This window comes from Rhodopseudomonas palustris, from assembly GCF_007005445.1.
In the GTDB taxonomy this organism is placed as follows: Bacteria; Pseudomonadota; Alphaproteobacteria; order Rhizobiales; family Xanthobacteraceae; genus Rhodopseudomonas; species Rhodopseudomonas palustris_G.
In genome coordinates this window covers 112,986-227,123 of the sequence record NZ_CP041387.1, presented here as the reverse complement: position 1 = coordinate 227,123, position 114,138 = coordinate 112,986, and the positions used below count along the sequence as shown (strand labels likewise).

102 protein-coding genes, 2 tRNA genes and 2 pseudogenes (2 of these 106 running past the window's edge) are annotated in these 114,138 nt (G+C 65.8%); 57 read left to right on the top strand and 49 right to left on the bottom strand.

From position 1 onward, the window contains the following. The 6 genes and pseudogenes from FLL57_RS01060 to FLL57_RS01035 form a co-directional block, all read right to left on the bottom strand. Positions 1-128, bottom strand: a pseudogene (locus tag FLL57_RS01060) (alginate export family protein); its annotated part reaches 902 nt to the left of the window's first position; the annotation flags it as partial. Further along, entirely contained in the window at positions 98-271 is a 174-nt protein-coding gene (locus FLL57_RS01055; protein ID WP_235677187.1) for a hypothetical protein, read from the bottom strand. The pseudogene FLL57_RS01060 and the gene FLL57_RS01055, both read right to left, overlap by 31 nt. Positions 272-290: 19 nt before the next feature. Continuing rightward, the gene (locus tag FLL57_RS01050) at positions 291-716 is read right to left on the bottom strand and encodes a DoxX family protein (RefSeq protein ID WP_142881904.1); all 426 of its coding nucleotides are present in this window, start codon (positions 714-716) and stop codon (positions 291-293) included. 1 nt (position 717) lies between these two features. After that, a complete protein-coding gene (locus tag FLL57_RS01045; RefSeq protein ID WP_142881903.1) occupies positions 718-2,598 on the bottom strand; it encodes an amidohydrolase in 1,881 nt (626 codons plus the stop codon). Next, the gene (locus FLL57_RS01040) at positions 2,595-2,888 is read right to left on the bottom strand and encodes a XapX domain-containing protein (protein WP_142881902.1); all 294 of its coding nucleotides are present in this window, start codon (positions 2,886-2,888) and stop codon (positions 2,595-2,597) included. The genes FLL57_RS01045 and FLL57_RS01040 overlap by 4 nt, the downstream gene beginning before the upstream one ends. Before the next feature lie 21 nt (positions 2,889-2,909). Beyond that, complete coding sequence (locus tag FLL57_RS01035; protein WP_047307436.1) at positions 2,910-3,560, bottom strand: hydrolase; 651 nt, start codon at positions 3,558-3,560, stop codon at positions 2,910-2,912. A 342-nt stretch (positions 3,561-3,902) separates the two neighbouring features. Here FLL57_RS01035 and FLL57_RS01030 point away from each other — a divergent pair, with 342 nt between their 5' ends. Beyond that, positions 3,903-5,519 (top strand): MFS transporter, encoded by a 1,617-nt coding sequence (locus tag FLL57_RS01030; protein ID WP_047307437.1) that lies wholly within the window; start codon positions 3,903-3,905, stop codon positions 5,517-5,519. Between the two features lie 834 nt (positions 5,520-6,353). Here the strand turns inward: FLL57_RS01030 and FLL57_RS01025 are convergent. After that, positions 6,354-6,428: transfer RNA gene (locus tag FLL57_RS01025), tRNA-Gln, on the bottom strand. A gap of 245 nt (positions 6,429-6,673) precedes the next feature. Between FLL57_RS01025 and FLL57_RS01020 the strand changes: the two genes are divergently transcribed. Next, positions 6,674-8,455 carry an acyl-CoA dehydrogenase gene (locus tag FLL57_RS01020; protein WP_142881901.1) on the top strand — a complete coding sequence of 594 codons (1,782 nt, stop codon included), beginning with the start codon at positions 6,674-6,676 and terminating at the stop codon, positions 8,453-8,455. A 63-nt stretch (positions 8,456-8,518) separates the two neighbouring features. After that, the gene (locus FLL57_RS01015) at positions 8,519-9,280 is read left to right on the top strand and encodes a crotonase/enoyl-CoA hydratase family protein (RefSeq protein WP_142881900.1); all 762 of its coding nucleotides are present in this window, start codon (positions 8,519-8,521) and stop codon (positions 9,278-9,280) included. Between the two features lie 130 nt (positions 9,281-9,410). Here the strand turns inward: FLL57_RS01015 and FLL57_RS01010 are convergent, their stop codons facing one another. From FLL57_RS01010 to FLL57_RS00980, 7 genes are all read right to left on the bottom strand, one after another. Further along, the gene (locus tag FLL57_RS01010) at positions 9,411-10,115 is read right to left on the bottom strand and encodes a response regulator (RefSeq protein WP_013500905.1); all 705 of its coding nucleotides are present in this window, start codon (positions 10,113-10,115) and stop codon (positions 9,411-9,413) included. Next, positions 10,112-12,802 carry a sensor histidine kinase gene (locus tag FLL57_RS01005; protein ID WP_142881899.1) on the bottom strand — a complete coding sequence of 897 codons (2,691 nt, stop codon included), beginning with the start codon at positions 12,800-12,802 and terminating at the stop codon, positions 10,112-10,114. The genes FLL57_RS01010 and FLL57_RS01005 overlap by 4 nt, the downstream gene beginning before the upstream one ends. Before the next feature lie 15 nt (positions 12,803-12,817). Further along, positions 12,818-13,420: a K(+)-transporting ATPase subunit C gene (locus tag FLL57_RS01000; RefSeq protein WP_013500903.1), complete on the bottom strand. Its 603-nt coding sequence runs from the start codon at positions 13,418-13,420 to the stop codon at positions 12,818-12,820. 13 nt (positions 13,421-13,433) lie between these two features. Continuing rightward, the gene (kdpB, locus tag FLL57_RS00995; RefSeq protein WP_142881898.1) at positions 13,434-15,506 is read right to left on the bottom strand and encodes a potassium-transporting ATPase subunit KdpB; all 2,073 of its coding nucleotides are present in this window, start codon (positions 15,504-15,506) and stop codon (positions 13,434-13,436) included. 10 nt (positions 15,507-15,516) lie between these two features. Beyond that, positions 15,517-17,220: a potassium-transporting ATPase subunit KdpA gene (gene kdpA / locus FLL57_RS00990; protein WP_142881897.1), complete on the bottom strand. Its 1,704-nt coding sequence runs from the start codon at positions 17,218-17,220 to the stop codon at positions 15,517-15,519. 10 nt (positions 17,221-17,230) lie between these two features. Beyond that, positions 17,231-17,320, bottom strand: coding sequence for a K(+)-transporting ATPase subunit F (locus FLL57_RS00985; RefSeq protein ID WP_080964129.1), 90 nt, complete (start codon positions 17,318-17,320; stop codon positions 17,231-17,233). Positions 17,321-17,733: 413 nt separating this feature from the next. Continuing rightward, complete coding sequence (locus FLL57_RS00980) at positions 17,734-18,210, bottom strand: hypothetical protein (protein WP_142881896.1); 477 nt, start codon at positions 18,208-18,210, stop codon at positions 17,734-17,736. Between the two features lie 224 nt (positions 18,211-18,434). On the opposite strand from FLL57_RS00980, the gene FLL57_RS00975 reads away from it, so the two are divergent. From FLL57_RS00975 to FLL57_RS00940, 8 genes are all read left to right on the top strand, one after another. Then, positions 18,435-20,117, top strand: coding sequence for a bifunctional metallophosphatase/5'-nucleotidase (locus FLL57_RS00975; protein WP_142881895.1), 1,683 nt, complete (start codon positions 18,435-18,437; stop codon positions 20,115-20,117). A 108-nt stretch (positions 20,118-20,225) separates the two neighbouring features. Continuing rightward, on the top strand, positions 20,226-21,155 hold the full coding sequence (locus FLL57_RS00970; RefSeq protein WP_047307442.1) for a histone deacetylase family protein: 930 nt from the start codon (positions 20,226-20,228) through the stop codon (positions 21,153-21,155). A gap of 81 nt (positions 21,156-21,236) precedes the next feature. After that, positions 21,237-21,488 (top strand): exodeoxyribonuclease VII small subunit, encoded by a 252-nt coding sequence (locus FLL57_RS00965; protein WP_013500897.1) that lies wholly within the window; start codon positions 21,237-21,239, stop codon positions 21,486-21,488. Positions 21,489-21,901: 413 nt separating this feature from the next. Continuing rightward, positions 21,902-23,827, top strand: coding sequence for a 1-deoxy-D-xylulose-5-phosphate synthase (gene dxs / locus FLL57_RS00960; RefSeq protein ID WP_142881894.1), 1,926 nt, complete (start codon positions 21,902-21,904; stop codon positions 23,825-23,827). Between the two features lie 178 nt (positions 23,828-24,005). Next, positions 24,006-24,575, top strand: coding sequence for a nucleoside 2-deoxyribosyltransferase (locus FLL57_RS00955; protein WP_142881893.1), 570 nt, complete (start codon positions 24,006-24,008; stop codon positions 24,573-24,575). A gap of 3 nt (positions 24,576-24,578) precedes the next feature. Continuing rightward, entirely contained in the window at positions 24,579-25,319 is a 741-nt protein-coding gene (locus tag FLL57_RS00950; protein ID WP_142881892.1) for a TlyA family RNA methyltransferase, read from the top strand. Positions 25,320-25,374: 55 nt separating this feature from the next. Beyond that, positions 25,375-26,799: an MATE family efflux transporter gene (locus tag FLL57_RS00945; RefSeq protein WP_142881891.1), complete on the top strand. Its 1,425-nt coding sequence runs from the start codon at positions 25,375-25,377 to the stop codon at positions 26,797-26,799. 46 nt (positions 26,800-26,845) lie between these two features. Further along, positions 26,846-28,087 carry a class I SAM-dependent RNA methyltransferase gene (locus FLL57_RS00940; RefSeq protein ID WP_142881890.1) on the top strand — a complete coding sequence of 414 codons (1,242 nt, stop codon included), beginning with the start codon at positions 26,846-26,848 and terminating at the stop codon, positions 28,085-28,087. 354 nt (positions 28,088-28,441) lie between these two features. Here FLL57_RS00940 and FLL57_RS00930 read toward each other — a convergent pair whose 3' ends face one another. Next, positions 28,442-28,852, bottom strand: a complete 411-nt coding sequence (locus FLL57_RS00930; protein WP_013500891.1) for a cell division protein ZapA — start codon at positions 28,850-28,852, stop codon at positions 28,442-28,444. Continuing rightward, positions 28,849-29,193 carry a DUF4164 domain-containing protein gene (locus FLL57_RS00925; protein ID WP_013500890.1) on the bottom strand — a complete coding sequence of 115 codons (345 nt, stop codon included), beginning with the start codon at positions 29,191-29,193 and terminating at the stop codon, positions 28,849-28,851. The genes FLL57_RS00930 and FLL57_RS00925 overlap by 4 nt, the downstream gene beginning before the upstream one ends. Before the next feature lie 324 nt (positions 29,194-29,517). Between FLL57_RS00925 and tkt the strand changes: the two genes are divergently transcribed. The 8 genes from tkt (at position 29,518) to FLL57_RS00880 (ending at position 38,418) form a co-directional block, all read left to right on the top strand. After that, positions 29,518-31,503, top strand: coding sequence for a transketolase (gene tkt / locus FLL57_RS00920; RefSeq protein ID WP_142881889.1), 1,986 nt, complete (start codon positions 29,518-29,520; stop codon positions 31,501-31,503). A 214-nt stretch (positions 31,504-31,717) separates the two neighbouring features. Beyond that, on the top strand, positions 31,718-32,725 hold the full coding sequence (gene gap, locus FLL57_RS00915; protein WP_013500888.1) for a type I glyceraldehyde-3-phosphate dehydrogenase: 1,008 nt from the start codon (positions 31,718-31,720) through the stop codon (positions 32,723-32,725). A 172-nt stretch (positions 32,726-32,897) separates the two neighbouring features. Continuing rightward, a complete protein-coding gene (locus tag FLL57_RS00910) occupies positions 32,898-34,094 on the top strand; it encodes a phosphoglycerate kinase (RefSeq protein WP_142881888.1) in 1,197 nt (398 codons plus the stop codon). Positions 34,095-34,215: 121 nt separating this feature from the next. Then, positions 34,216-34,461, top strand: a complete 246-nt coding sequence (locus tag FLL57_RS00905; RefSeq protein ID WP_142881887.1) for an antitoxin MazE-like protein — start codon at positions 34,216-34,218, stop codon at positions 34,459-34,461. A gap of 254 nt (positions 34,462-34,715) precedes the next feature. Further along, positions 34,716-35,750 (top strand): class I fructose-bisphosphate aldolase, encoded by a 1,035-nt coding sequence (locus FLL57_RS00895; RefSeq protein ID WP_142881886.1) that lies wholly within the window; start codon positions 34,716-34,718, stop codon positions 35,748-35,750. A gap of 5 nt (positions 35,751-35,755) precedes the next feature. Further along, positions 35,756-36,415 (top strand): thiamine phosphate synthase, encoded by a 660-nt coding sequence (locus FLL57_RS00890; RefSeq protein ID WP_013500885.1) that lies wholly within the window; start codon positions 35,756-35,758, stop codon positions 36,413-36,415. A gap of 16 nt (positions 36,416-36,431) precedes the next feature. Next, a complete protein-coding gene (locus tag FLL57_RS00885; RefSeq protein ID WP_142881885.1) occupies positions 36,432-37,526 on the top strand; it encodes a tetratricopeptide repeat protein in 1,095 nt (364 codons plus the stop codon). Between the two features lie 103 nt (positions 37,527-37,629). Beyond that, entirely contained in the window at positions 37,630-38,418 is a 789-nt protein-coding gene (locus tag FLL57_RS00880; RefSeq protein WP_013500883.1) for an inositol monophosphatase family protein, read from the top strand. Positions 38,419-38,782: 364 nt separating this feature from the next. Here the strand turns inward: FLL57_RS00880 and FLL57_RS00875 are convergent, their stop codons facing one another. From FLL57_RS00875 to ubiT, 3 genes are all read right to left on the bottom strand, one after another. Then, positions 38,783-39,703, bottom strand: coding sequence for a U32 family peptidase (locus tag FLL57_RS00875; protein WP_013500882.1), 921 nt, complete (start codon positions 39,701-39,703; stop codon positions 38,783-38,785). Positions 39,704-39,771: 68 nt separating this feature from the next. After that, complete coding sequence (gene ubiU / locus FLL57_RS00870) at positions 39,772-40,749, bottom strand: ubiquinone anaerobic biosynthesis protein UbiU (protein ID WP_013500881.1); 978 nt, start codon at positions 40,747-40,749, stop codon at positions 39,772-39,774. Positions 40,750-40,752: 3 nt separating this feature from the next. Further along, a complete protein-coding gene (gene ubiT, locus FLL57_RS00865) occupies positions 40,753-41,298 on the bottom strand; it encodes a ubiquinone anaerobic biosynthesis accessory factor UbiT (protein WP_041807083.1) in 546 nt (181 codons plus the stop codon). A gap of 115 nt (positions 41,299-41,413) precedes the next feature. Between ubiT and FLL57_RS00860 the strand changes: the two genes are divergently transcribed. Together FLL57_RS00860 and FLL57_RS00855 are read left to right on the top strand one after the other, a co-directional pair. Continuing rightward, the gene (locus tag FLL57_RS00860) at positions 41,414-42,952 is read left to right on the top strand and encodes a UbiD family decarboxylase (protein WP_013500879.1); all 1,539 of its coding nucleotides are present in this window, start codon (positions 41,414-41,416) and stop codon (positions 42,950-42,952) included. After that, entirely contained in the window at positions 42,949-43,551 is a 603-nt protein-coding gene (locus FLL57_RS00855; protein WP_013500878.1) for a UbiX family flavin prenyltransferase, read from the top strand. The genes FLL57_RS00860 and FLL57_RS00855 overlap by 4 nt, the downstream gene beginning before the upstream one ends. A 218-nt stretch (positions 43,552-43,769) precedes the next feature. On the opposite strand, the gene FLL57_RS00850 is transcribed toward FLL57_RS00855, so the two are convergent. Next, a complete protein-coding gene (locus FLL57_RS00850) occupies positions 43,770-44,348 on the bottom strand; it encodes a hypothetical protein (RefSeq protein ID WP_013500877.1) in 579 nt (192 codons plus the stop codon). Positions 44,349-44,426: 78 nt separating this feature from the next. Between FLL57_RS00850 and FLL57_RS00845 the strand changes: the two genes are divergently transcribed. Next, the gene (locus tag FLL57_RS00845; RefSeq protein WP_142881883.1) at positions 44,427-45,005 is read left to right on the top strand and encodes a DUF2975 domain-containing protein; all 579 of its coding nucleotides are present in this window, start codon (positions 44,427-44,429) and stop codon (positions 45,003-45,005) included. A gap of 3 nt (positions 45,006-45,008) precedes the next feature. Further along, positions 45,009-45,218, top strand: a complete 210-nt coding sequence (locus tag FLL57_RS00840; protein ID WP_013500875.1) for a helix-turn-helix domain-containing protein — start codon at positions 45,009-45,011, stop codon at positions 45,216-45,218. An 86-nt stretch (positions 45,219-45,304) separates the two neighbouring features. Here FLL57_RS00840 and FLL57_RS00835 read toward each other — a convergent pair whose 3' ends face one another. The 3 genes from FLL57_RS00835 to FLL57_RS00820 form a co-directional block, all read right to left on the bottom strand. After that, positions 45,305-45,505, bottom strand: a complete 201-nt coding sequence (locus FLL57_RS00835; protein WP_013500874.1) for a hypothetical protein — start codon at positions 45,503-45,505, stop codon at positions 45,305-45,307. Between the two features lie 559 nt (positions 45,506-46,064). Continuing rightward, a complete protein-coding gene (locus FLL57_RS00825) occupies positions 46,065-47,090 on the bottom strand; it encodes an SAM-dependent methyltransferase (protein WP_142881882.1) in 1,026 nt (341 codons plus the stop codon). After that, entirely contained in the window at positions 47,087-47,914 is an 828-nt protein-coding gene (locus FLL57_RS00820; RefSeq protein ID WP_433962606.1) for a DUF1295 domain-containing protein, read from the bottom strand. Before FLL57_RS00820 ends, FLL57_RS00825 begins: the two co-directional genes overlap by 4 nt. 181 nt (positions 47,915-48,095) lie before the next feature. On the opposite strand from FLL57_RS00820, the gene FLL57_RS00815 reads away from it, so the two are divergent. The 5 genes from FLL57_RS00815 (at position 48,096) to FLL57_RS00795 (ending at position 51,266) form a co-directional block, all read left to right on the top strand. Continuing rightward, complete coding sequence (locus tag FLL57_RS00815; protein ID WP_142881881.1) at positions 48,096-49,094, top strand: flagellar motor protein MotA; 999 nt, start codon at positions 48,096-48,098, stop codon at positions 49,092-49,094. Next, a complete protein-coding gene (locus tag FLL57_RS00810; RefSeq protein ID WP_142881880.1) occupies positions 49,094-50,119 on the top strand; it encodes a peptidoglycan -binding protein in 1,026 nt (341 codons plus the stop codon). The genes FLL57_RS00815 and FLL57_RS00810 overlap by 1 nt, the downstream gene beginning before the upstream one ends. A gap of 148 nt (positions 50,120-50,267) precedes the next feature. Next, positions 50,268-50,711: a GNAT family N-acetyltransferase gene (locus FLL57_RS00805; RefSeq protein WP_142881879.1), complete on the top strand. Its 444-nt coding sequence runs from the start codon at positions 50,268-50,270 to the stop codon at positions 50,709-50,711. Positions 50,712-50,748: 37 nt separating this feature from the next. Beyond that, positions 50,749-50,976: a hypothetical protein gene (locus tag FLL57_RS00800; protein WP_013500867.1), complete on the top strand. Its 228-nt coding sequence runs from the start codon at positions 50,749-50,751 to the stop codon at positions 50,974-50,976. Further along, the gene (locus tag FLL57_RS00795; protein ID WP_013500866.1) at positions 50,973-51,266 is read left to right on the top strand and encodes a type II toxin-antitoxin system RelE/ParE family toxin; all 294 of its coding nucleotides are present in this window, start codon (positions 50,973-50,975) and stop codon (positions 51,264-51,266) included. Before FLL57_RS00800 ends, FLL57_RS00795 begins: the two co-directional genes overlap by 4 nt. An 8-nt stretch (positions 51,267-51,274) precedes the next feature. Here FLL57_RS00795 and FLL57_RS00790 read toward each other — a convergent pair whose 3' ends face one another. Then, positions 51,275-53,179 (bottom strand): ABC transporter transmembrane domain-containing protein, encoded by a 1,905-nt coding sequence (locus FLL57_RS00790; protein ID WP_013500865.1) that lies wholly within the window; start codon positions 53,177-53,179, stop codon positions 51,275-51,277. A gap of 198 nt (positions 53,180-53,377) precedes the next feature. Between FLL57_RS00790 and rpmE the strand changes: the two genes are divergently transcribed. Continuing rightward, on the top strand, positions 53,378-53,605 hold the full coding sequence (rpmE, locus tag FLL57_RS00785) for a 50S ribosomal protein L31 (RefSeq protein WP_011156453.1): 228 nt from the start codon (positions 53,378-53,380) through the stop codon (positions 53,603-53,605). A 202-nt stretch (positions 53,606-53,807) separates the two neighbouring features. Here the strand turns inward: rpmE and FLL57_RS00780 are convergent, their stop codons facing one another. Both FLL57_RS00780 and FLL57_RS00775 read right to left on the bottom strand, forming a co-directional pair. Next, complete coding sequence (locus tag FLL57_RS00780; RefSeq protein ID WP_013500864.1) at positions 53,808-54,317, bottom strand: DUF1465 family protein; 510 nt, start codon at positions 54,315-54,317, stop codon at positions 53,808-53,810. 418 nt (positions 54,318-54,735) lie between these two features. Further along, the gene (locus FLL57_RS00775) at positions 54,736-54,927 is read right to left on the bottom strand and encodes a DUF1192 domain-containing protein (protein WP_013500863.1); all 192 of its coding nucleotides are present in this window, start codon (positions 54,925-54,927) and stop codon (positions 54,736-54,738) included. A 112-nt stretch (positions 54,928-55,039) separates the two neighbouring features. Here FLL57_RS00775 and FLL57_RS00770 point away from each other — a divergent pair, with 112 nt between their 5' ends. Both FLL57_RS00770 and FLL57_RS00765 read left to right on the top strand, forming a co-directional pair. After that, the gene (locus FLL57_RS00770) at positions 55,040-56,038 is read left to right on the top strand and encodes an NAD(P)H-quinone oxidoreductase (protein WP_013500862.1); all 999 of its coding nucleotides are present in this window, start codon (positions 55,040-55,042) and stop codon (positions 56,036-56,038) included. A gap of 121 nt (positions 56,039-56,159) precedes the next feature. Further along, the gene (locus FLL57_RS00765) at positions 56,160-59,039 is read left to right on the top strand and encodes an EAL domain-containing protein (RefSeq protein ID WP_164632517.1); all 2,880 of its coding nucleotides are present in this window, start codon (positions 56,160-56,162) and stop codon (positions 59,037-59,039) included. A gap of 189 nt (positions 59,040-59,228) precedes the next feature. On the opposite strand, the gene FLL57_RS00760 is transcribed toward FLL57_RS00765, so the two are convergent. After that, positions 59,229-59,882 (bottom strand): YqgE/AlgH family protein, encoded by a 654-nt coding sequence (locus tag FLL57_RS00760; protein WP_013500860.1) that lies wholly within the window; start codon positions 59,880-59,882, stop codon positions 59,229-59,231. 135 nt (positions 59,883-60,017) lie between these two features. On the opposite strand from FLL57_RS00760, the gene FLL57_RS00755 reads away from it, so the two are divergent. Continuing rightward, positions 60,018-60,851 (top strand): protein-disulfide reductase DsbD domain-containing protein, encoded by an 834-nt coding sequence (locus FLL57_RS00755; RefSeq protein WP_013500859.1) that lies wholly within the window; start codon positions 60,018-60,020, stop codon positions 60,849-60,851. Positions 60,852-60,865: 14 nt separating this feature from the next. Here FLL57_RS00755 and FLL57_RS00750 read toward each other — a convergent pair whose 3' ends face one another. Next, positions 60,866-61,789 carry a LysR family transcriptional regulator gene (locus tag FLL57_RS00750; RefSeq protein WP_013500858.1) on the bottom strand — a complete coding sequence of 308 codons (924 nt, stop codon included), beginning with the start codon at positions 61,787-61,789 and terminating at the stop codon, positions 60,866-60,868. 131 nt (positions 61,790-61,920) lie between these two features. Between FLL57_RS00750 and FLL57_RS00745 the strand changes: the two genes are divergently transcribed. The 3 genes from FLL57_RS00745 (at position 61,921) to FLL57_RS23225 (ending at position 63,683) form a co-directional block, all read left to right on the top strand. Beyond that, positions 61,921-62,619: a pirin family protein gene (locus FLL57_RS00745; protein ID WP_013500857.1), complete on the top strand. Its 699-nt coding sequence runs from the start codon at positions 61,921-61,923 to the stop codon at positions 62,617-62,619. A gap of 165 nt (positions 62,620-62,784) precedes the next feature. After that, positions 62,785-63,384, top strand: coding sequence for an NAD(P)H:quinone oxidoreductase (gene wrbA / locus FLL57_RS00740; protein WP_012494572.1), 600 nt, complete (start codon positions 62,785-62,787; stop codon positions 63,382-63,384). 149 nt (positions 63,385-63,533) lie between these two features. Beyond that, complete coding sequence (locus tag FLL57_RS23225) at positions 63,534-63,683, top strand: hypothetical protein (protein WP_013500856.1); 150 nt, start codon at positions 63,534-63,536, stop codon at positions 63,681-63,683. A 142-nt stretch (positions 63,684-63,825) separates the two neighbouring features. On the opposite strand, the gene FLL57_RS00735 is transcribed toward FLL57_RS23225, so the two are convergent. Genes FLL57_RS00735 through FLL57_RS00725 form a run of 3 tightly spaced genes read right to left on the bottom strand, consistent with a single transcriptional unit; the run spans position 63,826 to position 67,675 of the window. Continuing rightward, entirely contained in the window at positions 63,826-66,105 is a 2,280-nt protein-coding gene (locus tag FLL57_RS00735; protein ID WP_235677287.1) for a xanthine dehydrogenase family protein molybdopterin-binding subunit, read from the bottom strand. A gap of 50 nt (positions 66,106-66,155) precedes the next feature. Beyond that, a complete protein-coding gene (locus FLL57_RS00730; RefSeq protein WP_142881877.1) occupies positions 66,156-67,142 on the bottom strand; it encodes an FAD binding domain-containing protein in 987 nt (328 codons plus the stop codon). Then, the gene (locus FLL57_RS00725) at positions 67,139-67,675 is read right to left on the bottom strand and encodes a (2Fe-2S)-binding protein (RefSeq protein WP_013500853.1); all 537 of its coding nucleotides are present in this window, start codon (positions 67,673-67,675) and stop codon (positions 67,139-67,141) included. Before FLL57_RS00725 ends, FLL57_RS00730 begins: the two co-directional genes overlap by 4 nt. Before the next feature lie 228 nt (positions 67,676-67,903). Here FLL57_RS00725 and FLL57_RS00720 point away from each other — a divergent pair, with 228 nt between their 5' ends. Further along, positions 67,904-68,527, top strand: coding sequence for a TetR/AcrR family transcriptional regulator (locus FLL57_RS00720; protein WP_013500852.1), 624 nt, complete (start codon positions 67,904-67,906; stop codon positions 68,525-68,527). A 98-nt stretch (positions 68,528-68,625) separates the two neighbouring features. Here FLL57_RS00720 and FLL57_RS00715 read toward each other — a convergent pair. Both FLL57_RS00715 and cpdR read right to left on the bottom strand, forming a co-directional pair. After that, positions 68,626-68,700: transfer RNA gene (locus tag FLL57_RS00715), tRNA-Val, on the bottom strand. Between the two features lie 84 nt (positions 68,701-68,784). After that, positions 68,785-69,144: a cell cycle two-component system response regulator CpdR gene (gene cpdR / locus FLL57_RS00710; protein WP_011156442.1), complete on the bottom strand. Its 360-nt coding sequence runs from the start codon at positions 69,142-69,144 to the stop codon at positions 68,785-68,787. Between the two features lie 308 nt (positions 69,145-69,452). Here cpdR and FLL57_RS00705 point away from each other — a divergent pair, with 308 nt between their 5' ends. Further along, complete coding sequence (locus tag FLL57_RS00705) at positions 69,453-70,340, top strand: N-formylglutamate amidohydrolase (protein ID WP_013500851.1); 888 nt, start codon at positions 69,453-69,455, stop codon at positions 70,338-70,340. A gap of 571 nt (positions 70,341-70,911) precedes the next feature. After that, positions 70,912-71,694 carry a histidinol-phosphatase gene (hisN, locus tag FLL57_RS00700; protein WP_013500849.1) on the top strand — a complete coding sequence of 261 codons (783 nt, stop codon included), beginning with the start codon at positions 70,912-70,914 and terminating at the stop codon, positions 71,692-71,694. Between the two features lie 15 nt (positions 71,695-71,709). On the opposite strand, the gene FLL57_RS00695 is transcribed toward hisN, so the two are convergent. Next, positions 71,710-72,294: a TetR/AcrR family transcriptional regulator gene (locus tag FLL57_RS00695; RefSeq protein WP_142881876.1), complete on the bottom strand. Its 585-nt coding sequence runs from the start codon at positions 72,292-72,294 to the stop codon at positions 71,710-71,712. A 61-nt stretch (positions 72,295-72,355) separates the two neighbouring features. Here FLL57_RS00695 and FLL57_RS00690 point away from each other — a divergent pair, with 61 nt between their 5' ends. Together FLL57_RS00690 and FLL57_RS00685 are read left to right on the top strand one after the other, a co-directional pair. Further along, complete coding sequence (locus FLL57_RS00690; protein ID WP_142881875.1) at positions 72,356-72,787, top strand: VOC family protein; 432 nt, start codon at positions 72,356-72,358, stop codon at positions 72,785-72,787. Positions 72,788-72,819: 32 nt separating this feature from the next. Beyond that, positions 72,820-73,587: a sulfite exporter TauE/SafE family protein gene (locus FLL57_RS00685; protein ID WP_013500846.1), complete on the top strand. Its 768-nt coding sequence runs from the start codon at positions 72,820-72,822 to the stop codon at positions 73,585-73,587. Positions 73,588-73,603: 16 nt separating this feature from the next. Here the strand turns inward: FLL57_RS00685 and FLL57_RS00680 are convergent. After that, positions 73,604-74,234, bottom strand: a pseudogene (locus tag FLL57_RS00680) (LysE family translocator). A 188-nt stretch (positions 74,235-74,422) separates the two neighbouring features. On the opposite strand from FLL57_RS00680, the gene FLL57_RS00675 reads away from it, so the two are divergent. Further along, positions 74,423-75,844: a lytic murein transglycosylase gene (locus FLL57_RS00675; RefSeq protein WP_013500844.1), complete on the top strand. Its 1,422-nt coding sequence runs from the start codon at positions 74,423-74,425 to the stop codon at positions 75,842-75,844. Positions 75,845-75,899: 55 nt separating this feature from the next. Here FLL57_RS00675 and FLL57_RS00670 read toward each other — a convergent pair whose 3' ends face one another. Continuing rightward, complete coding sequence (locus FLL57_RS00670) at positions 75,900-76,118, bottom strand: hypothetical protein (RefSeq protein WP_142881874.1); 219 nt, start codon at positions 76,116-76,118, stop codon at positions 75,900-75,902. Here FLL57_RS00670 and dapA point away from each other — a divergent pair. Both dapA and FLL57_RS00660 read left to right on the top strand, forming a co-directional pair. Next, on the top strand, positions 76,111-77,034 hold the full coding sequence (gene dapA / locus FLL57_RS00665) for a 4-hydroxy-tetrahydrodipicolinate synthase (RefSeq protein WP_142881873.1): 924 nt from the start codon (positions 76,111-76,113) through the stop codon (positions 77,032-77,034). The two genes, FLL57_RS00670 and dapA, sit on opposite strands and share 8 nt — an antisense overlap. Before the next feature lie 143 nt (positions 77,035-77,177). After that, positions 77,178-78,788 carry an SGNH/GDSL hydrolase family protein gene (locus FLL57_RS00660; RefSeq protein WP_142881872.1) on the top strand — a complete coding sequence of 537 codons (1,611 nt, stop codon included), beginning with the start codon at positions 77,178-77,180 and terminating at the stop codon, positions 78,786-78,788. 19 nt (positions 78,789-78,807) lie between these two features. On the opposite strand, the gene FLL57_RS00655 is transcribed toward FLL57_RS00660, so the two are convergent. Then, a complete protein-coding gene (locus FLL57_RS00655) occupies positions 78,808-79,542 on the bottom strand; it encodes an SDR family NAD(P)-dependent oxidoreductase (protein WP_142881871.1) in 735 nt (244 codons plus the stop codon). A gap of 140 nt (positions 79,543-79,682) precedes the next feature. Here FLL57_RS00655 and FLL57_RS00650 point away from each other — a divergent pair, with 140 nt between their 5' ends. Next, complete coding sequence (locus FLL57_RS00650; protein WP_142881870.1) at positions 79,683-80,459, top strand: SDR family NAD(P)-dependent oxidoreductase; 777 nt, start codon at positions 79,683-79,685, stop codon at positions 80,457-80,459. 2,562 nt (positions 80,460-83,021) lie between these two features. Here FLL57_RS00650 and FLL57_RS00645 read toward each other — a convergent pair. Next, on the bottom strand, positions 83,022-84,476 hold the full coding sequence (locus tag FLL57_RS00645; protein WP_142881869.1) for a glutamate synthase subunit beta: 1,455 nt from the start codon (positions 84,474-84,476) through the stop codon (positions 83,022-83,024). A 197-nt stretch (positions 84,477-84,673) separates the two neighbouring features. After that, positions 84,674-89,413: a glutamate synthase large subunit gene (gene gltB / locus FLL57_RS00640; protein ID WP_013500838.1), complete on the bottom strand. Its 4,740-nt coding sequence runs from the start codon at positions 89,411-89,413 to the stop codon at positions 84,674-84,676. Positions 89,414-89,827: 414 nt separating this feature from the next. Between gltB and FLL57_RS00635 the strand changes: the two genes are divergently transcribed. Together FLL57_RS00635 and FLL57_RS00630 are read left to right on the top strand one after the other, a co-directional pair. Continuing rightward, positions 89,828-90,598: a hypothetical protein gene (locus FLL57_RS00635; protein ID WP_142881868.1), complete on the top strand. Its 771-nt coding sequence runs from the start codon at positions 89,828-89,830 to the stop codon at positions 90,596-90,598. A 100-nt stretch (positions 90,599-90,698) separates the two neighbouring features. Beyond that, complete coding sequence (locus FLL57_RS00630; RefSeq protein ID WP_142881867.1) at positions 90,699-92,069, top strand: IS1182 family transposase; 1,371 nt, start codon at positions 90,699-90,701, stop codon at positions 92,067-92,069. Between the two features lie 149 nt (positions 92,070-92,218). Here FLL57_RS00630 and FLL57_RS00625 read toward each other — a convergent pair whose 3' ends face one another. Next, positions 92,219-92,695, bottom strand: a complete 477-nt coding sequence (locus tag FLL57_RS00625) for an Hsp20 family protein (RefSeq protein ID WP_013500836.1) — start codon at positions 92,693-92,695, stop codon at positions 92,219-92,221. 216 nt (positions 92,696-92,911) lie between these two features. Here FLL57_RS00625 and FLL57_RS00620 point away from each other — a divergent pair, with 216 nt between their 5' ends. After that, positions 92,912-93,856 (top strand): alpha/beta hydrolase, encoded by a 945-nt coding sequence (locus tag FLL57_RS00620; RefSeq protein WP_013500835.1) that lies wholly within the window; start codon positions 92,912-92,914, stop codon positions 93,854-93,856. Positions 93,857-93,979: 123 nt separating this feature from the next. Further along, the gene (galU, locus tag FLL57_RS00615; RefSeq protein ID WP_013500834.1) at positions 93,980-94,855 is read left to right on the top strand and encodes a UTP--glucose-1-phosphate uridylyltransferase GalU; all 876 of its coding nucleotides are present in this window, start codon (positions 93,980-93,982) and stop codon (positions 94,853-94,855) included. 27 nt (positions 94,856-94,882) lie between these two features. Here the strand turns inward: galU and FLL57_RS00610 are convergent, their stop codons facing one another. Then, positions 94,883-96,391 (bottom strand): sensor domain-containing diguanylate cyclase, encoded by a 1,509-nt coding sequence (locus FLL57_RS00610; protein ID WP_013500833.1) that lies wholly within the window; start codon positions 96,389-96,391, stop codon positions 94,883-94,885. A 173-nt stretch (positions 96,392-96,564) separates the two neighbouring features. Here FLL57_RS00610 and FLL57_RS00605 point away from each other — a divergent pair, with 173 nt between their 5' ends. Beyond that, positions 96,565-96,837, top strand: coding sequence for a DUF7662 domain-containing protein (locus FLL57_RS00605; protein WP_013500832.1), 273 nt, complete (start codon positions 96,565-96,567; stop codon positions 96,835-96,837). 74 nt (positions 96,838-96,911) lie between these two features. Here FLL57_RS00605 and FLL57_RS00600 read toward each other — a convergent pair whose 3' ends face one another. After that, positions 96,912-98,624, bottom strand: coding sequence for an outer membrane beta-barrel protein (locus FLL57_RS00600; RefSeq protein WP_013500831.1), 1,713 nt, complete (start codon positions 98,622-98,624; stop codon positions 96,912-96,914). 205 nt (positions 98,625-98,829) lie between these two features. On the opposite strand from FLL57_RS00600, the gene FLL57_RS00595 reads away from it, so the two are divergent. Continuing rightward, on the top strand, positions 98,830-99,843 hold the full coding sequence (locus FLL57_RS00595; protein WP_013500830.1) for a KpsF/GutQ family sugar-phosphate isomerase: 1,014 nt from the start codon (positions 98,830-98,832) through the stop codon (positions 99,841-99,843). 156 nt (positions 99,844-99,999) lie between these two features. Here the strand turns inward: FLL57_RS00595 and FLL57_RS00590 are convergent, their stop codons facing one another. After that, positions 100,000-100,953 carry an IS481 family transposase gene (locus FLL57_RS00590; RefSeq protein ID WP_013503409.1) on the bottom strand — a complete coding sequence of 318 codons (954 nt, stop codon included), beginning with the start codon at positions 100,951-100,953 and terminating at the stop codon, positions 100,000-100,002. An 11-nt stretch (positions 100,954-100,964) separates the two neighbouring features. Here FLL57_RS00590 and FLL57_RS00585 point away from each other — a divergent pair, with 11 nt between their 5' ends. Then, a complete protein-coding gene (locus tag FLL57_RS00585) occupies positions 100,965-101,771 on the top strand; it encodes a DUF3800 domain-containing protein (RefSeq protein WP_142881866.1) in 807 nt (268 codons plus the stop codon). A gap of 126 nt (positions 101,772-101,897) precedes the next feature. Here the strand turns inward: FLL57_RS00585 and FLL57_RS00580 are convergent, their stop codons facing one another. The 6 genes from FLL57_RS00580 to FLL57_RS00555 form a co-directional block, all read right to left on the bottom strand. Next, the gene (locus tag FLL57_RS00580; RefSeq protein ID WP_142881865.1) at positions 101,898-102,347 is read right to left on the bottom strand and encodes an NfeD family protein; all 450 of its coding nucleotides are present in this window, start codon (positions 102,345-102,347) and stop codon (positions 101,898-101,900) included. A 16-nt stretch (positions 102,348-102,363) separates the two neighbouring features. Beyond that, complete coding sequence (locus tag FLL57_RS00575; RefSeq protein WP_142881864.1) at positions 102,364-103,365, bottom strand: SPFH domain-containing protein; 1,002 nt, start codon at positions 103,363-103,365, stop codon at positions 102,364-102,366. 207 nt (positions 103,366-103,572) lie between these two features. After that, positions 103,573-104,610 carry a ferrochelatase gene (hemH, locus tag FLL57_RS00570; RefSeq protein ID WP_142881863.1) on the bottom strand — a complete coding sequence of 346 codons (1,038 nt, stop codon included), beginning with the start codon at positions 104,608-104,610 and terminating at the stop codon, positions 103,573-103,575. A gap of 174 nt (positions 104,611-104,784) precedes the next feature. Next, a complete protein-coding gene (locus FLL57_RS00565) occupies positions 104,785-105,951 on the bottom strand; it encodes a nickel/cobalt transporter (RefSeq protein ID WP_142881862.1) in 1,167 nt (388 codons plus the stop codon). Beyond that, positions 105,948-106,601 carry a DUF1007 family protein gene (locus tag FLL57_RS00560; RefSeq protein WP_142881861.1) on the bottom strand — a complete coding sequence of 218 codons (654 nt, stop codon included), beginning with the start codon at positions 106,599-106,601 and terminating at the stop codon, positions 105,948-105,950. The genes FLL57_RS00565 and FLL57_RS00560 overlap by 4 nt, the downstream gene beginning before the upstream one ends. Before the next feature lie 4 nt (positions 106,602-106,605). After that, positions 106,606-108,696 carry a M3 family metallopeptidase gene (locus FLL57_RS00555; protein WP_142881860.1) on the bottom strand — a complete coding sequence of 697 codons (2,091 nt, stop codon included), beginning with the start codon at positions 108,694-108,696 and terminating at the stop codon, positions 106,606-106,608. 206 nt (positions 108,697-108,902) lie between these two features. Between FLL57_RS00555 and FLL57_RS00550 the strand changes: the two genes are divergently transcribed. The 6 genes from FLL57_RS00550 to FLL57_RS00520 all read left to right on the top strand — a co-directional run. Then, entirely contained in the window at positions 108,903-109,163 is a 261-nt protein-coding gene (locus FLL57_RS00550) for a hypothetical protein (protein WP_013500822.1), read from the top strand. Between the two features lie 665 nt (positions 109,164-109,828). Then, complete coding sequence (locus tag FLL57_RS00540) at positions 109,829-110,971, top strand: type III PLP-dependent enzyme (protein WP_013500821.1); 1,143 nt, start codon at positions 109,829-109,831, stop codon at positions 110,969-110,971. Between the two features lie 212 nt (positions 110,972-111,183). Next, on the top strand, positions 111,184-111,771 hold the full coding sequence (locus FLL57_RS00535; RefSeq protein ID WP_013500820.1) for a GNAT family N-acetyltransferase: 588 nt from the start codon (positions 111,184-111,186) through the stop codon (positions 111,769-111,771). A 274-nt stretch (positions 111,772-112,045) separates the two neighbouring features. Continuing rightward, positions 112,046-112,432 (top strand): RidA family protein, encoded by a 387-nt coding sequence (locus FLL57_RS00530; RefSeq protein ID WP_013500818.1) that lies wholly within the window; start codon positions 112,046-112,048, stop codon positions 112,430-112,432. 264 nt (positions 112,433-112,696) lie between these two features. Continuing rightward, positions 112,697-113,101, top strand: a complete 405-nt coding sequence (gene rnk, locus FLL57_RS00525; RefSeq protein ID WP_013500817.1) for a nucleoside diphosphate kinase regulator — start codon at positions 112,697-112,699, stop codon at positions 113,099-113,101. A gap of 118 nt (positions 113,102-113,219) precedes the next feature. Further along, a protein-coding gene (locus tag FLL57_RS00520) for a homospermidine synthase (RefSeq protein ID WP_013500816.1) crosses the window boundary here: on the top strand, positions 113,220-114,138 show its 5' portion. Its footprint extends 512 nt past the window's final position; 919 of the gene's 1,431 nt are visible here — the first part of the coding sequence; the start codon lies at positions 113,220-113,222; its stop codon lies off the right edge, out of view.

Below are 114,138 nucleotides of genomic sequence, written 5' to 3'. Positions count from 1 at the left end.
CCGACCCGGGCCTTGAGCAGTCCGCCGGAGAACTGCTTGGTGTATTCGAGAAACGCCAGCCGCAGATCGACACGATCCTGATCGACCGAGGTGACATTCAGCTTGTCGAACGCCCGATCGTCCTCGAGGGTGCCACATAGACATGTGTGGTGTCGTATTGCGGCGCGACCGCAACCGATGGGGTGGCATGGCGCGCTTCCTTCGCTGCCACCGGCGAACTCAGCACGGCGGCGATCGCCAGCAGCAGAAGAGGTTTCGAGATCTGTTTCACGGAAGTCTCCTCGCCAATATCAGGACATCGATCGCCGTTGGTCGGACAGCATCGCCACCAGCACCAAGCCGGCGATCAGTCCGAGATGTTCGAAGAAGGCGTTGGCCTGCATCCATCGGTCTGCGGCCGGCGCTGACCAGAACGCATTCGCCGTAAGCATCGCCACGAAGGTCAGGACGCCGAGCGCGCCGGCGCCAAGCCAGACCAGCCGGTCCGTCAGCACCAGGAGCGAGCCGCCGAGTTCGACGACAATGGCGAGCATCGCCCACAGCCATCCGGGATCAAGTCCGAACCTCTCCTGTTCGGCCACAGCGCCGGCGAAATCGAACAGCTTCACCGCGCCGCCGAGCAGATACGCGGACACCAGTGCGACGCGCACGGCATGCCACAGCAGTTGCGACGACAGAATCGTCGCCACCCACCGCGGCTCGCCGGCGAGCCTCACCTCACACCGCCCAGCAAGCGCAGCCGAGCGCGCCCCAGAAGCTCTTGAGATCGGAGACCGGCAGCTTGCTCGACCACGCGGTGGCGTGATCGTGGCCATGCAGCGTGCAGCTATTGGCGCAGCCGCATGACGTCATCGCCTGCACCGCGACCTTGCCGGCGGCGTTTTGGTCGTCCGCCCAGGCTGCATAGCCGCCGAACCGGCGCACCGGCGACCAGTCCGGCATCGCCGGCGGCGGCGCGCTGTCGTCGAGAGCAGCGAACTCGCCGGCGCCGTACACCACCTTGCCGCCGACCATCGTCAGCAGTGCGGTCGTATCCGCGATCTCGGCTTCGCTGCAGGAGAAGTAGTCGCGGTCGGGCACCACCACGTCGGCGAGCTGGCCCACGGCGATGCGCCCCTTGTTGCCTTCCTCGTTGGAGAACCAGGTGACGTTCTCGGTCCACATCCGCAGCGCGGTCTCGCGGTCGAGGCAGTTGCGCTGCGGCGTGATCCGCAGGCCCCCCACGGTGCGGCCTGTCACTAGCCACGATAGCGACACCCACGGATTGTACGATGCGACCCGGGTCGCATCGGTGCCGGCCGACACCTTGACGCCGCTGTCGAGAATGCGCTTCACCGGCGGGGTCGCCTCCGCGGCGCCGAAGCCGTAGCGCTCGACGAAATACTCGCCCTGATAAGCCATCCGGTGCTGCACGGCGATGCCGCCGCCGAGCGCTGCGATCCGGTCGATCGAGCGGTCCGAAATCGTTTCGGCATGATCGAAAAACCAGTGCAGACCGTCGAGCGGCGTATCCTGGTTCACCTTTTCGAACACGTCGAGCGCGCGGGAGATGGTCTCGTCATAGGTCGCGTGCAGACGCCACGGCCATTTGTTCTGCACCAGGATGCGCACCACCTCTTCGAGCTCGCCTTCCATCTCCGGCGGCATGTCGGGCCGCGGCACGCGGAAATCCTCGAAGTCGGCGGCCGAGAACACCAGCATCTCGCCGGCGCCGTTGTGCCTGAAGTAGTCGTTGCCCTGCTTGTATTTGGAGGTCTTGGTCCAGTTGAGAAAGTCGTCCTTCTCGCCCTTCGGCTTCTGCGTAAACAGATTATAGGCGAGCCGGATCGTCAGCAGCCCCTCTTCGTCGAGCTTCTGGATCACCGCGTAATCGTCGGGATAATTCTGGAAGCCGCCGCCGGCGTCGATCGCACCGGTGACGCCGAGCCGGTTCAGTTCACGCATGAAGTGGCGGGTGGAATTGACCTGATAGTCGAACGGCAGCTTCGGGCCCTTCGCCAGCGTCGCATAGAGGATGTTGGCGTTCGGCTTGGCGAGCAACAGGCCGGTGGGATTGCCGTTGGCGTCGCGGGTGATCTCGCCGCCGGGCGGTTCCGGCGTGTCCTTGGTATAGCCCACCGCACGGAGCGCAGCTCCGTTGAGGATGGCTCGGTCATACAGGTGCAGCAGAAACACCGGCGTATCCGGCGCCACGGCGTTGAGTTCGTCGATCGTCGGCAGCCGCTTCTCGGCGAACTGGTGCTCGGTGAAGCCGCCGACCACGCGCACCCATTGCGGTGGCGGCGTGATTGCCACCTGGCGCTTCAACATGTTCATCGCATCGGCGAGCGAGCGGACACCGTCCCAGCGCAGCTCCATGTTGAAGTTCAGGCCGCCGCGGATGATGTGGAGATGGTTGTCGATCAGACCAGGCAACACCCGCCGGCCCTTCAGATCGATCACGCGGGTCGAGGGACCCGCGAGCGGCAAGACATCGCGGTCGTGGCCGACCGCCGTGAACCGTCCGTCCGCGATCGCCACCGCACTGGCGGTCGGGTTGCTCCGGTCCAGCGTCGTGAACAGGCCGCGATGCAGGATGAGATCGGGTGCGTCGGTCATGAGTGCTTCTCCGGAGCGTTGGCGCGCGCGGACCGTTCGGGCGATCCGGCGTCGTCCCGACCCGGCAGCATCCCGAACATGTGCGGCGCGCATTTCGCCTGCCGCCACGCGGCGGCGAGGCCGTGGCCGGCGATCATCTGGCGGGCCACCGGTACGATCTGCTCGCCGGCGAGGATGCCCAGCAGCCCGACCAGCGCCACCAGCGGCGGCGCCGGCGAGCGCACGTTGAGCACGCTGTAGATCACGCCGACCAGCAGGCCGACGGCGAGCGACAGCAGATAGACTTTCATCGTGCGCCCCCCGGCGTCGCGTCAGGCGGCCTTGCTGCCGCCCTCGGAGGCGTGCTCGCCGAGCGCCCATTTGGAGAAGCGAACCTGGATGCCGTAGGGCGAATGCGCCCGCAGGATATCCATCATGCCCTCATAGGTTTCCGAGCGCGCCCAGTCCTGCTGCAGCTCGAAGGCGTACTGGCACGAGGTGATCGGCACCGCACCGGCCTGGATCGCCCGCTCCATCGAGCGGTTGTGCGCCTCCATCGACAGGTCGCCGCAGGCGTCGGCCGGGATGTAGATCTCGTAGCCTTCCTTCAGCATGTCGAGCGTCGGGAACATCACGCAGGCCTCGGTCCACAGTCCGGCGATCACGAACTTCTTGCGGCCGGTGGCGGCGACGGCCTTGCGGAAGTTCGGATCGAGCCACGAGTTCATCGAGGTGCGATCGATGATGTCGAGGTTCGGAAACAGCTCGGTGACTTCCGGCATGAACGGGCCGGAGAACGAATCCTTGGCAACCGTGGTCAACACCGTCGGGATCTTGAACAGTTTCGCTGCCTTGGCGAGGATCTGGATGTTGTTGAACACCACCAAGCGGTCGTGCGACTGCACGCCCTGATACATCGCGGGCTGATAGTCGATCAGCGCGATCGCGCTGTTCTCGGGGGTGAGCATATCCAGTTTCGACATCGAAGGACTCTCCAGGTTGACGGCCCGACAGGCGATGGAAAACGAGTTGGCGCGATCATGCCCGCCCGGCGCCCGCATCGCTTGGACGAACCCGTCACCGATTGCACGAACCCGCGGCGCCGTCGGCAGGCGGCGGGCGACAGATCGTCGCCTGCGGTCCCTCCGCGACGGAAACGTCCAAACCGCGGCAAGGCGCTGCAATCGCCGCATGGCCCCGGCGGCTAGGCTGCCCGCGGCCGCGTACCGCGCGGGCTCGCGGCGTGTGCGGCCGCGGATCGACGCTTGACCACCGAAGGCGCGTTGCGATGACCGACCGGTACCGCCCGCCGAAGCGAGGACCCGATGAGCACCGTGCAGGGAGAGCTGCCGACGGCGACGCCGCGACCGTCGGCGTGGGCAGCGTTTCGTCACACCGCCTTTGCGGTGGTGTGGACCGCGACCGTCGTCGCCAATATCGGCACCTGGATGTACAACGCCGCCTCCGGCTGGCTGATGACCAGTCTCGAGGCGGATCCGCTCACGGTTTCGCTGGTGCAGGTGGCGTCCAGCCTGCCGATGTTCCTGTTCGCGATTCCGGCGGGCGCGCTCGCCGACATCGTCGACAAGCGTCGCTTCTTGATCCTGATCGAGATCGTTCTGACGGTGTTCGCCGTCGCCAGCGCCACGCTGGTCGGGCTCGGCCGGATGGACCCGGTGTTGCTGCTGCTGTTCACCTTCCTGCTCGGCGCGGGCGCGGCGTTCGCGGCGCCGGCCTGGCAGTCGATCGTGCCGCTGCTGGTGCCGAAGCCGGATCTCGGCTCGGCCGTCACCAGTAACGGCGTCGGCGTCAACGTCAGCCGCGCGATAGGGCCGGCGCTCGGCGGCGTCGTGATCGGGGTGATCGGCATCGCCGCGCCGTTCTGGATCAACGCGCTCAGTAATCTCGCGGTGATCGGCGCGCTGCTGTGGTGGCGACCGCCGGCGGCGCGCACCACCGGGCTGCCGCCGGAGCGCCTGTTCGGCGCGATCGTGATCGGCTTCCGCCACGCTCGTTACAATCTTGACCTGCGCGCAACCCTGATGCGCGCGGTCGCGTTCTTCTTCTTCGCCAGCGCCTATTGGGCGCTACTGCCGCTGGTAGCCCGCTCGCGTATCGCCGGCGGCCCCGAACTCTACGGCATCCTGCTCGGCGCGATCGGCCTCGGCGCCGTCGTCGGCGCGTTCGTGCTGCCGTGGCTAAAGGCGCGGCTCGGACCGGATCGCGTGGTCGCGGCCGGCACGCTCGGCACCGCACTCTGTCTCGCGCTGCTCGGCGCGGTCCACCGCGTCGAACTCGCTGTGCTGGCCTGCGTTATCGCCGGCCTGTCGTGGATCGCGGTGCTGGCCAATCTCAACGTCTCGGTCCAGGTCGCGCTGCCCGACTGGGTGCGCGGCCGCGGCCTGGCAATGTTCGTCACCACATTCTTCGGCGCGATGACCGCCGGCAGCGCGCTGTGGGGCCAACTCGCATCGCTGTTCGGCCTGCCGGCCGCGCATTTTGCCGCCGCCGCTGGCGCGGTACTTGGGATCGCAGCGACCTGGCGCTGGAAGCTACGCGGCGGCGCCGACAGCGATCTGTCGCCGTCGATGCACTGGCCGTCGCCGGTGCTGACGCTCGACACCGATGCCGATCGCGGCCCGGTGCTGATCACCGTCGAGTACCAGGTCGCGGCCGGCGAGCGCGACGACTTCCTCCAGGCGATCCGCCGGCTGAGCCGGCATCGCCGCCGCGACGGCGCCTATGCGTGGGACGTCTTCGAGGACGCCGCGCAGCCCGGCCGGTTCGTCGAAGTGTTCAAGGTGGCGTCGTGGCTCGAACATCTCCGGCAGCACGAACGCGTCACCAACGCCGACCGCGTCCTCCAGGATCAGGTGCACCGATTCAGCGCGAGCGCGGAGCCCCGCGTAACTCACCTTTTGGCAGCAAAGTTTCTCCAGTAACGCGGGGCAATGTTTCGCATCAACACCACCGCAACTGGGCTTCCGCTGTTCTAGCCAGCCCTTTCGCCATCACAACGCCTTCTCGTCATTCCGTCGTCGATCGTTCAAGCAAATCCTGAAGCCATTCGAACCAAGCTTAGTCGTCCGCTCCCTTTTGCTTTTCCCGGCGGATCGGCCGAAGTCGAAGAGCGTCCATGAATTCATGGACGCATTGATGCGAGCTCGTTGAGCGCCGTTACCAAAACGGATCGCGTTTCCCGAGCGGAAGTACAAGGCGATAGCAACGACGCGGCGCTGGAGGCGCACACCACGATCGCGTCAAGACGAACTGCCTCCACCATCATCGATGATGTTGAAATAGAACCGTCTCGCAATTCAGCCACCCGCTAATGTCCGCTTATGGACCGACAATGACCGACGGGTTTGGACGTGGACTGAGCGCGTCTTAGCTACCTCGGCAGCGATGTGCGTTGCAGCATCAGCCGCGCTTCCTTTGGCCCGATGGCTGTAATCGAAGTTGGCTCCGAACGGCGATTTTGGAGCATCCCTCTAGAACGCATAAAATGGTGAGGCTCATACTGCCCCTCTCGTTCCATGCACATTGAGATTCCGAAATAGGTCAGCAAACGTGACCAACACATCATTTTCCAGGGACTGCGAGGTCACCCGACAGCTTCTAGGGATGGATAGGATTGTTGCGGCAGGCGTCGAGGATGGATGCCGATCCACGACCGTCCGAAGCATGGCATCGATCTGGGATTTGTGTCGCAGGGTTGTGCATCAGCCCCCCAGCTCGGAAATTTAACACAACATTATCAATAAAATAGACCAATCTGGCTGGGGCGGGAGGGATCGAACCTCCGCATGGGGGAATCAAAATCCCCTGCCTTACCGCTTGGCTACGCCCCAAAAAGGCCTATCCCGGCCCGCGCATTGCGGCCGGGCGGCGGATTCGCCTCGGCTCCGCCGGTCTATCGAGACAAAGGCGGCTTTTCAACCGCCGAAAGCCCGAAATCCGGCCCGATCGCGCAGCCGCAGCCGCAACATCGCGATCCCCGGCCGGCTCGTCCGGCGATCGCGACCCCACGGACGGTTGAGAGGAGCGGCATTTCGTGGAAAAAGGCCGGCATCCTTCCGTCAGCCGAGACACTGTCATGACCTATCGCGCACCGATCGACGACATCCTTCTTTCGCTGAACCACGGCGCGGGATTGCAAGCGGCGGTCGCCGCCGGCCATTTCGGCGACTACGACGGCGAGATCACCGCGCAGGTCCTCGACGAAGCCGGTAAATTCGCCAGCGACATCCTGGCGCCGCTGAACCGGGTCGGCGACAAGCACGGCATCAAGCTCGAACACGGCAAGGTCACCACCGCGCCGGGCTGGCCCGATGCCTATCAGCGCTGGATCGCCGCAGGCTGGAACGCGGTGTCGGGGCCGGAGGATTTCGGCGGCCAGGGGCTGCCGATGGCGGTCAATGCGGCGTGCACCGAGATCTGGGCGTCGTCGAACATGGCGTTCGGACTGTGCCCGCTGCTGACGCTGTCGGCGATCGATGCGCTGCACACACACGGCAGCGACGAGCTGAAGCAGATCTATCTGTCCAAGCTGGTGTCGGGCGAATGGACCGGCACGATGCAGCTCACCGAGCCGCAGGCCGGCTCCGACGTCGGCGCGCTGCGCACCCGCGCCGAGCGGGCCGAAGGCGGCAGCTACAGGATCTTCGGCAGCAAGATCTTCATCACCTACGGCGATCACGACATGACCGACAACATCGTGCATTTCGTGCTCGCCCGGCTGCCGGATGCGCCGGCCGGCACCAAGGGCATCTCGCTGTTCCTGGTGCCGAAGTTTCTGGTGGGTGCCGACGGTACGCTCGGTGCCCGTAACGACATCTATCCGAGCGGGGTCGAGCACAAGCTCGGCATCCACGCCTCGCCAACCTGCACCATGACGATGGGCGACAATGGCGGCGCGATCGGCTATCTGATCGGCGAAGAAAACCGCGGCATGCAGTGCATGTTCACGATGATGAACCAGGCGCGCCTCGCCGTCGGCCTCGAGGGCGTCGGCATCGCCGACCGCGCCTATCAGCAGGCGCTGGCCTATGCGCAGGAGCGCAAACAGGGCCGCGCGATCGGCAGCACCGGCTCCGGATCAGATCCGATCATCAAGCACCCGGACGTCAAGCGCACGCTGCTGACGATGCGGGCCCTGACCGGCGCCGCGCGCACGATCTGCTATTCGACCGCGGTCGCGCTCGACATCGCGGCGCGCAGCTCCGATCCCAAGGTCAAAGCCGCCGCCGCCGCCCGCGGCGCGCTGCTGACGCCGATTGCCAAGGCGTTTTCCACCGACATCGGCATCGAGGTCGCCTCGCTCGGCGTGCAGATCCACGGCGGCATGGGCTTCATCGAGGAGACCGGCGCCGCGCAGCACTATCGCGACGCGCGGATCGCGCCGATCTACGAAGGCACCAACGGCATCCAGGCGATCGACCTCGTCACCCGCAAGCTCGGCAACAATGGCGGCGCCTCGGTGTTCGCGCTGCTCGACGAGTTGAAGCTGATCGTCAAAAGTGTCGAAGCGTCGAACGACCCCGGCTTCGGCCTCACCGGCCTGCGGCTGCGCGAGGCGCTGGAATCGCTCGATCGCACCAGCCGCTATCTGCTCGACAAGCTCGGCGGCGCCACCAACGATGCGCTGGCCGGCGCCACGCCTTACCTGCGCCTGTTCGGCGCCACGCTGGGCGGCTGCACGCTGGCGGCTGAAGCGCTCGCGGCGCGCGATCTCGACGGCATCAGCGCGCCGTCGCGCTATGTCGCGCTGGCGCGGTTCTTCGCCGAGACGGTCGCCGTCCAGGCCCCGGCGCTGGAGCGCAGCGTGATCGACAGCGCCGAAGCAGTGGCCGGTGCCGAAGCGGTGCTGTCAGCCTGATCCGCCGCGCAAGCGGCCATACCGAAGCCCGCCACCGCGAGCGGGCCGTTCCTGGGGGAAATCATGTCCGAGCATCTGATCGTCGCCGATGAAGAGGGCGTGCGCGTGATCACCATGCGCCGTCCGGAAAAGAAGAACGCCCTGACGCAGGGCATGTATCGCCGGATGAGCGATGCGATCCGTTCGGCGCAGGACGATCCCACCGTCCGCTGTCTGGTGATCACCGGCGGCTCCGGCGTGTTCACCGCCGGCAACGACCTCGACGATTTCCTCAAAGCCGGCACCGACCAGAGCGGTGCGCCGCGGGTGACGGCGGCGACCGATTTTCTCTACGCACTGGCGCACAACCAGAAGCCGCTGATCGCCGCCGTCGACGGGCTGGCGATCGGGATCGGCACCACGATGCTGTTTCACTGCGACGTCGTGCTGGCCTCTACCGCCGCGACGTTCTCCACGCCGTTCATCCAGCTCGGCCTGGTGCCGGAAGGCGCCTCGAGCCTGCTGGCGCCGCGCACCATGGGCCACCAGCGCGCCTTCGCGATGCTGGTGATGGGCCAGAAGCTCAGTGCCGAACAGGCGCGAGAAGCCGGCTTCGTCAACGCGGTGGTGCCGCCCGGCCAGACCGAGGCCGATGCGATGAAAGCCGCCCGCGACATCTGCGCGCTGCCGGCCGAAGCGGTGGCGATCTCGCGCAAGCTGATCAAGCCGTCACCGGACGAGCTGATCGCCCGAATCGATCAGGAGAGCAAACTGTTCGGCGAGCGCATGACATCGCAGGAAGCGGTCAGCGCGTTCATGAAGTTCTTCCAGCGGAAGAAGGGATAGCGGGGTTTTCGAGCCAGCCAGAAGCAGGCGTGGTTGAACAGGACGCATCAAGGAAATGCAGCGGCGAGCCGCACGATCCGGCGAAGCCGATACCAGGCGGAATCCGACATTCCCGTCCTATCCGGACTGATTAGGCCCGGGGCTCGTCGTCGCCCCCGATGCGGTACCCGATGCCCGGTTCGGTCAGGATGATCTGCGGCTCGTCGGCGCGAGCCTCGATCTTCTGGCGAAGCTGGCCGACATAGACTCGCAGATATTGCGTATCCGAGGTGTGCGCCGGCCCCCAAACCGCCGCGAGAATCTGCCGATGAGTGACCACGCGGCCGGCGTGCCGCGCCAGGAACGACAGCAGCTCGAATTCCTTCGGCGTCAACTTCAACTCGGCTCCGTCGCGGACGACGCGATGGCGCACTGCATCGATCTCGATACTGCCGACTTTTAGTCGCAGGGGCTCCGCGTTGCGCCGCTGTCGGTGACGCAGCGCTGCGCGCATCCGCGCCATCAACTCGCCGATGCTGAACGGCTTGTTGACGTAGTCGTCGGCGCCGAGATCGAGCGACTCGATCTTCTCGATCTCGCGCTCGCGCGCCGACAGCACGATGATGGGGACCTCCGACCAACCGCGAACCTGGCGGATGACGTCCTTGCCATCGCCATCGGCGAGACCGAGATCGAGCAGCACCAGATCGGGCGCGTCGGCGGCGATACGCTTGACCGCATCGGTGACGGTCGCGGCGCTCGCCATCTCGTAGCTGTTGGCTTCCAAGGCCGGCCTGAGGAAGCGCAGGATCGCCGGTTCGTCGTCGACCACCAGCACGCGCGGCTTGATGCTCATGGCTCGGTCGCCTCCCGCGGAAAGCTGAGGATGAAGCGGGCGCCGCGCCCCTGATCGACCGGACTCTCGGCGCTTATCCCGCCGCCATGCGCCGCCATGATGCCCTTGGCGATGGCGAGGCCGAGCCCGGTGCCCTGACCGCGATGCGTCGAGTCCTGCCCGGCCGGCGTCCTTCGGGTGAAGCGCTCGAACAGCATCGGCAAGTCCGCCGGATCAATTCCCATGCCGTCGTCTGTGATGCGCAAATCCACGGTCGCTGACGACAGGGTGGCATCGATCGTGACACGGCTCGCCGGAGCGGTATGTTGAAGCGCGTTGTTGACTACGTTTCCGACCGCCTGCTCCGCCAGCGTCGCATCGGCGCGGACCAGCGGCAGGTCGGAGGGCAAAGCGATCTCGATTTGTTGTTGGGCCCCGCGCCGGCGGGCCGCCGCTGCTACCCGCGCCGCGATCTCGCGAAGGTCGAGCCAGTCGCGGCGCAACTCCAGTGCACCGGCCTCGATTCGCGTGATCGACAGCAGATTGCGAACCATCTCGTCGAGCGCCTCCGCTTCCTGCCGGATATTGCCCAGCAGGTCGCGCTGTCCGGCGGCATCGATCTTGTCGCCGTAGCTGAGCATACTCGTCGCCGAGCCGAGGATCGAGGCGAGCGGCGTGCGGAAATCATGCGAGATCGAGGCCAGCAGCGTATTGCGTACCCGCTCGGTCTCGGTGGCGGTGCGGGCGCTGACCATCTCGCGTGTCAGCGAGGCGCGTTCCAGCGCCGCGGCAGTCTGCTCGGTCAGCGTATCGAGCAGCGCGCGGGATTCGGCATCGAGCGGCGCCGTCTCCTTGTTGCGGCCGACGCCGATCACGCCGTAGGTGACGTGGCCCGTCCGCACCGGCAGGAAGCGCCATGGTAACATCGGCAGCGTGCCGGTGTCGGTGCCTGCGGGCTCATTGTGGGTGTAGGCCCAGCGCGCCGCGGTAATCGCCGCCGCATCCAGCTCGTCTTCCGGCGGCCATGCCGCCGCCAGCTCGAGATCGTCGCCCGCCGGCAGCAGCACCACGACCCCGCGCGCCAGCGACGCGTAGATCTCGCTCGCCGCGCCTTCGGCGATCGTCTCCGGTGTGGCGAGACCCGACAGCCGGCGGGTGAACTCATACAACCGCCGCATCGCCCGGACACGGTTGGCCGAGACCCGGACCTGTTCGCGCAGACGCCCGGCCAGCGTCGCAGCGACGAACGCCACCACCAGATACATGATCAACGCCAACAGCTCGTAGGGCTCGGCGATGGTGAAGGTGTGGACCGGAGGAATAAAGAAGAAATTATAGGCGAGAAACGACAGCACGGATGCGTAGATCGCCGGTCCGACCCCGGACTTGATGGCACTGAACAGCACCGCCATCAGAAACACGATCGACAGATTCGGCGTCGGCACTGCCCCCACGATCAGCTTGCCGACACCGACTGCGCCCGCCACCGCGACCGAGGCATACAGGAGATGGGCCGGCGTCGATGCGTTCAGCCGTACCGACAGCGGCACCCTCGGCAGCGGCCGCTGATCGGATTGCCGCGGCACCAGATGCACGGCGATGTCCTGCGAGCGGCGCACCAATTGCTGCGGCAATGAAGGCCACAACATGCCGCGTAGCCCGCTGCCCTCTGCGCGTCCGATCACGATCTGGGTGACGTTTTCGAACCGGGCGAAACGCAGCAGCTCCTCGGGAAAATCGACGCCGGTCAGGGTATGAACCTCGGCCCCCAGACTTTCGGCGAGCTTGATCGCGTCGTCGCAGCGCTTGCGCGAGGCGGCATCCGGATTGGAACCGGGCCGCTCCACCGTCACGGCCAACCATGGCGCATCCATCAGATCGGCGAGTCGCTTTGCGGCACGTACCACTCCTGGCGAAGACGGGTCAGGCCCCACACAGGCCAGAATGCGCTCGCCCGCCGCCCACGGCCCTTCAATCGCCTGCGCCTGCATCCGCTCAATCAGCGCCGCGTCGACCCGTTCTGCGGCGCGTCGCAGCGACAGTTCGCGCAGCGCGGTGAGGTTCTGCGGCTTGAAGAAGTTCTCCACCGCGCGCACCGCGGTGTCCTGAACATAGACCTTGCCCTCGGCCAATCGCTTCAGCAGTTCGTCCGGCGGCAGGTCGACCAGCACGATCTCGTCGGCGCGATCGAACACCTTGTCGGGCACGGTTTCGCGCACCCGCACCTTGCTGATCTTCAGGACGACGTCGTTGAGGCTCTCGAGGTGCTGGATATTGAGGGTGGTCCAGACATCGATGCCGGCGGCGAGCAACTCGTCGACGTCCTGCCAGCGCTTGGGATGGCGGCTGCCCGATACGTTGGTGTGGGCGTATTCGTCGACCAGCAGCAGGTCGGGCCGGCGTTCGAGCGCGGCGTCGATGTCGAACTCGCGCATCATCTGGTTGCGATAGACGATGCTGTGCCGAGGCAGGACTTCGAGACCGTCGAGCAGCCGCTCGGTCTCGTGGCGGCCGTGGGTCTCGATCAGCCCGGCGACGACGTCGCGGCCACCGGCCTTTTCGTGGTGCGCGGCAGTCAACATGGCGAACGTCTTGCCGACGCCCGGCGCCGCGCCAACAAAGATCTTCAGGCGGCCGCGTCCCTCCTTGCGCGCCAGCTCCAGCAGCGCGTCCGGCGATCCCCTGGCGGTGGCGGTCACGTTCGACATCTCGCCTCGATCGGTTCAGAGCCCCATCCTATCCAGCGCAAGGTTCAATTTCAGTACATTTACGCGCGGTTCGCCGAACAGGCCGAGGTCGCGGCCCTGGGCTTGGCTGTCGACCAGCGCCCGGAGTTTTCCCTCATCGACGCCCCGCGCCTTGGCGACTCGTCCAACCTGAAACAGCGCGGCCTCCGGCGAAATGTCCGGGTCGAGGCCACTGCCCGAGGTGGTCACCAGATCGATCGGTACGGCGGCGCCCGGGTTGGCGGACTTCAGCACCGTGACGTCGGCGGCCAGCCGTTCCTTCAGCGCCGCGCTGGTCGGGCCGAGATTGGCGCCCATCGAGTTCGCCGCATTGTAGGGCGCCGGCACGGTCTTGGTTGCGTCCTGCGGGTCCGGCGCGGTGGTGGCCGAAAGGCGGCCGTGAAAATATCTCGGGTCGGTGAACGCCTGACCGATCAGCGCCGAGCCGATCACCCGACCGTTCTGCTCGACCAGGCTGCCGTTGGCCTGCGTCGGCAGCAGCACCTGCGCAACGCCGGTGATCGCCAGCGGATAGAGCAGACCGGTGAGCAGCGTGAGCACGGCGAACACCACCAGCGCGGGACGGATTTCCTTCAACATGACGGCCTCCTCTTTACACGAGATGCAGCGCGGTGACGGCGAGGTCGATCGCCTTGATGCCGACAAACGGCAGCACGATGCCGCCAAGTCCGTAGATCAGAAGATTCCGCCGCAGCAGCGCCGCGGCGCCGATCGGCCGGTAGGTGACGCCCTTCAACGCCAGCGGAATCAGCGCGATGATGATCAGCGCGTTGAAGATGATTGCAGACAGAATGGCGCTCTGCGGCGTCGACAGACCCATGACATTGAGGGCGCCGAGCTGCGGATAGAACGCCACGAACATCGCCGGAATGATCGCGAAATACTTCGCGACGTCGTTGGCGATCGAAAACGTCGTGAGCGCGCCGCGGGTCATCAGTAGTTGCTTGCCGATTTCGACCACCTCGATCAGCTTGGTCGGATCGGAATCGAGGTCGACCATGTTGCCGGCCTCGCGCGCGGCCTGCGTGCCGCTCTGCATCGCCACCCCGACATCGGCCTGCGCCAGCGCGGGGGCATCGTTGGTTCCATCGCCGCACATCGCGATCAGGCGCCCCTGCGCCTGCTCGCCACGGATATAGCGCAGCTTGTCCTCGGGGGTGGCCTGGGCAATGAAATCGTCGACGCCGGCTTCGGATGCGATCGAGGCCGCGGTCACCGGATTGTCGCCGGTGATCATCACCGTCTTGATTCCCATCCGCCGGAGCGCGGCGAAACGGTCCCGGACGTCCGGCTTGACCACGTCCTTGAGATGGATGACGCCGAGCAGTCTCCCTCCCTCCGCCAGTCCGAGCGGCGTGCCACCGGAGCGGGCGATGCGGTCGACCGCGGCGCGGAACGCCGGCGGCTCGCTTACCTCACTGCCGGATTGCTCCCGCACGAAGCCGAAGACCGAGTCGATCGCCCCCTTGCGCAAGCGGCGGCCGCCACTGTCGACGCCGGACAACCGCGTATTGGCGCTGAACGGAACGAACTTCGCTCGCTGGTCCGCCGGTTGCGGCGCTACAGCATATTTCTCCTGCGCCAGCGCCACGATGGAGCGCCCCTCGGCGGTCTCGTCGGCTTCGCTGGCGAGCAGCGCCGCAGTGGCCGCTTCTTGTTCGGTGACGCCCGGCACCGGGATGATCTCGGTGGCGAGTCTGTTGCCGAAGGTGATCGTGCCGGTCTTGTCCAGCAACAGCGTGTCGATATCGCCTGCCGCCTCGACGGCGCGTCCCGACATCGACAGCACGTTGAAGCGCACCAGCCGATCCATGCCGGCGATGCCGATCGCCGACAGCAATGCGCCAATGGTCGTCGGAATCAGCGTGACGAACAGCGCCACCAGCACGATCACCGAGATCGATCCGCCCGCATAGGAGGCGAAGCTCGGGATCGAAGCGGTGGCGAACACGAAGATGATGGTGAGCCCGACCAGCAGGATATTGAGCGCTATCTCGTTCGGCGTCTTTTGCCGCTCGGCTCCCTCGACCAGCTTGATCATGCGATCGAGAAACGAGGAACCGGGCTGCGAGGTGATGCGGACCACGATGCGGTCGGACAGAACCGTCGTGCCGCCGGTCACCGCCGAGCGGTCGCCGCCCGACTCCCTGATCACCGGCGCGGACTCACCGGTCACCGCGGCTTCGTTGACCGAAGCGATGCCCTCGATGACCTCGCCGTCGCCAGGGATCACGTCGCCGGCCTCGCACACCACCAGATCATCGACCATGAGACGCTCGGCCGCGACCCTCTCGAAGAGTTCATTGTTACCGGGCATCAGCAACCGCTTCGCGACCGTGCTGGCGCGCGTCTGCCGCAGCGTATCGGCCTGCGCCTTGCCGCGCCCCTCGGCGATCGCTTCGGCGAAATTCGCGAACAGCACGGTGAACCACAGCCAGATCGCGATCTGGAGTTCGAAGGCGAGCTCGCCGTTGCCCGTCGCCATGTCCCGGATCAACAAGACCGTGGCCAGCACCGTCACGACTTCGAGTACGAACATCACCGGGTTCTTCACCAGCGTGCGCGGATCGAGCTTGACGAACGCCTGACCGATCGCCGGCAACATGATCGCGGGATCGAGCAGTGTGGTCTTTCTCGCCCGCTTGCGGAGTTTGGAAGCTTGCATGATCTTGCTCCTAGAACACTTGACCCGCCGCCATCGCCAAGTGCTCGACGAGCGGCCCGACGGCGAGCGCCGGAAAAAACGTCAGACCGCCGACGATCAGGATGACCCCGATCAGCAGCCCGACGAACAGCGCACCGGTGGTCGGGAAGGTGCCCGACGACGCGCGGATCGATTTTTTGCCAGCGAGCGAGCCAGCAATCGCCAGCGCCGGCACGATCACCCAGAACCGGCCGACGAACATCGCCACCGCACCCGCGAGGTTGTAGAAGGGTGTATTCCCGCTCAGCCCGGCGAATGCCGAGCCGTTGTTCGCCGTCTGCGAAGTGAAGGCGTACAGCACCTCGGAGAAGCCGTGAGGCCCGGCATTGGCCATCGACGCCACCGCCGGCGGGTACACCACGGCGATTGCGGTCCAGCCCAGCATCATCAGCGGCAGGATCAGGATCGCCAGCATGGCCATCTTGACCTCGCGCGCCTCGATCCTCTTGCCGACGTATTCCGGAGTGCGGCCGACCATCAACCCGGCAATGAAGACCGTCAGGATAGCAAACAGCAACATGCCGTAGAGGCCGGCGCCGACGCCGCCGATCACAATCTCGCCGAGCTCCATGTTGACCAACGGGATCATGCCGCCGAGCGCGGTGAAGGCGTCGTGCATCGAATTGACGGCCCCGCAGGATGCCGCAGTGGTAACCACCGCGAACAGGGCCGAGGCGGCGATGCCGAAGCGGACTTCCTTGCCTTCCATGTTGCCGCCGGCAAGTCCGAGCGCGTGCAGGGCCTGGGTGCCGTTGGCCTCCGCCCAGTAGCAGACCGTGACTCCGACGATGAACAACACGCCCATAGCCGCGAGGATCGCCCAACCCTGGCGCTGGTTACCGACCATGCGGCCAAACACGTTGGTCATTGCCGCGCCGATCACGAAGATCGCCAGCATCTGCACGAAATTCGACAGCGCGGTCGGGTTCTCGAACGGATGCGCGGCGTTGGCGTTGAAGAAACCGCCGCCATTCGTGCCGAGCATTTTGATTGCAACCTGCGACGCCACCGGACCGAGCGCGATCGTCTGCCGCGCGCCTTCCAGCGTCGTCGCCTCGGCATAGGGCCCCAGCGTCTGCGGCACGCCCTGCCACACCAGGAAAAGCGCCAACGGCACGCACATCGGCAGCAGCACATAGAGAGTGCAGCGGGTGATATCGACCCAGAAACTTCCCACCGTCGTCATCGACGCACGGGCAAAGCCTCGGATCAGTGCCACCGCCAGCACGATCCCGGTCGCCGCCGAAAGAAAATTCTGATGCGTGAGCCCGAGCATCTGGGTGAGGTAGGACAGCGTGGTCTCGCCGCCGTAGTTCTGCCAGTTGGTATTGGTGATGAACGAGATCGCGGTGTTGAGGGCCAGATCGGGGGCCACCGCGCCCTGCGCCGCCGGATTGAGCGGCAGTCCTGCCTGCAGCCGGAGCAGCGCATAGAGCAGCAGGAATCCGCCGACGTGGAACAGCAGGAGCGACAGCGCGTAGCTCAGCCAGTGCTGCTCGTGCTGCGGATCGACACCCGCGGCGCGATACAGCGCGCGCTCGACCGGGACGAGAACGGGCGACAGCCACGTGCGGCGACCATCGAACACGGCGGTCAGGTAGGCGCCGAGCGGCGCCGTCAGCGCCACGACGACGGCGCCGAACAGGAGAATTTGTATCCAGCCGATCAGAGTCATGGCTCTCTCCTCAGAACCGTTCCGGACGCAGCAGCGCATAGGTGAGATAGAGGAGGAGCCCGGCGGTCACCGCCGCAGCGAGTGCGAGATCGAGCGACATGGTGTGCCTCTCAAATCCGCTCGCAGGTGTAGGCATAGCCAATGGTCAAGACGAACAGTCCGGCACCGGTCAGCAACATGAACAGATCGAGCATCGAAGCCTCCTGAAAGATTGCGTCAGGAGGCAGGTATCGATCGGCACGTAAGGAAACGATGCGGAAATGACGGTCGGAGCATAAAGACGGGATAAAGATGCCCGCCGGACCCGGGCGCAATCATCAGGGCTGCTGCCCACGGAGGCCACGGCAGAACGCGGCTGGCCCATCTTCGCAGCGCCATGCGGCTTCGGCCCGCAAGCAGGACGCTCCGGCCAGGAGGCGACGATCGGCGAGCCGACCGGCGCAAGGGCGCAGTCGGGGCGCGACGCGGGACGCGGGTATCGAATAAGCGGGCTTCGTTCGCCGCCCTGGCCGCTTACTTCTTCCCCGCCCCGAATTCTTGGTTGCTGAACGGATTCGCCGCAGGCGTCTGCATCCTGATGAAGCCGAGCTTCACCGACTGGTGGCAGGAATTGCATCCCGCGGTGAGTTCACCATAGGCGCGGACGAATTCCCGGCGATCCTTGGCGGCGATCGCCGCCGATATGGCGTCGAGCGGCTTGGCCATGGTGGTGACGTCGTTGACCGGCAGACTCTGATACAGTGCTGCGGCGTCTTCCAGCCTGGTCTTGAGCTGCTTGGTCTCGTAGGTCGCCAGTCCCCAATTGCCGGCCTTACCGGCGAACCACAGCTTGATGTGCCCGACCTGTGCGCCCTGCATCAGATCGGCGAGGCGCGGCTGGGGCCTCTCGCCTTCCCGCGGTTGCTGCGCGCCGGCAAGGGAGACCGTGCCGACCAGTGCCATGGCACCGATGACCACAGCAGCGGGCTTGGCGAGCGAGAACCTCTTCATGCGTCATCCCCGGGATTGTACGAGCGTCGCGACTCGGCGACGCGCCGATGGAACGGCATCAGTAACGCGCCGCCGACGTCCAATTCAATCGGCACGGCCGCAAGGTTGGTATTCGGCGAAGGATCGATAGCGTTCGCGATGCGGCAAAGCGACGCCACGCCGCGCTTGCATTCGGACACGCGGCAGGCGATGCGGGGCCTCCAACAGCTCTGTCCGGATCGCCGATGACCAAGCTTCGCCACCGCACCGCCCTGCTCGCCGCCGCGACCGTGATGATGCTCGCCGCGGCGCCGGCGACGCGCGCCGCCGAATTGCTGCCGCCGCCGGTCGATCTGCGCATCCTCGCGATCAACGACTTTCACGGTAATCTGCAGCCGCCGCCCGGCGGCATCATGATCGACGATCCGGCGGACCCGGCCAAGAAGATCCAGGTCGCGGCCGGCGGTGCCGAGCATATGGCGACGCTGGTCAAGGAGCTGCGCAAGGGACGCCGCAACACGATCTTCGTGGCCGCCGGCGACCTGATCGGCGCCAGCCCGTTCCTGTCGGCGATGTTTCACGACGAGCCGACCATCGAGGCGCTGTCGGTGATGGGACTGGCGTTGTCTTCCGTCGGCAATCACGAATTCGACGAAGGCAAGACCGAACTGCTCCGGATGCAGAACGGCGGCTGCCATCCGGTGGACGGCTGCCGCGGGCCGCATCCGTTCAAGGGCGCAGCGTTCAACTATCTGGCCGCCTCCACGGTCGAGACCGCGACCGGCAAGACGGTCTTTCCGGCCTACGCGATCCGCAAATTCGGCGGCGTGCCGGTGGCGTTCATCGGGCTGACGCTGAAGAACACCCCCAACATGGTGTCGCCGCCGGGCGTCGCCGGCCTGTCGTTCAGGGATGAGGCGGAGACCGTCAACGCCTTGATCCCCGAGCTGAAGGCCGAAGGGGTCGAGGCGATCGTGGTGCTGATTCACGAAGGCGGCTTTCCCACCGGCGACTACAATGCGTGCCCGGGAATCTCCGGCCCGATCGTCGAGATCGTCAACAAGCTCGATCGCGCCGTCGACGTGGTGATCAGCGGCCACACCCACCGCGCCTATAATTGCCGGATCGACGGCCGCCTCGTGACCAGCGGCGACAAATACGGCACCATCGTCACGGCGATCGATCTGAAGCTCGACCCCACCACCCGCGACGTGATCAGCGCCACGGCGAATAACACCATCGTCCGCACCGACACGCTCGCGAAGGATCCGGCGCAGACCGAACTGATCGCCGCCTACGACAGGCTCGCCGGTCCGATCGCGGCCCGGCCGGCAGGCTCGGTCACCGCGGCGCTGTCGCGGATGCCGAATATGGCCGGCGAAAGCGTGCTCGGCGACGTCGTCGCCGACGCCCAGCTCGCCGCAACGATGGACCAGGACAAGGGCGGGGCCGAGATCGCATTGACCAATCCCGGCGGTGTCCGGTCGGATATTCTCGGCGGTGAAGGCGGTGCGGTGACCTTCGGCCAGGTGTTTGCCGCGCAGCCGTTCCGCAATCAGCTCGTGACGATGACGCTGACCGGCGCACAGCTCAAAGCGGCGCTGGAGCAGCAATGGGCGGAGCCGGCGCGACCGCGGATACTGCAGGTGTCGAAGGGGTTCAGCTTCGCCTGGGATGCGGCCGCAGCGGCCGGCTCGCGAATTCCGCCCGACAGGATGACATTGAACGGAGCGCCGATTGATCCGGAACGGGCGTACCGCGTCACGGTCAACGCCTTTCTCGCCGCGGGCGGCGACGGCTTCACCGTATTCAAGGCCGGTGCTGCACCGCAAACCGGAGTCTACGACGTCGATGCGCTGTTCGCTTATTTCAGGACCGGCAGCCCGGTGGCGCCGCCGGCCGCCGATCGAATCGTGCGACTGAATTGAGCGACGCGACGGCTAAGCCTTAAGCGGCCCTTTCGCTCGCGGCGACGAATAACTACATTCATCCGAGTATATTCGAACACAGACTGACCGGCGCCGGGCTCATTCCGAATGACCACGCTTTTTCTGACCCATTCCGCGTGCCTCGATCATGACACGCCGGAAGGACATCCCGAGCGCGCCGCGCGGCTCGTCGCCATCAACAAGGCGCTTGGTGAGGAGCGGTTCGCGGCGCTGGCGCGTGCGGAATCGCCGATCGGATCGCTCGAGCACATCGCGCTGTGCCACACCGATCACCACATCGTCGAGCTGCGCCACATGTCGCCCTCGACCGGCATCGTCTATGTCGACGGCGACACCTCGATGTCGCCGGGCACGTTCGAGGCGGCGCTGCGCGGCGTCGGCGGCTCGGTCGCCGCGGTGGACGCGGTGATGAAGGGCACGGCCGCCAACGCCTTCGTCGCCACCCGCCCGCCCGGCCACCATGCCGAGATCACCAAGCCGATGGGGTTCTGCTTCTTCGGCAACGCCGCGATCGCGGCGCGCTACGCCCAGCGGCAATACGGCATCGAGCGCGCCGCGGTGGTGGATTTCGACGTGCATCACGGCAACGGCACCCAGGACATCTTCTGGGGCGACCGTACCGTGATGTATTGTTCGACCCACCAGATGCCGCTGTTCCCCGGGACCGGCTCCCAGGGCGAACGGGGCGAACACGACAATATCGTCAACGCCCCCCTAGCCTCCGAAGACGGCGGCACCGAGTTCCGTTTCGCGTTCGATCAATTGATCCTGCCCCAGCTCAAGCGGTTCTCCCCGGAACTGATCGTGATTTCGGCCGGCTTCGACGCTCATTATCGCGATCCGCTGGCGAGCCTGAACCTGCGCGCAGAAGATTTCGCCTGGGTCACCGAGAGGCTGATGGAGGTGGCGGATCAGACCGCCGGGGGCCGCATTGTATCGGTGCTCGAGGGGGGATATGACCTGCAGGGACTGGGTGAATCTGTTGCGGCTCATGTGGGCGCCCTGATGGGTGCTTGAACCAGCCGCCCCGTCAGGCGACCAAAAACCAACAACGAGAATATGCCGCCGCGTCCCGCGCGGTGCAGCCGGAAGTGCGAAATGGCCGAAGCCGCAACCGCCGATATCAAAAAACTGAGCTTCGAACGTGCCCTCGAAGAACTCGAGACCATCGTCAAGCGACTCGAAGACGGCAAGGTTCCGCTCGAGGAGTCGGTGACGATTTACGAGCGCGGCGAGGCGCTTAAGCGGCGCTGCGAGGATCTGCTGCGGCAGGCGGAAGCGCGCGTGGACAAGATCACCACCGACGCGCAGGGTGTTCCGACCGGAACCGAACCGCTCGACGTGCAATAACGCCGAGACTTCGCGAAGGTATTTTCTTGCGCTGCCGGGCCGGCACCACGGTGTTTGCGGCGCAACACTGGAGTTCCGCAAGTACCCCCATCAACCCTGTTGGCCGAAAGTTTACGCAGCCTGACCAAGCCTTGGGCGGCCGATGGTTGGCTTTAAAGACGGGTTTGTGTAAAGGTATGAGCTTATGCGCCGCGCTTGACACTCGCCGCGATGGCACTGTCAAGTTCGGTGGACGTGTGCAGCCGCAATAAGTGATCGAGGTCACTTCGACGATCGGGAGCGCACACTACGCTTCGATCGTTGATTTCTCCTGACGTAGGAGTGCGGGAGCCGGGTGAGGCTCGCGCAGACTGGACACTCGGACCATTCGTCGAGGGACTCACCACCCTATAGTTATAGACTGGAATATCGCCGTGACCGAATTTAGTAAGACGCCGCTTCTCGACACCATTCGTACTCCGGAAGATCTGCGCAAGCTGCGGATCGATCAGGTTCGGCAGGTTGCCGACGAATTGCGATTGGAGACGATCGACGCGGTCTCGGTCACCGGCGGGCATTTCGGCGCCGGTCTCGGCGTGGTCGAGCTGACCACCGCACTGCACTATGTATTCGACACCCCGCGCGACCGCCTGATCTGGGACGTCGGTCATCAGGCCTACCCGCACAAGATCCTGACCGGCCGACGCGACCGCATCCGTACTTTGCGTACCGGCGGCGGCCTGTCCGGCTTCACCAAACGCACCGAAAGCGACCACGACCCGTTCGGTGCCGGTCACTCCTCGACCTCGATCTCCGCCGGTCTCGGCATGGCGGTGGCCAGCGAGCTCGCCGGCAAGAAGAACAACGTGATCGCAGTGATCGGCGACGGTTCGATCTCGGCCGGCATGGCCTATGAGGCGATGAACAATGCCGGCGCGATGAATTCCCGTCTGATCGTCATCCTCAACGACAACAACATGTCGATCGCCCCGCCAGTCGGAGCGATGTCGGCCTATCTGTCGCGGCTGTATTCCGGCAAGACCTATCGGTCGCTGCGCGAGGCCGGCAAGCAGATCGGCAAGCATCTGCCCAAGCTGATCGCCGATCGCGCCGCCCGCGCCGAGGAATATTCCCGCGGCTTCATGATGGGCGGCGGCACGCTGTTCGAGGAGCTGGGCTTCTATTACGTCGGCCCGGTCGACGGTCACAACCTCGACCACCTGCTGCCGATCCTGCAGAACGTCCGCGACGCCGACACCGGCCCGTTCCTGATCCACGTCGTGACCCAGAAGGGCAAGGGTTACGGCCCCGCCGAAGCCGCTGCCGACAAGTATCACGCCGTGGTCAAATTCGACATCGCGACCGGCGCACAGTCCAAGGCCAAGTCGAACGCGCCGTCCTACCAGAATGTGTTCGGCCAGAGCCTGGTCAAGGAAGCCGAGAAGGACGACAAGATCGTCGGCATCACCGCCGCGATGCCGTCCGGCACCGGCATCGACATCTTCGAGAAAGCGTTCCCGAAGCGTACCTTCGACGTCGGCATCGCCGAGCAGCACGCCGTCACCTTCGCGGCAGGCCTCGCCACCGAGGGCTACAAGCCGTTCTGCGCGATCTATTCGACCTTCCTGCAACGCGCCTACGATCAGATCGTGCACGACGTCGCGATCCAGAAGCTGCCGGTGCGCTTCGCGATCGACCGCGCCGGTCTGGTCGGCGCCGACGGTGCCACCCACGCCGGTTCGTTCGACAACGCCTATCTGGGCTGCCTACCCAACATGGTGATCATGGCGGCGGCCGACGAAGCCGAGCTGGTGCATATGGTCGCCACCCAGGTGGCGATCGATGACCGGCCGAGCGCAGTGCGCTATCCGCGCGGCGAAGGCCGCGGCGTCGAGATGCCGGACGTCGGCGTTCCGCTGGAAATCGGCAAGGGCCGCATCATCCGTCAGGGCAACAAGGTCGCGCTGCTGTCGTTCGGCACCCGGCTCGCCGAGGCCGAAAAAGCCGCCGACGAACTCGCCACCCTCGGCCTCTCCACCACCGTCGCCGACGCCCGCTTCATGAAGCCGCTCGACATCGAGCTGGTGCTGAAGCTCGCCCGCGACCACGAGGTGCTGATCACCGTCGAGGAAGGCTCGATCGGTGGCTTCGGCAGCCACGTGATGCAGGCGCTGGCCGAGCACGGCATGCTCGACGGTCAGGTGAAGATGCGGTCGCTGGTGCTGCCGGATGTGTTCATGGACCACGACAATCCCACCGCGATGTACGCCCGCGCCGGCCTCGACGCCAAGGCGATCGTCAAGAAGGTATTCGACGTGCTCGGCAACGACGCCAAGGCCGAGACCTCGAAGCTGGCCTGAGCGTGAGCAGCATCGATATTTCCGCGGTGTCATTCCGGGGGCTCACCAACGGGTCCGGCCTTCGGCCGGCCCGGTGACAGGCTCCGTGAGCGAGCCCGGAATCTATAACCACCGCCGGGAATATGGATTCCGGGCCTTCGCCACGTTCGGCTGACGCCGACCGAGGCAAATCCCGGAAATGACGAAGAAGATCTACCTCGCCGGCCCCGACATTTTCCTCCCCGATGCGCTTGAGATCGGCCGGCGCAAGGTTGCGCGGTGCGCGGACCACGGGCTCCAGGGGCTGTTCCCGCTCGACAACGCGGTGGCGCTGGCCGCCCACGACGCCTCGCTGCAGATCTTCCGCGGCAACGAGGCGATGATGAATGACGCAGACGCCATCATCGCCAATCTGACACCGTTTCGCGGGCCCAGCGCCGACGCCGGCACGGTGTACGAACTCGGCTACATGGCCGGACGCGGAAAGCTGGTGCTCGGCTATTCGAACGACCCGGCGAGTTATGTCGCGCGGGTCCAGCAGTTCGAGACTGTCGAGAGCCGCGACGGCCTGCTGATCGGCGCCGATGGCCTTGCGGTCGAAGACTTCGGCCTCGCCGACAATCTGATGCTGATCCACTGCCTCGATCTGCACGGCGCACCGCTGGTGACGCCGCGTGAACGTCCGTCAGATCTGTGGTACGACCTCGATAGCTTCACCGCCTGTGTCCGGATCGCGGCGGAGCGGCTGCGGCCACAACAGGCGCGCTGATCGATGGCGAAGTCACCAGATCCCCGCCTCCGGAAGCGCGCCGATGTCGTGCTGGTGGAACGCGGCCTGTTCGACAGCCGCGCGCGAGCGCAGGCGGCGATCGAGGCCGGCCTGGTGGTCGCGGATGGCAAGCCGGTCACGAGGGTTTCTGAACCGATCGCGCTTGATGCAGCGATCGAAGCGCAGCCGGCGCATCCATGGGTGTCGCGCGGCGGAGTGAAGCTCGCCGGCGCGCTGGAGCGCTATCCGATCGAGATCGAGGATCACGTCTGCCTCGACGTCGGCTCCTCCACCGGCGGTTTCACCGAGGTGCTGCTGGCGCACGGTGCCGCGCTGGTGTACGCGGTCGATGTCGGCCGCGATCAGCTTCACGCTTCGCTGCGCGGCCATCCCAAGATCGTCTCCATGGAAGAGACCGACATCCGCAAGCTCGAAGGCACCCGTCTGCCGCAACGGCCGGATGTCGTGGTGATCGATGCCAGCTTCATTTCGCTGAAGCAGGTGCTGCCCGCTGCGCTGTCGCTTGCCGCATCGCCGATGAGTCTGCTGGCGCTGATCAAGCCGCAGTTCGAGGCGCCCTCGAAGCGCGGCATCGTCCGCGACGCCAAGGTGCATCGCGCGGTGTGCGACGCCGCCGCTGGTTTCGCCGCCTCGCTCGGCTGCCGCGACATCGAGGTCTTTGCTTCCTCGATCGCCGGCGGAGACGGTAACGCCGAGTTCTTCCTGGGCGCCCGGCGCGGCTGACCACGCCGCAGCCGGCTGCCGGAACCAAAGTCTTACTCCGGCCGCAACTTCGACTATGGTGCGCGCCATGACCTTTCCTGGCTCCAACATCGCCGCCGGCGCGCTCGCGCCGGCGAAATCGTCTGCGTGGCGAACCGAGCTCGTCGAAACGCTGTGGCTCGCTCTGCCGATGGCGCTGACGCAGCTCGGCCAGATCGCGATGATGACCACCGATCTGGCGCTGATCGGCCGGCTTGGCGATACCGCCGTCGCCGCCGCCGCTCTGGCGCATATCGTGCTGTTCTCGACCTTCACCATGGGTCTTGGTCTGGTGTCCGCGGTGACTCCGCTGGCCGCGCAGGCGGTCGGTGCCCGCGCCCCCCGGCAAGTGCGCGCTTCGCTCCGGGTCGGGCTATGGGCGGGCATGATCGCCGGCGTGCCGCTGACGCTCGGCCAGCTTTATGGCGAAGAACTGCTGGTCGCCCTCGGCCAGGATCCTGCGACCTCGCGGCTTGCGGGCGATTACCTCGACGGACTCGCATGGTCGCTGGTGCCCGGCTGGCTATTCATTGCGCTGCGCGGCTTCATGGGCGCGGTGAACCGACCCGAGCCGGCGCTATGGATCATGCTGACGGCGATCCCGATCAATCTCGGCCTCGCTTACGCGTTGATTCACGGCTCGTTCGGCCTGCCGCGGCTGGAGATCTTCGGCGCCGGTCTCGCCACCACCATCGTGTCGTGGGGGATGTGCGTCGCCGCCGCTGCGGTATGCGTGACGATGCGCCCGTTCCGGAAGTACCAGGTGTTCGGCGAACTGTTCCGGTTCGATCGCGAGCTGATGCGCCGGCTGCTCCAGCTCGGCCTGCCGATCTCCGGCGCCTCAGTGCTGGAATACGGCGTGTTCGGCGCCGCCGCATTGCTGATGGGCTGGTTCGGCACCACCGCGCTCGCCGCCCATCAGATCGCGCTCCAGATCGCGGCTATCATGTTTATGGTGCCGATGGGAATTTCGGTCGCCGCCACGGTGCGGGTCGGCCATGCGGTCGGGCGCGGCGATCCATCAGCCGCACGGCGGGCAGGCTTTGCGGCAATCGGTCTCGGCCTGGCGTTCATGGCCGCGATGACGCTGCTGGTGGCACTGACCAGGCACCAGATTCCGTATCTGTTTCTCGGCGACTCCGAGACGGCGGCGGCGACCGCGGCCCTTACTGCCGCACTGCTGATCGTCGGCGCCAGCTTCTTTATCGCGGACGGCCTGCAAGTGGTCGCCAACGGCGCACTGCGCGGCCGTAACGACACCAAAATACCGCTGTTGTTCGCGGTGCTCGGGTTCTGGCTGATCGGCTTTCCATGCTGCTGGGTGCTCGGCTTCCACACCGACCTCGGACCGTTCGGTGTCTGGATCGGGCTGGCGATCGGCCTGATCGTCTATGCGACGCTGCTGGTGTGGCGTTTCCACCGGCTGACGCGCGACTCGATGGCGGCGGCCGTCGCCGCCTGATCACTTCCGGCTTTACGGCCTGCCGGCCGGGGACTATCGCATCGCCATGATCCAGACCATGACGATCGATCGGCTCGGCCACCGCGGCGACGGCGTCAGCCTGTCGCCAGGCAGCGCGACTTACGTGCCGTTCGCGCTGCCCGGCGAAACCGTCGAGGCCGAGGCGGTGCAAGGTCACCCCGACCGCCGCAAGCTGCTGCGCGTCGAAGTGCCGAGTCCCGATCGGGTCGTACCGCTCTGCCCACATTTCGGGGTGTGCGGCGGCTGCGCAATCCAGCATTTGCGTGACGAGCCGTATCGGGCATGGAAGCGCGATCTGGTGATCGAAACGCTGGCGCAAGCGGGGATCGATGTTCCGGTCGATCCGCTGATCGATGCCCACGGCGCCGGACGGCGACGCGCTACGCTGCACGCCCGCCGCGGCACGCACGACATTCTCAAGGTCGGCTTCAGTGCCAACGCGAGCCACGACATCATCGCCATCGATCACTGCCCGATCCTCGATCCGGCGCTGAACGGCGCACTGGAAGCGGCCTGGGCGCTAGCCGAAGCGCTGACGCCGGTCGGCAAGCCGCTCGATATTCAAGTCACCGCCACCGAGAACGGCCTCGATATCGACGTGCGCGGCTCGGGGCCGCTGCCGCCGAAGATGATCACCGCGCTGTCGCAGCTCGCCGAGCAGCACAAGCTCGCGAGGCTTACCCGGCACGGCGAGTTGGTGCTGCTGCGCCGACCGCCGGTCGTAGCGATCGGCAAGGCCAAGGTGACGCTACCGCCGGGCGCGTTCCTGCAGGCGACCGCGCTCGGCGAACAGACGCTGGCGGGGCTGGCGATGGCGCATCTCGGCCGCGCCAAGCAGGTCGCGGATCTGTTCTGCGGCGTCGGCCCGTTCGCGCTGCGCCTCGCCGAGAAGGCACGGGTGTTCGCCTGTGACAGTGACGCGCCCGCGGTGACGGCGCTCCAGAAGGCTGCTCCGGCGACGCCGGGACTGAAGCCGGTGAAGGCCGAAGCGCGCGATCTCTTCCGTCGCCCGCTGGCACCGCCAGAACTCCGCGATTTCGACGCCGTGCTGTTCGATCCGCCGCGCCAGGGCGCGCAGGCGCAGGCCGCGCAGCTCGCAGCGAGCCGGGTGCCGCTGGTGATTGCGGTGTCGTGCAACGCCACCACCTTCGCCCGCGACGCCAAGCTGCTGATCGACGGCGGCTACAGGCTCGAAGGCGTGAGCCCAGTCGATCAGTTCAAGTACACGCCGCATGTCGAACTGGTGGCGAGCTTTCGAAAGAAGTGACTCTCACAGTGTCATTCCGGGGCGCGAACGTAGTTCGCGAACCAGGAATCTAGAGCGGTTCATCATTTGATTGAAACGATCTGACCTTTCCGAAGGCACTGAGTCCTCATCCTGAGGAGCCCGGCGAAGCCGGGCGTCTCGAAGGATGGGGCAACGCATTCCCTGCGTCATATGGTTCGAGACGGCGCTACGCGCCTCCTCACCATGAGGTTGTGCGTGTGGCAGGCGGTGCGGATCAACTCTGATTCGATGAAAAGAAGAACTGCTCTGGAGTTGTTGCGGAGCCCGCATGTCATCACGGCGAGATTCCGGGTTCGCGCGTTTCACGCGCGCCCCGGAATGACGTGGGATCAACTACCCGATCGCGATGCCGCCGCCGATGGTGCGGTTGAGCACTTGGGTGGTGCGTTCGATGCGTTCGGCGGCGCTGTTGAGCGCGGCGGCGACGGCGCGGTTGGTGGTCACGGTGCGATCCAGCGAAGCGGCGCGGTCGTTGCGTAGCGCCTCGACTTCCTGCTGCAGGGCGGCGATGCGGCCATGAGCGTCGAGCAGTTCGTCGGCCATCATCAGCGCCGCCATCACAGTCAGCCTCGCATCGCCGATCTCGCCGAACCGGCCGCGCAGGCTTTGAATTCGCGTCTCGAGATTTTCAGCAAGGCCGAGCAGTTGCGGCTCCTGGCCCGGCTCGCAGGCCATCCGGTATTGCCGGCCGTTGATGGTGACGCTGACGTGGTTGGCTGAGCCTGCGGAGTCGCTCGAACTCATGACTCCTCCTCGGCCGGTTGCGGGTCTCCCGCCGGGGTGTCGAGCACCTGGCGAATGGTGACGATGGCCACATCCAGCCGCTGCGCGATTTCGCGGTTGACCCGCTCAAGCTTGCGACTGCGAACCAGCGCACCGTCCAGCTCGTCCGCGAGCCGCGAGCGGTCGGCGCCGAGCGCTTGGATCCGCGACGCCAGTTCGTCCTCGTCGCGGTCGGCCTCGGCCCGGCGCTCCACCGCGCTTTCCAGCGCTTCGAGCGCCGCGGCAAGGCGACGCGCCGCGGCGACGATCTCGGCCGGCGCCTGATCGGTAGCGATGGAACCGTGGGCAGGACGATCCGTCATGCTCGTTGCGCGCCCCCTCGCAATCTCCCACACCCGAGGCCTTGCCGACCCCTAACAAAAGCCACGATTGAACAAGCCTTTAGAGCGCGAAATTTACGTGGCGAGGAAGCCGAGCGCAACGCTGCCGCTGAACTATGCACTGCAAAGCGCCCGCATTGGCGCCAGTTCCGCGACGCCGCGCTCGCTTTTGCGGTATCGGGTGCCATACCGAACTGGCTTCGGAGCCATTCGACCCCATCTGTTCTGTTCATCGCCTTGCCATGGAGGCAGGGCACGTTCCGATTCTCCCGGAACACCGGCAACCTCAATTCTCAGGCGGACATCATGGCGCAGCTCGATCATTCCCGTATGGCAAACGCAATCCGGGCGCTGGCGATGGATGCGGTGGAGAAGGCCAAATCCGGCCATCCCGGGCTGCCGATGGGCGCCGCCGACGTCGCGACCGTGCTGTGGGCGCAGTTCTTGAAGTTCGATGCGGCCGACCCGCACTGGCCTGATCGAGATCGCTTCATCCTCTCCGCCGGCCACGGCTCGATGCTGCTCTATGCGCTGCTGTACCTGACCGGCAACGAGGAGATGACGCTGGATCAGATCAAGAATTTCCGCCAACTCGACTCCAGGACCCCGGGCCACCCTGAGAACTGCATCACCTCCTCGGTCGAGACCACGACCGGTCCGCTCGGCCAGGGTGTGGCCTCCTCGGTCGGCACAGCGCTGGCGGAGCGGCTATTGCAGGCGGAGTTCGGCGACATCGTCGATCACTACACCTATGTGCTGTGCTCGGACGGCGACCTGATGGAAGGCGTCAGCCACGAGGCGATCGCGCTGGCCGGGCATCTCAGGCTGAGCAAGCTCATCTTCCTGTACGACGACAACGGCATCTCGATCGACGGTCCGCTGTCGCTGACCGACAATGTCGATCAGGTTGCGCGCTTCCAGGCGCACGGCTGGAATTCGTTCCGGATCGACGGCCACGACCACAAGGCGATCGCCGATGCGATCCGCAAGGCGCAGACCTCCGACCGGCCGACCATGATCGCCTGCAAGACCACGATCGGCTTCGGCGCGCCGCACAAGGCCGGCACTTCGAAGGCCCATGGCGAGCCGCTCGGCGCCGAGGAACTGGCCGGCGCCAAGAAGGCGCTCGGTTGGGATTACGGCCCGTTCGAGATCCCCGACGACGTGCTCGGTGCCTGGCGCAATGTCGGCAAGCAGGGCGCCACGGCCCGCGCCGACTGGCTGGCCCGGCTCGAGGCGCTGCCGGCGGACAAGCGCGACGATTTCAGGCGCCGGGTGATTGATCGCAAGCGGCCGGCGGCGATTGCGGATGCGATCCGCGCCCTGAAAGACAGATTGGTCACCGAGCCGCAGACCATCGCGACCCGCAAGGCCAGCGAACTGGCGCTGGAAGCGCTGACCCCGGTGGTACCGGAACTGCTGCTCGGCTCCGCCGACCTGACGCCCTCCAACAACACCCGCGTCAAACAGGCCAAGGACGTCACGCCGGACGATTTCTCGGGCCGCTACATCCACTACGGCATCCGCGAGATGGGCATGGCGGCGGCGATGAACGGCCTGGCGATGCACGGCGGCTTTGCGCCGGCGGGCGGCACCTTCATGTGCTTTGCCGACTACGCACGGCCGTCGATGCGGATCTCGGCGCTGTCGCATGTGCCCGTGGTTTACATCATGACCCACGACTCGATCGGGCTCGGCGAGGACGGCCCGACCCATCAGCCGGTCGAACACCTCGCGTCGTTGCGGGCGATGCCGAACATGCGGGTATTCCGCCCGGCCGATGCGGTAGAGACCGCCGAATGCTGGCAGCTCGCGCTGGAGAACACCTCCGGCCCGACGGTGCTGGCGCTGTCGCGGCAGAACCTTGCCCAGGTCCGCACCGCGACCTCCGAGGCCAACCTCTGCGCCACCGGCGGCTATGAGCTGATCCGGGCGCCCGGCAAGCCGCAGGTGTCGATCTTTGCCACCGGCTCCGAGGTCGAAATCGCCGTTGCGGCGCAGAAACTTCTGGAGGTGCAGGGCATCGCGGCCCGGGTGGTCTCGGTGCCGTCACTCGACCTGCTGCTGGCCCAGGACGAAGCCACCCGGGCCGGAATCATCGGCGACGCGCCGGTCAAGGTTGCGGTCGAAGCGGCGGTGCGGTTCGGCTGGGACGCGGTCATCGGCCCGGACGGCGGCTTTGTCGGGATGTCGAGTTTCGGCGCCAGTGCCCCGGCGAAAGAACTCTACAAACATTTCGGCATCACCGCGGAAGCGGTGGCCGACGCCGCCAGGCAGCGGATCAGCGCCTAATTTCGCGCCTGTCGCGAGCAGCGACTAAGGATCGCGCAAACCGTCCGACGTGGCGCACCCCACCGCCGATGCGTGCGCCGCCTACGGTAAGGCTTTGATCTGAATCACAAACGAGCGGATTGCAACTGCTCGGCATTTTGGGCATGACACCGCACAAGTACGGAGGACCACTCCGTCGCAACAATTGAGTATCATTAGCACGAGGAGAAATTGGATGGCAGTCCGGGTCGCGATCAATGGGTTTGGCCGTATCGGCCGCAACGTTCTGCGGGCGATCTACGAGTCCGGTCGTAAGGATATCGAAGTCGTCGCGATCAACGATCTCGGCCCGGTCGAAACCAACGCCCATCTGCTCCGCTTCGACTCCGTCCACGGCCGCTTCCCGTTCGAGGTCAAGGTCGACGGCGACACCATCGACATCGGCCGCGGCAAGATCAAGGTGACGGCGATCAAGGATCCGTCGGCGCTGCCCTACAAGGACATCGGCGTCGACATCGCGATGGAGTGCACCGGCATCTTCACCGCGCGTGACAAGGCTGCCGCGCTGCTGACCGCCGGCGCCAAGCGCGTCCTCGTCTCGGCCCCGTCGGACGGCGCCGACGCGACCATCGTGTACGGCGTCAACCACGCGACCCTGTCCAAGGACCACATGGTGGTGTCGAACGGCTCGTGCACCACCAATTGCCTGGCCCCGGTCGCCAAGGTGCTGAACGACACCGTCGGCATCGAGACCGGCTTCATGACCACGATCCACGCCTACACCGGCGACCAGCCGACGCTGGACACCATGCACAAGGATCTCTACCGCGCCCGCGCTGCGGCGATGTCGATGATCCCGACCTCGACCGGCGCCGCCAAGGCGATCGGCCTGGTGCTGCCGGAGCTGAAGGGCAAGCTCGACGGCGTCGCGATCCGGGTGCCGACCCCGAACGTCTCGGTGGTCGACCTCAAGATCATCGCCAAGAAGGCCACCACCAAGGAAGAGATCAACGAGGCGATCAAGCGCGCCGCCGAGCAGGAGCTGAAGGGCATTCTCGGCACCACCGACGCGCCGAACGTCTCGATCGACTTCAACCACGATCCGCACTCGTCCACCTTCCACATGGACCAGACCAAGGTGCAGAACGGCACGCTGGTTCGGGTGATGTCGTGGTACGACAACGAATGGGGCTTCTCCAACCGCATGGCCGACACCGCCGTGGCGATGAGCAAGCTGATCTGACGACCTGATACTTGTGAACTCATGGTTCGAGACGCGGGCTTTCGCCCGGTCTCACCATGAGGACTTTGTCTGGCGCGAGGAGCTCGTCTCCTCGCCGCTTTGGAAACCTCATCCTGAGGAGCCGAGCGCAGCGAGGCGTCTCGAAGGATGGGCCCCACACACAGGGTTCATCATGACCAAATCATTCCGTACCCTCGACGATGTCGACGTCAAAGGCCAACGCGTGCTGCTGCGCGTCGATCTCAACGTGCCGATGGATTCCGGCAAGGTGACCGACACCACCCGGCTGGAGCGTGTCGCGCCGACCATCACCGAGATCGCCGGCAAGGGCGGCAAGGTGATCCTGCTGGCGCATTTCGGCCGGCCGAAGGGCCGCGACGACAAGAACTCGCTGAAGCCGGTGGCTGCCGCGCTCGCCGACGTCATCAAGAAGCCGGTAGGCTTCGCCGAGGACTGCGTCGGCGAGCCGGCGGCGAAGGCGATTGCCGCGATGGCGGACGGCGATATCCTCTGCCTGGAGAACACCCGCTTTCATCCCGAGGAAGAGAAGAACGACCCGGCGTTCGTCGAAAAGCTCGCAGAGCTCGGCGACATCTGGGTCAACGACGCGTTCTCGGCCGCGCACCGCGCCCACGCCTCGACCGAGGGCCTCGGCCACAAGCTGCCGGCCTATGCGGGCCGCACCATGCAGGCCGAGCTCGACGCGCTGAACAAGGCGCTGGAAGCGCCGGCAAAGCCGGTGATCGCGATCGTCGGCGGCGCCAAGGTGTCGAGCAAGATCGATCTTCTCGAAAACCTTGTCACCAAGGTGCAGGCGCTGGTGATCGGCGGCGGCATGGCCAACACCTTCCTGCATGCTCAGGGCGTCAAGGTCGGCAAGTCGCTGTGCGAGAAGGATCTGGCGGAAACCGCGCTGCGGATCATGAACAAGGCCGAGGCCGCCAACTGCGCCATCATCCTCCCCGTGGACGCCACCGTGGCGTATCACTTCGAGGCCAACGCGCCGTCGTTCGCCTATGGGCTCGACGCAATCCCGCCGGACAGCATGATCCTCGACGTCGGCCCGCGCTCGATCGAGCGCATCCACGCCGCGATCGACGACGCCGCCACCCTGGTGTGGAACGGGCCGGTCGGCGCGTTCGAACTGACGCCGTTCGACAAGGGCACGGTCGAAGCCGCCAAGCATGCCGCCAAGCGGACCAAGGCCGGCAAACTGGTGTCGGTCGCCGGCGGCGGCGACACCGTCGCGGCGCTCAACCACGCCGGCGTTGCCGACGACTTCACCTACATCTCGACCGCCGGCGGCGCCTTCCTGGAGTGGATGGAAGGCAAGCCGCTGCCGGGCGTGGAAGTGCTGCGGGCGAAGTAGGCCCAACTCACGCCCACTCGGTCTCGAAGAACGCCCAGGTTGTAGATACCTCGCTCCGCACCTACATTCCGAACAGGATGTGGTGCGGATCGCAGGACCGAGTTCCGCAGAGGTCATCACGGTGGGCACCAGTGACGATCGCGATTCTGAAGAGCGGGCTCGGGAGGCTGCGCGGCAGCTCCGAGCCGAGATGACGGCGCCTGGACTGCGGCCGACCGACCCGCCGCTCCCTGACTTGGACGCTCCAGAGATCAAGGCAAAAATTCGCCGGGCCTGCGCCGCCATCAACGCAAGTGCAGAAGAACAAGAGCTCCTTGAGCAGCTTGGCGATATGATGATCGAAGTCTGGGGCGACGACGGGAAATGACGCGCCCGTCCTTACTGCATTCTTTCTCGTCATCGCCCGCGAAGGCGGGCGATCCAGTATGGCAGTGAACGGCGGATCGAACACGAGCGCTCTGGAATACTGGTTCCCCCGCCTTCGCGGGGGATGACGTTGGCCGCGGTTCTACCGACGACATGGCCGCGGTCAATCGTGCCCTCGCCATCTTCCTCGGCATTGTCTAAGACGCTGTCCGAACGGCTTCCCGAACCAACAAGAACAGCCAAAGGAGAGACGCGATGAACCTCGCTGACTTGAACCAGATCGCTCGCGCCATGGTCGCGCCCGGCAAGGGCATTCTCGCCGCCGACGAGTCGTCGGGGACGATCAAGAAGCGGTTCGACGTGATCGGGGTGGAGTCGACCGAGACCAACCGCCGCGACTATCGCGAGATGCTGTTCCGCTCCAACGAAGCGATGAGCGACTACGTCTCCGGCGTGATCCTGTACGACGAGACGATCTGGCAGAACGCCGCCGACGGCACCCCGCTGGTGAAGCTGATCGAGCAGGCCGGCAGCATCCCCGGCATCAAGGTCGACGAAGGCACCCAGCCGCTGCCGAACTGCCCCGGCGAGACCATCACGGTCGGCCTCGACAAGCTCGCCGAACGGCTGGCGAAATACTACAAGCAGGGCGCCCGCTTCGCGAAATGGCGCGCGGTGATCGACATCGACACCGCCCGCGGCGTGCCGACCCACACCGCGATCATGACCAACGCCCATGCGCTGGCGCGCTATGCGGCGCTGTGCCAGCAGGCGCAGATCGTGCCGATCGTCGAGCCCGAGGTGCTGATGGACGGCGGCCACGACATCGACACCTGCTACAACGTCACCGAATGGGTGCTGAAGGAAACCTTCCAGCAACTCTACTTCCAGCGCGTCGCCCTCGAAGGCATGATCCTGAAGCCGAACATGGCGGTCCCCGGCAAGAAATCGGCTAAGAAGGCGTCGGTGCAGGAAGTCGCCGAAAAGACCGTGAAGCTGCTGAAGGCCTGCGTGCCGTCGGCGGTTCCGGGCATCGCCTTCCTGTCCGGCGGCCAGTCGGACGAAGAAGCGACGGCGCATCTCGATGCCATGAACAAGATCGGCGGCCTGCCCTGGGGCCTCACCTTCTCGTACGGCCGTGCCCTGCAGGCCGCGCCGCAGAAGGCGTGGTCGGGCAAGGCCGAAAACGTCGCGGCCGGTCAGGCCGCGTTCACGCACCGGGCCCGGATGAACTCGCTCGCCGCCAAGGGCGAGTGGAGCGCCGAGCTCGAAACCAAGAAGGCCGCCTGAGCCGTATGAACGCCAAGCCTGCTCCATCGCGTCCGGCGCCGCGCCTGTATTTGGCGACGCCGGTGACTGCCGATCCCGCCGCCCTGGTCGCGGCCCTGCCGAAGCTGCTCGCCGCCGCCGATATCGCGGCGGTGCTGCTGCGGCTGGAGCCGTCCGATCCGCGAACCCTGACGTCGCGGATCAAGGCGGTGGCGCCGGTGGTGCAGGCAGGCGGCGGGGCGCTGCTGGTCGAGGGCCACGCCGATCTGGTGGCGCGCGGCGGCGCCGATGGGGCGCATCTGTCCGGCCTCCAGGCGATGCAGGAATGGCTACCGCAATTGCAGCCGTCCCGCATCGCCGGGGTCGGCGGACTGGAAACCCGCCATGATTCGATGATCGCCGGCGAAGCCGGAGCCGACTACGTGCTGTTCGGTGAGCCCGGCGCCGACGGAACCCGGCCTTCGGCCGAGGCGATTGCCGAGCGCCTGGACTGGTGGGCAGAATTGTTCGAGCCGCCTTGCGTCGGCTATGCGACCAGCCGCGACGACGTCCATCAATTCGCCACAGCGGGTGCCGATTTCGTGCTGGTGGGCGACTTCATCTGGAGCGCCGACGATCCCACGGCCGCGCTGGCGGACGCCGGCGAAGCGCTGCGCCAAGGCTTCGCTGCCGCCCCCCGGCAATGACACATTGGATTCGATGATGAAGGCGCTGCGCGCGTTCGCGATTGTTGCGGCTTCGTTGCTGCTTGCCACCGGCGCGGCGGCGCAAGTCTCGCTGTCGCCGCCGTCCGGGCCCAACCCGTTCCCAAAGCCGCTGGAGCCGGAAAAGCCGAAGCCCAGGCCGCCGGCACCGGCCAAGGCACCCGCCACCGAGGCGAAGGACAAGGCCAAGAAGCCGGCCGACAAACCCGACGCCAAGGCCAGTCCTGAGGGTGGCGGCGCGACCGCGGCCGAGGATCCCAACGTCGATCTGGTGTACGGCGCCTATCAGCGCGGCTTCTACAAGACCGCGTTCGAGCTGGCGCAGAAGCGTGCCGCCGACAACGACGCCAAGGCCATGACCATGCTGGGCGAGCTTTACGCCAACGCCCTCGGGGTCAAGCGCGACTACAAGAAAGCCGTCGAATGGTACGCGCGCGCCGCCGATCTCGGCGATCGCGAGGGAATGTTTGCGCTGGCGATGGCCCGCATGGGCGGCCGCGGCGGTCCGCCGAACCGCGAAGAGGCCGCCAAATGGCTGGCGCAGGCCGCCAAGCTCGGCGAGCCGAAGGCTGCCTACAATCTGGCGCTGCTGTATCTCGACGGCCAGACCTTCCCGCAGGACGTCAAGCGCGCCGCCGAATTGCTCAGGATGTCTGCCGACGCCGGCAATCCGGAAGCCCAATACGCGCTCGCGACCTTCTATAAGGAAGGTACCGGGGTGACAAAGAACATCGAACAGTCGGTGCGGCTGCTGCAGGCCGCCGCGCTCGCCGGCAACGTCCCGGCCCAGGTCGAATATGCCATCGCGCTGTACAACGGCACCGGCACTCCGAAGAACGAACCGGCCGCGGTGGCGCTGCTGCGCAAGGCCGCACGCGCCAACAACCCGATCGCCCAGAACCGCCTCGCCCACGTTCTGGTCACCGGACAGGGCGCGCCGCGCGACATCAACGAGGCGATGAAATGGCATCTGGTCGCCAAGACCGCCGGTAAGGGCGATCTCTTGCTCGACCAGACACTGGCGCAGATGTCGGCCGAGGACCGCGCCAAGGCCGAAGAAGCGGCGCGCACCTGGATCGGCGGCAGCAAATGATCCGGGGTTGACGCCGCCCGCCGCAAAGGGCACCCCTTGCGGCCGCAAACTCCACACATCCCCTTCCGACCAGACCGTTTTCAGGTCGTCACGAGACCAGACCATGATCCATTCCGCCCTCATCAACGTCATGGTCAAGGCCGCGCGCCGCGCCGGCCGCAGCCTCAAGCGCGACTTCGGCGAGATCGAGAATCTCCAGGTCTCGCTGAAGGGCCCGGCGAACTTCGTGTCACGCGCCGACAAGCGGGCCGAGGAGATGCTGTACGAGGATCTGACGAAGGCGCGGCCGGGCTACGGCTTCCTCGGCGAAGAAGGCGGCACGCGCGAAGGCGCCGACAAGAGCCATCGCTGGATCGTCGACCCGCTCGACGGCACCACCAACTTCCTGCACGGCATCCCGCACTTTGCGATTTCGATCGGTCTCGAGCGCGAGGGGACGATGATCGCAGGCCTGATCTACAATCCGGCCAATGAGGAGCTGTACATCGCCGAGCGCGGCAAGGGCGCGTTCCTCAACGATACGCGGCTGCGCGTCGCCAATCGCCGCGAACTCCACGACTGTGTCATCGGCTGCGGCCTGCCGCATATCGGCCGCGGCGACTTCGCGCAGAACCAGCGCGAGATGGTGGCGCTGCAGCCGAAGGTCGCGGGCCTGCGCCGCATGGGCACCGCCTCACTCGATCTCGCCGCAGTCGCGGCCGGCCGGTTCGACGGCTTCTGGGAACGCAACCTGTCGCCCTGGGACATCGCGGCCGGCATCGTGATGATCCGCGAGGCCGGCGGCACCGTCGGCGACATCAACGGCGGCGACGTGCTCAAGACCGGCGACATTGTGTGCGGCAACGAGACCATCCACGCCGAACTCGCGCGGATCCTGAAGCCGCTGACCTGAAGCGCTGAGCAGACGCTGATCGCAGACGGCTACCCCTGAACGGTCGTTATCGCCGGGCTCGACCCGGCGATCCATCTTCTTCACATGATGCTGTTGAGCGCGCTGACGTACGCGATGGATGCGCGGGCCCTCGCCGCGCCGAAGGGGCTGCGGCCCCGCAGGCGGGTCAAGCCCAAGCATGACGTGGAAGCGTGGTGCTCCGCATTGCCACACCAAGGGTCGTCATCGCCCGCGCAGGCGGGCGATCCAGTATTCCAGAGCTTTGCTTCACGGATCAGCGCACCGCCGTACTGGACCCTCCGCTTGCGCGGAGGGTGACGGTTATTTGTGCCGCGAGGCGCCGAACCTCAACTAGTCCGCGTGCTTACGCCGCCGGCACGATCCGCCGGACGTCACCGCTGTCGGTGACGAACGCCGCACCCGGCTTGGAGAACAGGAAGCCGTTGGACTTCTTCAGCGGGTAGAGCTGGTCGAGCTTCTGCGCGCCTTCGGCCACTGCGATCTTGCCGTCGATCACGTCGCGATACAGCTTGGCGACCGCCACCATGTCGCACTGCTGCGGCGACAGCCGCATCGAGGAGACGCCGGCGTCCTTCAGTTTGTCGATATCTCCGAGCAGGCTGGCGCAGGTGTAGGACAGCGTCTGCACGCCGTTCATCGCCAGGAACGGCTCGTCATCGAGCGTCGTCACGGCGAGACCGTCGGGGTCCTGCTCGCAGACGAATTTGCAGTTGTCCTTGGCGAGCTTGTTGAGCCGGGCGTGATAGCAGCGCGCCGAGATCGCCAGCGGCACTCGGCCGAACGAGAACACCTCGAACGACACATTGGGCAGCGACTTGGCGATGCTGCGGATCGCCGACAGCGGCAGCTCCGGCGGCAGGCAGATCCGGCTGGCGCCACGCGAGGCGAAATACGCAGCGGTCGACTCGTTGTAGATGTTCACGAACGGACCGATGGCGTGGGATTTGCCGCCGAGCATGCCGAGGCAAGAGAGGTCGTTGACCTCCATCATGAAGCCGTCGTCGTCGGCGAGCTCGGCCATCGCCTTGCGCTCGCGCGGCAGCGACATCAGCACCAGCGAGCCCATCAGCACTTTCTTGCCGGCGCCGGCAAGGCGTTCGACCACCGCCGGGATGTGCTCCTCGAGGAACGGCTGACGCTTCGAACACACCACCTCGCCGACCACGACGGTGTCGACCGGCGCTTCGTCGGCGATGCGGAAATAGAAGTCGCGCCACTCTTCCGGCTTCCAGTTGAACAGCACCGGTCCAAGCGTGAGTTGCATGGGAGTAGCCTCGCTGTGGGTGGTTCGCGAAAAATCACTCGGCGCCGACGGGCGTCGGCGCCACGCTGTCAGCGCCAGGTCTTTTTGTAGGCGCCGGTGGTGGTGGACTGGCCTTCGGTGAGGCCGCGCAGCGCGTCGACCGGCAACGGCCGTCCGTCGTCGAGCGCAGCGAGCACGTCCTTGAAGGTCTTCACCACCCGCTCGATATAGGCTCGGCCGCGCTGGCGGCCTTCGATCTTCAACGCCGCGACGCCGGCGGCGCGCAGGTCCGGCAGCATCGTGGTGGCATCGAGACTGGCCGGGTCTTCGAACAGATAGCCGCAGCCTTCGTCGGTCTGGTAGCGGCCCTTGCACAGCGTCGGATAAGCCGCAGCCTCGCCCTTGGCGAATTTGTTGATGGTGAAATCACCGAGCCGCGACACCAGCGACCCGTTCTCTTCGCGATACTGGATCGAGGCGGCCGGGGAGCAGACACCGTCCATGTTCGGCGACTTGCCGGTGGCGTAGGACGACAGCGAGCAGCGCCCCTCTTCCATCACGCACAGGCCGCCGAAAATGAAGACCTCGGTCTCGACCTTCACCTCTTTGGTGATTGCGGCGATTTCCTGGACGCTGAGCACGCGCGGCAGCACCACGCGCTGCGCGTTGAAGCTGTCGACATAGAACCGAATCGAATCCGGATTGGCGGCCGCCGCCTGCACCGAGACGTGCAACCGCTGCTCCGGATGGGTCTTGGCGCAATAATCCATCACGCCGACGTCGGCGAGGATCACCGCATCGGCCTCCGCTTCGACCGCGTCGTCGACCGCGCGCTGCCACAGCTCGACATTGCCGGCGCGCGCGAAGGTGTTGATCGCGACCAGCACCTTGGTGCCGTAGCGATGCGCGTGTGCGATCGACTCCCGCATCTCCTCGCGGCTGAAGTTCAGCCCGGGGAAGTTGCGCGCGTTGGTTTCGTCGTTGAAGCCGCAATAGATCGCATCGGCACCTGCGGCGACGGCATCGTGCAGCGCCGCCGGCGTACCAGCGGGACAGATCAGTTCCATGCTCTAACCTCCGCCTCCGACACCCAGCTCTTCGCGATAGCCGGGTTGCGCGCCGACCAGGCTGCGCAAGATCCGTTCGATCGGCGCCGCCAGCGGGCCGAACCACGCCACCGACTCTTTCAGGAAGTCGACGCGGGAATCGTCGATCGCATTGCGCAGCGCGACCACCGCTTCCATGTCGCCGTCGATTTCGATGTCGCGTGAGAAGAACAGCGCGTCGCCGTCATAGGAGCCGTCGGTCATACCGATCAGCGCCGACAGCGGCCCCGCGATCCGCGCATGGATATTGGTCGGCAGCGTACGCACCACCGTGACCCGCGGATTCATCCGACGCGGTTCGAGCACGAACGCAATCGGCAGATCGGTCGGCGCGAGGCCGTAGCGCTTGCCGGTGTGCGGACCGAGGCGATCGAAGATCCGGGGATGGCGCGCGCGAATTTCGCGCAAGCAGATTCCGAGCAGCACCTGCAGCGGCAACAGCGGCAACACCCGCGTCGCGAGGGCAAGCGGCACGGGCATCCTGGAGACGGATGAATTGGATACCGACATGGGCCACCTTATCGTGAACAACCCGCGTAACCCGGCCCTGACGGTACTTCTTTGCGCCTGATCAAAGACAGGGGCGATGGCAGGTGCTGACCAGTTGTCTCCGCAGGGAGACATCATGCTGAACCGCGTCAAACCGCCGTTCCCGGATTTGCGGGCGTTCAGCGCCTATCTCGAATCCCGCGGACAATTGCAGCGCATCCGCAAGCCGGTGTCGGTCGTTCACGACCTCACCGAGATTCATCGTCGCGTGCTGCATGCCGGCGGTCCCGCGCTTCTGATCGAAAACCCGATCAAGGCCGACGGCAGGCCGTCGGAGATGCCGATCCTGGTCAATCTGTTCGGCACGGTCGAACGAGTGGCCTGGGGCCTCGGCATCCTGCCGGAGAATCTGTCGCGGCTCGGCGAAGCGCTCGCCGAGATGCGCGAACCTGCCCCGCCGCAGAGCCTGACCGACGCTTTGAGCAAGCTGCCGATGGCCAAAGCTGCGCTGGCGATGCGGCCGAAGCTGGCGAAATCGGCGCCCGTGCAGGAGGTCGTGCTGACCGGCGATGCGGTCGATCTCGGCCGGCTGCCGGTGCAGATCCCGTGGCCGGGTGAGCCGGCGCCGCTGATCACCTGGGGGCTGGTCTTCACCAAGCCGCCGCCCGACGCGCACGGCACCGACAATGTCGGCGTCTACCGGATGCAGGTGCTGGGCAAGGACCGCCTCATCATGCGCTGGCTGGCGCATCGCGGCGGCGCCAAGCATCACCACCAGTGGAAAGCCGAGAAGCGCGAGATGCCGGTCGCGATCGTGATCGGCGCCGATCCGTCGATGATTCTCTCCGCAGTGCTGCCGCTGCCGGAGACGGTGTCGGAGATCAAATTCGCCGGCCTGCTCGGCGGCGAGCGGCCAAGCCTGATCCCGTGCCAGACCATTCCGCTCAGCGTGCCGGCCGACGCCGAGATCGTGCTCGAAGGCTTCGTGTCGCCGACCGAGACCGCGCCGGAGGGGCCGTATGGCGACCACACCGGTTATTACAATGCGGTCGAGGAATTCCCGGTGATGCGGATCACCGCCATCACCATGCGGCGGCATCCGATCTATCTGTCGACCTATACGGGACGGCCGCCGGACGAACCGTCCCGGCTCGGCGAAGCCTTCAATGACGTGTTCCTCCCGGTCGCGCGACGGCAATTCCCTGAGATCGTCGATCTGTGGCTGCCGCCGGAGGCCTGCTCCTATCGGATCGCGGTCGCCTCGATCAAGAAGCGCTACCCCGGCCAGGCGCGGCGGCTGATGATGGGGCTGTGGTCGATGCTGCCGCAGTTCAGCTACACCAAGCTGTTGATCATCGTCGACGACGACGTCGATGTCCGCGACTGGGCCGACGTGATGTGGGCGGTTTCGACGCGGTGCGACACCTCTCGCGACATGGTGTCGATCAGCGACACCCCGATCGATTATCTCGACTTCGCCTCGCCGAAATCCGGACTCGGCGGTAAGCTCGGCATCGACGCCACCAACAAGATCGGCACCGAAACCGAGCGCGAGTGGGGCAAGGTGCTGGAGATGGACAAGGACGTGATCGCGCGGGTCGATGCGATGTGGACGAGCCTCGGGCTGTCGCCGGAACATCAGCCGGCGGCCGGGCAGCGCCGACTGATCCGATGAGCACGCAGCACCGCATCGTGGTCGGCATCAGCGGCGCCTCGGGCGCCGCGGTGGGGCTGCGGGTGGTCGAACTGCTGGCCTCGGTCGATTGCGAAGTGCATCTGGTGGTGTCGAAAGCCGCAAGGCGGACCATCGCCTACGAGGTCGGCCCCAACGCGCTCGATCACGCCGCCGACCTGGTGCATCGCTTTCACAAGATCGACGATGTCGGCGCCTGCATCGCCTCCGGCTCGTTCCGCACCTCCGGCATGATCGTGGCGCCGTGCTCGATCCGCACCCTGTCGGCGATCGCGCATGGCGATCTCGACAATCTATTGGTACGCTCCGCCGACGTGCAGCTCAAGGAGCGGCGCCGGCTGGTGCTGATGCTGCGCGAGACGCCGCTGCATCTCGGCCATATCCGCAGCATGGCGCAGGCGACCGAGATCGGCGCCATCGTGGCGCCGCTGTCGCCGGCGTTCTATCAGCGGCCGCGCTCGATCGCGGAAATGATCGACCACATGGCGCTGCGCGCAATCGGATTGCTCGGATTGCACGATCTGGAGCTGGCCGCGCCGGAATGGTCCGACGACACGCCGCCGACCTGCCCGAAGAATTGAGCTGCATCATTCGATGCACTGCCTGCTCCTTCTCCCCGCGCGCGGGGAGAAGGGTGGGATGAGGGGACGTTTCCACGCCGCCGAGCGCGGATGTCGGTCATCTGGACTTACGAACTCACAGGTCGAGACGCTCGGACTCGCGGAGACGCCCCCTCACCCGCCCGGCTTCGCCGGTCGACCTCTCCCCGCGCGCGGGGAGAGGTTGGGCCGCCCGCGCGTTAGCCGCAAAGCGGAATCCGTTCAGGGACGGCCTCTTTCGGCACGTCCTTGCGCAGGTCGACGTCGCGCGTCAGCGGGAAGAAGTCGCCGGCGTGTTCGGTCTTCAGATAGGTCGTGATCAGCGTCTTTGCCGGCAGCGTGCCGGTGCGGCACGCTTCGGCGCCGACCCCGATCGTCAGCGAGCCGCGCTCGCCCTTCGCCTTGTAGGCGGCCATCTCGTCACGAACGGCGAGCAGCCGCGGCACGTCCGCGGGTACAATCCGGAAAGCATAGATCATGGTGTCGCTCGTCACTTCACCCGCCAGCGACAGCAATTCGCCGGGATCGTCCAGATCGGCCAGCACAAACGCCTGCTCGCGTTTCTCCGCGCCGACCGCCACGGTGACGCGCAGCGTCACGCGGCGCGGGCGCAGGCCCTGCGGCAGCCGCACCGCAATGCGCAGCGCCGCCGGATCTGTTGCCGACAGATCGGTGCGCGCGAGCTTGACCATCGAGGTGACCGGAACGGAGCTGCAGGCGGCCAGGGCGCCGAGCGCCATGGCGGCGGCAGCGAATTTGAACGAGGCGGGGAAGCGCATGACGCTCATCCTATCTTGACGATGATAAATTATCGTTTTACGATAATTTCATCTCGAAATAGATGATGGAGCTTCCCGATGCAAGCACGAACATCCGCCGGCGCCGCGCTTGGATTGGCTGATCCAGCCGCCGCCAGACTCGTACGACTGTCACGGGCGATGGGATGGGTGACCACGATTGGAATCGTGCTGATCGGCGCGCTGGTCGGCGCCGCGTTCGTGGTGCCGAGCTGGGCACGCAATCTGCTGCTGGCGAAGCTCGGCGAAGTTGGCAATCAGTTGCCGCTCGACGCCGGCAATCAGGCGCTGGCGGCGATCATCATCGCCGTGCCGATTGCTGTGATGCTGTGGGGGCTGTTGAACGTGCGAGCGCTGTTCGCCGAGTTCGCCCGCGGCCAGGTCTTCACCGCCACAGCCGCAACCCACCTGCAGCGCTTCGGCATCGCGGTGCTGGCGCAGGGCGCGCTCGGCCCGATCACGGCAACTGCGTTGGCGCTCGCGCTGTCGCTCGGCAACCCGCCCGGGCAGCGGCTGCTGGTGCTGACCTTCTTGAGCAACGATTACGTCTCGGTGATCGTCGGTGGCGTACTGATCGCAGTCGCGGCGGTGATGCGCGAGGCGGCACGACTTGCCGATGAAAACGCGAGCTTCGTCTAGTCGATGGCGATCGTGGTCAATCTCGACGTGATGCTGGCGCGGCGCAAGATGCGTTCGAAGGAACTCGCCGAGCGCATCGGCATCACCGAGCAGAACGTCTCGCTTCTGAAGTCAGGCAAGGTGAAGGGCATTCGCTTCGAGACGCTGGAGCGGATCTGCGCCGCGCTCGACTGCCAGCCCGGCGACATCCTCGAATACGTCGCCGACGAATAGAAAAAGCCGGCATCCGCTGAGCGCGGACGCCGGCTTTCGGAATGTTCGACGCTGCGCCACTGGCGTTGCAGGCGCAGAACGTCCAATCAGGCCGTGACGGCCTGCGACGTGCGCGTTTGCTCGTGCGGCCGCCAGTCTTCGGCCGCATCATCCCAGTAATGCGCGTCGTCGAAGCGCTTCCAGTGCGCGTTCTGCGCCACGACCTCACGGCCGCCGATGATCAAGGCCACCAGACCGATCAGGCCGACCAGCCCGTAGATCGCTGCGATCAATGCAACAATGGTCAAGGCTCTTTCCTCACTGTTTGCGATGAGCACCCGTTAGGCTCGACGGCGGGTGCGCCCGTCTTGAACGCGAGACTCGGCTCGTAGAACTCAGTTAGCCCAGGCGAACCAGCCGCTACGCTTCGCAGGCTGCTTCGCCGTCACCACCGGAGCCGGCGGCTGCGGTTGGGCCCGCTGGGTCGCCTTTCGCCACAGATCGTCAACGACGAGATACGCTATCAACGCAGGGCCGACGGCGCACGTCAGGAACAACACGAGCGATCCGACAGAATCCAAAAACACGTCACACCTCCTGCTTTCGTCGAAGGCAAAACTAGGGAAAGTACCGCTACCCGCATTGCGCCGGATCAATTTTGCCGTGGCGGCGAGGGAACCAAGAACCGATTAGTTCCATGTAGTTAGCTGTTTCTTAAGCGGGATTTTGCGGCCCCGGATGACGCAGAAACGCTGTAGTTCACTGTGTTGTGAATTGGAGCGGCCGAGTTGCGCTGCAACGGACGCGCGAGCCACTGAGGTTTGCACCATGAGCAGAGCGACAACAGGTCGCGCCCTTGCGGAGCCGTCAAGCCGGCTTCAGACGGTAGTGGCTGACGCCCCATTCGTCGCCGTCGGCGTAGCCGAACAGGCCCGAGGTGGCGAGGAAGAGCCAGCGCCAACGCTGCATCCACAACGCGGTGTCGTCGCCGTACACCGGCCGCAGAATGGTTTCGATCTCGCCCCGGTGCTTGTCGAAATTGATCAGCCAGTCGTCCGCCGTGCGCTGGTAGTGACGGCCGCTCCAGCGCCATTGCTCGTCGATCTTGAACAGATCGGCATACTGCTGGATCAGCCGATGGCTCGGCATCACTCCGCCGGCGAAGAAATGCCGTGCGATCCAGTCGGCACGGTCGGCGCTGTCGAACAAGTAAGCACCGCGGCGGTGGCTGAAGACGTGCATGAAGAACGACCCGTCCGGCTTCAGCCCGCCCCGGATCCAGCCCATCAGCTTGCGCCAGTTCATCATGTGCTCGAACATCTCGACCGAAACCACCCGGTCGAACTTCTCGTGCGGCTCGAACACGTTCATGTCGCTGGTCACGACGCGCAGATTCATCAGCCGCCGCGCCGCGGTCTCGCGTTCGATGTACTCGCGCTGCGACACCGAGTTCGACACCGACACGATCCGCGCATGGGGAAACTGCTCGGCCATCGCCAGCGACAGCGAGCCCCAGCCGCAGCCGAGTTCGAGAATCGACTGGCCGTCACGCAGGTCGGCGTGCTCGATCGTCAGCCGCAACGCCTCCGCCTCGGCCTGCGCCAAGTCGGTTTCGTCATCGCGATAGAAGCACGACGAGTACTTGCGGTGCGGCCCGAGCACCTTGCCGAAGAACACCGCCGGCACCTCATAGTGCTGAGCATTGGCCGCATCGGTATGCTCGGCGACCGCGCGTGCGGCCATCGCCTGCGCGAGCGCGGCGTCAGTCGCCGGATTGCCGCGCGACATCTTCGCGGCGGTCCGCGCGCACAGCGCCCGGATGCCGAGGCGGATCACAGCATCCGGCAGCGGCACCCGCTCGGCGATGTCGATCAGCGAGGCGAGCGCGTTCATGATGCGCCGGAGCGCCGCGGTGGCAGCGGAAAGAACATCGAGGTTCGGGCCTGGTAGTCACGGTAGCGGTCGCCGCGCGATTTCAGCATCTGCTCCTCGAGCGGCGGAATGCCGGTGACGTACACCAGGATCCAGTACATGAACAGCGGTGCCAGCAGCGCCGCGTAGCCCCAGAGGTACGACAGCGGCTCGGCGAACGGAATCGCGATCACCGGATAGGCCAGCCAGCCGAACCACTGGAAGAAGTAGTTCGGATGCCGCGACCACCGCCACAAGCCGGCGTCGCAGACCTTGCCCTTGTTGGCCGGATCTTCGCGGAACGCCTTGAGCTGGGAATCGGCCAGCCCTTCGCCGGCGATCCCCACGATCAGGATCAGCGCGCCGACATAGTCCTGCAGCCGCAGGCTGCCGGCCGGCGCATGCGCGGCGACGAAGATCGCGAACACCAGCGGGATGCTGCCGTAGGCCTGATTCTGCAGGAAAAAGAACATCTTCTTCGGCGCGTCGGCACCCCATTGCGCCGCATAGGCGGCGTAGCGCGGATCGTCGGTGACGTGCCGGGTGCGGGCGGCGATGTGCGAACCGAGCCGGGCCGACCACGCCGCGACCAGCACCGCGACCAGCCATTGCCGCGCGTCCGGCGCCGTGCCGTCGACCGGCGCCAGCGACGAGACCGCGCCGGTCAGCCCAAGCGAGAACGTCCAGATGGTGTCGACCCAGCCGGAATTGCCGGTGCGCTGCTGCACCACCCAGGCGCCCGCCATCAGCACCGCCAGCGCCACCGCGATTCCCGCCAGCGCTCCGAGATACACACCTGTCATCATCCACCCGTCGTTCGACTGCCATGCTGAACCGGCAGATACGTCTTGGCCGCGTCGACGTTTCGGATTCGAGTTCCTCGGCCCACGCGGACGCGGATAACCGCCGCGGCGGCTTCCTTCCGGGCCGCGCTGTGCCATATTGGGTGAAACAGCCGCTTCCGGCAAACCGGAGACAGAACCGACGATGGCTTCAGGCCCTTCCCCGCACCGCGCGATGGAGATCGAACTCGACAAGCTGTCGTCGCCGCGAATCTTCCTGGTGCGGATGCTGGTGTTCCTGGTGCTGTGCGCGCTGATCGTGGTGGTGCTGTACAAGCAGATCCTGGCCGCGTTCATGGCCAATCCGGGCCTCAACGGCCTGATCTGCGCGGTGCTGGTGATCGGCATCGTGCTGGCCTTCCGCCAGGTGGTCCGGCTGTATCCCGAGGTCAGTTGGGTCAACAATTTCCGCCTCAACGATCCCGGGCTGGCGCTCGACAGAAGGCCGAGCCTGCTGGCGCCGATGGCGGCGATCCTCGGCGGCGAACGTTCGGGACGGATCGCGATCTCGCCGCAGACGATGCGGCACCTGCTCGACTCGATCGCCACACGGCTGGACGAGGCCCGCGACATCTCTCGCTACATGACCGGGCTCTTGGTGTTCCTCGGCCTGCTCGGCACCTTCTGGGGCCTGATCGAAACCGTCGGCTCGATCGGCGCGGTGATCGGCAGCCTGAAGGTCACCGGCGATGCCGGCTCACTGTTCGACACGCTGAAGGAGGGGCTCGCCGCGCCGCTCGGCGGCATGGGGATTTCGTTCTCGTCGTCACTGTTCGGTCTCGCCGGATCGCTGATCCTCGGCTTTCTCGACCTGCAATCCAGCCAGGCGCAGAATCGGTTCTATACCGACCTCGAAGACTGGCTGGCCTCGGCCGTGCGCGGCCAGACGGGAGACGGCGTGCTCGCCGGCAGCGCGGATCTGCAAGCCGCGCTGGAGCGGCTCCGGCTGACGCTGGAAGACGGCGGCGCCAACCGCGCCACCACCGCCGCGATGGCCAACCTCGCCAACGCGATCCAGAGCCTGGTGGCGCATATGCGCAACGAGCAGCAGATGATCCGCGAATGGGCCGACGCCCAGGGCGAACAGAACCGCGAAATCAAGGAACTGCTGACCGAACTGGTGCGCCAGCCGGAGAAGGGCTGATGGCGCTCGCCCGTGGCCGCCGGCAGGAGTCCGGCTTCAACTACTGGCCCGGCTTCGTCGATGCGCTGTCGACGCTGATCCTCGGCGTCGTGTTCCTGCTCACGGTATTTCTCGTGGTGCAGTTCTTCCTGTCGCAGGAGGTCACCGGCAAGGACAAAGCGCTGGCCGAGCTGAATGCCAGGATCGCGCAGCTCAACGACATCCTGTCGCTCGAGAAGCTCGGCAAGCTCAATCTCGAAGAACAGCTCGCGCAGATGCGCGCGGGATTGTCGGCCGCCGAGAGCGAGCGCGACCGCGTCAAGGGCCTGTATGACGGCCTCGCTGGCGCCGGCAACGACGCCGCCGGCCGCGCCGGCGAACTGAACAAGGCACTGGATTCGGAGAAGCAGATCTCGTCGCGCGCGCTGGCGCAGGTCGAGGTGCTGAACCAGCAGATCGCCGCGCTGCGTCGCCAGCTCGCCGCGCTGGAAGACGCGCTCGACGCATCCGAAAAGCGCGGCAAGGAGTCCCAGAGCAGAATCGCGGACCTCGGCCAGCGCCTGAACGTCGCGCTGGCGCAGCGGGTGCAGGAGCTGTCGCGCTACCGCTCGGAGTTCTTCGGCCGGCTGCGCGCCATCCTCGGCGACCGGCCCGACATCCGCATCGTCGGCGATCGTTTCGTCTTCCAGTCCGAAGTATTCTTCGATACCGGTCAGGCGCTGCTGCTGCCGGAAGGCCGCGCCGAGCTCGACAAGGTCGCCGACGCGCTGAAGGAGCTCGACAAGCAAATCCCGGCCGAGCTGCCCTGGGTGGTGCGGGTCGACGGCCACACCGACAGGCGGCCGATCACAGGTGCGTTCAGGTCGAACTGGGAGTTGTCGAGCGCCCGCGCCATCTCGGTGGTGCAATATCTGATGTCGCGCGGCGTGCCGGCGCAGCGCCTGGTCGCCGCCGGCTTCGCCGAATTCCAGCCACTCGACACCGCCGACACCGAAGACGCCTACAGGCGCAACCGCCGGATCGAACTGAAGCTGACGGAGCGGTGAGGTTGTTCTTGTGGTCGACCCCTCGTTGGTCATTCCGAGGCGCCGCGAAGCGGCGAACCCGGAATCTCGATCGGTGCGCGTGTCAGTTTCCGGGTTCGTGCGCAGCTGCGCTGCGCCCGCCCAGGAATGACGGCACTTGGTGACGGCGATGCCCACCTTCACCCTCCGCCCCTACACCGAAGCCGACGAAGACCCCGCGATCGCGCTGTGGCTGCGGACCTGGCAGCTCGCCTACCCGGCGATCAACTTCACCAAGCGGGTCGATTGGTGGCGCGAGCGCTGGCGCACCGAGCTGGTGCCGCAGGCCGCGATCATCGTCGCCGAACAGAGCGCCGCGCTCATCGGCTTCGTCACCATCGACGCGGCCGGCTATCTCGACCAGCTCGTGGTTGAGCCGGAACATTGGGGCTGGGGTGTCGCTGAGGCGCTGGTCGATGAGGCCAAGCGCCGTTCGCCGACCGAGGTCACGCTCAAGGTCAACGCCGACAACTACCGCGCCATCAAATTCTACCGCCGCAACGGCTTCGCAGTGACCGGCGAGGAGCTCAACAGCTCCGGCCGGCCGGTGCTGAACATGCTGTGGCGTCCCTGAGCTTCCGCAAGCTGCCGAGAATTGCTAGTCTCAGGCGATGACCAAGCTGCTCGATCAGGCGCTGGAAGTGGCCCGCAGTCTTCCTGCCGAACTGCAGGACGACATTGCGCGGGTGGTGCTGCAGCTCACCGGCGACGATAACGTCGTTGTCGAGCTGTCGGACGACGAGCGCGCCGCAATCGAACGCTCGAAAGCCGCGGCCAAGCGCGGAGCCTTCGCTTCCGATGAAGATGTCCGCATGCTTTGGACCAAGTACGACCTGTGAAGGTCCGGTTCACCGAGCCGGCTCTCGCCGATCTCAGTGCCATCCTCGCCTATATTGCCGAACAATCGCCGCACGGCGCAAAGCGTGTCCAAGTGCGAATTCGAAGCGCGATCGAATTGCTTTGCACGCATCCGAGAGTGGGCACGCGGACAGACGACGCAGCGGTCAGGCGTCTGGTCACGACGCCCTATCCGTATCTGATCTTCTACGAGGTCGGCGCAGACGAGATCACCATCCACGCTGTCCGTCATGCCGCGCGAGATCCGAACCTACCCAGCCGTTCGGAGTAAACGCGAACCTACGCCGCCTCGAACTGCAGCTTGGCGAGGCGGGCGTAGAGACCGCCGCGGGCGACGAGTTGGGCGTGGGTGCCCTGCTCGACGATCCGGCCGTGTTCCATCACCACGATGCGGTCGCAAGACAGCACGGTGGCGAGGCGGTGGGCAATCACCAGCGTGGTGCGATGACGCATCAACTGCTGCAACGCAGTCTGCACCAGCACCTCGCTTTCGGCATCGAGCGACGAGGTCGCCTCGTCGAGCAGCAGCAGCGGCGCGTCGCGCAGGATGGCGCGGGCGATGGCAATGCGCTGACGCTGGCCGCCCGACAACGTTACGCCGCGCTCGCCTAGCTTGGTGTCGAAGCCTTCCGGCAGGCGCGAGATGAATTCGGTGGCATGGGCCTGCTGCGCCGCGCGCTCGACATCGAGTTCGTTGGCGTCGTCGCGGCCGAACCGGATATTGTCGCGCGCGGTCGCGGCGAACACCACCGAATCCTGCGGCACCAGCGCGATCCGCTCGCGCACCGCCTGCGGATCGGCGGTGTCGATGGCGACCCCATCGAGCGCGATCTTGCCGGATTTCGGATCGTAGAACCGCAGCAGCAGGTGGAACAGCGTACTCTTGCCGGCCCCGGAAGGTCCGACAATCGCCACCTTCTCGCCGGCCTTGATAGTCAGCGACAGGCCGTCCAGCGCCAGGAAGTCCGGACGAGTCGGATAGGAGAAGCTGACATTGTCGAAAACCACCTCGCCGCGCACCGGCATCGGCAGTGCCTTGGGCTGCGCCGGGGCTGCGATCTCCGGCTTCACCCGCAAAATCTCGAACAGCCGTTCGGCTGCGCCGGAGGCCGCCGAAACTTCGCCCCACACCTCGCTGAGCTGACCGAGGCTGGAGGCGGCAAACACCGCGTACAGGATGAACTGGCCGAGCCTGCCGGGGGTGATGGCGCCGGTGGCGACGTCGTGAGAACCGACCCACAGGATCGCCACCACGCTGGCGAACACGATGAAGATGATGATCGCGGTGAGTAGGGCCCGCGCCGCGGTCGATCGACGCGCCGCATCGTAAGAGTATTCGACAGCGCCGCCGAACCGGGCATTGGCGACCCGCTCGTTGGTATAGGCCTGCACCGTGCGGATCGCCCCGACCAGTTCGGCCGCGTAGGCCGAGGCATCGGCCAGCGTATCCTGCGCGTTGCGCGACAGCCGGCGGACCCAGCGCCCGAACGCCACCAGCGGAATCACGATCAGCGGAATCGCCGCCAGCACGAAGCCGGACAGCCGCGGGCTCGAGATCACCATCATCGAGATCGCGCCGGCGAACAGCAGCATGTTGCGCAGTGCGATCGACACCGAGGCGCCGACCGCCGATTTGATCTGGGTGGTGTCGGCGGTGAGCCGCGAGATCAATTCGCCGCTGCGGGCGGAATCGAAGAACGCCGGCGACAATGCGGTGAGATGCCGGAACACGTCGCGGCGGACGTCGGCGACGATCCGCTCGCCGATCGTCATCACCAGATAGTAGCGGGCGGCGCTGGCGACCGCGAGCACTGCAACGACGCCGAGCATCACGGTGAAGTAACTGTTGATCAACTCGATGCCTTCGGCGCTGAAACCAAAGTCGATCAGCCTGCGAACCGCGATCGGCACCATCAGCGTAGTGACCGCGGCGACGATCAGCGCCATCAGGGCGAGCATCGCGCGACCGCGATAGCGGACCACGTAGGGCGCCAGGGCCAGCAGCGGCTTCAACCGGCTGCGCTTGACGACTGCCGCCACCTCCTCGACCTGGCTGGGGTCGGCGTCCGCCCGCAACGTGCCGGTGCGCGGACCGACGTTCTCAGTCGCCGCGATCGCGTCCAGCGACAGACTGATCGCCGAGGCGTCGGAGTTGGAGCTCTGCGGTTTGTTCGGTGCCGTCATTCGGAACTGCCAAATCGATGGAAAACGCTTCAGGCGGCATCACATAGGCCGCAATCGACGCGGCTTGCAAATCCGGGACACCCCGGTCACCGGATCGTGTGCTGCGCCTTGTGCACGCGGCGCGGCTGGGATATAGAGCCCGGCAAATTCGCCCGAAATCATCGCGATGCAGGCGCCGGCGAGCGCAAGGGATCACCCATGAAGACCGAAATTCACCCGGACTATCATACCATTACCGTCGTCATGACTGACGGAACCGAGTACCAGACGCGGTCGACCTGGGGCAAGGAAGGCGACAAGCTGAACCTCGACATCGACCCGAAGTCGCATCCGGCCTGGACCGGCGGCACTCAGCAGGTGCTCGACCGCGGCGGCCGCGTGTCGCGCTTCCAGAAGAAGTTCTCGGGCTTCCTCAAGAAGGATTGAGCCGGCGCCGGCCTTTCGCCGGCTGCTCGCCGCTTCTTCGAGACCCAATACGACAAACGCTCCGCTCGCGCGGGGCGTTTTGCGTTGGCGTATCAAATGGTTGCAAGCATCGGCGACACTTGGGGACAACCCGCCCCCAAAATGCCAATGGCCGGGACGAACCCGGCCACAGCCACTTCGATTCCGACCGGGGGCCGAGACCTCAGTTCTCGAACGCAGCCTTCAGCATATTGAGCTGCGGCACCAGCGGATTGCCGACCGCAACCGGCTCCGGCGGTGTGTGCATGCTGGAGTCCAGCCGGCGGATCCGGCTCTGCAGGTTCATCGACCGCGCGATCAGCGACTGCAACTGTTCCGGCAACCGCTCGAGCACGTCCGGCGCGCCGGGGTCAGCGGCCGACAGCTTGACCTTGGTCTTTTCGCGGTTGGCCTGAATCAGCGTCATCTCGCCTTCCTTCACCGCCCGGTGCAGCAACAGCCAGGAGGCGAGCTGCATCAAACGGGTGGTCAACCGCATGCTCTCGGTGGCATAGGTCAGACTGACCGCTCGATCGAGCAGCTTGGCTTCGGCGCGCCCCTCGCCGTCGAGATAGGCGGCGGTCTCCTCGACCAGATCCATGCCTTCCCGAAACAGAGCGGTGAACGCAGCCGAACTGGTCAGCCGCTCGCTGAGCACCACCAAGGCGGATTCGCCCTGCGCGACATCGGACATGATCAACGCCTCACACTACCGGGTACTTTGCCGGGTCGCGAAGCTGCGCACCGACTTATGATGAACAAATCATTACGCCGCCTTCGCACGGAGTCCAGCGGACCCGCGCGCAAAGGTTAACGCAGCTTCAGACACAGCATTGTGGCGGTCAATGACCAAAGCGTGACGCCGGCACTGCGGACGATACCGAGGCCAAAAAAGAGCCGCCGTTTCCGGCGGCTTTTAAGTTGATAACAGGGAGGCGTCAAAACAGAGTGGACAGGAGCCACTCGGTCCAAAGATGGACATCCACAGTAATAGGCGGGAAAGCTTAATCGCGCGTAAATGAGCGAATTTGTTTACGCTCGATTTGCCATGACAGCGCCCTTGCGACCGTCCCAGAACGAGACAGGCGCACGGCCTGCTATCAACTTTTCGTTTACGATCTGAAGATGCGATCCGCAGCCTCGCGTGTCGCGCGCTTCATCGTCAGCGCGGTTTCCAGCCGGGCAATCTCGGCTTTCAGCAAAGCGATCCGCGCGTCGAGTTCCTCCACCGACAACAGCGACAAATCCTGTCCGATCTCGTGGCTGGTCTTGGTTCTCGGCTTGTCCTCGTCATCGATCGCCATCTGGTCCTCGCCCGTTCGTGATCCGCTGCGGTTGCCAGCCGAGCTCCGGCTGTCTAATCAACCCGTGTTCCGGCAGATGACACCCACCCGCTCCGCCAGCCAAGGAAAAACCATGGAACCGATCCCTTCGCAAATGACCGTGGTCGGCATCAGCAAGCCGGGCGGCCCCGAGGTTCTGAAACCGGAAACGCGGGACGTGCCGGCTCCGGGCAAGGGGGAACTTCTCGTCAAGGTCGCGGCCGCGGGCGTGAACCGTCCCGACGTGGCACAGCGCTCGGGCTCCTATCCGCCGCCGCCCGGCGCCAGCGACCTTCCTGGGCTGGAGATCGCCGGCACCGTGGTGGCGCTCGGAGACGGTGCCAGCCGGCACAAGCTCGGCGACAAGGTGATGTCGCTGGTGGCCGGCGGCGGCTATGCCGAATACTGCATCGCCCAGGACGCCCAGGCCATCAGGGTGCCGGCGGCCTATTCGATGATCGAAGCCGGCGCCACGCCCGAGACGCTGATGACGGTGTGGCACAACGTGTTCGAGCGCGGCCGGCTGGTATCCGGCGAAACGCTGCTGGTGCACGGCGGCTCGTCGGGGATCGGTACGATGGCGATCCAACTGGCGGTCGCGCGCGGCGCTACTGTGATCACAACGGTCGGCTCGCAAGACAAGGCCGATGCCTGTGTGAAGCTCGGCGCCAGCCGTGCCATCAACTACAAGACCGAGGACTTCGTCGCCGCGGTGAAGGAAGCGACCGGCGGCAAAGGCGCCGATGTGATCCTCGACATGGTCGGCGGCGATTACATCGAACGCAACTACGACGCCGCCGCGATCGACGGCCGCGTCGTGCAGATCGCGTTTCTCGGCGGCGCCAAGGCCAACGTCAACTTCGCCAAGCTGATGACCAAACGGCTGCAGCACACCGGCTCGACGCTGCGGCCGCGCTCCAACGCCGACAAGGCCGCAATGGTCGCGGCGATCGAAGCCGAGGTGATGCCGCTGCTCGACCAGGGCCGGATCAAGCCGTTGATCGACGGCACCTTCGAGCTACGCGACGCCGCCGATGCCCACCGGCGGATGGAAACCAGCCAACATATTGGCAAAATTGTGTTGACCGTGTGAGTGGGGCGAGCCCGAGGCTTGCTGTAAAGTCTATGTTTTCACTCGCTTTCATGTCATCTATCGGTCGCTCACGGTGCGCGGGGCCGCGCCGTTCGGACTGGTGTGAACGCGGAGAACCGACTTGCGTCTGATCCGATGCCTCGCGCTGCTGGCGCTGGGCGTGATGATGATTGCGGCTGCCCCGCAGGCACACGCGCTCGATGCCGTCAGCGTCCGCAGCGACGCGCCGGCAATCGATCTCACCGGGGTGCTGGAGCATCTGCACAGCGACAACGACCGGATTCAGATCTCGACCGCTCCCGGCAACGACGGCATCGTCCGCCGCGTCGAGGTGCGCGCCCGCGAGGGCGGCCAGAACTGGGTGGTGTTCGCGCTCGCCAACAACACCGACGATCAGCTCGACCGTCTGATCGTGGCGCCGCACTACCGGATGGTCGGCTCCGGCCTTTTGTGGCCAGATCTCGGCATGTCGCGCATCGCCACCATTACGCCGTCGACCGGCGACCGCCCGGAGCGGCAGGAAAGCCCGACCGCCGACACCTTCCGCATCACGCTCGATCCCGGCTCGGTGATCACCTTCGTGGCCGAGCTGCGCACCGACAAGTTGCCGCAGCTCTATTTGTGGGAGCCGGAGGCCTACAAGGACAAGGTCAACTCGTTCACGCTGTACCAGGGCATCGTGATCGGCATTTCCGGCCTGTTGGCGCTGGTGCTGACCATCCTGTTCGTGGTCAAGGGCAGCATCATGTTCCCCGCCGCGGCGGCGCTGGCATGGGCTGTGCTGGTCTATATCGGGATTGATTTCGGCTTCTGGGGCAAGGTGCTGGACATGTCGTCCGGTGCAGAGCGAGTGTGGCGCGCCTCCGGCGAGGCGATCCTGGCCGCGACGCTGCTGGTGTTCCTGTTCGCCTATCTCAATCTCAGTCGCTGGCATGTGCGCTACTCGCACATCACGCTGGGCTGGCTCGCCTTCCTCGGCTCGCTGGTGGCGCTGGCGCTGTTCGATCCCGCGGTCGCGTCCGGCATCGCGCGAATTTCGCTGGTGCTGATCGCATTCGCCGGCTTCGCTCTGATCGTCTACCTGTCGACCCACGGCTTCGACCGCGCCGTGTTGCTGATCCCGACCTGGTTTCTGCTGGTGGTGTGGGTGGTGGCCTCGGGCATGGCGGTGGCCGGCGCCGTCACCAACGACATCGTCGGCCCGGCGCTGCTCGGCGGCCTGGTGCTGATCGTGATGCTGATCGGCTTCACCGTAATGCAGCACGCATTCTCGGGCGGCGGCGCCACCGGCGGGGTGATCTCCGACGTCGAGCGCCGCGCGCTGGCTCTGATCGGCTCCGGCGATCTGATCTGGGACTGGGACGTCTCGGCCGACAAGGTGTTCACAAGTCCCGAGACCGAGGCCCTGCTCGGCCTCAAGCGCGGCGCGCTGGAAGGCTCGGCGGCGAGCTGGCTCGAAGTGCTGCACCCGCTCGACCAGGATCGCTTCCGCGCCGCGCTCGACAGCGTGCTCGACCAGCGTCGCGGCCGGCTGACCCAGGACTTCCGGCTGCGAACCCCGGACGGCCACTTCATGTGGTTCTCGCTGAAGGCGCGCCCGGTTGTCGGCACCGACGGCGAAGTCACCCGGGTGGTCGGTACGCTGACCGACGTCACCGATATCAAGAACGCCGAAGAGCGGATGCTGCACGACAGCGTGCACGACAACCTCACCGGCCTGCCCAACCGCAAGCTGTTCATCGACCGTCTCGGCGCGGTGGCGAATTTCGCCAAGACCATGCCGACGCTGCGGCCGACCCTGATGGTGATCGACCTCGACCGCTTCAAGCAGGTCAACGACTCGGTCGGCATCGCGGTCGGCGATTCCATTCTGCTGACGCTGGCGCGCCGGCTCAGCCGCATCCTCAAGCCGCAGGACACGCTGGCACGGATCGCCGGAGATCAGTTCGGGCTGATCCTGCTGTCCGAGCAGGATCCGGCCAAGATCACCGCCTTCGCCGAGACCATCCGCAAGACCATCAAGGCGCCGATCGCGTTCAATGACCGCGAGATCTTCCTCACCGCCTCGATCGGCCTCGCTTTGAGCGATCCGCAGACCCAGCTTTCCGACGAGATCATCAAGGACGCCGAGCTGGCGATGTATCACTCCAAGCGGATCGGCGGCGACCGCATCGACGTCTACAAGCCGGCGATGCGGGCGCGTAAGTCGGACCGCCTGACGCTGGAATCCGAATTGCGCCGCGCGATCGAGCGCAAGGAAATCACCATCCTGTACCAGCCGATCGTGCGGCTGGAAGATCGTTCGATCGCCGGCTTCGAGGCGCTGGCGCGCTGGGATCATCCCAAGCTCGGCCGGATGTCGCCGAGCGAGTTCATCTCGATCGCCGAGGAAATCGGACTGATCGTCGAACTCGGCACTTTCGTGCTCGACCAGACCGCCAAGCAGCTCTCGATCTGGCAGCGCGCGATGCGCGCGCGAGAGCCGATTTTCGCCTCGGTCAACGTGTCGTCCCGGCAGCTCCTGCGCCACGATCTGCTGCACGACATTCGCACCGTGACGTCGCGCTCGTCGGTGGCGCGCGGCACGCTGAAGCTCGAACTCACCGAGTCGCTGGTGATGGAGAATCCGGAGCACGCCGCCCAGATGCTGCAGCGAATCCGCGAACTCGGCATCGGGCTGTCGCTCGACGATTTCGGCACCGGCCATTCGTCGCTGAGCTACCTGCAGCGCTTCCCGTTCGACACCATCAAGATCGACCAGTCGTTCGTCCGCACCACCAGCCGCGGCACCCGCCCGGTGATCCTGAAGTCGATCATCGCGCTGGCGCACGACCTCGGCATGGACGTGGTGGCGGAAGGCGCCGAAACCGATTCGGATGCGGTGGAGCTGTATCAGCTCGGCTGCGAATACGCCCAGGGCTTCGCCTTCGGCGAACCCATGGACGTCGACGCCGCGATGAAGTTGCTCACCGAAGAGCAGCGCCTGGAAGCCGCGAGCTGAGGCGACTACGCTGTCAGCATGTGGCGCATGGCAAATCGTGGCGGCTTGTAGCCGCCGCGCCCTCCCGAAACACCCACATCATCGCCCGTATACGCGGGCGATCAGTACGGCGGTGAGTTCGCGATGGAGTAAGGGCGGCCCTGGAATACTGGGTCGCCCGCATGCGCGGGCGATGACGTCAGTGCTACGCTACGCGTGCCCTGCCTCCGCGGACAGCATCCCGGGCTCGATGCCGAGCTTGTGCAAGGCGCGGTCGTATTTGTCTTCGATGTCGTCGCCGAAGACCAGGTCGGCGTCGGCATCGCAATGCAGCCAGCCGTTCTCCTGGATTTCGTTTTCGAGCTGCCCCGGCGCCCAGCCGGCATAGCCGAGCGCCAGGATGGCGTGCTTCGGGCCGGTGCCGCCCGCAATGGCCTTGAGGATGTCCACCGTGGCGGTCAGACAAATGCCGTCATCGATCGGCAATGTGGCATCCTTGATGAAGAAGTCGCTCGAATGCAGCACGAACCCGCGGCCGGTCTCGACCGGCCCGCCCCTCAGTACCTTCATGGACTCGGCGTGATCGGGCAGCTTGATCTGTTCGGGCTTCTCGACGATGTCGAGCTGCACCAGAAGCTCGGGGAAATCGATGCTGCCCGCCGGGCGATTGACGATGATCCCCATGGCGCCTTCCGATGAATGCGCACAGATGTAGATCACCGAGCGCGCAAACCGCTCGTCTTCCATCACCGGCATCGCGATCAGGAGCTGGCCGTCGAGATAGCTCGGCCCATCGCCGCGCGCCTTGGTGGCGGCGGGCTTCTTGGCTGCGCCGGACTTCGGCCTTTTGGATGCAGTCTCCATCAGGGGATCCTCGCGTTGCACCGTCATCCTGATATCGGGTGCCGATCCTGTCAATCAATCTCGGGACGCCGAATACCTACCGTTTCACCGTCAATTCAGTGGCTCCGCCGCTCCACAAACTCTAGATACGCCAAGATGACCACAATCGTTCCGTCACGTGCCGTCCTGTTTGCCGCTGCCGTCGTCGCAGCCACCGCTTGCGGCGCGCGCGCCGACGATGTGTCGCCCTGGATCAGCGAACAGTACTCTGCGGTTCGGCTGCTGGCCGGATCGCGCAGCGGTGCCGTGCTGCTCGGTGGGATCGCTTTCCAGTTGCAGCCGGGCTGGAAAACTTATTGGCGCACCCCAGGCGATTCCGGTGTGCCGCCGCGGTTCGACTTCTCCAAATCCGAGAATGTGGAGGCAGTGACGATCCTGTGGCCGGCACCGCAAGCGTTTCCTGACGGCGCGGGGGGGACTTCGCTCGGTTACAAAGGCCAGGTGGTGCTGCCGTTGCGTATCGTGACCAAGCATGCCGACAAGCCGGTGACACTGCGCGCCACGGTGGACTACGCGGTCTGCGACAAATTGTGCATTCCGGTGGTGGCGAATCCTGAACTCGAATTTGCCAGCGTCGCATCGACCCAAGACGGCGCGCTCGCTGCGGCGCTCGATACCGTCCCGGTGCCGGCCAATATCGGCGATGCCAATCCGGTCGCGATCCGCGACGTGGTGCGCAAAGGCGACAAGGAGGTCGAGGTCGATGTCGTCGCTCCGGCCGCTGCGCAGGTCAGCCTGTTCGTCGAAGGCCCGACTCCGGAATGGGCACTGCCGGTGCCGAAGGAAATCAAGGGAACGGCACCGGGCGTGCGCCGCTTCGGCTTCGCGCTCGAGGGGCTGCCGTCCGGCGCTCAGGCCTCCGGCGCCGTGCTGAAATTCACGCTGGTCGGCCCCGACAAGGCCTACGAGGTGAACGTCACACTGGAATAACGCGGACGCGCGGGTCAGCGCCCGCTCCGCCGCATGCGACCCAAGCGGCCAAGCCGATCGGCCAGAAAGTCCGACAGCACCTCGACCCGCGCCGGCCGCGGCCCGCCCGGCGGCGTCACCAGATGCACCGCGCCCTCGCGCTGGTGCCAGCCGGCCAGGATCACTTCGACCTCGCCGGCCGCAATCGCTTCGCCGACGATGAACTCCGGCAGGTCGGCAATGCCGAGCCCCGCGATCACCGCCGGCAGCAGCGCCTCGCCGTTGTTGACGCGCAGCGGACCGCCCGGCCGCACCGCGACCTGATCGCCGGCGTCGTTGCTGTAGTGCCAGGTGTTCGGCGTCGACAGATAGGCGTAGCCGAGGCAGCGGTGCTGGGCGAGATGCATCGGATGCGTCGGCCTGCCGTGCGCCTGCAGATAGGATTTCGACGCCACCGTATAGCGCGGCATCGCACACAGACGGCGCGCCACCAGCGAGGAATCCGGCAGCGAGGCGATCCGGACACCGGCGTCGAAGCCGTCGCCGATCAGATCGACCATCGCGTCCGACAGATGCAGGTCGATCGACACGTCCGGATACGCGGTCAGAAACTCCGGCAACAGCGGCGCGATCACCTTGACGCCAAACGTCATCGGCACCGCCAGCCGCACCAGCCCGCGCGGCGCCGCCGATTGCGCCAGCGCTTCGGCCTCGGCGGCCTCGCCGTCGGCGAGCAACTGCGCGGCGCGCTCGGCGAGCCGGTGGCCGGCATCGGTCAACGCCAGCCGGCGTGAGGTGCGATTGAACAGACGCGCTCCCAGCCGGTTTTCCAGCCGCGTCACCGCTTTCGATACGGTGGCTTTCGACAATCCGAGTTCGGTTGCGGCTGCCGCGAACGAACGCAGCTCCACCACCTTGGCGAAGATCGCCAGCGCTTCGAAGTCCGGCAGCTTGGTCAAGATACCACCTTAGCTCAATTTCAGAAACAATGAGTTTCGATCATTTCTATTTATGAAACGATTGGTCATCCCTATTCAAGAGCCAACGCAAGTCACTGGCGCCAACCCGGCGCCGACATGAGGAGGCTTCAATGATTGAACTCCGTCCCTTCGCTCGGCTCGGCGGCGCCGACCATGGCTGGCTGAAGGCCAAGCATCACTTCTCCTTCGCCAGCTATTACGACCCCAACAACATGGGCCACGGCGCCCTGCGGGTCTGGAACGACGATGAGATCGCCCCCGACACCGGCTTTCCGCCGCATCCGCATCGCGACATGGAGATCATCACCTATGTGCGCGACGGCGCCATCACCCATCAGGACTCGCTCGGCAACAAGGGCCGCACCGAGGCCGGCGACGTTCAGGTGATGAGTGCGGGGTCCGGCGTGCGGCACTCCGAGTACAACCTCGAACCGGAGACCACCCGGATCTTCCAGATCTGGATCGAGCCGACGCAAGGCGGCGGCCAGCCGACCTGGGGCTCCAAGCCGTTTCCGAAGGCTGACCGTTCCGGCAAGCTCGTCACCATCGCGTCTGGCTTTGCGTCCGACACCGACGCGCTGCCGATCCGTGCCGACGCGCGGGTGCTGGCGACGACGCTGAAGGCCGGCGAGACCGCCACCTACGAGGCCGACAAGGCGCGGCACCTCTATCTGGTCCCGGCAGTCGGCAGCGTCGAGGTCAATGGCGTCAAGGTCGAGGCCCGCGACGGCGCCGCGATCCGCGACGAGGCCAAGGTCACCATCACGGCGCTCGCAGACGCCGAGCTGGTGCTGGTCGACGCGGCGTGAGTCATTAGCGCGCCAACCACCACCGTCATGGCCGGGCTCGACCCGGCCATCCATCCCCTTCACCTCGACTCTTCCGAAGACGGATGGATGCGCGGGTCAAGCCCGCGCATGACCACCAACTAACGACACACTCCCACCCCATCACCAACCAAACGGAGACACCCCATGGCGAAGGTTCTGGTTCTTTACTACTCGGCTTACGGTCACATCGAAGCGATGGCCAACGCGGTCGCCGAAGGCGCGCGTGAGGCCGGCGCTCAGGTCGACATCAAGCGCGTGCCCGAGCTGGTGCCGCCGGACGTCGCCAAGGCCTCGCACTACAAGCTCGATCAAGCCGCGCCGGTCGCGACCATCGAAGACCTCGCCAATTACGACGCGATCGTCATCGGCACCGGCACCCGGTTCGGCCGCATGGCGTCGCAGATGTCCAACTTCCTGGATCAGGCCGGCGGCCTGTGGGCGCGCGGCGCGCTGAACGGCAAGGTCGGCGGCGCCTTCACCTCGACCGCGACCCAGCACGGCGGCCAGGAGACCACGCTGTTTTCGATCATCACCAACCTGCTGCACTTCGGCATGGTGGTGGTCGGCCTCAACTACGGCTTCGGCGACCAGATGCGGCTGGACCAGGTGACGGGCGGTGCCCCCTATGGCGCCACCACCATCACCGGCGGCGACGGCTCGCGCCAGCCGAGCGAAACCGAACTGGCCGGCGCGCGCTATCAGGGCAAAACCATCGCCGAAACCGCCATCAAACTGCACGGCTGATCGGACGGCGGGGCGCCAGGACCGCGCCCCGCCACCATCCGGCCAGTTTTAATGCAGATGCATGTATCGCATGCCTGCTGCGCTGCAACGGGGCTACTGCGCCCGCTGCTTCGACCCCATCTCGACGTTGCTAGTGGGGAGACGACGACATGCTCGAGATGGTTTTCATGCTTCAATTGGCGCGCAGCCCGCTGCAGGCGATGGCCAAGCGTCTAGTTTGCAGGAGCCTCAGCATCGCGACCTATGGCAAGCGGCAGTGCCGAAGCTGCACCGGCGCCACACCGTCCGACGAAGAGTAATCCGTCAGGCCGCCGCCATCCAGAAAGCCGCTGAGGGCTGCGTCACGCGGCATTGCCGCTCCCTCCCCTCAACCTTCAGCAAGAGACGACCTAACCGGAGCGAGACGAACGGGCCGCAAGCATTGCTGCGGCCCGCGCTCTCTCACATCAGCTTGTCGAGCGTCAGTGGCAAATCGCGAATGCGCCTGCCGGTGGCGTTGAACACGGCGTTGGCAACCGCCGCGCCGACGCCGGTGATGCCGATCTCGCCGATGCCGCGAGCGCCCATCGGGGCACGCGGATCGGGGATGTCGGTCCAGATCACGTCGATCTCCGGCACATCGAGATGGACCGGGACGTGATACTCGGCCAGACTCGGATTCATGATCCGGCCGTTGCGCTCGTCGAACTGCGTCTCCTCCATCAGCGCCAGGCCGAGGCCCATGATGATGCCGCCGCGGAACTGACTCGCCGCGGTCTTCGGATTGAGGATGCGGCCGCAATCGTAGGATCCGAGGAAGCGCCGGACGCGGGTCTCGCCGGTGACGCAGCTCACGCCGACTTCGCAGAACAGCGCGCCAAACGAGTGCATCGACCAGTGCATGGTTTCGAGCGGCGCCGACGCGCTGCCTTCAGCCGAAACATGGTCGCGCCCCGAACGCGTCAGGATCGACACGTAGCTCTCGTGACGCGACGTGTCGTCGAGTTTGGCAAGGCCGCCATTCACGGTACCGACCTCGTCGGCGCTGAGGCCCGCGAGCGGCGAGTCGTTGCCGGCGAGCTTGAGCAGCTCCTTGATCAGCACATGGTGCGCCGCGATCACCGAGGCGCCGATCGATGCGGTCTGCTGCGAGCCGCCGGCCAGCACCACGCCGGGGAACGTCGAGTCGCCATAGGCAAATGTCACCTGATCGCGCGACAGACCAAGCCGTTCGGCTACCACCTGCGTATGCGCGGTCGCGGTGCCCATGCCCATTTCATGCGCGGCGATCTCGACCGTGGCGCTGCCGTCGCGGGTCAGCGTGATCCGCGCCGCACCGCCCGGCATGCGATGATACGGATAGGTCGCGGTGGCGCAGCCCATCCCAACCAGCCACTCGCCATCGCGAAAGCTGGCGGCGGTCGGATTACGCTGCGACCAGCCGAACCGTTCGGCGCCGGCCCGCCACGCCTCGGCGATATGCCGCGACGAAAACGGCGTGCCCTTCAGCGGATCTTCCGTTGGCTGATTGAGGATGCGCAGCTCGACCGGGTCGATACCGAGCGCCACCGCCATCTCGTCGATCGCCGATTCCATCGCGAAGGTCCCGACCGCTTCACCCGGCGCCCGCATGAAGGTGTTGGCCAGCATGTCGAGATGCACGGTCTGGACATCGAGCTTGATGTTCGGCGAGGCGTAACTACTCATCGTCGGCAAGATGAAGGGTTCGGGAAACGCGTTCTGTCGCGACGTCGGGGCAACGCCGGTGTGGATCAGCGCAACGAAGCGGCCATCCGGCTCGGCGCCGATCGCGAAGCGCTGTTCGGTGAGCGTCCGGCCGCCGATCATCCGGTACACGCCCTCGCGCGACAGCGCGATCCGCACCGGCCGGCCGGCGAGCTTGGAAGCCGCCGCGCCCAGCACCTGATGCTGCCACAGACATTTGCCGCCGAAGCCGCCGCCGACGAATGGCGAAGTGAGGTGGACCTGCTGCTCGGCGATGCCGAACACATCCCCGAGCGACCACGCGGTGTGTTGCACCGCCTGCGAGGCATCGTGCACGATCAGTTTGTCGCCCTGCCACATCACGGTGGCGGCGTGCGGTTCGATCGCATTGTGATTGTGCCGGGGCGTCGAGTAGCGGCGATCGACGCGGACCGGGGCGTCGGCGAACGCCGCTTCGGCGTCGCCCTTCTCGGCCTTGAGCGGCTGGCCCATGAACAGGCCTGGCTCGGTGCCCTTGGCTTTGGCGGTGGCGAGACTGGTCAGCGCCGCTTCCGCCTCGTAGGTGGCGCGGATCAGCGAGACGGCGTGATCGGCCTGCTCCTGAGTTTCCGCCAGCACGACCGCGATCGGCTGGCCGTTCCAATGGATGCGATCGTCCTGCATGATCGGCAGATTGTCGCCGCCGCCGGCCTTTTCGGCGGTCATGAACAGCGGCATCGGCTTCATCCGCGGCGCGTTGCGATGAGTCATCACCAGCGCGACGCCCGGGGCGGCTTCGGCCGCAGCCGTGTCGAGCGTGGCGATCCGGCCCTTCGGCACGGTGCTGAACATCAGCGCGGCGTAGAGCATGCCGTCGAGCGCGAACTCCGCGGCGAACGGCGCCGCGCCCCTCACCTTCAGCGGGCCGTCGATCCGCGGGACCGAGGCGCCGATCGAGCCGTGCTTGGCGCGGATCAAAGGATCGGGCTCGCCGCCCGGCACCCAGCTATCGGGCGCGAGCGCGACGGCTTTCTCCATCACATCCATCGCGGCGCCGCGCACGGCTTGTTTGGCTTCGTTGACGATGCTCATCGGGCATCTCCTGCAAGTTCGGCCAAAACGGCAGTGATGGTTCGTTTGGCCAGTTCGATCTTGAAGGCGTTGTCGCGCAGCGCGACCGCGTCGGTGAGTTCCGCCTCGGCCGCGGCGCGGAACGCCTCCGCCGTTGCTGCCCCGCCGCGTAGCGCCTGCTCGGCCTTCAGCGCCCGCCACGGCTTGTGCGCGACGCCGCCGAGCGCGAGCCGGACGTCCTTCACCTTGCCTTCTTCGAGCTCGAGCGCGGCTGCGACCGACACCAGCGCGAACGCGTAGCTCGAGCGGTCGCGGACCTTGCGATAGGTCGAGCGCGCCGCGATCGACTGCGACGGCAGCTCGATCGCAGTGATGAGTTCGCCGGGTTGAAGCGTCGTCTCCTGATCCGGGCGGTCGCCCGGCAGGCGATGGAAGTCGCCAAACGGCAGCGCCCGCTTCCCGGCGTGCCCTTCGACGTGCACCACCGCGTCGAGCGCGGCGAGCGCCACGCACATGTCGGAGGGATGCGTCGCGACGCAGGCCTCGGACGCGCCGAGGATCGCGTGGTTGCGGTTGAAGCCGTCGATGGCGTCGCAGCCCTGGCCCGGATTGCGCTTGTTACAGCACGAGCCGGCATCGTCGTAGAAGTAAGTACAACGCGTCCGTTGCAGCAGATTGCCGCCGACCGTCGCCATGTTGCGGATCTGCGCCGAGGCGCCCGCCAGGATCGCGCGCGACAGCATCGGATAGCGCCGGCGCACGGCGGGGTGCTCCGCGAGGGCGGTGTTGCGCACCGCTGCGCCGATCAGCAGGCCGCCATCGTCGCGCTCGGTGATGTCCGCCGGCAGACCGGTGATATCGACCAGCGCGCCCGGACGCTCGATGGTCTCGCGCATCAGGTCGACCAGATTGGTGCCGCCGCCGAGAAATTTGGCCTGCGTGGCGGCGCCGAGCCGCACCGCGTCGGCGACGTCGCCGGCTCGTGCATAATCGAAGGGAGTCATTCCGCAGCCTCCGCGTAGGTGTCGCGGATTGCCGCGATGATGCCATTGTGCGCGCCGCAGCGGCACAGATTGCCGCTCATGCGTTCGCGGATTTCGTCGTGGCTCGGCACGACGTGCTCGTCTGCAAGATCGCGGGTGACGTGGCTTGGCACGCCGCGCTGCAGCTCAGTCGCCATGCCGATCGCCGAGCAGATCTGCCCGGGCGTGCAATAGCCGCACTGGAACCCGTCGTGTTCGATGAACGCTTGCTGCAGTGGATGCAATCCGTCGTCGCCGGCGAGGCCTTCGATGGTGGTGACGCTGCGGCCGGCGTTCTGCACGGCAAGCGACAGACACGACACGATGCGCTCGCCGTCGACCAGCACGGTGCAGGCCCCGCAGGCGCCTTGGTTGCAGCCCTTCTTGGTGCCATGCAGATTCAAGGTCTCACGCAGCAGGTCGAGCAGCGAGACCCGCGGATCGGCGGGGACCGGACAGTCGACTCCATTGATGCGGATCGTCGCGGCAGGCGCGGCAGTTCGATCAGCGGTCATAGGACCTCCCTGGGGACGAGATGAGAGCGCGCAAGCGGCCGTGTTCGCGCGCGCACGTTGCGCGAGACGAAGAATGCGAGACGAAAACTCGCTAACCGCGGAGCGGCTGGTTAGTTCGGAGCGTTGGTTGTTTGAGCGTGGCCGGATAGCCCGGTGGGGTTCGATATGAGATAACGAACCAGCAACTCCTTATACGGAACATCGTTCCGTTTATCAAGAGGTATTCTTGTGCCCGAAAAGCCGCCTCGACAAGGCACCTCCGCGGCCCGTGCGCCGCGCCGGGTCCGGGCGGACGCGCAGCGCAATCTGAAGACGCTGATCAAGGCGGCGCTGGACGTGTTCGCCGCCTCGGGCGTGGATGCGCCAGTGCGGGAGATCGCCGAAAAGGCCGGCGTCGGGGTCGGCACTCTGTACCGCCACTTCCCGCAGCGCTCGGACCTGATCGTCGCGGTTTTCCGGAGCGGCGTCGATTGCTGCGCCGACGCGGCCGAGACGCTGGCCGATGAGCATCCGCCGCTCGAGGCGCTGTCGCGCTGGATGCAGCATTACGTCGACTTCATCGCGACCAAGCGCGGTCTGGCGGCCGCGCTGTATTCGGGTAACCCGGCCTATGACAGCCTGCCGGCCTATTTCGAACAGCGGCTGGTCCCGGCGCTGAAATCCCTGCTGGATAAGGCTGGCGCGGCGGGCGAGGTTCGGCGTGACGTCGATCCGTTCGATCTGCTCAAGGCGGTGGCTCAGCTCTGTAATTCGGCGCCCGGCGGCGATCCAGAGCATACGAACCGTATGGTGGCGCTGCTGATCGACGGCCTGCGCTACGGGGCGGGCAAGGAGACCCGGCCCGGCGATTGATCGCCCCTCGCCATCGACCGAATCGGAGACGATGCTTCGACGCGAGCCGACCGGATGCAGGTGAGGTAACGGGGATAGCGGAGCGATCCGCCGAGGGATGGTGGGCGCGACAGGGATCGAACCTGTGACCCCCTCGATGTCAACGAGGTGCTCTCCCGCTGAGCTACGCGCCCTCAGATCGTCTTCACGGGTGGCGTCCCTATATCGGCTCCGGGCCGGTCAGGCAAGGACACCAAAGCAGGATTTCGACGCCAATCTCAGGCGGCGAGCATCTTATTCACTTCGCTGACCAATTCCCGCAGGTGCACGGGCTTGGCCAGGACCTTGGCATTCTTCGGTGCATCCGAATCGGAATTCAGCGCCACCGCAGCGAATCCGGTGATGAACATGATCTTGATGTCGGGATCGAGTTCGGAGGCGCGGCGCGCCAGCTCGATCCCGTCCATCTCCGGCATCACGATGTCGGTCAGCAGCATTTCGAACGGCTCTTCGCGAAGCCGCTGATAGGCCGACATGCCGTTGTCGAACGAGGAAACCTGGAACCCGGCGTTTTCCAACGCCTTCACCAGGAAGCGGCGCATGTCGTTGTCGTCTTCGGCGAGGAGAATCTTGTGCATGGTGATTGGAACTTCAAATCCGGGCGAGGAGAACCGATCGATCCACTTAGACCGAAGTCTGGTAAATTTCGGGTGAAATTCCCGCATCCAGCGGGAGGAGGTCCAGATAATCCTGCGCCCGATCAGATTCCGAATCAACAAACCTGCAGGCCGGCACTTTTGATGGGCTTCGGCGTTTTCGACACCGCTCCCTGGAATGATTTTGCTTGGCAGCGCCGGTCCGATTGCCGACAATACCTCTCAACAAATCACCAGACGCGCTGTCCGACAGACAGGAGAACGGCGGATTTGACGGGTGGCGGACGACGATGACCGAATTCGACGGTGAGTTCTCCCCCGCCTTCGAGATCGCCGAGCCGGCGGTCTGGCGTGCTCCGATCATTTTCAATTCGCCACATTCCGGCTCGGTCTATCCGAATGCCTTTCTGAACGCGTCGCGAATCGACCTCGAAGTGCTGCAGCGCTCCGAGGATTCGTTCATGGACGAATTGATCGGCCACCTGATCCACGACGGATTTCCGGTGGTGCGGGTGCATTTCCCGCGCTCCTATATCGACGTCAATCGCGAGCCCTACGAGCTCGACCCGCGGATGTTCAGCGGTCGGCTGCCTAGCTTCGCCAACACCCGCTCGATGCGAGTGGCCGGCGGACTGGGGACCATCCCGCGCGTGGTCGGGGACGGCCAGGAGATCTATCACGAGCGCCTCTCCATCGACGATGCGCTCGGCCGGATCGAGACGCTGTACAAGCCGTATCATCGCGCGCTGCGCCGGCTGATCAGCCAGGCGCACCAGCAGTTCGGCTCAGTCGTTCTGGTGGATTGCCATTCGATGCCCTCGGTCGGGCTGTCGCGCGACGAGCCGAAGCGGCCGGACGTCGTGATCGGCGACCGCTACGGCACGAGCTGCGCCCCCTTGATCGCTGCGGTCATCGAGGAAACGATGGCGGCGCGCGGTTATTCGACCGGCCGCAACAAGCCCTATGCGGGTGGCTTCATCACTGAGCACTACGGCAATCCGGGAAGCGGGCTGCACACCGTGCAGGTCGAGCTCAATCGGGCGATTTACATGGACGAGCGTCTGCGACTGCGCAGCGACCGCTTCGGTACCGTGGCCGAGGATTTCAGCCGCCTCGCCGAAGCGCTGGCGGCGATCCCGCTCGACGATCTGCGTCCATTCCAGGCCGCGGCCGAATAGCCCCTGTCGCTCCCGCCGACCGACGTCGGCGCCGGAGATCACGGCCGCAAACCAACGGCTGATTGCATCCGCAAGGCGGCCCTCCGACGGGGGCCAAAAGAAAACCGCACGACAAGAAAAAAGGGCCGCTTGCGATGGCAAGCGGCCCAAGTCTAGGGAGGAAACGCCCAAGGAGGGCAGCGATAGCGCGAGGCGCTACCGCACCGCAACAATATGCGACCGCGCCGCACAAAGCGCAAGTGTTTTCGGGCGATTCTCCATGCAAAAAACGCATGTCAGAGCACCGTCCACGCCGCGGAACTGGTCAGAATATTTGAGGTGGATCAATGAGATGGGAGCGGTCGCGACCAAAGGCCGCTCGACCTCCGCGGGCGAATCCGAGCGCTCGTGTCGCACCCGGTTCCACCTCGCTACGGCCCGCCTCAAAGCTGTGAGTGCGGCTTATTATCGATGATTCAGCCTATGGACCGGGACTCGCCCGCCATAATAAAGGAGGCAGGGTTCGATCGCGCGCGGCTAAGATGAGGCCGCGATTCCATCTCCTGCCCGCAATGCTCGCAAAGGATCGCCCGTGACGGTCATCGATTTCGCCGCCTTTATCGGCCGCCTTGCGACCTCGTCGGGCGACACCATCCTGCCGTTCTTCCGCACCTCGCTGACGATCGACAACAAGCAGACCGGCCGCGATTTCGATCCTGTGACCGAGGCCGACCGAGCCGCCGAGGCGGTGATGCGGCGACTGATCAAGGCGAGCTTTCCCCAACACGGCATCATCGGCGAAGAATTCGGCAACGAGCGCGAGGACGCCGATTACGTCTGGGTGCTCGATCCGATCGACGGCACCAAATCTTTCATTGCCGGGTTCCCGGTGTGGGGAACGCTGATCGCGCTGCTGCACAAGGGCGTACCGGTGTTCGGGATGATGCACCAGCCGTTCATCGGCGAACGGTTTTCCGGCGACAACGGCTCCGCGAGCTACAAGGGCCCGTCCGGCGAGCGCAAGCTCGGCGTGCGGCGCTGCGCGGCGATCAAAGACGCTGTGCTGTTTACGACCTCGCCGCTGCTGATGAACGACGCCGACCGAGCCATCTTCGAACGCGTCCAGGCCCAGGCGCGGCTGACCCGCTATGGCGGCGACTGCTATTCCTACTGCATGCTGGCGGCCGGACAGCTCGATCTGGTGATCGAGACCGAGTTGAAGCCTTACGACGTCGCCGCCCTGATCCCGATCATCACCGGCGCCGGCGGCATCATCACCACCTGGGAAGGCGAACCCGCCCAGAACGGCGGCCGCATCATCGCCGCCGGCGACAAGCGCGTGCACGAAGCCGCAATGAAGATCCTGAACGGCTGAAACCCGAAGCGGCGGTCATCGCCGCAGCCCCTCGATCAGCGCCCGCAGCACGGCGAGACAGTCGCCGCGGTCGCCGCCATGTGCGATCTCCAGCGCCGCACGATCGAAAGCGGCGCCGAGCAGTTTCGCTGCGGCGTCGATCGGAATCGGCGCGATCGCGCCAGCCTCGACCGCGGCCTGAAGCCCATCCCGTAATGTCCCGACGCCGTGCCGGGCGTCGATTGCGTCGGCCTCGGCGCGGCCGAGCACCGCGGGGGCGTCGATCAGCAGCAGCCGGGTGCGGCCCGGTGCGGCCATCGCGTCCAGATACGCCTGCCCACCCGAAATCAGCGCTGGGATCGCCGAGCCCTCAGCCGCGCCGGCCTCGACTTCCGCCGCCACCGCGGCGGATTCGGCCTCGACGACCGCCCGAAACAGCGCCTGCTTGTCGGCGAAGTGGTGGTACAGCGCGCCGCGGGTGACGCCCGCCGCCTCGACCAGGTCGGGAGTGCTGGTGTCCGCATAGCCGCGGGCGACGAACGCCTGCCGGGCAGCGGCGATCAAGGCCGCCTGGGTGGCGCTGGACCGTTCGGGATTGGTGCGTCGCTTGGTCGCCTTCATACATACAACCTGCATGTTTATACATACACACTGTATCTTTTTATTGGCGAGGAGGAAAGCGATGCGACCGACCAGCTACTACCCGGTGATCATGACCTCGGACGTCGCCGGCACGGCGCAGTTCTACGCCGCGCATTTCGGCTTCCGGCCGCTGTTCGAAGCGGACTGGTACGTCCATCTGCAATCGGCCGAGGATCCCGCCGTCAACCTGGCGATTCTCGACGGCCAGCACGCGACGATCCCCGCCGGCGGCCGCGGCCGGGTGTCGGGTTTGATCCTGAACTTCGAAGTCGACGATCCGGACCGCGAGTACGAGCGGCTGCAGCGGGCCGGCCTGCCGATCCTGCTGGCGCTGCGCGACGAGGATTTCGGCCAGCGCCATTTCATCACCGCCGATCCGAACGGCGTGCTGATCGACATCATCAAGCCGATCCCGCCGAGCGCGGACTATGCGGCGCAATATGCCGACGGCGCCGCCTCCGCACAGCCATGAGCAGACTGCGGGTTGTGTGACACCGGACGAGCATGCAATTTGCTCTCGTGTCCGATCCGTTTCTCCTGATCATCGCTGCGGTCTTCGCGTTCGCCGGTTTCATCAAGGGCGTCATCGGCCTTGGCCTGCCGACCGTGTCGATCGGCCTGCTCGCGATCGCGATGCCGCCGGCCCAGGCGGTCGCCATCGTGATCGTGCCGGCGATCGTCACCAACATCTGGCAGACCTTCGTCGGCAGCTATCTGCGCGACATCCTGCGCCGGCTGTGGCCGCTGCTGCTCGGCACCGTGATCGGCATCCGCCTCGGCGCCGGCCTGATGACCGGGCCTTACGCCCGCTACGGCGCGCTGGTGCTCGGCGTGCTGCTGGTGGCCTACGGGATCCTCGGCTTGAGCAAGCGCCGCTTCCACCTCGCGCCCGGCCGGGAGAAATGGGTCGGCGGCCCGGTCGGTCTGATCACCGGGGTGATCTCGGCCGCGACTGGTGTCCAGGTGATTCCGTCGATGCCGTATCTCCAGGCGATCGGAATGGAGAAGGACGAGCTGGTGCAGGCGCTCGGCGTGTTCTTCACCACCGCGACGCTGGCGCTGGCCGTCAACCTCACCGATGCCGGCCTGCTGTCGACCGCCACCGCCCTGCCCGGCGTGATCGCGATGGTGGCCGCCTTCGCCGGCATGTTCGCCGGCCAGGCGGTGCGCACCCGGATGCATCCCGACACGTTCCGGCGCTGGTTCCTGTTCGCGCTGATCGGGCTCGGCATCTACCTCGCCGCCACCACGCTGGTGAAGCTGATCGGCTGACTGCCGGGGGCCCCGATCAGGCACGCGCCAGCGCCACCCGCACGCCGAGCGCGACGAACAGCGCCCCGAGCCCGCGGTTGATCCATTGCAGCACCGTACCGGAGCGACGCAGCCGCTTCGCCGCCCGCGCCGCGAAAGCGGCGAGCCCCAGGCAATACAGCGTGCCGTTGACCACGAACACCAGCCCGAGCAGCAGAAAGGCCAGCGCCTTGTGCGGCGAATCGGCGGCGACGAACTGCGGCAGGAAAGCGAGAAAGAACAGCGCCACCTTCGGGTTCAGCACATTGGTGAGCATGCCCTGGCGAAACACCGCCGGCAGCGACAGCGCCGGGGCGGCACCTGCGCTCGCGGCGAAATCGGCGGGCCGGGACAGCAGCATCCGCACCAAGCCAGATCAGATAGGCGGCGCCGGCCAGCTTGAGCACGCCAAACGCCAGCGTCGATGCCATCAGCAGCGCCGACAACCCCGCTGCCGCCGCGGCGACGTGCACCAGACAGCCGGCGCCGACGCCGAGCGCAGCCGACGCCCCGCCCCGCCAGCCGAACTGCACGCCGCGGCCGACGATGTAGGCGGTGTCCGGCCCGGGCGTGACATTGAGTAGCAGTCCGGCGGCGACGAACAGACCGAAATCATGAATGCCCAACATCGCGGTTGCACCTGTCCTGCGGCAGCTTCAGGCATCTCGGCCGCGAATCTCGCGGGCGGTCAAGTCCGCCGCGCCGGCCGCCGTTCGGTACGGCCGCTGACGCCGGAAAAACGCTTTGTTAAGCTGATTGAAACGTGAAGCTGGCCTCCTCGCGCAGGGGGGCTCGGACGAGCAGACGGGATCAAGCGATGACGGTAACTCACAATCGGCTGGCACGCATGGCAACGGCGGCGCTGATCGGCGCCGCGCTGCTGCCGGCGCCTGCGGCGGCGCAGACCGGCGAGCGCAGCAATCCGTTTGCGATCTTCGACCTGTTCACCGGCGCGCTGCCAAGCGGCCGCCCCGCCGCCCCCGCCACGCCGCAGCCGGTGGCCGCACCGGCGCAGGCACCGATTCCGGCGCCGGTTCGTTCGACGCCGCAATGGAGCGGCGAGGATGGGGCCTCCGGCCATCCGCTGATGACCGCAGCGGCGATCCGGCAGGCGGCGGCCAATTTCGACAATTGCGTCGCCTCGATGTGGCCGGACGCCGCGCGCCGCGGCATCTCGCGCGAGAGCTTCGCCCGCTTCACCGCCGGGCTCAGCCCCGATTTGCGGCTGATGGACCTGATGGATTCGCAGCCCGAATTCACCAAATCGATCTGGGATTATCTCGACATCCTGGTCAACGACACCCGGCTCGCCAAGGGCCGCGAGATCCTGGCGCGCTATAAGGCGGAGTTCGACGCCGTCGAGCGCGCCTACGGCGTCGACCGCTACATCATTGCCTCGATCTGGGGCATCGAATCGAACTACTCGACCCAGATCGGCGACCGCTCGGTGGTGAACTCGACCGCGACGCTGGCCTGCGTCGGCCGCCGCCAGAATTACTTCAAGGACGAATTCCTCACCGCGCTGGAGATCCTGCATCGCGGCGACCTGCGGCCCGAGCAGCTTCGCGGCTCGTGGGCCGGCGCCTTCGGCCCGACACAGTTCATGCCGACCTCGTTCAAGCGCTTCGCGGTGGATGCCGACGGCGACGGCCGACGCGACGTCGTCGACAACCCCTACGACCTGATCGCCTCGACCGCCAACAACCTGAAGAAGGACGGCTGGCAGAGCGGCGAGACCTGGGGCTACGAGGTCGCGGTGCCGAAGGGTTTCAACTACATGCTGGCCGACCGCCGCCGCATCCAGTCGCTGGCGCAGTGGCAGCAGATGGGGGTGCAGCGCCCGACCGGGCAGCCGTTCCCGCGCCCGTCCGACAAGGCCTATCTGCTGGCGCCAGCCGGCGCCGATGGCCCCGGCTTCCTGATGCTGACCAATTACCGGGTGATCATGAAATACAACCCGGCCGAGGCTTATGCTCTGGCGATCGGCCATTTCGCCGACCGGCTGCGCGGCGGCGCCCCGTTGGTCCAGGACTGGCCGCGCCAGGAAAAAGCCCTGTCCCGCACCGAAAAGCTGGAATTGCAGCAGCTTCTCGCCAACCGCGGCTTCTACCGCGGCACCCCCGACGGCCAGTTCGGCAGCATGACACGGGAAGCGCTGCGGAATTTCCAAGCCTCGATCGGCGCGCCCGCGGACGGGTTCGCGACCGGGGAGATGCTTGAGAGGTTGAGAGGAAGGTAGCCGCTGCTTTAAAGAAAGTAGCTGCTACTCTCCCGGGCCGGCGCAGCTCGATCTCTCAATTGACATCGAGCTTTCTACCGCCCATCCTCCGCCGCATGATCGTTCGTGCCGCCGCCTCGAAATCGAAAGCCAGCGCTCCTTCAGGGGCCGGTGGCTTGCGCGCGCGATAGATCAGTTTCGCTTTCAACGCACGCACCCCAACCCCGCCGGTTTCGACGGGGTTTTTTATTGCTGCTCCGTCTTCCGGTCCGCCAAGGAGATCGAAGATGGACACCTGCACCGACCAGCCCGAGGAATCGCCACCGCCGCGCGGGCTATGGCTGCCGCTGATCACGCCGTTTCGCGATGGCGAGCTCGACGCCGCATCGCTGCGCCGATTGATCGCCCACTACGCGCGCGCTCCGCTCGACGGGCTGATCCTCGGCGCCACCACCGGCGAAGGGCTGACATTGAATGAAGACGAGCTCGAGCGCCTGGTGATGCTGACCGCCGACGCGCTGGCGGCGAGCGGCCGCGAGCTGCCGGTGTATCTCGGGCTGTCCGGCAGCGACACGCGCAAGCTTACCAAGGCACCGGGGCGGACCGTGCGCTGGCCAGTCGACGGCCTGCTGATCGCATGCCCGTATTACACCCGCCCGTCGCAGCACGGAATGGAACTGCATTTCGAAGCCGCAGCCGACGCCACCGCGCGGCCGATCCTGATCTACAACATCCCGTACCGCACCGGCGTCAATCTGCACAACGAGGCGATGCTGCGGCTCGCCGAGCGCGCCAACATCGTCGGCGTCAAGGATTGCTGCGCTGATCCGGCGCAGACCGCGGAGCTGCTGCGGCTGCGGCCGCCGGGCTTTGCGGTGCTCACCGGCGAGGACGCGCTCGCTTTCGATGCGCTGAGCCGCGGCTGCGACGGCGCGATTCTGGCCTCGGCGCATCTGGAAACCGAAGCGTTCGCCGCGATGATGCATCGGCTACAGGCCGGCGACCGGCTCGGCGGGACGACCGAATGGCAACGGCTCGCCGACCTGCCGAAGCTGCTGTTCGCCGAGCCCTCGCCGGCGCCGATCAAGCATGCGCTGTGGCGGCGCGGGCTGATCGACAGCCCCGAGGTGCGGCTGCCGATGACGCCGGTCTCCGCGCCGCTCGCCGCCGCCCTCGACGCCCGGCTGTGGCCCGGCCGATCGGCGGCCTGATCGGCCCGCACGGCCCGGCCGAAGCCCTTGACGGGGATCGCCGGGCTCGCCTTATAGCGACGAAAGCTGCCCGGTTGCGGCCCGAATCCGCTAGTATAGGGATCAGCTCCCGTTCCGAACGGTAGCGATTGCGCAAGATCCGTATGTCCGACAAGCCGAGATCGTTTTTTGGCGTCTTCACCGAGCGCGGCCCGCTGGCCGTGCTGGCGGTCGCCGGCGTGCTGCTGTTCGGCATCGCTGCGCCGGCCTCGGCGCAGTTCTTCGATTTCGGCGGCGGCCCGCCGCAGCGCCAGCAACGCGGCGGCGGAGGAGGCGGATTCGGCTGGTTCGGCAACGATGTGTTCCAACCGTTCCACCAGAACCAGCCGCAGCGCCGCGCCGCGCCGCGCGAGGACTATTCCAAGGCGCCGGCCCCCGAGAAGCGCGAGACGATCCCGGACCGCACCGTGCTGGTGCTCGGCGACTCGATGGCCGACTGGCTCGGCTATGGCCTGGAGCAGGCCTATGCCGAGCAGCCCGAAATGGGCGTGGTGCGCAAATTCAGGACCATCTCCGGGCTGTTGCGCTACGCCCCGAAGGGCGAGCCATCGGACTGGGTCGGCGCCGCCAAGGAGGTGATCGCCCAGGAGAACCCGGACGCGATCGTGGTGATGCTCGGCCTGTCGGACCGGATTGCAATCCGCGAGCAGGCGACGCCCGACAAGGACAAGAAGAAGGACGACAAGGCCGCCAAGCCCGGCGAGGAAGCCAAGCCGGACGACAAGGCCGCCGACAATGCGGCGGACGACGACGAGGACGACGACGATTCGCTGCGGATCATGACCGAGAAGGGCAAGCGCGCCGCCAGCGGCGTCGCCCAGTTCCGCGAGGATCGCTGGTCGGAGCTGTACGCCAAGAAGATCGAGGACCTGATCAACGTCCTCAAGGCTAAGAACGTGCCGATCCTGTGGGTCGGCCTGCCGGCGGTGCGCGGCACCAAGGCGACCTCGGACATGCAGTTCCTCAACGCGCTATTCCGCGACGGCGCCGCCAAGGCAGGCATCACCTATGTGGACGTCTGGGACGGCTTCGTCGACGAAGGCGGCCGCTATGTGCTGCAGGGCCCGGATTTCGAAGGCCAGATCCGGCGGCTGCGCTCCTATGACGGCGTGTATTTCACCAAGTCCGGCGCCCGCAAGCTGGCGCACTATGTCGAGCGCGAGATCGCCAGGTTGCTGGCGGCGCACAGCGGCCCGATCGCGCTGCCGACCGAGCCGGCAGCCCCCGAAGAGGCCAAGCCTCCGAGCGGCCCGGCGCCCCGCCCTGCCGCTGGTCCGATTCTGCCGCTGGTCGCCTCCTCGGTCTCGACCGACCGCCTGCTCGGCGGACCGGGCACGCAACCGGCGCCGGTCGATGCGCTGGTCGCCCGCACGCTGGTGAAGGGCGAGCCGCTATCGGCGCCCGCCGGCCGCGCCGACGACGACGTCTGGCCGCGCCGGGAAGTGTCGATCGAAAAGGCCCAGGAGCCGCCGCCGCCGAAGGAGCAGCCGAAGCCGGAGACCCCGGTGGCAAGCGCCAAGCCCAGTGGCGGCGCGCCGAGCGCCTCGGCGGGATCGCAGCCGCAGCAACAACAGCAGCGCCGCGTCGCCCGCTCCGCACCGCCGCCCCCACCGCCGACCGCGTCGGGATTCTTCGGCTTCGGAGCGCCGCCGCCGCAACAGGGCCGCCGCGCCCCGCCGCCGAGCGCCTCCGGATTCTTCTCGATCTTCCGCTGAGTAGGCGCGGCGGCGCCCCTTACAAAATCAGCCCGCCGTCGACGACCAGCGTCTGGCCGAGCACATAGGCCGACAGCGGCGAGGCCAGGAACAGCGCGGCGCCGGCCATGTCTTCCGGCGTGCCGAGGCGCTTCATCGGAATGCCTTCGATCGCGCCGGCGAGCCGCTTCGGATTGTCGGTGGTGACCTTGGTCATCTTGGTATCGACCAGGCCCGGCGCGATGCCGTTGACGCGGATGCCGTCCTCGGCCCAGGCCTGCGCCAGCGTCCGGGTCAGGCCGTAGGCGCCGGTCTTCGAGGCGTTGTAGGCGGGATTGCCCTTGGTGGCGTGGAATGCCGCGGTCGACGACACGATGATCAGCTTGCCGGACGCCGCTTTGAGCTGCGGGTGGAATTTCGCCGCGCAGGCCATCAGGCTCATCAGGTTGACTTCCATCACGTGGCGGAAGCCGTCCATCTCGAACTCGCCGCGGCGATAGATCACCGCGCCCTGCGCCAGCACCAGCACGTCGAGCTTCTGAATCGGCGGCGCGAACGCATCGACCGCCTGCGGCTTGCCGACGTCGAGCTGGACGTAAGTCAGTCCATCGAAGTTGCTGCCGTCTTCGACCGCGTAGTCCGATGGCGCCGCGCGCGTGCCGGTGACGCAGACCTCTGCGCCGCGGGTGCGAAACGCCTGCGCGATGCCGTTGCCGATGCCGCTCGAGCCGCCGACCACCAGAACCTGCTTGCCGCTGAAATCGAGATCGCTCACGCGCGTCCTCCTGTTTGTTTGTTGTTCGTCGTCTGCGCGACGTTTGACCTGTGTGTCGATCGATGTCAGCCTTGTCAATCGGAAGGCAGCGCGCCGCGCGCCCGCACATTCCGCAACAAGAAACAAACCGGAGGAAACCGATGTCGTACAAGCCCCTCAGCCGTTCGGTCAAAGACTTGCGCGTTCTCGTCACCGGCGCCGCGAGCGGCATGGGCCGCGCCACCGCGCATGTGTTCGCCGACGAAGGCGCGCGCGTCGCCGTCACCGATGTTACCCTCGCCGGCGCGCAGCCGGCCGCCGACGCCATCAAGGCGCGCGGCGGCGATGCAACGGCTTTCGCGCTCGATGTCGGCGACGCGCAGGCGATCAAAAGCGGCGTCGAACACATCGCGCAGTCACTCGGCGGGCTCGACATCGTCATCAACAACGCCGGCATCTCGGCGGCGCTGCCGATCGACGATGCGAATTACGACGCGGTGTGGGAGCGCGCGCTGAATATTCTGCTCACCGCGCATCCCCGCGTGATCCGCGCCGCGCTGCCGTATCTGCGCAAGTCGCAGAGCCCGCGCATCGTCAACATCGCCTCCACCGAAGCGCTCGGCGCCACCGCGCCGCACAGCCCGTATTCGGCGGCAAAGGCCGGCGTCACCGGATTGACGCGCTCGCTCGCGGTCGAGCTCGGCCCCGAGGGCATCACCGTCAATTGCATCTGCCCCGGCCCGATCACCACCGGCATGACCGACCGCATCAGCGCCGAGCACAAGCAGAAATACGCCCGCCGCCGCACAGCTTTGCACCGCTACGGCGACCCGGAAGAAGTCGCCCACATGACGCTCAGCCTGTGCCTGCCCGCCGCATCGTTCATCACCGGCGCGGTGATTCCGGTCGACGGCGGGCTGATGGCGCGGAATGCGTGAGGGATATCCGCTAAGGGTTAGCTCGGGCGATTAGTCGTCCGCGCCGCGCTTCTCCCTGCACCGTCGTTCCGGGGCGCTCGCAACGCGAGCGAACCCGGACCCCCGAGCTGATAGCAAAGAGATTCCGGGTTCACGCAGCTTCGCTGCGTGCCCCGGAATGACTCGTGGATAGTTTGCAAACCCGTGGATAGTTTGTACCTCGTAGCGTCGCTCCGCCCCCAACCGTCATCCCCGCGCAGGCGGGGATCCAGTATCCCGGAGCGCTCGCAGCAAAGCACCGCATCGCCACAGGCGCTCTGGAATACTGGGTCGCCCGATCAAATCGGGCGATGACGCCGTGAGTGAGGCAGGCGCCCCGCATCTCCACGTTGTCCGATCCACACTGTCAAACAGCCACGGCCAATCGCTCTCGCGGCTCGATGAGCCCGAGCTGTGCGCCCGTCGCTATCGCAGCGAGGGGCGGGGCGCGCCGTGCGGCGCTAAGGGTGGATCTTGTCGCGAGGGCTTGCGATCCCTCGCGCAACGCCTTACGGCGCGCCCACCGCGGCGATCTTTGGGCCGAAGGACCGTTCTTCCGGGACACAGCGAGCTTGCGGGCTTTCCCCGGCCTCCACTGTACCCGTCCAGCCTCTGAAGCGGCGGCCGCTCGTAGTAGCGGCGGACGGTGACCCTCGGCCTCCCGGGCCACGTGGCTGCGAACCACGCGACGCAGGACGCCGCCCCTCTCCCCGCCTCAAGACGCCTCCGGAGGCGCCCCTCGATGGGAGAGGTGATGAGCATTTATTCCTATTCGACATGCTTGTCAACGTTGATTTTTGCCGCTTGGCGGCGGGCGCATTTCCACTGCGCGTTTCGAGCCCGGTCGACGGCGGCCTGATGGCGAGGAATGCGTGAGGGCTATCCGCTAAGGGTTAGCTCGGGCGATTCGTCGTCCGTGCCGCGCTTCTGCCTGCACCGTCGTTCCGGGGCGCGCGCAACGCGAGCGAACCCGGAACCCCGAGCCGATAGCAAAGAGATTCCGGGCTCGCGACCTTACGGTCGCGCCCCGGAATGACGCGTGGTTAGTTCGCCTCGCGCGTCATGGCCGGGCTTGACCCGGCCATCCATCGGCCTTCGTCCTAAGCGATTTCGATGATGCCGCGCTGTGCGCGCGATGGATGCGCGGGTCGAGCCCGCGCATGGCGCCTGTGTGAGTGATCGTCTGTAGGATGGGTCGAGCAGCGCGAAACCCATCGCTTTACGGCGCGTCGAGGAAAGGATGGGTTTCGCTGCGCTCAACCCATCCTACGGCGTTGCTATTGCGCCGCTTACCGCGGCAGCGTGGTCGCGCCCATCAGGAACCGGTCGATCGCTTGGGCGCAGAGGCGGCCTTCGCGGATCGCCCACACCACCAGCGACTGGCCGCGGCGCATGTCGCCGGCGGCGAAGACATTATGGACTTACGACAGCCGATACGAATTGGCGGCGAGACGGCACCGCCGAAGCCCAGCTAGTCATCGTCATCATTTTTTGGTTCGAATTCGAATTCCCCCTGCACAGGTGGCGAACTCTTCTTCGCTTGGGATGGCTCGACATGCTCTTGATAGGCTGCAACAGCAACGTAACTACTGGGACGATTGGGCAGAGGCCTCAGATGCGGAGGCACGTACCGGCCCTGAAGCCGCCCCTTTCTTTTGTTCGCCATGAGGTCCAACCTAAGCTCGATCGATGGAACACCCGTACGAGGAACAACGCATTCGAGTTACTTGGCGACGATTCGGCAAGATGCCAAACTCTTCTGTTTAGAAACCGCATGCCTCCTGGAGGGATGACTAATTTCAGCCATCTGACGAGCTCAGCTCAACCGTCCTCAATGCAATGGTATTTGGTGCCGGCAATCGGCATCTTGGCCATTGAGGCGTGTTTCAATCACCCTCCGCTGGCAAACTTTGGCATCGGAACTTTGGATCAGAGCTGCAAGCGGCAGTCCCGGATTGCGGAGGCCCGCTCTTGCCCACACGAGGAACGGTGAAAGAAGGAGCCGTAGTTTCGCAGCATCTAATGGGAATAGCGGGCTGATTGGCGGGCTTGACCCGGCAATCCATCCTTCGAGGCGCCCCTGCTACGCTCTTCGAGCTGCGCCGCGGCTCCTCAGGATGAGGCCGTGCTGTTGGGTGAGTTGGGCGCTACGCGCTGATGGCGCGGCGTACGGTCGCACCCCTTACCCCACGTCATTCCGGGGCGCGCGAAGCGCGAGCCCGGAATCCATACGCCGCAGTATCGGCGATGTGGCAGAGTCGCAGTGACGCCCGCCTCGACGTTACCACGAACGCAGGGGTTATGGATTCCGGGCTCACGCGCTGCGCGCGTGCCCCGGAATGACGGGTCGAGAGTCCGTCGTGGTTCGCGCAGCATGGTTGTGCTACCGCGCACGCCTCACCACCACCCGTCATCCCCGCGTAGGCGGGGATCCAGTTTTCCAGAGCGCTCGCAGCAGAGCACTGCATTGCGACCGACGCTCTGGGATACTGGGTCGCCCGATCAAGTCGGGCGATGACGGTGTGGGAAGGGTCGTTTCGACGCCTACCTCGGCAGCGTCGTGCTACCCATCAGGAACCGATCGATCGCCTGCGCACACAGGCGGCCTTCGCGGATCGCCCACACCACCAGCGACTGGCCGCGGCGCATGTCGCCGGCGGCGAACACCTTGTCGACCGAGGTGGTGAAGTGCGACAGGTCGGCCGCGACGTTGCCGCGCGGATCGAGCGCGACGCCGAGCTGGGTGAGGAGACCTTCCTTGACCGGCGAGACGAAGCCCATCGCCAGCAGCACGAGGTCGGCTTCGAGCACGAATTCGGTGCCGGGGATCGGCTGGAACTTGGCGTCGACGCGGACGCAGTTCAGCTTCTTGACGACGCCGCCCTCGCCTTCGAACGACTGCGTCATCACGGCGAATTCGCGCTGCGCGCCTTCGGCCTGGCTCGAGGAGGTGCGCATCTTCATCGGCCAGTTCGGCCAGGTCAGTCCCTTGTTCTCGCGCTCCGGCGGCGCCGGCATGATCTCGATCTGGGTCACCGACTTGGCGCCCTGACGGATCGAGGTGCCGATGCAGTCCGAACCGGTGTCGCCGCCGCCGATCACCACCACGTTCTTGCCGGCGGCGAGGATGTCGGTGCCGTTCACGGCTTCGCCGGAGACGCGGCGGTTCTGCTGGGTGAGGAAGTCCATCGCGAAATGGATGCCGGCAAGCTCACGGCCCGGGATCGGCAGATCGCGCGGCGCTTCGGCGCCGCCGGTCAGCGCCACGGCGTCGTACTGCTTCAGGAGCTCGGCCGGATCGACCGCGCCCGGAGCGCTGCCGCCGACCGGCGCGCCGTAATGGAAGGTGACGCCCTCGGCCTCCATCTGCGCGACACGGCGGTCGATCAGATGCTTCTCCATCTTGAAGTCCGGGATGCCGTAGCGGAGCAGACCGCCGGCCTTGGCGAACTTCTCATAGACGTGGACGTCGTGACCGGCACGCGCGAGCTGCTGGGCGCAGGCGAGGCCGGCCGGGCCGGCGCCGACGATCGCGACGCTCTGACCGGTCTTGACCGCGGCAATCTCCGGCTTGACCCAGCCGTTGTCGAACGCGGTGTCGACGATCGCGCATTCGATCGTCTTGATGGTGACCGGGTTGTCGTCGATGTTCAGCGTGCACGACGCTTCGCACGGCGCCGGGCAGATCCGGCCGGTGAATTCCGGGAAGTTGTTGGTCGAGTGCAGGGTGCGCGCGGCTTCCTGCCAATAGCCGTTGTAGACCAGATCGTTCCAGTCCGGGATCTGGTTGTTGACCGGGCAGCCGGTCGCTCCCGGCTGCGGCGAGCCGGTGCCGTGGCAATACGGGATGCCGCAGTTCATGCAGCGTGCGGCCTGGTCGCGCAGGTCTTTCTCGCTGAGCGGGACGACGAATTCGTTGTAGCCCTTGATCCGCTCGGCGACCGGCGCATAGGCGCGATCATGCCGCTCGATTTCCAGAAACCCCGTGACCTTGCCCATCGAACTCTGACGCCTCGAATTCTTGTCTTCGACTTTAAGTCTTCGTTTCGTGGCCCTCATGGTTCGAGACGGCGCTTCGCGCCTCCTCACCTCGAGGGGACTGTGCTGGTTGCCGGACAGCGGCACGCCGCGCGTCCGGCCCTCATCCTGAGGAGCGCGCCTGCGGCGCGCGTCTCGAAGGATGAGCGATCGAGACCCTACGCCCCGATCGCGATCTTCGGCTCCTCGGCGGCGCGAGCTTTCATCTCGCGCAAGGCGCGGCGATACTCGACCGGCATCACCTTGCGGAATTTCGGCAGGTAGCTCGCCCAGTTCGCCAGGATGTCCTGGGCGCGCTTGGAGCCGGTGTACTTGGCGTGGCGCGAGATCAGCACGTGCAGCCGCTCGACGTCGGCGCCGAGCAGATCGGCGAACACGTCGACCTTGCCGTGCGCTTCGAGATCGCCGGCCTGATGGAACGCGCCGGCGTTGATCATCTCTTCCGACAGCACCGGCTCGAGCTCGACCATCGCCATATTGCAGGTCTTGGTGAAACAGCCGTCCTCGTCCAGCACGTAGGCGACGCCGCCCGACATGCCGGCCGCGAAATTGCGCCCGGTCTTGCCGAGCACCACCACGATGCCGCCGGTCATGTATTCGCAGCAATGATCGCCGGCGCCTTCGACCACCGCGACCGCGCCCGAGTTACGCACCGCGAAGCGCTCGCCGGCGATGCCGCGGAAGTAGCACTCGCCCTCGATCGCACCGTACATCACGGTGTTGCCGACGATGATCGACTCTTCCGGCACGATGCCGGAGATCGCAGGCGGCCGGACGATGATTTTGCCGCCCGACAGGCCCTTGCCGACGTAGTCGTTGCCTTCGCCTTCGAGATCGAAGGTGATGCCGCGCGCCAGCCAGGCGCCGAACGCCTGACCCGCGGTGCCCTTGAGGTGCACCTGGATGGTGTCTGCCGGCAGGCCGGCGTGGCCGTAATGCTTGGCGACAGTGCCGGACAGCATCGCGCCGGCCGAGCGGTCGGTGTTGTTGATCTCGATCTCGAACTTCACCGGCGCACCGCGGTCGATCGCCGCCTGCGACTTGGCGATCAGCTTGCGGTCGAGCACGCTGTCGAGATGATGATCCTGATATTCCGAGTGGAAGATCGTCTGCCCCTTCTCCGCCTTCTGCTTGAAGAACAGCTTGGAGAAGTCGAGGCCCTTGGCCTTCCAATGCGCCACCAGCGCGGCCTGATCGAGCATCTGCGACTGGCCGACCATCTCGTTGAAGGTACGGTAGCCGAGGCTCGCCATCAGCTCGCGGACTTCTTCGGCGACGAAGAAGAAGTAGTTGATGACGTGCTCGGGCTGGCCGGTGAAGCGCTTGCGCAACACCGGATCCTGGGTCGCGACGCCGACCGGGCAGGTGTTGAGATGGCACTTGCGCATCATGATGCAGCCGGCCGCGATCAGCGGCGCAGTGGCGAAGCCGAACTCGTCGGCGCCGAGCAGCGCACCGATCACGACGTCACGGCCGGTGCGGAAACCGCCGTCGACCTGCACGGCGATACGCGACCGCAACCGCTCGCGCACCAGGGTCTGGTGGGTTTCGGCAAGGCCGATTTCCCACGGGCTGCCGGCGTGCTTGATCGAGGTCAGCGGCGAAGCGCCGGTGCCGCCTTCGAAGCCCGAGATGGTGACGTGGTCGGCGCGCGCTTTCGCAACACCCGCCGCGACGGTGCCGACGCCGATTTCCGACACCAGCTTCACCGAGATCGCGCTCGACGGATTGACGTTCTTCAGATCGTAAATGAGCTGCGCCAGATCCTCGATCGAATAGATGTCGTGGTGCGGCGGCGGCGAGATCAGGCCGACGCCGGGGGTCGAGTGGCGCACCGCCGCGATGGTCGCGTCGACCTTGTGGCCGGGCAACTGACCGCCTTCGCCGGGCTTGGCACCCTGCGCCATCTTGATCTGGATCATGTCGGAATTGGCGAGATATTCCGTCGTCACGCCGAACCGGCCCGAAGCGACCTGCTTGATCGCCGAACGCATCGAATCGCCGTTCGCCATCGGCTTGAAGCGATCCGGCTCCTCGCCGCCCTCGCCGGTGTTCGACTTGCCGCCGATCCGATTCATGGCGATCGCCAGCGTGGTGTGCGCCTCGCGCGAGATCGAGCCGAAGCTCATCGCGCCGGTCGCGAACCGCTTGACGATCTCGGCCGCCGGTTCGACTTCGGCCAGCGGCACCGGCTTGCGGCCTTCGGCCTCGGCGCCCTTGATCTTGAACAGGCCGCGCAGCGTCAGCAGCTTTTCCTGCTGATCGTTGAGCAGCTTGGCGAAGGCGCGGTAGCGCTCCTGCGAGTTGCCGCGCACCGCGTGCTGCAGCGTCGCGACAGAATCCGCCGTCCAGGCGTGGTCTTCGCCGCGGGTGCGGAAGGCGTATTCGCCGCCGACATCGAGCGCGGTCTTGTACACCAGCGCATCGCCGAACGCGTCGCGATGGCGGCGCACGGTCTCTTCGGCGATTTCGGCGAGGCCGACGCCCTCGATCTGCGAATGGGTGCCGGCAAAGTACTTGGCGATGAAGTCGTGGCGCAGGCCGACCGCATCGAAGATCTGCGCGCCGCAATACGACTGGTAGGTCGAGATGCCCATCTTGGACATCACCTTCAAGAGGCCCTTGCCGATCGACTTGATGTAGCGCTTGACGATCTCGTAGTCGTCGAGCTTGGCCGGCAGCCGGTCCTTGAGCGCGATGATGGTCTCGAACGCCAGATACGGATTGATCGCCTCGGCGCCGAAACCGGCCAGGCAGGCGAAGTGATGCACTTCGCGCGGCTCGCCCGACTCGATCACCAGTCCGACCGAGGTGCGCAGGCCGACGCGGATCAGATGATGATGCACGGAGGCGCAGGCCAGCAGCGCCGGGATCGGAATCCGATCGGCACCGGCGGCGCGGTCGCTGAGGATGATGATGTTGACGCCGTCACGCACCGCGGATTCGGCGCGGGCGTTGAGGTCGTCGAGCACCTGCTCCATCGCAGAGGCGCCGAGCGCGGAATGGAACGTGGTGTCGAGCGTGCGCGACTTGAAGTGCGGATCGCCGATCTCGGAGATCGAGCGGATCTTCTCGAGGTCGCCGTCGGTGAGGATCGGCTGACGCACTTCCAGACGCTTGGTGCCGGCGAGCTCTGCGGTGTCGAACAGATTCGGCCGCGGGCCGATGATCGACACCAGGCTCATCACCAGTTCTTCGCGGATCGGATCGATCGGCGGGTTGGTGACCTGGGCGAAGTTCTGCTTGAAATAGGTGTAGAGCAGCTTCGGCTTGTCCGACAGCGCCGACAGCGGCGTGTCGTTGCCCATCGAGCCGTTGGCTTCCTCGCCGGTCGAGGCCATCGGCGTCAGCAGGATCGAGATGTCTTCCTGCGTATAGCCGAACGCCTGCTGCCGATCGAGCAGCGGCAGGTTGGAGCGCTGGCCCTTGACCGGCGCTTCCTTCAGCTCTTCGAGCACGATCTGGGTGCGATGCAGCCAGTCGGCATAAGGATGGCTGGCGGAAAGCTGCGCCTTGATCTCTTCGTCGGGAATCAGCCGGCCCTGCTCGAGATCGACCAGCAGCATCTTGCCCGGCTGCAGCCGCCACTTGGTGACGATCTGGTCTTCCGGAATCTTCAAGACGCCCATTTCGGACGCCATCACGATGCGGTCGTCCTTGGTGACCAGATAGCGCGCCGGGCGCAGGCCGTTACGGTCGAGCGTGGCGCCAATCTGGCGGCCGTCGGTGAAGGCGAGCGCGGCCGGACCGTCCCACGGCTCCATCAGCGCGGCATGGTACTCGTAGAACGCGCGGCGCTTCTCGTCCATCAGCGGGTTGCCGGCCCACGCTTCCGGAATCATCATCATCACCGCGTGCGGCAGCGAGTAGCCGCCGCGCACCAGGAATTCGAGCGCGTTGTCGAAGCAGGCGGTGTCGCTCTGACCCTCGTAGGAGATCGGCCACAGCCGGCTGATGTCCTTGCCGTACAGCTCCGAATGCACCGAGGCCTGCCGGGCGGCCATCCAGTTGACGTTGCCGCGCAGCGTGTTGATCTCGCCGTTGTGCGCGACCATGCGGTACGGATGCGCCAGCGACCAGGTCGGGAAGGTGTTGGTCGAGAACCGCTGATGCACCAGCGCCAGCGCACTGGCGAAATCGTCCTCGTGCAGGTCGGGATAGTACTTGCCGAGCTGGTCGGCCAGGAACATGCCCTTGTAGATCACGGTGCGGCACGACAGCGACACCGGATAGTAACCGGCGAGGCCACGCTCGCGGCGCTGATAGATCGCGTTCGAGATCGACTTGCGCAGGATGTAGAGCTTGCGCTCGAATTCGTCCTCGGACTTGATCGCACTGCCGCGGCCGATGAACACCTGCATGTTGGCAGGCTCGGTGGGCTTGACGGTCTCGCCGAGCGAGGAATTGTCGGTCGGCACGTCGCGCCAGCCGAGGAAGGTCAGGCCCTCGGCCTTGATGCGGTCCTCGATGATGCTCTTGATCACCTTCCGCCACGAGGTCTCGCGCGGCATGAACAGCGCGCCGACGGCGTATTCGCCGGGCGCCGGCAGCGAGAAGCCGAGCTCGGCGGCCTTGCGGCTGAAGAAGGCGTGCGGGATCTGCACCAGAATGCCGGCGCCGTCGCCGGCACGCGGATCGGCACCGACCGCGCCGCGATGCTCGAGGTTGCAAAGAATGCGCAGCGCGTCGCAGACGATCTGATGCGACTTGACGCCCTTGATGTTGGCGATGAAGCCGACGCCGCAGGCGTCCTTCTCGCGCGACAGGTCGTACAGACCTTCGGCGGCCGGGCGCCAAGTGTGCTCATGCGCGTGTTCGGGCACGGCGGTTTTGACAGCCGAGTCCGCCGTCAGCGCATTGGCAACCATGTTTTCGCGCGCAAGCTCAGACCCGCTCATCTTCGTCCTCTTCATCCCGGGAGGGGATACTCCAGTGTCGGCGCAGCTCAGGCGGTCGCGGCACCCTCCGGGCCACCGCTCGCGCTCTGCGAGCCACGATTTGCGTATTCAGACCCCGGTGTCCATATCGCCCAACGGACAATGAGGTGCCGCGCGCGACGTCCATCGCCTCGCGTGACGCTGCAAACCCCGTGCCGGGATACCACCGTAAATGAGACAGCGATGCTGTCCTAGCACGACTTTGCCAAATTTTTGTCTAGCACACAAGCGCGCCCGAGTCCTCCGTTGGATCGATCCGCCGTCGCCGCGGATTCACGCCAAATGCGCCGCGTTTGGGCCAACCCCCGGTCAAATTCCCCCGCGAGGCTCCCGCCCGCGCCACGCCGGAGCGGGCGCTGCAGGGAGCTTCGAACCATGAAATTCAAAGGGTGGGTGATGTCGGCCGGTCTAGCCGCGACCGCCGCAACCACGGCGATGGCCGATCCGCTGCCGGCCGGCGGCGCCGCACGGCCGCCCGTCACCAGTGTGTCGGACATTCAGGGCTCTTACGCGGCGATGCCGCCGCCGCGAGAGACGCGCCGCGCGGCGCCGCCGGTCGACGCGCTCGATGTGTTGTCGCCGGATGCAGTCACCCGGGCGGCACGCGCCGAAGGTTTCGCGCCGCTCGGCTACCCGCGCCAACGCGGCCTCGTCTACACCATGGCGGTGATCAATCCGGACGGCGACGATGGTCGCCTGGTGATCGACGCCCGCACCGGCAGGCTGGTCCGGTTCATGCCGGCGTGGCAGATGGGCGACCGGATGGAAGAGGTGACGGTCGCCAGCTACGGCCGGATCCAGGGCCTGCCGCGCTTCATCGAACGCAATCCGCCGCGGCCGCCGAAGCCGGTCGCGCGCGTCGCCGCCCGAAATCCGGCCACCCCGCTCCCCCGGCCGTCGCCGCAGCACCCTGCGGGTGAAAAGGCGGCCAAGGCCGCTGGCGCCGACGCCGCCAAGGACGGCTCGAAGCCGGCGCTCGATCAGGCCAAGCAAGACGGAGCCCGCGCGCCGAAGCAGGACACCGCCACGGTCCAGACCTCGCCGGCCGTAACGCCATCGGCCGCGGGTCCGGCACCGGCCCAGGCAAAGTCATCCGCCACCATCCTCCCGACCGAACCGCTGCCGCCGGTGCAGACGCTGGAGTGAAGACGGCAGACCATCACACAAAGGCGCCCCGGTTGCCCGGGGCGCCTCAGACTGCTGACAAACTCCTCGCCATTGGCGGGGAGTTTTGATTCCATGGGTGATGCTTCGCAAACCCTCACCGCAACAGACTTCGATCGAGATGGTCAGTCTCGACGGTCTGGTTCCGAAGGATCACCTGCTTCGCAAGATCGACGCGGTGATCGATTTTTCGTTCATCCACGATCGGGTCGCCGGGCTGTATTGCCCAGACAACGGCCGGCCGCCGCTCGATCCGACGCTGATGTTCAAGGCGCTGTTCATCGGCTACCTGTTCGGCATCCGCTCCGAGCGGCAGCTGGTGCGCGAGATCGAGGTCAACGTCGCCTATCGGTGGTTTCTGGGGTTGAAGCTGACCGATCCGGTGTTCGACGCCTCGACGCTCAGCCAGAACCGGCGGCGCCGCTACAACGACACTGCGGTCGCGCAGGACATCTTCGACGCGATCGTGACCCAGGCGATCGCCAAGGGGCTGGTCGATGGCACGGTGCTCTACACCGATTCCACGCATCTGAAGGCCAACGCCAACAAGAACCGCTACGACACCGCAGTGGTCGCCAAATCGCGGGCCGATTACTGGGATGATCTGGACGCCGCGATCGAGGCGGATCGCGCGGCCCACGGCAAGAAACCCCTCCCGGAGAAAGAGCGACAGCCGGTCGAGAAGGAGACCAAGGTGTCGCGGACCGATCCGGATGCCGGCTACATGGTGCGCGAAGGCAAGCCGAAGGGATTCTTCTACCTCGACCACCGCACCGTCGACGGCCGGCTCGGGATCATCACCGATACACACGCCACGCCGGCCAACGTCCACGACTCGATCGTCTATCTCGGCCGGCTCGATCGCCAACGGCAACGCTTCGGCTTTGATGTCGCCGCCGTCGGCCTCGACGCCGGCTATGCCACCTCAGGAATCGCCCACGGCCTGGAACAGCGCAACATTCCGGGCGTCATCGGCTATCGCCGGCCAACCCCGCCGCGGCCCGGCATGATGCCGAACAAGGCCTTCGCCTATGAAGCGGAGCTGGACAGCTATCGTTGCCCGCAGGGACAGTTACTCAGCTACTCCACCACCGATCGCACCGGCTACCGCCACTACAAGAGCGATCCTGCGATCTGCAAAGACTGTCCGCTGCTCGCCTCGTGCACGTCGAGCCGCAACGCGGTTCGTCTGATCACCCGCCACGTCTGGGCCGAGGCCCGCGAGCGCACCGACGCCAACCGTCTAACGCCCTGGGGCAAGCGCATCTACAAACGCCGCAAGGAGACGGTCGAACGTTCCTTTGCCGACGCCAAACAGCTCCATGGCCACCGCTACGCGCGCTTCAGAGGCCTGGTGGCCGTCAAATGCCAGTGCCTGCTGGCAGCCGCCGCCCAGAACATCAAGAAGATAGCCCTCGCACTGGCCACCGGGCCAATTCCCGCGCCAGGCTGAGACACCGGGCGCTGCGCCACTCGCCAAAAACAAAACCCCGCCGAAAATCGACGGGGTTTGTCAGCGGTCTGAGGCGCCCCGGTTGCCCGGGGCGCCTGCTTGGCTAGAGGTCTATGTAGCGACAGGGATTCGCCGAACGGCTCGCGGCGTTACGCGGCAGCCTTCTCGGTGTTGCTGGTGACCACCTGCGGGGCCGCCTGAGCATTGATGCTGATCGGAATGCTGCGCGGTTTCTTCGCCTCGGGGATCTCGCGCACGAGGTCGACGTGCAGCAGCCCATTTTCGAGGCTGGCGTTCTTCACCGTGACGTAGTCGGCGAGCTGGAACGCCCGCTCGAACGCGCGCGCGGCGATACCGCGATAAAGCACCTCAGCCTTGCCGGCCTCTTCACCGCCCTTCTCGCCCTTGATGGTCAGCGTGTTCTCCTTGCTGACGATCGACAGTTCGGACGGAGAGAATCCAGCGACCGCAACGGTGATGCGATACGCGTTCTCGCCGGTGCGCTCGATGTTGTAGGGCGGATAGCCGGGAGCCGCCGCGTCGGCGGACGTCTGGTCCAGCAGATTGAACAGCCGGTCGAAACCGATGGTGGACCGATAGAACGGGGTGAGATCGAAGCTACGCATGGTCAAAGTCCTCCTAGAAGCGACTATGTGACGACCCGCCCGCCATCGGGCCGGGCCATTCGTGCAGCCGGGAAGTCAGTTCCTGACCCCTTGGTGTGGCCTGCACCAAGATGATATGGGAGGGGTGTTTCGGGGTTCAAGAGGGGGCCCGAAGCTGTTCGCGCCAGCCGCATTCATCCCAATTTTCCAGGCATTTGCGCCCCTCCGGACCGGTCCATGACGCTCGTCTCGACTCCTGCCAATCCGGTGCCCGAAAACGCCGTCTCCGGTTTCATCAAGACGCCCGACGGGGTGAGCTTGCGGTTCGCGCGGTGGGAGCCGCCGGGGCATCGCAAGGGTACCGTGTGCGTCTTCACCGGACGCACCGAGCAGATCGAAAAGTACTTCGAAACGGTGCGCGACCTGCGCGATCGCGGCTTCGCGGTCGCGGCGCTCGACTGGCGCGGCCAGGGCCATTCGGAACGACGGCTGCGCGACTATCGCAAGGGCTATGTACGCAACTTCGCCGACTTCGAGGTCGACGTCGAAACCTTCGTCCGCGACGTGGTGCTGCCGGACTGCCCACCGCCACATTTCGCGCTGGCGCATTCGATGGGCGGAGCGGTGATGCTGCGAATCGCGCGCTCCGGCAAGCGATGGTTCGACCGCATGGTGCTGTCGGCCCCGATGATCGACCTCGCCGGCAACACCACCGCACTGCCGATCAGGCTGCTGCTGCGCGCGATGCGGCTGGCCGGCCAGGGCGGCCGCTACGTGCCCGGCGGCAACGACGTGCTCGCCAACACCGAGCCGTTCGTCGGCAACAAGCTGACCTCGGACCCGGTGCGCTACGCCCGCAACGCCGCGATCGTCGTCGAAGACCCGACGCTGGGCCTCGCCTCGCCGACCGTGGCCTGGGCCGACACCGCGTTCCGCGCGATGCACGCCTTCAAGGCCACCGACTACCCGTCGCAGATCCGGCAGCCGATCCTGATAACCGCCGCCGGCATGGACAGCGTGGTTTCGACTCCCGCGATCGAGGAGTTCGCCTATCATTTGCGAGCCGGTTCGCATTTGGTGATCCCCGGCGCCAAGCACGAAATCCTGCAGGAGCAGGATCGTTACCGCCAGCAGTTCTGGGCCGCGTTCGATGCTTTCGTACCGGGGACGCCGCTGTTCTGATGTGACATTCTGTCTCCGGCGACGCTGCACGCCGCGTTTCGGAACTTCACACATCCGCCTTGGTTGCAGGCTGCAAGACCGTCCGGTTTCGCCCTCACGTCCCTCTCGAAAGATTCCCAGCTCATGAAAATCCGCAAAGCCGTCTTCCCGGTCGCCGGCCTCGGCACCCGCGTTCTCCCCGCCACCAAGGCGATGCCGAAGGAGATGCTGACGATCGTCGACAAGCCGTTGATCCAGTACGTCGTCGACGAAGCGCGGGAAGCGGGCATCGAACACTTCGTGTTCGTCACCGGGCGCAACAAGGGCATGATCGAGGACCACTTCGACCGTCAGTTCGAACTCGATGTCACGCTGGAGAAGCGCAACAAGAAGAACGAGATGGAGATCCTGGCGCGGGACCAGCCGGAGGCCGGCGCGATGAGCTTCACCCGCCAGCAGGCGCCGCACGGGCTCGGCCACGCGGTGTGGTGCGCGCGCGACATCGTCGGCAACGAGCCGTTCGCGGTGGTGCTGCCGGACGAATTGGTGCTCAATACTCCGGGCTGCCTGAAGCAGATGATCCAGGCCGCCGAGAAGCTCGGCGACAAGGCCAACGTCATCGCCGTGGAAGAAGTGCCGGCCGACCGCACCCACCAGTACGGCATCTGCGGCGTCGGCAAGCGGACCGGCAAGGTGTTCGAGGTCGACGGCATGGTCGAGAAACCGGCTCCCGGCACGGCGCCGTCGAACCTGTCGATCACCGGGCGCTACATCCTGCAGCCCGAGATCTTCAAGATCCTGGCGACGCAGGAGCGCGGCGCCGGCGGCGAGATTCAACTCACCGACGCGATGATCGGGCTGTCGAAGACCCAGAAATTCTATGGCGTGGAGTTCGAGGGCGAGCGACACGACTGCGGATCGAAGGCCGGCTTCCTGCGCGCCAACATCGCGTTTGCAATGCAGCGCGACGACCTGCGCGACGCCCTGATCGACGACATGAAACGTTATCTCGACAAATAATCGCGCGGTACCGAAGCGCCGGAGAGGTTACGCCACCAGCGTGACCTCGCCCCGCACGGCGACGACGCAGCGGTTGCGGCCGAGCTCCTTGGCTGCATACAGCGCGCGGTCGGCGGCCTCGACCAGATCATGCCACTGATGCGCGGCAGCCGGCGTGGTGCTGGCGACCCCGACCGACACGGTCACGCCGCCTTCGATATCCGACCATTCCTGGACCTTGCGCCGGATGGTTTCGGCCACGGCTTCGGCCGCCGATGCCGTCAGGCCAGGCAACAGCACGGCAAATTCCTCGCCGCCGAATCTCGCGGCGCAGTCGCCCGCGCGTTGCACGGTATCTGCGATGCACACTGCGATGCCGACCAGCATCTGATCGCCGGCCTGATGACCGAAGCGGTCGTTGTAAGCCTTGAAGTGATCGGCATCGATCATCAGCAGCGCGATCGGGGTGTTCTGCCGGATGGCGCGGCGCCATTCTGTGTCGATCGCCGCATCGAATTTGCGCCGGTTGGTCAGGCCGGTCAGCGGATCAGTGATGGCGAGTTCCTCGAGTTGGCGCTCGGCCTGAGCCCGACGATCGATCTCGCGAAGAAAGAACACCGTCACGGCGGCCACGAAAGTGGCGAGAACCAACAGCACGATGCCGATCCAGGTCGCCTCGCGGCGCCACATCGCGTAGATGTCGTCCCACGACTTCGCCACCAGCACCACCAGCGGCTTGGTGCTGTCGCTCCAGACGAACATCCGCTGCACGCCGTCCACCGTTCCCACACCCGCAAACCAGCCGTTGCGACGTTCGAACATCTTCTGGACGCCCGGCGTGAACATCATGTTCTTGCCGATCAGCTCCTGGGTGAACGGGTTCCGGACCACCAGGGTGCCGTCCTGGGCGAGCACCGCGATCATGTCGTTGGGCCGAAGCCGCAGCCGCTTGAACAGATCCTGGAAGTAGCCGAACTTGATCGAGCCGGCGACGACGCCGAGGAACTGCCCGCCGGGACCGTTGATCCTTCGGCTGACCACCACCGAATATTGACCGTCGAGCTGCTGCGGGCCGCTGATGTACAGCCCGAAATACGGCTCGTCGCGATGGACGGCGAAGAACGGCTGGTCGCTCCGGTTCTCCTTTGCCGGGTGCAGCACCGCCGAATCGCGGGTCAGGTCGCCGTGCTCGTCATAGACCCGGATCGCGCCGAGATGCGGAGCCGGAACGAGATGATCGAACAGGATCAAGCGATCGATCGGCGGGGAGACGGAACGCAGTTCGGGCAGCAGCAGATTATTGGCGACCGAACGCAGCGAGGCGTCGTACAGCTCGATGTTGCGATTGATGTCGGCATCGATCGATGCGGCGAGATTCTCCAGCGTCTGTCGCGCCAGCTCTTCGGCGCCACGCCGCATATCGAGCAGCACGCTGCCGCACACCGCGGAAAAACCCAGCACGGTCACCAGCGAGAATCCCACCATCAGCCTGGCCGAGATCCGGCGGCGGCGGTGGATCTCTTTCTTGATGGTGTCGAGAAGACCGTGCGTATCCATCGGAACAGGTTCTACGCAATGTCTTGCGGAGCGCTTAAGTTGAGCTATTGACATAGCGTGCGGTTAACACCCGCTTTCACCCCGGGCCGTAAGCCCTGGCCGATGAACGAACCCGGCGACACGCCGAGGCGTTCGGTCGCCCTCCTCCCTTTCGAACCATCTTGACGTGGCCGATGAAGAACTTCGAACCATTACGAGAGTACCTTGCCCGGCAGACCGTACCGGAGCTTGTGCTGAGCATGGCCGAGATCGAGGAGATGCTGGGCTTCGACCTGCCGCGCGCATCGCAACGTGCCGCCTGGTGGGATTCGACCTATGCGCCGGACGAGCACATGCCGCAGCGGGAAGCCTGCCTCGCCGCCGGCTACATCGCCACCCGGCTGCCGGACGGTTCCGGCGTGCGCTTCAGGCGAATGAAGACCGATCGTTCGCGCTGGCGAGGCTGATGTAGCGCGTGCGCCGGAAGGCCTGCCCCGTTTGCAGTTCCCCGGCGTGTCTCGGGTACTCTGACGATGCCGCTTCAGTTCTGCAGCCGGACGCTGAGCATCACCACGGTGGCGTCGTAACTGCCGCCGACGACATTGGAATCCAGCTTGTCGTAGCGGAGCTGGCCCTTCACCCATAACGACCGGTTCAGCTTGTAGATCAGATTGCCTTCGATCGAGTTGAGCCGATCGGAGCGGCCGGAGCCCCGGTAGTCGTAGGTGGCGTAGGTGAATTTGCCGATCGCGGTCAGCCAGCGTCGCAGATCGTGGTCGACCTCGGCCGTATAGGTGTGGGTGAACACGCCCGAGACCCCGGGCAAAGGCGATTCGGCGATCGTGGTGTCGGCGTTGAACTTCACCGTGGTCAGCGGCGTCACCGTCCACACCAGCGAGGCGGCAGTGAGCAGGCCGCCGAGCTTTTCCAGTCGTGGATCGACATAGGTCCGCGCTGCGTAGCCAATCGAGACTTCGCCGGTCAGCAGCCGCGTCAGCTCGAAGCTGGTGCCACCCTTGGCGTAGCCGCCCTCCGAACCACGCAGGTATTTGTAGCGGTCGACCGGAAGGTCGTGCACGCGGGTGTCGCCCTCGACTTCGACGAACGGCTTCAATCCCGGCTTCAGTTCATAGCTGACCCGGCCGACGGCTCCGTATTGATTGTAGTTGCGGTCCTTGTTGGAGTCGCTGGTGCCGTCGGTGAGCTGTGAATCCTGATACATGGTGCGATCGAAATTGCCGACCACCGTGACCTGCAGACGGTTGAAGCTCTGATCGATGCCGCCCGAAAATCCGGTGGTGGTGAACACCGGATATTTCATCAGGCCAGCCTGGATGTTCGGGCTGCCCGGGTTGTCGGTGCCGACGATCAGCCGGCCCTGGCCGATCAGGCGGGTGTCGCGGCTGGCATCGATCCGGCCGTCGACATGGCCGTTGAATTCCGGCCGATCGAGACTGATCGGCGCCGGCGAAACCGTGCCGGCCGGCGGATTGAAGTCGTGGCCGTACCCGGTGAACGCGCCGCGCAGATCCGCGACCAGCGCATGCCGTTCCCAATCCGACGTGATCATCAGTTCCGGCGACACTTTGTAGAAGCCGGAGCCGCGCGCGGTGTTGGTGCGGGCGGGGTTGGAATCGTAGCCGCCCCCGACTTCGAGCGCGCCCTTGATCAGAAAGCTGCCGGCGTAGTCACCGACAGCGCCGAACGGATCGTTGTCGAGCTTGAGCTGCCGCCGGGGTGGCTGGCCCGGCACCCGGCCGGCAAGCGCGGGCGGCAATGGCGGCTTGGCGGCGGTCTGCGACGGCGGCAGCGGGCGCGCGGGTGGCGGCGTCGGGGTCACCATCGGCGAGGCGGGACCGATCGACTTCGGCCGAGGCGCGCCGGGATAGTAGGTCGGCTTCTGGCGCCTGCGGTTGAGCGCGTCATAGGCGACGCCGGTGTTGCCCCGATTGGCATCGTCGGAGCCGGACTTCCATCCGGTCGTCGAGGTCGAGCGCAGCGGCGGGCCGGCATCATCGCCCGGCTGCACGAAGACGTTGCCGGCCCGAAGCGTCCCGGCGGTCGCGCTGCCCGGAGTCGGCCGCAACGGCAAGTCCTGGGCTGCGACGAAACCGCCCCGCTGGGGATTGAACAGATCGCGCGTCAGACTCTGCGCACCCGCGGGAGCTGTGGCAACCGCAGCGAGCGACAGGCATGCGGCGCCGGCGCACAAACTTGCGCGGGGGCGGCGGCCCGGTGCTGGAGCCCACGTCACGACAGCAAAAAACTCCAACGAAATCAGAATTCTGGACCAAGGCGGCGGGAGCGCACGGCGCTCCTCATCGTTAATGGAGTTAAAACAACTATGGTTAAGGAGCGGTTGAGAAACGGGTGGAGCCGCGACGCGCCGCGTCGCATCCCGGCCGGCACCATGCTAGGAAGGGCCCCGGCCGCATCGCGGCCCATGCCGGAGACCCTGCATGGCACTGTCCAAAACCCGCATCACGACACACGCAATGAGCGAGCAAGCCGCCGCCGCAATTCCCTCGGCCCTGCGCACCCTGGAGGCCGAAGCCAGCGGGGTGACGGCGCTCGCCACCGCGCTGCAAGCCGATCTCGGCGTGCGCTTCGCCGCCACCATCGACCTCATTCAAAACGCCAAGGGCCGGTTGATCATCACCGGGCTCGGCAAGTCCGGCCATATCGGCCGCAAGATTGCCGCGACCTTTGCGTCGACTGGCACCCCGGCATTCTTCGTGCACGCCTCCGAGGCGAGTCACGGCGACCTCGGCATGATCACCGCCGACGACATCATTCTGGCGCTGTCGTGGTCCGGCGAGCAGCCGGAAATGAAGAACCTGATCAACTACGCCAAGCGGTTCAAGATCGCGCTGGTGGCGATGACCTCGGATCCGACCTCGACGCTGGCGACCGCGGCCGATGTGTCGCTGACGCTGCCGAAGGCCCGCGAGGCCTGCCCGCACAATTTGGCGCCGACGACCTCGTCGCTGATGATGCTGGCGCTCGGCGATGCGCTCGCCATTGCTCTTCTGGAAAGTCGCGGCTTCAGCCCGAGAGACTTCAGCGTGCTGCACCCCGGCGGCAAGCTCGGCGCGATGCTGAAATATGCCCGCGACCTGATGCACACCGGCGAGGCGGTGCCGCTGAAGCCGCTCGGCACCCGGATGTCGGACGCGCTGGTCGAGATGTCCGCCAAGGGCTTCGGCTGCGTCGGCATCATCGATGCGAACGGCCAGATCGCCGGCATCGTCACCGACGGCGACCTCCGCCGCAACATGCGGCCGGACCTGATGACCGCGACCGTCGACGAGGTGATGACGCGGAATCCAAAGACGATCAGCCCGAACCTGCTCGCCGGTCAGGCGCTGGAACTGCTGAACTCCTCGAAGATCACCGCGCTGCTGGTGGCCGAAGGCAAGAAGCCGCTCGGCATCGTGCATCTGCACGACCTGCTGCGGGCCGGGGTGGCGTAGGCTACCATGAGCTGGCTGTTCTTCATCGACGAGAGCGGCCACGATCACAAGAACACGCCGCTCGAAGTCAGAGGCGGGATAGCGCTCCACACGGGGAAACTCTGGAGCTTCGTGCAGGGCTGGCAGCGGTTAGAGGAAGACGCCTTCGGGACACGGCTAGCTGTGGAGCCTCAACAGGTTGTCCTCGGAGAGTCCGAGTCTGCTGATTGGCGGCTGTGATTTTATGCCGCCGTGAGGGCGGTGCCAATTGTATCGATGCAGCCAGATCGGCAGTTCCTCGGCCCTGCGTGTCGAGGTCGGATAGGCCTGCGCGTAAGCCCATTCCCTGAGAGCACTTTGGATGAAGCGCTCGGCCTTGCCGTTGGTTTTAGGTGTGTATGGCCTGGTGCGGATATGCTTGAGCCCGAGAGCGTGGCAGGCGTTTCGGAAATCAGTCGATATGTAGCAGCTTCCGTTGTCGGTCATGACGCGTCTAACGGTGACGCCGAGGCTGGCGTAATAGGCGATCGCGGCCTTGAGGAAGGCGATCGCGCTGACGGCCTTCTCGTCCGCGAAAATCTGCGAGAATGCGACACGTGAGGCGTCGTCGATGCAGACGTGGACGAACTCCCAGCCGACGCCGCGGCTGTTGCTTTGGCCGGTGCGATCGCCGGTGATGCGATGGCCGATCTTGTCGAAGCGGCCGAGCTTCTTGATGTCGATGTGGATCATGTCGCCGGGATGGGCGTACTCGTAGCGGCGGGCTGGTTCGGCCGGCTCCAGGTCACGCATTCGGTTGAGCCCCAGGCGTCGCAGGATACGGCTGACGGTGGCTGGCGACAGGCCGAGATCGGCGGCGATCTGCTTGCCGGTCAGACGCTGACGGCGCAGCCGTTCGACCTGCTCCACGGTCGCCACTGGCGTCGGCTTGTACAGCCGCCGCGGCCGCGACGAGCGATCGGCAAGCCCTGCGCGCCCTTCGGCCTTGAACCGGGCAACCCATTTGCGGGCCGTCCGCGGGCAGACGCCTGCGGCTTGTGCGGCGGCCTTCGGCGTCTGCCCGCTCAACACCGCCTGCACCAACCGCTCTCGACCAATCGGCGTCAAACGGGCATTCTTGTGAATGTTCATCCGGTCCCTCCTTGGACACTGAAGCTTCGCAACCTCAGCATCCTCGGTCCGGACCGGATGGACAACCTATTGAAAGCTCACAGCTAGCTGTATACCAGAAGGAAGCCAAGGGCGCGAAACTGCTGAGCGGAGACCGCTTCAATTGGGCCGCTCAGGGCGAGCCACTGATCGGCCAGGAACGCCGAAAGCTTGCCCGCGCTTTTCTCGACAAGGGAGTTCGTCGGCAGCCGCCAACGCGGCCCGAGTTCACCGCCTACGGACAAGCCTGTTTGGAGATGGCGCGCGGCGCGTTCGAACTGATGATCTCCCACGAAGCCAGACTGTTCGCCTGCGCGATTCCGAGAGGGACCAAACAGCCGAGCGGGTTCAAGCACGTTGACTATCTCCGTAAGGATCACGTCTTTCTGTTCGAACGCGTCTACTATTTTCTCGAAGCCCAGCATGAACATGGGCTGATCGTCATGGACGAGAGCGAGAAAACGCTCGACAAGAAGTTCGTTTCAAGGATGGAGAGTTACTTCACGAGAACCGCAACAGGGCGAAATCGCTCCTATTGGATCGTTCCTGCGCCACTTTTTGTATCATCGGAGATGACAGTTGCCGTCCAGGCTGCAGACATCTGCCTTTATTGCATAAACTGGGGCTTCCGCCCTGTGGCATGGGGAAAAGAACTAACGAGCCGCTCCGAGATCGCTCGAGAGTTCGGTCCGAAACTAGCTCGCTTGCAGTGGGAGGGAGATGGATACAGGGACCAACAGGTCTTCAAGACACGGGGAATAGTCCTCGTGCTCGATCCGTATGGAGACGCCTCCAAATAGAAAAGGAGGCAATGCTCCGACTGATCTCCGCAAGGGATTTCAACCGGACCGAGCCTCCGTGTTAAATATGATCATAGCTGCGACCTATGTCAATGTGGCCATCTTTCGCGGCCAGAACGTTCGAGTCTAAACCGCAGCCACCGTCAGCTTCGCTCCATCCGCCGCCACGATCCGCACCCGGCTGCCGGCTGGCGTATCCGGGCCGAACACCCGCCAGACGGTATCGTCGATCCGCACCGCGCCGACGCCGCCTTCGATCGGCTTTTCCAGGGTGAATTCGCGCCCCACCAAAGCATCGGTTCGACGGTTGAGGTGCGGGTTGGTCGCATGAACCTCGACATCGCCGCCGCGCGCCAGCCGCCGCCACAGCGGCACCGCAGCCGCTGCGAACAGCCCGAACAACAGTATCTGGAGCTGCCATCCGGGCTCCAGCAGCAGCGCCAACAGACCAACCAGCAACGCCGCGAGTCCGAGCCAGAACAAAAACACCCCCGGCGCCAGCAACTCCAGAGCCATCAGCGCCAGGCCGAGAATCAGCCAGTTCCAGGCCCCGAGCGCGGTGAACATTCCGGTCATGGCGGCAACCTCCGTCTCACCGTGCGGGCGGCACCGGCGTCGTCGGCGGCACCGAACCGCGGCGGGCTGCAGCCTGCGCGGAGGAGGCTGCGCTCTCGCCGAAGGTCGCCTTGGCGATCTCGCCGATGCCGGCAAGCGAGCCGAGCATGCTCATCGCCTCGACCGGCAGCATGATCACCTTCTGGTTCGGCGATTCGGCGAGCTGGCCGAATGCCTTGATGTATTTGTCGGCGATGAAGTAGTTCAGAGCCGCGACGTCGCCCTTGGCGATCGCTTCGCTGACCATCTGGGTGGCGCGGGCCTCGGCCTCGGCGGAGCGCTCGCGCGCCTCGGCATCGCGGAACGCCGCCTCGCGGCGGCCTTCAGCTTGCAGGATCTGGCTCTGCTTGGCGCCCTCGGCGCGCAGGATTTCCGACTGGCGCTGGCCTTCGGCCTGCAGGATCTCGGCGCGCTTGACGCGCTCGGCCTTCATCTGCCGGCCCATCGCCTCGACCAGATCGGCCGGCGGCGCGATGTCCTTGATCTCGATGCGGTTGACTTTCAGTCCCCAGGGCGACACCGCGGCGTCGACCACTTCGAGCAGCCGGACGTTGATCTCGTCGCGATGCGACAGCACCGCGTCGAGATCCATCGACCCCATCACCGAGCGAATGTTGGTCATGGTCAGCACCACGATCGCCTGATTGAGATCGGCGACCTCGTAGCTCGCCTTGGCGGCATCGAACACCTGATAGAACGCGACGCCGTCCACCGTCACGGTGGCGTTGTCCTTGGTGATCACCTCCTGTTCGGGAATCTCGATCACCTGCTCCATCATGTTCACCTTGCGGCCGACACGATCGAAATACGGAATGATCAAGTTGAGCCCGGGAGGCAGCGTCCGGGTGAACTTGCCGAACCGCTCGATCGTCCAGTCGAACCCCTGCGGAACCGTCTTGACGCCGGCGAACAGCGTCAGGATCACCAGCAGGACGAGAACGATGACGAAGACATCGAACCCGCTGAGATCATAAAACATGCAAACTCTCCTCGCCGGATTTCGCCTTTCGCGCCGGCATGGTGATGGCTGCGCCGGCCGGACGCAACCCTGGTGAGTCGCCGCCGCAGCGAGACAGGTTCGAGAGTGACGGAATTGAGCAGAGGCTGACTGTAGCCGACAACCAGCAGCCAGCCTCGACTAAGGCTGGCCTTGATCAAAGCCGGCCTTGATTCGAGCCAGCCTTGATTAGAGCCAGCCTTGCAGTTCGCGCAGCACGAGCTGGCGGATCACCTGAATGCCTGCGTCGGAATCGTTGAGGCAGGGGATCGCGGTGAACTCCTCGCCGCCGTGCTCCATGAAGATCTCGGCATTTTCCTGCGCGATCTCCTCGAGGGTCTCCAGGCAATCGGCCGAGAATCCGGGCATCACAACGGCGATCTTGCGCACGCCTTTGCTGGCCAGCGCCTCGATGGTCTTGTCGGTGTAGGGCTGCAGCCATTGGTCGAAACCGAATCGCGACTGGAAGGTCAGCAGCAGCTTGTCGTCGGCGAGGCCCATCCGCTCGCGCAGCGCCTCGACGGTCGCCACGCACTGCGCCTGATACGGGTCACCCTTGTCGATATAGGCCTGCGGCATGCCGTGGAACGAGGCCACGATCAATTCCGGCTCGAACGACAGCGAACCGAGGTGCGATCTGATCGAGGTCGCCAGCGCGTCGATATAGGCCGGATCGCGATAATACGGCGGCGTCACCCGCAACGTCGGCTGGGCGCGGAGTTCGCGCAGCACGCGGAACGCCTGATCGCACACCGTCGCCGAGGTCGCGGCGGAATATTGCGGATACAGCGGCACCACCAGCAGCCGGGTGCAACCCTTGGCCACCAGCGCCTCGATCCGGTCGCGCAGCGACGGATTGCCGTAGCGCATCGCCCAGTCGACGATCAGATGGCCACGGTCGGACAGCGATGCGGCGACCTTTTCGGCCTGGGCGCGGGTGATGGTCTTGAGCGGCGACTCGTTCTTTTCGTGGTTCCAGATCTTCTGGTAGTCCTTGGCCTTTCGGGCCGGACGGGTATTCAGGATGATGCCGTTGAGCGCCAGCTTCCAGAACAGACCCTGGTTTTCGATCACCCGCGGATCGGACAGGAACTCGCGCAGGTAAATGCGCACGCCCTTGGTGTCGCAACTGTCGGGGGTGCCGAGGTTGACCAACAGCACACCGACCCGCTCCGGCGCGGGCGCCAGGGCGATCGCAGGTCCATGGATCGGAACAATGACGCTCATATTGCTGCTTGGCTTCGCGCTTTGGACTATCGTTGTCAAGACGATGCGGTGACGTTCGGTGCGTCGTGCACCGCGGCATCCCGCTCGGCGGACCGTGGTGTCCTGATCATCTACGCACGAAACGCCGCTGGGTTTTGCCGCAGCCGCTCGAGACGCAGATTTGCAGGCCGGTGGTTAAAGACACGTCACACGTTCGGCTGCGACATATCCTAGGAGAAGTCCGCAGCCGAGCAGCAGCACCACACCGGCTGCGCCAAACTCCAGCCCGCGCATCACCAGCATGCCGCCGCCATCGCGCTGGGCGGCGAGCTTGCGGGCCAGCCCCTTTGCCGACACCGCAGCCACCGCGATGGTCGCGACCGTGATCGCGGTGCCCAGCGCCATGACGAAGGTGGCGACGATCCCGGCCCAGAACAAGCCCTGAGCCAGCGCAAACACCATCAGAAGGATCGCGCCGGAACACGGGCGGATGCCGACCGTCAGCACCGCGGCCAGTCCGCGCCGCCAGCCGCCGGGGCCGGCGAGCGCGCTGGGTTCCGGCCCGTGCGAATGGCCGCAATGGTCGCAGGCTTCGCCGGGGCCGTGGTGATGGTGGTGTTCGTCATGGGCATGGTTGTGCGCGGAACCGTGGTCATGCCCGTGGTCATGGTGGTCGGCGTGGGCCGCGCGGGCATGGGCATGGCCGTGCGCGCCATGGTGGTGATCATGATCGTGGTGATGGTGGTCGTGGTCCACCAGCGCCGCCGGCACCCCGGCCATCGCGAGCTGCGGCTTGCGCATCGATACCTGCAGCGCGCGGAAGAAGCCACCGCCCTTGATCCAGACCAGCCGGGCGCCGAACAGTGCGATCAGCGCGTAGCTGCCGATCTCGATGGCCCGCTCGGCGCTGCACATCGTGCTGGCGGTGGCGTTGAGCAGCCAGGCACAGACTCCGACGATCGTCACCGCGACCACCGCCTGCAGCATCGCCGAGACGAACGACAGCGCGATGCCGCGCCGCGCGGTTTCCTCGTTGGCGACCAGATAGGACGAGATCACCGCCTTGCCGTGGCCCGGCCCGGCGGCATGGAACACGCCGTAGGCGAACGAAATGCCGAGCAGCGTCCACACCGCACTGCCATCGGCCTTGGCGGCGCGGATCGTCGCCGACATCTGCTTGTAGAACGCCGATTGCTGCGCCAGCAGCCAGCCGACGATGCCCCCGGCCTGCGGCTCCGGCGCCCCCTTCGGCGCACCGAACGGATTGTGCGCGAATGCCGCATGCAGCGTGGCGTCGCCGAGCACGAGCGCGGCGATGCAGACGAACAAGGTGACAAACGCAAACCGGCGATGAGACGTCATGGGCAGGTCACCGCGATCTTGTTGGCGAACATCGCGCCATAGTTGGAATTGTCGCCGCTCAGGAAGTTGTCCTCGCTCATCCGCTGTGCGGTCGCGGTGCCGTCGTTCGGTCGCTGGAAACTCACCGTGCAGCCGGGCGGCGCGCCAACCAATCCGACCGGATTCTTCTCGACGAACGAGAAGTCGATGAAATAGCTCGGATCGAACACCTCGACCGACAATTCGTTGCTCTTCACCGGGGTCTTCAGCGGCAGGAAGAAGTGCAGCGTCAGCACGCTGTCCTTGTAGGACAGATAATAGTCGACCGGTTCGCCGAATTTCTGCTTCTTGCCGCCGGCCTTGGCGAAGGTGAAGTAAGCGAATTCCTTCAACGACTCGACGTTGGTCTGCGCCAACGGCGCCAGATCATCTCGGGTGTAGACGCCCTTCTGCTTCGGCTCGATGCCCTGGATCGCATACGCCGTGAACATGTCGTCGAACGCCCAGGAATGCCGCACGCCGGTGAACGTGCCGTCCGGCGCATAGACCAGTTCGCTCGTCGAAGTGACCCAGACGTGCGGGTGCGCGTCGGCGGTGCCGAAGCCGACCAAGGCCAGCACGGCCGCGACCAGCGCGGAACGGACGGCGACACCGCGAACGAGGCCGATCATGCGGCTACGCGGCCTCCGGTGTGTCGAGCAGGCCGCGGCGGCGCAGCAGCGCGTCGGGCTCCGGCTTGCGGCCACGGAACGCCACATAGGCTTCCTCCGGATCGCGCGAGCCGCCGGACGCATAGATGTCGTCACGCAGCCGCTTCGCCACGTCGGCTGCGAAGATATCGCCGGCCTCCTCGAACGCCCCGAACGCATCGGCGTCCATCACCTCGCTCCACATGTAGCTGTAGTAGCCCGAGGCGTAGTGATCGCCGGAGAAGATGTGACCGAACTGGGTCGGCCGGTGCCGCAGCGCGATCTCTTCCGGCATACCGATCTTGTCGAGTTCCTTGCGCTCGAAGGCGCGGATCTCGCCGATGCCGGCGGCGGGCTGGGTGTGGAATTCGAGATCGAGCAGCGCCGAGGAGACGAATTCGACGGTGGCGAAACCCTGGCCGAACTTGCGGGCCGCGATGAAGCGTTGAAGCAGATCGTCGGGCAGCGGCTCGCCGGTCTGATAGTGCCGGGCGAACTGCCGCAGCACCTGTGGCTGCTCCTGCCAGTGCTCGTAGAGCTGCGACGGCAGTTCGACGAAATCGGTGAACACGCTGGTGCCGGACAGCGACGGGTAGGTCACATCCGACAGCATGCCGTGCAGGCCGTGGCCGAACTCGTGAAACAGGGTGCGGGCATCGTCCGGCGACAACAGCGACGGCTCGCCACCGGCGCCCTTGGCGAAGTTGCAAACGTTGATGATCAGCGGCGCCACCGCGCCATCGAGCTTCTGCTGATCGCGCAGCGACGTCATCCAGGCGCCGGAGCGCTTCGAAGGCCGGGCGTAATAGTCGCCGTAGAACAGACCGCGATGCGCGCCGTCCTGATCCTTCACCTCCCACACCCGGACGTCCGGATGCCACACCGGCACGTCCTTGCGCTCCTCGAACGCGATGCCGAACAGCCGGGTGGCGGTGTCGAACGCCGCGGCGATCATGCCGTCCAGCGTCAGATAGGGCTTGATCGCGGCGTCGTCGAAATTCGCGCGGCGCTGACGCAGCTTCTCGGCGTAATAGCGCCAGTCCCACGGCGCCAGCTTGAAGTTGCCGCCCTCTTCGGCGACCAGCTCCTGCAGCGCATCGCGGTCGGCGAGCGCACGAGCCCGCGCCGGCTTCCAGACCCGCTCGAGCAGGCCGCGCACCGCCTCCGGGGTCTTGGCCATCGAGTCTTCAAGGCGGTAAGCCGCAAACGTCGGATAGCCGAGCAACCTGGCGCTTTCCTCGCGCAGACTCAGGATCTCGCCGATGATCGCGTTGTTGTCGTTGCCGTTGCCGTTGTCGCCCCGGGCGATGAAGGCCCGATACACCTTCTCGCGCAGGTCCCGCCGGCTCGACATCTTCAGGAACGGCTCGACCGACGACCGCGACAGCGTCACCACGGCCTTGCCGGACAGGCCGCGCTCTTCAGCCGCAGCGCGCGCCGCCGCCACGAAGCTGTCGGGCAGGCCCTCGGTATCGCCGTCGCCGAGCTCCATCATCCAGTCCTGCTCGTCGCCGAGCAGATGATGGCTGAAGCTGGTGCCGAGCTGCGCCAGACGTTCGTTGATCTCGGCCATGCGTGCCTTGGCGGTCTCGTCGAGGCCGGCGCCGGCACGGTGGAAGCGGGTATAGGTGCGGTCGAGCAGCCGGCTCTGCTCCGGCGTGAGCTCAAGGCTGTCGCGCTTGTCGCGCAGCGCCGCGATCCGGCCGAACAGCACCGCATTCATCATGATCGGATTCCAGTGCCGCGCCATCCGCAGCGACACCTCTTCGTCGATCTTGAGCAGTTCCGGGCTCGAATGCGCCGACACCAGATCGTAAAACACCGCAGCGACCCGGTTCAGCAGCTTCCCGGATCGCTCCAGCGCCGTGACGGTGTTGTCGAAGTCCGGCTCGGTCGGATCGTTGACGATCGCAGCGATCTCCGCAGAGTGGTCGGCGAATGCCTGCTCGAACGCCGGCATGAAGTGCTCGGGCATGATCTCGGCGAACGGCGGCGTCTCGAACGGAGTGGCCCAGGCGGCCAGCAGCGGATTGCCGACGTCAGCGGGTGCGGCAATCGGTCCGAAGCTCTCTGACATCGATCCATCCTGAATTCGGGTCTGGGAAACGTCCGACATATACCATCGGGTGAGGCTTTTTTGCGCCCAGTTTCCCGTGGCCGTGCGGGTAATCTGCGCAGGTTGAACCGGACGCCCCACTGCTGACACTTTAGGAGATCATCCGCTTTCGCTTGCCGATGCGGGCGATTTCGCTAGATTGCGCCCGCCAGAAGGACCTTCCAATCATGAGCAAGCCTGCCACCGCTACCGGATCTCGCCAGATCGCCTGGCCGAGCGTCATCACCGTCATCAGCGCCGCGATCCTGATCGGCGCCGAGGTGTTCGGGGCCGCGTTCGCCGGCGGGTGGGCATTGGCAATCCTGTTCGGCCTCGGTGACAACGCCACCCACATCCTGCAGGCGGTGCTGTTCGTCCTCGGCGTGGTGATCATGATCGGCTTCGTTCGCAACGCCCAGCGCATCGAACCGTTCTTCAGGCGCGCCTGATCCAATCCGGCCCGGAGCCTCGGGACCGACGCGCCGCCGTCATAATTGTCCCCGTCGTTATTGAAAAACTTGAACAAACGTTCAGCTTCGTAGCTGCCGGTGTGGTGGATCGGCAACTCTCCGCGACGACGGCGGATAATTGTCTGGTTAAGACAAAAAAAATCTTGCGACCCGGCATCGAAACACCTATTTGCACCCTTGCCCAATTTCGCACGTGCCCGTGGTCGTGTGTCAGTCGGTAGGTATCCGGACAAGAGGCCGGACAGCCGCCAAGGGATGAAGAGCCGAGGGTCTCCCAGCGTTCACGCGACGAGGCCAGCATCTCTCTCAAGAGATGCCGTTGAAGGTGGCTTCCTCTCTTGCAACCGTGACTGACAGCCGGAGGCGAACCGGCGCACCTCGTTCTCAACGGGGGACGCGACTTAAAGCAACGACGGAGCGGGCTTTTTTGGTCTCTGCCGGCTTTCCATCAGCCGGCGCGAATACCGAAGAGGCTTGTCCTTCATTGCCAGTGAGCGGGCGGGATCCTTCCCAACCAATCCAAGGCAGAACTGCTTGTCCGAGCTGATCGCTCGCCGCGCCTCCATCGCGCGACGGCGCTGAAGCCGTCGGACCAGCGCCATCGTTTTGGTTCGCGCCCGTCGCTGGGCGCGTGGGAGAGTGCCATGACCGAACGTATCCGCGAATTCCTGCGCGACCGCCGCGCCAAGGGTCTGGACGTCGAGCCGTGCCTGGTCGTCGACCTCGAAGTGGTCCGCGACAACTTCATGCATTTCGCCAAGGCGCTGCCGGACAGCCGCGTGTTCTATGCGATCAAGGCCAACCCGGCGCCGGAAGTGCTGTCGCTGCTGGCCTCGCTCGGCTCGTGCTTCGACTGCGCCTCGGTGCAGGAAATCCAGATGGCGCTGGCCGCGGGAGCGACCCCCGACCGCATCTCGTTCGGCAACACCATCAAGAAGGAGCGCGACATCGCGCGCGCCTACGAGCTCGGCATTCGCCTGTTCTCGGTCGACTGCACCGCCGAGGTGGAGAAGATCGCGCGCGTGGCGCCCGGCTCGAAGGTGTTCTGCCGCATCCTGTACGACTGCGCCGGCGCCGAGTGGCCGCTGTCGCGCAAGTTCGGCTGCGATCCGGAGATGGCGGTCGACGTGCTCGACGTCGCCAAGCGTCTCGGCCTGGAAGCCTACGGCATCTCGTTCCATGTCGGCTCCCAGCAGCGCAAAGTGAAGGCGTGGGACCGTGCGCTGGCGATGGCCGCGCAGGTGTTCCGCGACTGCGCCGAGCGCGGCATCAACCTGTCGATGGTCAACATGGGCGGCGGCTTCCCGACCAAGTATCTGAAGGAGGTTCCGCCTGTGGTGCAGTACGGCCGCTCGATCTTCCGGGCGCTGCGCAAGCACTTCGGCAACCAGATCCCGGAGACCATCATCGAGCCGGGCCGCGGCATGGTCGGCAACGCCGGCGTGATCGAGACCGAAGTCGTTCTGATCTCGAAGAAGAGCGACGACGACGAGACGCGTTGGGTGTATCTCGACATCGGCAAGTTCGGCGGTCTGGCCGAGACGATGGACGAGTCGATCCGCTACGCGATCAAATCGCGCCACGACGGCGCCGAGATGACGCCCTGCGTGCTCGCCGGCCCGACCTGCGACTCCGCCGACGTGCTGTACGAGAAGCTGCCGTATCCGCTGCCGGTGACGCTGGAGATCGGCGACAAGCTGCTGATCGAAGGCACCGGCGCCTATACGTCGACCTACTCGGCGGTGGCGTTCAACGGCTTCCCGCCGCTGGCGACCTATCACATCTAACTCCGTTCACCTCTCCGCTTGCGGAGGAGGTTGGATCGGAGGCGGTCCGGGTGGGGGAAGGGCGACTCGCCCTCATCCCCGGCCCTCTCCCGCGAGCGGGAGAGGGAGAAGAAGAATCGAGGCCGGCTTGCCGGCCTCTCCCTGTCACATCGCTGTTTGCTGACAACACGCTGCCGGTGCGGTTCACCGGACAGTGTGGGGATCGACGTGCCATGACGAACACCCTCGCCCCCCTGACTGCCTTGAACGTCGCAGCCGTTCCGTTCGCGATCCGTGCGGAAAAGAGCTCCGACATTGCCGCGCGTGAGCGCCTGCTGGATGCGTGCTTCGGCGAAAACCGCCACGCGCGCACCTGCCAGCGTTTGCGTGATGGACGCGCGCCCGCGGAAGGCCTCGCCTTCTCCGCGGTCCGTCAAGGCCGGCTGGTCGGCACCGTTCGGCTCTGGCATGTCGACGCAGGGGGCCGGGCCGCACTCGTGCTCGGCCCCCTCGCCGTCGATCCGTCCTGCCGCGAATTCGGCGTCGGCGGCGCACTGATGCGCGCGGCGCTGGCGGAAGCCGCCGCGCGCGGCCACGGCGCGGTGATCCTGCTCGGCGACGCGCCGTACTACGCGCGGTTCGGCTTCACGACTGATAAGATGGATGCGCTGGCGCTGCCCGGCCCATTCGAGCGCGACCGCCTGCTCGGCCTCGAACTGCGCAAGGGCGCGCTCGACGGTGCCGCCGGCCTGATCGTCGCCACCGGTACCACCGCCAAGCCGGCGCGCGCCGAGCGGGCGCGTCTTCGTCGCGCCGCGTAAGGAGGGGCCGATGCGTTTTCTTCGATTGCCGCGCCCGACTCACCGCGTCTTCGCACCGCGCGATCCGGCCAAGCGCCCGCGTGTCACGGTGCTGGTGCTCGCCGTGTTCGCTCTCAAGATCGCCGTCGACGCCTTGCGCCGGCGGCGCGGCCGCGGAGCCGAAACAACCGCAGCTTAACCCGATCGTGTGTCAGGGCTGAGACAGTCTCGGCCTTGATTTGCAAAACCAGACGCGGCATTGGCTGCCGTCTCTCTCAGTTCCAGGATTGCTTCAATGTCGCGTCGCCTGATTTCCACCGGATCGCCGTTCGAAAAAACTGCCGGCTACAGCCGCGCCGTGGTCGACGGTGATTTCGTCTTCGTTTCCGGGACCACCGGCTACGACTACACCACGATGACACTGCCCGAGGACGTCACCTCGCAGACCCGGAACTGCTTCAAGACGATCGGCGCAGCCCTGAAGGAAGCCGGTTTTGCGATGGAAGACATCGTGCGGGCGACCTACTACATCACCGACCCGAAGGATGCCGATGCGGTGTTCGCGGTGTGCGGCGAGAACCTCTCCGAGATCCGCCCGGCGGCCACGATTGTCGCGGTCGCCGGCCTGTACAAGCCGGAAATGAAGATCGAGATCGAAGTCACCGCCAAGCGCCGCAGCTAAGTCCATCTATTTGTACGATAATCGGCTCCCCGTTGACTTTCGGGCGGGGAGCCCTACGTTCCGACGATCATGACGATCTTGCCCCGCAACCGTTTGATGCTGCGCGCCGGTCGCCTTCACGCAGGAAGGTGACCCGGGCGCGCGCGTGCGCCGTCCGGGCTTAACGATCTCGTCGACGACCTCTCCCCTTTTTTCAGACTGCTACTTATCCCGTGAATGCCGATGCGCATCAGGCGCGCGGCGTGACAAGGACCCGTGAAAGACATGATTCAGACCATTCGTACCCAGCGCCCGCCGATTACCCTCCGCAGCCGTGATGCCGAACGGCTCGGCCAACTCGCCGAGGTCGCCGCGCAGCGCTATCCGGCCACGGCCGAATTCCTCGCCGGCGAGGTCGCCCGCGCCAGTGTCGCCCCTGACAGCGCCCCCCTGCCGGGGATCGTCTGCATGGAATCCGCCCTGACCTTCCGGGACGATACCACCGGCAAGGAAAAACACGTGACGCTGGTATATCCGACCGAGGCGGACGTCGAAGCTGGTCGTATTTCGATATTGACCCCGATCGGTGCCGCCCTTATCGGCCTCTCGGTCGGACAGTCGATCAGTTTCGAGACCCCGTCGGGCGAACGGCGTTCCCTGACGGTACTCAGCGTGTCCGAACCGAACTGACCACTCGTCCTACGGGTCGCAGGTGACATCCGAAGTTCACCTCGCCGTCACATTCCCGAACTGTCCTGTCCGCACATAGCGGCGTGATCCCTGTCCCACTGTCCGGAGTTCAAACCTGATGTCGTCCACTTCGAAGATCCACGCCAAGATCACCGGCCCCATCGTGATGATCGGCTTCGGCTCGATCGGCAAGGGCACGCTGCCCCTGATCGAGCGACACTTCGAGTACGACAAGAAGCGGTTCGTGATCATCGATCCGCACGCGGACGGCGAACTCGCCGAGAAGCACGGCGTCCGCTTCATCAAGCAGGCGGTCACCAAGGACAACTACCGCGAACTGCTGGTCCCGCTGCTGACCGAAGGCGGCGGCCAGGGCTTCTGCGTCAATCTGTCGGTCGATACCGGCTCGGTCGACATCATGACGATGTGCCGCGAGATCGGCTCGCTGTACATCGACACCGTGGTCGAGCCTTGGCTCGGGTTCTATTTCGACAAGAATGCCGGCCCGGAGAAGCGCTCCAACTACGCGCTGCGCGAGACGCTGCTGGCCGCCAAGGCCAAGAATCCCGGCGGCACCACCGCGGTGTCGACCTGCGGCGCCAACCCCGGCATGGTGTCGTGGCTCGTCAAGCAGGCGCTGCTCGACATCGCCCGCGACACCGGCACCGAAATCAACGAACCGAAGAGCCGCGAAGGCTGGGGCCAGCTCGCTCAGAAGCTCGGCGTCAAGGGCATCCACATCGCCGAGCGTGATACCCAGCGCGCCAAGACCCCGAAGCCGATGAACGTGTTCGTCAACACCTGGTCGGTCGAAGGCTTCGTGTCCGAAGGCCTGCAGCCGGCCGAACTGGGCTGGGGCACGCACGAGAAGTGGATCCCGGACAACGGCCGCAAGCACACCGAAGGCTGTCAGGCCGCGATCTACCTGCTGCAACCGGGCGCCAACACCCGCGTCCGCACCTGGTGCCCGACCCCGGGCGCGCAGTACGGCTTCCTCGTCACCCACAACGAGTCGATCTCGATCGCCGACTACTTCA

Excerpts from the sequence above, each read along its gene's own strand:
- FLL57_RS01010 (WP_013500905.1), bottom strand. The coding sequence starts at position 10,115 with ATGAGCATCAAGCCGCGCGTGCTGGTGGTCGACGACGAACCGGCGATC.
- FLL57_RS00605 (WP_013500832.1), top strand. The coding sequence starts at position 96,565 with ATGAAGAACTTCGAACCATTACGAGAGTACCTTGCCCGGCAGACCGTA.
- FLL57_RS00950 (WP_142881892.1), top strand. The coding sequence starts at position 24,579 with ATGGCGAAGTCACCAGATCCCCGCCTCCGGAAGCGCGCCGATGTCGTG.
- FLL57_RS00875 (WP_013500882.1), bottom strand. The coding sequence starts at position 39,703 with ATGCAACTCACGCTTGGACCGGTGCTGTTCAACTGGAAGCCGGAAGAG.
- FLL57_RS00760 (WP_013500860.1), bottom strand. The coding sequence starts at position 59,882 with ATGGAGACTGCATCCAAAAGGCCGAAGTCCGGCGCAGCCAAGAAGCCC.
- FLL57_RS00590 (WP_013503409.1), bottom strand. The coding sequence starts at position 100,953 with ATGAACATTCACAAGAATGCCCGTTTGACGCCGATTGGTCGAGAGCGG.
- FLL57_RS00565 (WP_142881862.1), bottom strand. The coding sequence starts at position 105,951 with ATGACGTCTCATCGCCGGTTTGCGTTTGTCACCTTGTTCGTCTGCATC.
- ubiT (WP_041807083.1), bottom strand. The coding sequence starts at position 41,298 with ATGTCGGTATCCAATTCATCCGTCTCCAGGATGCCCGTGCCGCTTGCC.
- FLL57_RS00845 (WP_142881883.1), top strand. The coding sequence starts at position 44,427 with ATGCAAGCACGAACATCCGCCGGCGCCGCGCTTGGATTGGCTGATCCA.
- FLL57_RS00825 (WP_142881882.1), bottom strand. The coding sequence starts at position 47,090 with ATGAACGCGCTCGCCTCGCTGATCGACATCGCCGAGCGGGTGCCGCTG.
- FLL57_RS00635 (WP_142881868.1), top strand. The coding sequence starts at position 89,828 with ATGAAATTCAAAGGGTGGGTGATGTCGGCCGGTCTAGCCGCGACCGCC.
- FLL57_RS00660 (WP_142881872.1), top strand. The coding sequence starts at position 77,178 with ATGTCCGACAAGCCGAGATCGTTTTTTGGCGTCTTCACCGAGCGCGGC.
- FLL57_RS00980 (WP_142881896.1), bottom strand. The coding sequence starts at position 18,210 with ATGAAGAGGTTCTCGCTCGCCAAGCCCGCTGCTGTGGTCATCGGTGCC.
- FLL57_RS00745 (WP_013500857.1), top strand. The coding sequence starts at position 61,921 with ATGATTGAACTCCGTCCCTTCGCTCGGCTCGGCGGCGCCGACCATGGC.
- FLL57_RS01040 (WP_142881902.1), bottom strand. The coding sequence starts at position 2,888 with ATGAAAGTCTATCTGCTGTCGCTCGCCGTCGGCCTGCTGGTCGGCGTG.
- FLL57_RS00790 (WP_013500865.1), bottom strand. The coding sequence starts at position 53,179 with ATGACGGCACCGAACAAACCGCAGAGCTCCAACTCCGACGCCTCGGCG.
- FLL57_RS00730 (WP_142881877.1), bottom strand. The coding sequence starts at position 67,142 with ATGACTCCCTTCGATTATGCACGAGCCGGCGACGTCGCCGACGCGGTG.
- FLL57_RS00690 (WP_142881875.1), top strand. The coding sequence starts at position 72,356 with ATGCGACCGACCAGCTACTACCCGGTGATCATGACCTCGGACGTCGCC.
- FLL57_RS01005 (WP_142881899.1), bottom strand. The coding sequence starts at position 12,802 with ATGTCGAACGTGACCGCCACCGCCAGGGGATCGCCGGACGCGCTGCTG.
- tkt (WP_142881889.1), top strand. The coding sequence starts at position 29,518 with ATGGCGCAGCTCGATCATTCCCGTATGGCAAACGCAATCCGGGCGCTG.
- FLL57_RS00625 (WP_013500836.1), bottom strand. The coding sequence starts at position 92,695 with ATGCGTAGCTTCGATCTCACCCCGTTCTATCGGTCCACCATCGGTTTC.
- FLL57_RS01045 (WP_142881903.1), bottom strand. The coding sequence starts at position 2,598 with ATGACCGACGCACCCGATCTCATCCTGCATCGCGGCCTGTTCACGACG.
- FLL57_RS00650 (WP_142881870.1), top strand. The coding sequence starts at position 79,683 with ATGTCGTACAAGCCCCTCAGCCGTTCGGTCAAAGACTTGCGCGTTCTC.
- FLL57_RS00855 (WP_013500878.1), top strand. The coding sequence starts at position 42,949 with ATGAGCACGCAGCACCGCATCGTGGTCGGCATCAGCGGCGCCTCGGGC.
- FLL57_RS00560 (WP_142881861.1), bottom strand. The coding sequence starts at position 106,601 with ATGATCGGCCTCGTTCGCGGTGTCGCCGTCCGTTCCGCGCTGGTCGCG.
- FLL57_RS01030 (WP_047307437.1), top strand. The coding sequence starts at position 3,903 with ATGAGCACCGTGCAGGGAGAGCTGCCGACGGCGACGCCGCGACCGTCG.
- FLL57_RS00945 (WP_142881891.1), top strand. The coding sequence starts at position 25,375 with ATGGTGCGCGCCATGACCTTTCCTGGCTCCAACATCGCCGCCGGCGCG.
- FLL57_RS00850 (WP_013500877.1), bottom strand. The coding sequence starts at position 44,348 with ATGCGCTTCCCCGCCTCGTTCAAATTCGCTGCCGCCGCCATGGCGCTC.
- FLL57_RS00705 (WP_013500851.1), top strand. The coding sequence starts at position 69,453 with ATGACCGAATTCGACGGTGAGTTCTCCCCCGCCTTCGAGATCGCCGAG.
- FLL57_RS00620 (WP_013500835.1), top strand. The coding sequence starts at position 92,912 with ATGACGCTCGTCTCGACTCCTGCCAATCCGGTGCCCGAAAACGCCGTC.
- FLL57_RS00805 (WP_142881879.1), top strand. The coding sequence starts at position 50,268 with ATGCCCACCTTCACCCTCCGCCCCTACACCGAAGCCGACGAAGACCCC.
- ubiU (WP_013500881.1), bottom strand. The coding sequence starts at position 40,749 with ATGGAACTGATCTGTCCCGCTGGTACGCCGGCGGCGCTGCACGATGCC.
- FLL57_RS00735 (WP_235677287.1), bottom strand. The coding sequence starts at position 66,105 with ATGGAGAAAGCCGTCGCGCTCGCGCCCGATAGCTGGGTGCCGGGCGGC.
- FLL57_RS01035 (WP_047307436.1), bottom strand. The coding sequence starts at position 3,560 with ATGTCGAAACTGGATATGCTCACCCCCGAGAACAGCGCGATCGCGCTG.
- FLL57_RS00955 (WP_142881893.1), top strand. The coding sequence starts at position 24,006 with ATGACGAAGAAGATCTACCTCGCCGGCCCCGACATTTTCCTCCCCGAT.
- FLL57_RS00810 (WP_142881880.1), top strand. The coding sequence starts at position 49,094 with ATGGCGCTCGCCCGTGGCCGCCGGCAGGAGTCCGGCTTCAACTACTGG.
- FLL57_RS00645 (WP_142881869.1), bottom strand. The coding sequence starts at position 84,476 with ATGGGCAAGGTCACGGGGTTTCTGGAAATCGAGCGGCATGATCGCGCC.
- FLL57_RS01020 (WP_142881901.1), top strand. The coding sequence starts at position 6,674 with ATGACCTATCGCGCACCGATCGACGACATCCTTCTTTCGCTGAACCAC.
- FLL57_RS00725 (WP_013500853.1), bottom strand. The coding sequence starts at position 67,675 with ATGACCGCTGATCGAACTGCCGCGCCTGCCGCGACGATCCGCATCAAT.
- FLL57_RS00555 (WP_142881860.1), bottom strand. The coding sequence starts at position 108,696 with ATGTCAGAGAGCTTCGGACCGATTGCCGCACCCGCTGACGTCGGCAAT.
- FLL57_RS00885 (WP_142881885.1), top strand. The coding sequence starts at position 36,432 with ATGAAGGCGCTGCGCGCGTTCGCGATTGTTGCGGCTTCGTTGCTGCTT.
- FLL57_RS00895 (WP_142881886.1), top strand. The coding sequence starts at position 34,716 with ATGAACCTCGCTGACTTGAACCAGATCGCTCGCGCCATGGTCGCGCCC.
- FLL57_RS00880 (WP_013500883.1), top strand. The coding sequence starts at position 37,630 with ATGATCCATTCCGCCCTCATCAACGTCATGGTCAAGGCCGCGCGCCGC.
- gltB (WP_013500838.1), bottom strand. The coding sequence starts at position 89,413 with ATGAGCGGGTCTGAGCTTGCGCGCGAAAACATGGTTGCCAATGCGCTG.
- galU (WP_013500834.1), top strand. The coding sequence starts at position 93,980 with ATGAAAATCCGCAAAGCCGTCTTCCCGGTCGCCGGCCTCGGCACCCGC.
- FLL57_RS00940 (WP_142881890.1), top strand. The coding sequence starts at position 26,846 with ATGATCCAGACCATGACGATCGATCGGCTCGGCCACCGCGGCGACGGC.
- FLL57_RS00695 (WP_142881876.1), bottom strand. The coding sequence starts at position 72,294 with ATGAAGGCGACCAAGCGACGCACCAATCCCGAACGGTCCAGCGCCACC.
- FLL57_RS00800 (WP_013500867.1), top strand. The coding sequence starts at position 50,749 with ATGACCAAGCTGCTCGATCAGGCGCTGGAAGTGGCCCGCAGTCTTCCT.
- FLL57_RS00530 (WP_013500818.1), top strand. The coding sequence starts at position 112,046 with ATGTCGCGTCGCCTGATTTCCACCGGATCGCCGTTCGAAAAAACTGCC.
- kdpA (WP_142881897.1), bottom strand. The coding sequence starts at position 17,220 with ATGACTCTGATCGGCTGGATACAAATTCTCCTGTTCGGCGCCGTCGTC.
- FLL57_RS00775 (WP_013500863.1), bottom strand. The coding sequence starts at position 54,927 with ATGGCGATCGATGACGAGGACAAGCCGAGAACCAAGACCAGCCACGAG.
- hemH (WP_142881863.1), bottom strand. The coding sequence starts at position 104,610 with ATGAGCGTCATTGTTCCGATCCATGGACCTGCGATCGCCCTGGCGCCC.
- wrbA (WP_012494572.1), top strand. The coding sequence starts at position 62,785 with ATGGCGAAGGTTCTGGTTCTTTACTACTCGGCTTACGGTCACATCGAA.
- FLL57_RS00840 (WP_013500875.1), top strand. The coding sequence starts at position 45,009 with ATGGCGATCGTGGTCAATCTCGACGTGATGCTGGCGCGGCGCAAGATG.
- FLL57_RS00860 (WP_013500879.1), top strand. The coding sequence starts at position 41,414 with ATGCTGAACCGCGTCAAACCGCCGTTCCCGGATTTGCGGGCGTTCAGC.
- FLL57_RS01015 (WP_142881900.1), top strand. The coding sequence starts at position 8,519 with ATGTCCGAGCATCTGATCGTCGCCGATGAAGAGGGCGTGCGCGTGATC.
- gap (WP_013500888.1), top strand. The coding sequence starts at position 31,718 with ATGGCAGTCCGGGTCGCGATCAATGGGTTTGGCCGTATCGGCCGCAAC.
- FLL57_RS00770 (WP_013500862.1), top strand. The coding sequence starts at position 55,040 with ATGGAACCGATCCCTTCGCAAATGACCGTGGTCGGCATCAGCAAGCCG.
- FLL57_RS00970 (WP_047307442.1), top strand. The coding sequence starts at position 20,226 with ATGACCACGCTTTTTCTGACCCATTCCGCGTGCCTCGATCATGACACG.
- FLL57_RS23225 (WP_013500856.1), top strand. The coding sequence starts at position 63,534 with ATGCTCGAGATGGTTTTCATGCTTCAATTGGCGCGCAGCCCGCTGCAG.
- FLL57_RS00815 (WP_142881881.1), top strand. The coding sequence starts at position 48,096 with ATGGCTTCAGGCCCTTCCCCGCACCGCGCGATGGAGATCGAACTCGAC.
- FLL57_RS00780 (WP_013500864.1), bottom strand. The coding sequence starts at position 54,317 with ATGTCCGATGTCGCGCAGGGCGAATCCGCCTTGGTGGTGCTCAGCGAG.
- FLL57_RS00685 (WP_013500846.1), top strand. The coding sequence starts at position 72,820 with ATGCAATTTGCTCTCGTGTCCGATCCGTTTCTCCTGATCATCGCTGCG.
- FLL57_RS00580 (WP_142881865.1), bottom strand. The coding sequence starts at position 102,347 with ATGACCGGAATGTTCACCGCGCTCGGGGCCTGGAACTGGCTGATTCTC.
- FLL57_RS00540 (WP_013500821.1), top strand. The coding sequence starts at position 109,829 with ATGACCGAACGTATCCGCGAATTCCTGCGCGACCGCCGCGCCAAGGGT.
- FLL57_RS00595 (WP_013500830.1), top strand. The coding sequence starts at position 98,830 with ATGGCACTGTCCAAAACCCGCATCACGACACACGCAATGAGCGAGCAA.
- FLL57_RS00925 (WP_013500890.1), bottom strand. The coding sequence starts at position 29,193 with ATGACGGATCGTCCTGCCCACGGTTCCATCGCTACCGATCAGGCGCCG.
- FLL57_RS00675 (WP_013500844.1), top strand. The coding sequence starts at position 74,423 with ATGACGGTAACTCACAATCGGCTGGCACGCATGGCAACGGCGGCGCTG.
- cpdR (WP_011156442.1), bottom strand. The coding sequence starts at position 69,144 with ATGCACAAGATTCTCCTCGCCGAAGACGACAACGACATGCGCCGCTTC.
- rpmE (WP_011156453.1), top strand. The coding sequence starts at position 53,378 with ATGAAGACCGAAATTCACCCGGACTATCATACCATTACCGTCGTCATG.
- FLL57_RS00930 (WP_013500891.1), bottom strand. The coding sequence starts at position 28,852 with ATGAGTTCGAGCGACTCCGCAGGCTCAGCCAACCACGTCAGCGTCACC.
- FLL57_RS00575 (WP_142881864.1), bottom strand. The coding sequence starts at position 103,365 with ATGTTTTATGATCTCAGCGGGTTCGATGTCTTCGTCATCGTTCTCGTC.
- FLL57_RS00965 (WP_013500897.1), top strand. The coding sequence starts at position 21,237 with ATGGCCGAAGCCGCAACCGCCGATATCAAAAAACTGAGCTTCGAACGT.
- FLL57_RS00610 (WP_013500833.1), bottom strand. The coding sequence starts at position 96,391 with ATGGATACGCACGGTCTTCTCGACACCATCAAGAAAGAGATCCACCGC.
- FLL57_RS00890 (WP_013500885.1), top strand. The coding sequence starts at position 35,756 with ATGAACGCCAAGCCTGCTCCATCGCGTCCGGCGCCGCGCCTGTATTTG.
- FLL57_RS00985 (WP_080964129.1), bottom strand. The coding sequence starts at position 17,320 with ATGTCGCTCGATCTCGCACTCGCTGCGGCGGTGACCGCCGGGCTCCTC.
- FLL57_RS00550 (WP_013500822.1), top strand. The coding sequence starts at position 108,903 with ATGAGCAAGCCTGCCACCGCTACCGGATCTCGCCAGATCGCCTGGCCG.
- FLL57_RS00820 (WP_433962606.1), bottom strand. The coding sequence starts at position 47,914 with ATGATGACAGGTGTGTATCTCGGAGCGCTGGCGGGAATCGCGGTGGCG.
- FLL57_RS00535 (WP_013500820.1), top strand. The coding sequence starts at position 111,184 with ATGACGAACACCCTCGCCCCCCTGACTGCCTTGAACGTCGCAGCCGTT.
- FLL57_RS00755 (WP_013500859.1), top strand. The coding sequence starts at position 60,018 with ATGACCACAATCGTTCCGTCACGTGCCGTCCTGTTTGCCGCTGCCGTC.
- FLL57_RS00910 (WP_142881888.1), top strand. The coding sequence starts at position 32,898 with ATGACCAAATCATTCCGTACCCTCGACGATGTCGACGTCAAAGGCCAA.
- FLL57_RS00975 (WP_142881895.1), top strand. The coding sequence starts at position 18,435 with ATGACCAAGCTTCGCCACCGCACCGCCCTGCTCGCCGCCGCGACCGTG.
- FLL57_RS00630 (WP_142881867.1), top strand. The coding sequence starts at position 90,699 with ATGCTTCGCAAACCCTCACCGCAACAGACTTCGATCGAGATGGTCAGT.
- FLL57_RS01000 (WP_013500903.1), bottom strand. The coding sequence starts at position 13,420 with ATGTTGAAGGAAATCCGTCCCGCGCTGGTGGTGTTCGCCGTGCTCACG.
- rnk (WP_013500817.1), top strand. The coding sequence starts at position 112,697 with ATGATTCAGACCATTCGTACCCAGCGCCCGCCGATTACCCTCCGCAGC.
- dapA (WP_142881873.1), top strand. The coding sequence starts at position 76,111 with ATGGACACCTGCACCGACCAGCCCGAGGAATCGCCACCGCCGCGCGGG.
- kdpB (WP_142881898.1), bottom strand. The coding sequence starts at position 15,506 with ATGCAAGCTTCCAAACTCCGCAAGCGGGCGAGAAAGACCACACTGCTC.